This is a genomic window from Salegentibacter tibetensis (genome assembly GCF_020164485.1).
Lineage (GTDB): Bacteria > Bacteroidota > Bacteroidia > Flavobacteriales > Flavobacteriaceae > Salegentibacter > Salegentibacter tibetensis.
Map to the genome: position 1 here is coordinate 1 of NZ_JAIQZA010000010.1, position 115,343 is coordinate 115,343.

The following is a 115,343-nucleotide window of genomic DNA, read 5'->3' on the forward strand; positions in this document are numbered from 1 at the left end:
AAGGCAAAAACAAAATGAGTGTATTAAATGCAGTAAGAAACAAGTTGATCCATATTGCAATGGCTTTAATTAAAAATAAAACCTATTATCAAAATCGTTTGGAATTGTCATAGAAATCGAACTGACGTGGTAACTGTGCATTTAAAGTTATAAATCTTATTAGAATCACCACCAAAATTTATTTTCAATTCATTCCCTAAACTTTAAATTGTAACGAGACGTCACTTCGTGTATCGAGAAGTTCTCGATATGGTTTTTTCGGCTACCGCCTTAAAACCTATTCGAACTGACAGATTATTAATATCTTTTAGAAATGAAACAAGGTTTACGCTATTTCCTGAAATTTCTTCTAATCCTGATCGCACCGCCCGTGATTTACCTGGTTTTGGCTTTAATTGGAACTGTTATTCCTGTCAATTCTAACTCAGAAACTGAAAACGCGGATATTGAAATCTATCTTCTGAAACAGGATATGCATACCGATATTTTGCTCCCGGTAAAGTCTGAAATTATTAGATGGGATAGCATTTTTAAACCGGAACATACTTTGTCGCAAACGCCCTATCCGGAGTTTATCGGCTTTGGCTGGGGAGATCTTAATTTTTACAGGAATACACCGCAGTGGGAAGACCTAAAACTCAAGGTCGCTTTTAAAGCACTGTTTTTAAAATCGCAAAGCGCCTTGCATACCCGGTTTTTTCGAAAAGTGCCAAACTCAGAAAACCTGGTAAAAATTTTGGTTACTGAAGATCAATACAGAAAGTTGAGTCGATATATTTTAGAAACGGTAAATGTGGAAAATACCGGGCAAATTCAACCGGTACCAGATTTAAATTATTACCGGGATGACGCGTTCTATTCAGCTGAAACTTCCTTTCACCTCTTTAAAACCTGTAATACCTGGACGAATTCAGCCTTAAAAGCTTCCGGACTTAAAGCCTGTTTATGGACACCTTTTCCGCAGGGAATATTTTATCAATACAGATAAGGAAGTTCAAGGTTTAAGGTTTAAGGTTTAAGGTTTAAGAAATAAACTTTTCAATTTACAATATACAGTATACAACCTTTAAACAGTTTTAACTTTCAGCTCTTTCCTAACCGGTTTTGGAGCTGCGTGTATTGGTTCGGCATAAAGGTCGAAATCTGCAGCATCGGTTACTTTAACTTCGTAGAATTCCCCGGTTTTCAGGTAAATTGAAGTCGCATCGATTAGCACTTCGTTATCTACATCGGGAGAATCAAATTCGGTTCTTCCCACAAAATAATTCCCTTCTTTTCTATCCACTACTACTTTAAAAACCTGTCCGATCTTCTCCTGGTTCAATTCCCAGGAAATCTGGCTCTGGATTTCCATAATCTGGTTGGCGCGATCTTGTTTCACGTCTTGCGGTACATCGTCTTCCAGGTTATAAGCGTGCGTATTTTCTTCGTGGGAATAGGTAAAACAACCTAAACGCTCAAAACGCATCTCCTCTACCCAGTCTTTTAATTCCTCAAATTGCTCTTCGGTTTCGCCAGGATAGCCTACAATAAGGGTAGTCCTGATCGTCATTCCGGGAACGAATTTCCTGAAATCCCTAAGTAGTTTTGTAGTTTTTTCGTGCGTGGTCCCACGTCGCATAGATTTCAATAATTCGGTATTGATATGCTGCAGCGGAATATCGATATAATTACAAACCTTCGGTTCGCGCTTCATCACATCCAACACATCCATAGGGAAACCGGTTGGAAATGCATAATGCAAACGAATCCATTCAATACCTTCTACTTTCGCGAGGTTTTCCAGCAATTCAGCAAGGTTTCGTTTCTTGTATAGGTCGAGTCCGTAATAAGTTAAATCCTGCGCGATAAGGATCAATTCCTTTACCCCGTTTGCAGCAAGGTTTTTCGCTTCTTTTACCAGATCTTCAATCGGTGTCGACTTATGCCCGCCGCGCATCAAAGGAATAGCGCAAAAAGAACAGGGCCTGTCACATCCTTCGGCGATCTTTAGGTAAGCATAATTTTTTGGGGTAGTCGTTAAACGTTCGCCCAGCAATTCGTGTTTATAATCGGCTTCCAGGGCTTTTAATAGTCCGGGAAGTTCTGTAGTTCCAAAATACTGGTCAACATCGGGGATTTCCTTTTGTAAATCAGGCTTGTAGCGTTCGCTTAAACATCCGGTCACAAAAACCTTATCAACCTCACCCTGTTGTTTCTGCTCTACATATTCCAGAATGGTATTCACCGATTCTTCCTTGGCGTTGTCTATAAATCCGCAGGTATTAATCACCACAATATTGCCGTCCTGCTCGTGCACCACGTCTTTATTGTTGCCCTTTAGCTGCCCCATCAACACCTCACTATCATACACATTCTTGCTGCAACCAAGGGTTACTACATTAATACGGTTCTTCTTTATCGACTTTGTCCTCATACAATTCTATTTTTGACTACACAGACCTCACAGGTTTTGGAAACCTGTGAGGTCTCCGGTGACTTTATCCACCTTCTTAAAAGCGGGTGCAAAGATACAATCTATAATTTGAACTACAGCGGGTTAAAGCTTAATGCTGAAAATTACCGCATTAGGTATTTTTCGGGATTTTGTATCTTCCTGACTTAAAAACCGAAAACTATCCCATTAATGAAAAAATCCCTCCTGCCCGCTTTGTTTTTATTTTTCCTTTTGAATACACTAAACGCACAGCAGCGTGTTGAAGAACTTCCTCTTAAAATTGGTGTGATGGAGAGAGGAGAAATGAATGCGATTACCGATGTAAAAGGCGTTAAAGTGGGTCACACTACATTGGTGAAAGGCGAATCGGTGCGTACGGGTGTTACAGCAATTCTTCCGCACAGCGGGAATATTTTTCAGGAGAAAGTCCCCGCCGCGGTTTTTGTGGGAAATGGCTTCGGGAAACTGGCCGGCAGTACCCAGGTCAACGAACTCGGCAATCTGGAAACTCCTATAATACTCACCAATACTTTAAATGTTCCAACCGCAATGGACGCGGTGATAAAATATACCCTGAATCTGCCCGAAAATGAAGACGTACGCTCAGTAAACGCGGTGGTGGGCGAAACCAATGATGGCTATTTAAATGATATCCGTGGGCAATACGTGAAGAACGAAGATGTAATTTCAGCCATTCAAAATGCGAAAACAGGTAAAGTAGCTGAAGGAAATGTGGGGGCTGGTACCGGAACTATTGCTTTTGGCTATAAAGGCGGGATTGGAACTTCTTCCCGAAAACTACCCGAAAGCCTGGGCGGTTATACCCTGGGCGTTTTGGTACAAAGCAATTTTGGCGGCGTATTGCAAATTGCCGGGGTCCCTGTAGGGCAAAAGCTGGGGAAATATAGTTTTAATGATAATTTACTAAATAATGTAGACGGTTCCTGTATGATGGTGTTGGCTACCAATGCCCCACTGGACAACCGAAACCTGGAACGCCTGGCAAAACGGGCATTCCTGGGACTCGCAAAAACCGGCGGAATTGCTTCCAATGGCAGTGGCGATTATGTGATCGCTTTTTCTACTGCGGAAGGCTTAAGAATTCCGTATAAAATAGAAACCGAAACCTTAAAACAGGAAGTTGTCCCCAACGATTTGATGTCGCCGCTGTTTATGGCCGCCATTGAAGCTACTGAAGAAGCTATCTTAAACTCCCTTTTTATGGCCGAAACCACTATAGGTTTTAAAGGCAGGACCATACAAGCTTTACCAAAGAATGAAGTTTTAAAGTACCTAAAAGAGGCTGGGGTTTTGGAGGAGTAGTGCGATCGGGCGAGCGTGATTTTTCGTTAGGAAATAAGGCGTCGCAAGCGATCAAGAAATTTCGATTTAAAGCTAATCTAAACATCTTTGTTTTTATACAGTCTTAGCCACAGTTTTACTCAAGTAGTCTTTTATCAAAGAAATAATCTTCATTTCTTACTAAAGAAACATTTGAACTGAAATCGGGATGCTTAGTGTTTATTATGTAATTGTATTCTTTTGGGATAACAGCTGACGGTACTTTTAATACTAGAGATCTCTGTTCTTTGTACCATTTTGAACCTATATTTTGTAATTTATAATAAGCTTCTAATTTTCTCCAGTTTTTAGGCAGTTTTTTTATCGGGATTTGCTCATATAATTCTTCAATATCAGCAATCGATATTATCATTACTTCGTAGTTTGGAAGTGATTGCACTGAATTTCGATGAACAACTAATTCTAAAGTTGATAATGATCTTGATGAACCAGTATATATTACGTATTCTCCATCAAAATTCCATCTATTTGCGGAACCAGAACATGATAATTTCTTGGAGTAATTTATGTGAGAAATTCTAAATACTTCCATTAATTATGCGTTATCCCCGTATTCCATTCCAGTCAATCTATCTTCAATATATCTAATACCTGAAATTGTTTTAAAAAATTTTACAGGTGGTTCATTGTTAAAATGAAAATTAGGTTTTTCAAGCCATTCATTAAATTCTTCTTTTGAACCAAAAGCTCTTTCTCCTTGTTTATACAGAGATAACAATAAAATTAGCTTTTCTTTAAAATTTATATTGAAATTGGAATTCGAACTCCTATAACTTTGAAATGTTTTTTCGCTAATATCAAACCATTCGGATATTATTTTATCAGTAGAATGAGTCAATTCTTTAAAAAATTTTACTTGCTTCGTATCAAAATCTTTAGAATGAATATATATGACAACCTGGCTATCAGAAATGTTAGCAGGAATATCTTTGATTATATCGTTTGTCGCATTCACAATTTCTCTTTTTTTTAATATACGTAAAAACTCTTAATGGATAACGTAAATTTACTTTGAAAATTTTAGCTAACAATAGGATAAATAACATTGGTTTCTAAAACACAAATGAATCTTACACTATGAATCATATAATTCAAGTTCCTCGTCGGATTTCATGATATCTATAAGGTGCTTTTTCTGATCTTTTTTCATTTTTGCTTTATAAGCCGTCACATTTTCTAACAGAACCCGCCTGTGTTTTCCCACTTTATTAAAAGCAATTTCACCATCTTCCAGAGGTTTTACCAGGTGAGGACGGGAACATCCCAGAATTTCAGCAGCTTTTTTGAGTAGTAACTTCTGTAGCGTCCGGGACCAGGAAAAAAGGTTTTCCCTTGCTCATTACTTGAAGAATCTCCCCCAATAATTTTAAGGCACTTAACGGAATTTTTATCCGCTCTTCGGTCTCTTCTATTTCAATTTCAGGATTTTTAGATTTTAACTGAGCAATAGCAGAAGCCAAAGCATCGTAGGACTCTATCGCGATTTCCTGTTTTTTTATAGAAGGTTTCTTTATGTCTTTATTGGTTTTCATCTTAACAACAACATTTCATGATATCAATTTTAAACGAAATAAATATATAACTGATTGTTGAAACAGATTTTGGTCCTCCAAGGTTTTATTTGTACCGCATAGGTATTTGGTTTCCAGAACTGTATGGCTTATCATATACTCATGATGCCTGTTACATCTCATCTTACGAAAAAATAGTATTTTTAAAATAAAAAATGACTGACTACAGGAAATATATAATCATTGATCCAAATAAACGATTTGGGAAACCAATAATAGCAGGCACCCGGATTTCTGTGTATGACATATTGAACTGGTTGGCAAATGGAATGACTAAAAAGGAAATTATAAATGATTTTCCTGAGCTGGACGAAAATAAAATAAACGCCTGCCTCTCTTTTGCTGTAAATAGGGAAAACAGACTTAGAACCGCTTCGTGAAATTATTTGACTCTCTCTTTTTCCTCATCTTGTTTATTATCCCAAAAAGAAACTATTTCTATAACATTTCCTCTTACTTCATAAAAAATCAAATAGACCTTCATTGGGATAACCCTGGTCCTTTTGTTAGAAGTTAACCTCCCAATAAATTCATTTTTAGATAAAGTTTAATAAACCATTGGTTTGACTTAGGATTTTCAAGCTGTAAGTTGGAGTGCCGTTCCTTTCAAGATAAAATTCAAGAACCTGATGGAATTCTTCTTTGGCCGTATCTGACCAAATTATTTTTTTGCCAGCCATTTTTCCATTTCTGAAATAACAGCTTCATTGTTGGAATAGTGGCCATTCTCTATTTGCTCCGTCCCAATAGCAATTGCCTCTTCCTGTTCAGGTGACAATTGGTATAAGTCTTTCCCGGAGGCATCAAAAATTGTTTGAATAGCTTTTAAAAATTCTAAATCATTAGAATCCTTAATTCTGGAAATCAAATTATTTTTTATTTCAGCCGCCTTATCCATTTTAATTCTCTTTGCGTATTTTATCAAAAATACAGATTTTCAGTCAATTCCAGTTTCTCAAGTTTAAGTTTTATGTTACAAAAGATCAGATTTATTTCTACTCCACAGGTAGTAGAAAGCAAGAATTTTTATGGTTCCACATAGTTTTTAAGCTTATGGATTAGTTCATATTTGAAAGAACTTAATATATTCATACAAAATTATCCACTATTCAAATGATAGGGGAAAAAAATGACGATAATTATTTAAATGTAAAAGCACCTTGCGAATATTTTTTATCTATTTTTCCTTGTTTCAACTAACATCTTCTCTCAAAATATTCAAGGTATCCTATATGATTCTGAAGGCGATGAAGTGGCCAATTTTGATATTCGGAATAAGACAAAGGAACTTACTAAGAAAACCAATCATAGAGGATATTTTGAAATAGAAGCAGACATTGCAGACTCTATAATCTTGAATTCTATAACATATAGAGAGCACATTCTTTTGGCGTCTACAAATCATTTTATGGAAACAATTGTTGTTGAGCTCAAAACTGAAATAAATGAATTGAACGAAGTAAAACTATCTGGCCCAAATACCGTTATGACACCAAAAATCAACCTCATGCAAAAATCAACATCCTTAATTGTATTCGTTTTATTTTCAATTTTATTAGTATCCTGTGGTAAAGATTACAAAGAAGTTTCAGGCTCAGAATTCATCAATACCGTGTCCTGAAGTTGATGTAAATAATATTGAAATTAAGAAAGATGAACTAATGGTTCATACGGCTGAGGAAGAGACTTATAAAGTAAACCTCGGCTCCAGGAATTCAATAAAAAAACAGGAGTTTTTGAATGAAATAAAAGCAAAAAACCCGGGGATGACAGAAACATACGTAACGGAGTCCAACGAGCTTTTTTCCTCTTTTTTACTGTTATACCAGGCTTTATATCTTATTATTCCACTTTTGATCTTAGTACATATTATCCTGTTATGGATTGCCTTAAGAAGAATAATTAGATCTCAGATAGAGAGTACCGAAAAACTGGTTTATACCATTATTGCCCTGTTTTTCACGTTTTTTGGCCCTATAATCTATCTAACTACCGGCAAACGCTGATTGTTTTAAGGAGCCTAATTCATTATTAATCTTAATTCAAATCATTCAGGCGATTAAAAATCATTCTTATCCTAATTTTTATAGGGTTTCAAACTTTATATGGGCAAACAGCATATGGCATCAAAGGCGGGTTCAATTTATCCAAATACAATTCAGACCTGACTGATAACTATAGTTATAAGCCTGGATTTTATTTGGGAGGAACTGGGGAATTTGAACTTTAACATCTTTAATTTAAAACCAGAGATATTTTTCAGCTTTTAGGGTTCCAACATGAATACTAATATTTAATTATATGATTTTAAATGATCCTCAAGCTGAAAGGGTGGAAGTCTCAAAAATTCGCATCAATGTATACGCAATCAATGTTCCTGTTTTACTTGACTTTTCACTTTCTGATAGCTTCTACCTGGAAGCTGGGCCACAAGCCGTTATTTGTTCGTAACCTTTCGCACCAATAAAAGCCAGAGGACTAAAAAATTTCAATTAAGAACAAATACGGAAATTATACAGGCGAAAACGGCTATGTTTACCCTACATTAGCCGAATATGAGTAAGAAATTTATATTAGACACCTTAAAATTCAGGAAACATGAGTGAACCAATAAATATCTGTTTGTCTTGTGGTTTATGTTGTGATGGCACTTTAATTGGTTTTGTACAGCTCGATAATGAAGAGCTGTCACCATTAAGGCAGTTGATGGAAATTGAAGAAACAGATGAAAATGGATTGTTTTTTCTACCCTGTAATGAATTTGGCTGCAATGGTTGTAATATTTATTCTCAAAGACCGAAAGCATGTAGCAATTTTGAGTGTGGAGTTTTGAAATCCTTTGAAAAAAAGGAGTTGAGTTTTGATAAGGCTATTGAAGTGATTGATGTAGTTAAACAAAAAAAGATATCCATTGAAAAACAGGTAGCAACACTACAGATTGAACTACAATCCAAATCATTTCACTTTAAAATGCTCGAATTGAAAAAGTTGCTTCGGAAAAATAAGTCTGAATTATCCTTATCACAAAACCAACAGGAATTAATAGTGGAGCTCGAGGAACTTGAGAAGTTATTATCAAAGAGTTTTGGTGTTTCGTTTTAGTAAACAACTTCGGAGCAAGCTCACAAAGCATTATTATTAGAAAATATCATTTGTTTTCGAGGCAAGCCTCGGAGCATTTAATCTCGATTATCAAGTAAAAATAACTGGTGTTAAAAACGACTTATAAAAAATTCGGTTTAAGTGCGTAACGCAGCAGCATCCGTACTGGTTTTCTCCGCCAGGTTATTTATCTTGACTATTTAGAATAAATTGTTGAATTGCAGTCAAAACAAATGCCTGACTAATGAGGATTACAACTCGATAAAAAGAAGAATAAAACAAACCTGATTTAAGAATTTAAAGAAAGAATCATGAAGAAATTAAGCTTAAATGACGGAAATAAAATACCGGTAGTAGGATTGGGAACCTACAAAGCTACAAACCGGGAAGGAATTGAATCGGTTACAGCTGCTATTTCCAATGGCTATTCCCTAATAGACACGGCGGCAATATATGGAAATGAAGAAGCTGTTGGAAAAGGAATAAAAGCCAGCAGAGCTTTAAGAGAAGATATTTTTGTAACTACTAAGTTATGGCGGGAGAGTTTAGGCTATGAATCAGCTAAAAAAGAATTTGAAAAATCCTTGATAAGACTAGATCTAGACTACATTGATTTATATTTAATCCACTGGCCTGCTAATGCTAAAAATTACGACAACTGGCAAAAAACCAATGCCGATACCTGGCGGGCAATGGAAGAATTACAAGCTGAAGGCAAAATAAAATCTATAGGAGTAAGCAATTTTTTTCAGGAACATTTAGAAGCTTTATTTCAAACAGCCAATGTTATTCCGGCAATTAATCAAATAGAATTTCATCCAGGCTACTGGCAACAGGAATTAACAGAATACTGTAAAAAACAAAATATAGTAGTTGAGTCCTGGTCCCCTTTGGCAAGAGGAAAAGTATTTGAAAATGAAGTTCTGAAAGCAATCGCCAAAAAACATAACAAATCTGTTTCCCAGGTTTGTTTGCGATGGATTATTCAACACGATGTACTTGCGATCCCAAAATCTACATCGCCCAAAAGAATGCAAGAAAATATAGATCTATTCGATTTTGAACTGACACCAGCAGAAATGGAAAAAATTAACAAGCTTCCTCAAATGGGCTTTAGTGGAGAATTGCCTGACATCTGGCCAGACAGAGTTTAAGAAAAAATTGGCTTATATCTAACGAAAGCCAAAGTAAAAATAAACTTACGAATTAAAATCGCAAATAATTGTTTTTACCCTGCAACTTATACTAAAAGAGACCATTAGGAGTTTTACTACTGGCCTTTATAGGGGAAATATGACGCATAAAGAGATGTCTAGTATTTATTTATTTAACAAAAAAAAATTTGTATAGTTCAGCTGTTTCTTTGTATTTTCAAGGCTATGAATTTAAAAAAGAGCGCTTTTTTCATTGTTGTTTTAATCATTTTATCAAGTTGTTCTAAAGGGGATAGAGATTCCAGTGATGGAGTGCCTGGAGCCGGGCAGGATATTAAACCTTATAAAACTTTTAAAGATTTAGAAGCCATAAAAGAAGATGGCGTTTTACATGCGATAACCATATACAATTCCACGAGCTATTTTTTGTATAAAGGAGTACCTATGGGCTTTGAGTATGAATTATTATCCCGCCTGGCCGAAAACTTAGGCTTAAAGCTGAAAATCACAATAGCTAAAGATATCGATGACCTGTTTGATATGCTTAACAATGGCAAAGGTGATATAATTGCCTATGGCTTAACCATAACTGAGCCCAGAAAAAAACTCGTAAGTTTTACAGAAAATCATTACGTAACACACCAGGCTTTAGTACAGCGAATGCCCGATAACTGGCGCTCACTACCCGGCTACAAAATAGATAGACAGTTAATTTCAAACACGCTTGAATTAACAAACAATACCGTGTGGGTTAGAGAAAATTCATCTTATGCTGAAAGACTGAAAAACTTACAGGATGAGATTGGTGCTGACATTCCAATAGAACATATTGAAGGAAATGTTACTACAGATGAAATAATTAAAATGGTAGTGGATGGTGAAATTGAAAGAACAGTTGCAGATTACAACATTGCATCTATCAATAAAACCTACTATCCTATACTAGATATTGATACCAGGGTTTCGTTTTCTCAACGTATAGCCTGGGCGGTAAGACAGAATTCTCCCGACTTACTGAAAGCGATAAACAAATGGATAAACAAAGAGAAAAAGTCTGACGATTACTATGTGATTTATAATAAGTATTTTAAAAATTCCAGGTCTAACAGGAGGAGGATTAGAAGTGATTTTAACAGTAAAAATAGTAATAAGATAAGTCAGTACGATGATATTATTAAAGAAAATGCTTCTGAAATAGGATGGGATTGGCGTTTCCTTTCTTCTCAAGTCTACCAGGAATCCAGGTTTGAGCCTAATGCAGAGTCATGGGCGGGTGCATCCGGACTAATACAATTAATGCCGGAAACGGCAAAAGAAGTTGGCGTAAGCAACACTCACAATCCAGAAGAAAATCTAAGAGGAGGCGTAAAGTATTTAGATATGATGCGTGATAATTTTGAAGCTGTAGAAGATTCAATCCAAAAAGTAAAGTTCACTTTAGCCGCCTTCAACTGTGGTGCCGGTCACGTTTTTGATGCTATGCGCCTGGCAGAAAAGAATGGGAAAAACCCGAATATCTGGGACGAAAATGTAGAAGAATATATACTGAAATTAAAGGATAAGAAATATTATCTTGATGATGTGGTTAAATATGGTTTTGTGAGGGGAACAGAACCATACAACTACGTAAAAGATATATTTTTACGCTACGAGCACTATAAAAAGTTTATTGAAAAATAAACCTAACTTTAGAGGTATTCGCACCTTATTTGCCTTTTCCAATAAAATCCACTTTTTACTATTTCCTTAAGAAAAAAGTTAAAAACCTGTTGGTAAAATAGCCGGGATTTTACGGTTTTCCACAGTTTTAGGCGTTGGGATTTATATATATTTGAAGGAATCCTATCTCGTCTATAAGTACAGATAAATGATTAAATAATAGAGGATATAACGAGTTATACCTAATTTTAAAATAGAAATTTTTTCGGTTCAAACAGTTTTCTTACAAGTTTATGCATATTAGTATAAGCCGATAGGTCATATGGTTTAGTGCCTCTAGCCAAATCGTTTTCTACTTGATTATCTAACCAATCTCCATTCTTGATTGCAGTACCTATTTTATCTTTTAATTCCAAAAAGCAATTAGTAGACTTTTCATAATCCGCTAAATGATTCTTCTTAATATAAGATATTACATCATCACACTTTTTGAATCCAATAGTGGTTTTTTCGAAATGAAGTAGAACCCAATATTCGAAACAGATTACAGAAAGAGCTACTTTAATTTTACTTGTATAAGCCATATCAACAGCTCTATCAAGATTAGCGTGACCATCTTTATCTAAGACTATCCAAACTTCATCATAAGGATTTCGATCTCTTTTAGCTTTTTTCCTTCTTTCCTTTGCTTCGGTAACTAGGCCTACAGGACTGAAATCTCGCGGTTGATAAATTTCAATATCTACTGCTGCAAGGTCCCTTTTGGTTTTTTCATCTTTTTTAAATGAATCTAAATATAACAAGGAAGATTTTTTGTCCTCACATAAGATTAGAATTCTCTTGGATACCTGTATCAAAATTATAACTCTAAATTTAATTCACTTAATACTGGAATCGCTCTATATCTTCCACTTAGATACCATCGATCTATTGGAACATCTTTCCTGACGCCTTTGATATCACTTAATTTATATAATATGCTTCCGCCTTCAAATTCTTTGTCTACGAAACAGATTTGGTCCCTTCTAAATAAATCATTATCCAAAAGTGTACTATCGTGAGTAGCAAAAATTAATTGAGCATTTTTTGGATTATTTTCCTTGCTATGAAATAATTTGATTAACATTTTAGACAATAATGGATGTAAACCCTTATCCAATTCATCAATTACAATTACACCACCATCTTCTAGGGTGCTAATTATTAAACTACCAATCGTTAAAAGCTTCTTAGTTCCAAAAGATTCTTCTTCAAGATCAAGATACTCTTGGCCAATTTCTTTATCATTATCAAATAATTTATGATTGGTCTTTACATTGTATTTATATCTCTCAATAAAGTTTTCTTTAATTTCATCAGGAATATTTTCAGGAAACTTAAAATTATCCGAATCGTTTTTCGATATATCGAAATCAGCAATATTGGTATCTGCGGCTTTTAAAAGTTTTAAAATATTAGAACGCAATTTATTATCGCTTAGCATCATTTCCGAAAATGCTCGAATCACTGTTTTATCGTATTCTGTATCGTGAATAGTTGAAACGTAGAAATATCTGGTGAAAAATAAATATACTTCACTCAAATATTTAATCTTACTTGATGCTGCTTTTGAGATAAATAATTGGTTATTTAATAAATTATCTTCTATAGCCTTTTTTGAGCCTTTATAATATTCTCCATAATTTATTTTACCCTTATTTCTAATAAATAATTTAGATTTAACCCCTTCAGGATAAAAATGTAGACTTTCGTAAGAAATTTCTTTTTCTAAGTACTTAATAGTATAATTGAATCTGTACTTACTTTCTGGAACAATAAAATCGATACTAAAATTTACACTCTCTTTCGATTTTTTCTTATCAAATCTAAAAGGCTCATAGGCATCAATACTTTGATCAACTTTATAGTCACTAGAATTCTCAATCATATAAGTCAATGCTTTAAAAGCCATTAAAACATTACTTTTTCCAGATGCATTTCTCCCATATAAAATTAATGATTTGAGAAGGGAGTTTTTACCCTCCTTAAATGAATTATATGGAAGATGATCTTCTTTAATTCTATTAGATTCAGTAAAATCCAATATCAATGGATCTTTAATTGATCTAAAGTTCTCAACTTTAAAAGATAAAATCATATTCAAGTTCGGATTAACCTTATTCATTGCGAAAATAATGCAAAAAACAATAATAAACATTATTATTAAGTAAATTTTAAAACTAGGTATAACAACGACTCATCGCGAATAACGGGTATTATCGAAAAAGAATAATTTTAGAAACCAAGAAAGAAATGGTTAATCCGACAAGTCCACATCCCTTACTCCACCTGCAAGTGTAAGCTTCCCTTAATTAGAACTGCCTAATTGTTCAGAAATATAGTTTTTACCGTCAAAATACCCGAAAATATTACTAAAACCAGGTTCTAATCTATTGATTAGGACTACTGTGTAAATTACCCCCTCGTCCTCTCTATAAAAGCCTCCTGTAATTTTTTAGTAACACTATCTTTTTGGGCGGTGTAGACTTTTTTGTCTTTGTGGGTAATGGAGCTTATGGGAATAATTTGCGTGGTGGTGCCGGTTACAAAAATTTCTTCTACTTCTACCAGTTCATCTATATGTACGGCTTTTTCAACCACTTTTATGTTTAAGTCGGCGCAGATGTTAATCACTTCAGCGCGGGTAATCCCGGAGAGAATTTTATGACCTTCAGGATGGGTATGCAACACCCCGTATTTTACAAAAAACAGGCTGGAGTGAGAACCTTCGGTAAAATAGCCTTTGCGTACCAGGAGGTTTTCGGCAAAACCGGCAGCGATCGCTTCTTCGTTGGCCATCACATTCGCCAAAAGTGCTGTCGACTTAATATCGCAGCGATGCCAGCGTTTATCTTCGGTGGCGATTACTTCCCAGGTTTTCTTTTCAAAACCTTCTAAAGTCACGGGAAAGGCATATAGCAAGAGGGTGGTTTCTATCTTTTCGGGAATAAAATGGCTCCTGGCCGCTGTTCCCCTACTTACCTGGATATAAACCGCAGCATCAACTTCATTTAAACCGGCGCGGTCTATGGCTTCGTACATCAATTCTTCCAGCGCATAAGCATCAAAAGAAACCTGGATCTCGTCCAGGCAATATTGCAGGCGTTTCAGGTGTTCATTAAGCTTAAAAGCATTTCCTTTATAAAATGGGGTTACTTCGTAAATTCCGTCGCCAAACATAAACGCCCGGTCAAAAACCGACACAAAAGCCTCATCGGGTTTTAGCCATTTTCCGTTTAAATAAACTTCCGAAGGGTACTTTTTTTCAGGTTTCATAATAACTTTGCACTTACTATTAATATTCTTCATTTTTTCCATTGATGAAAAAACGAAGCAAAAAAATCTAGGCTTACGAAACTTTATCTAAATTTTTCGCTCGACACCTAAATTTTAGGAACTCGCCTCTCTAATTCAACTAGAAAGAAAAAGACGTTTGGCTCAAACAGCCTAAAATTTTACGGTGCTTTCGCTTCAAATTTTACGATAAATTTTCGATAGGCCATTAAATCAAAAAGGCCTTTAACTCTATAAAAATAGCTAACAATAAAACTCAAAAAAATATTTGGAACGTTTTATTTCCTAAAACATTTATTTTAACTAAAATACTGGTGCAATTGCTGCAGCCATTGCATTTCGTAATAGCGAACTATGCTTATTACAATTACCCCGGCGCCTACATAAACCCAGGAGTAGGAATCGCGTTTAAGCATAATCCCGCCCACCACGGCAAAAATCACAAAAGGGATGGCCATAATAAGGTTTGGCAACGGCCAGGCATCACGAAATACCACGGCAATGATCTTCATAGCACCATAAAAAATGCTGTAAAAAAAAATGATCTTGCAAATGAGTGATTTTAAATTTCGTTGCCTCATTTACTCGTAATTTTTTGGGGATTGCCGGCGGTTAGAAGCCTTCTCGTAAGCAAAAGCCCACTGGTAAAGTTTTTCTTCCTCAGACGATTTTGCGATAAAAGTCAGGCCTTTAGGCGCGCCTTCTTCGCTGTAACCCATAGGCACGGTAATCGCGGGGTAATGTGCTGCAGCAGCAAAACCTGCATGATAATTATTGATGGATAGAATTCCGTCTAAATTATGTTCCTTTATTGGCCTGTTAAAATACTTTCTGCCTTTTTCCATCAACTCGCTTTTTAGGGATTCCAAATCGGTGGAATCTGATTCCTTTAAAATTCCTTCAAATAAAGCCTGGCCATAAGGCATTCTTCTCGTGGAATCTTCAATATTAAATTTCACAACATCTTCTACGGAAGTAAATCCTGTTTCACCTCCATATTGCTCAAAATATTCCGGCAGGTCTTTTTTCATATCCAGGCTTAACAAACTCCGAAAATTATCCAGCTGAATTTCTTCGGCTTCAAATTCCACTATCTCGGCTCCTGCACTTTTAAGATCGTTTACCGCACGATTGTAAAGCGAATCTTCTTCCATTAATTGCTTAAACGCACCAAAGCGTTTTCCTTCAAGGCCTGTATTTTCAAAATTGAAATCGGTTTTTTCTACTTCAACAGATAAAGCATCTTCAGGATCCAAACCGGTCATTGCCGAATACAGGATCGCGTTGTCTACCACAGATTTTGTAATTGGTCCGGGCGTATCTAAATGACTTGAAATAGGAACAATCCCACCCCGGCTTAAATTCCCGATAGTTGGTTTTAAGCCCACTACCGAGTTCTGGCTCGAAGGAGAAAGAATAGAACCCGAAGTTTCAGAACCTATCGCTACCGGCGCAAGATTTGCCGTTACAGCAACCGCACTACCGGAACTGGAACCACCGGTATCAAAGATCTTTCTTCCGTAAGGGTTTAAGGTTTGTCCGCCAATGGCCGAATAACCGCTTGGACAATCGCCACAAAAGAAATAAGCCCATTCACTAAGATTAGCCTTTCCTAAAATAAGCGCACCGTTTTCTTTTAATTTCTGAACGATAAAAGCATCATCGGTCTGGTTGTCCTGCAAAGCTATAGCTCCGGCAGTAGTTGGAATACCTTTGGTATTGATATTATCCTTTAGCAACACCGGAATTCCGGTAATAAGATGATTATCTTCAGAATTTTTAAGTTCTTCATCCTTCTGCCGGGCTTCTTCCAACAAATTAGGATTTAAAGAAATAACCGAATTTAAAGAAAGTTCATTTTCACGGTCAAATTCTTTAATTCGGTACAGGTAGAACAAAGAAAGTTCCTCGTAAGTAAGATCTCCATTTTTTATCGCGTCCTGGATTTCAGGAATATTCTTATCGTAAATAAGCGGTTTTACAGCTTCGTATTTTTCTTCAGAAAATTCAGCTAAATCACTTTCAAAAGGCGCCCATAAAGAATCCCGGGAGATATTTTCAGAATCTAAAACTTTAAACTTTTCTTCTGTTTTTAGAGAATCAGGGGTTTCAGTATTTTCATCATTTGAATTTTTATCATTTCCGCAGGAAAAAAAAGCGGGAAGCAAAAGTAGGAGTAAAAGTCTTTTCATCTATTTATGAATTTTAAGTTTTTATTGGAAATTAATTAGCTGCCTGTAATTATTAACCGGTGTATTGCCAGTTATTTACGTCCGGCATCAGGCTGGTTTATTGTTTAAAGAAAGAATCTACAAATTCGTATTTATTGAACACCTGTAAATCTTCTACACCCTCACCTACTCCAATATATTTTACAGGAATTTTAAACTGGTCACTGATACCAATCACCACTCCGCCTTTTGCGGTACCGTCCAGTTTTGTTACGGCAAGGGAAGTCACCTCTGTAGCCGCTGTAAACTGTTTAGCCTGCTCGAAAGCATTCTGGCCGGTAGAACCATCTAAAACCAACAAAACCTCGTGAGGAGCATTAGGAATCACCTTTTGCATCACGCGTTTTACTTTGGTGAGCTCGTTCATTAAATTCACTTTATTATGCAATCTCCCGGCGGTATCAATTAGCACCACATCGGCATCCTGTTTAACGGCGCTTTGCACGGTATCAAAAGCTACCGAAGCAGGATCACTACCCATACTTTGTTTTACGATAGGTACATCGGTCCTATCTGCCCAGATTTGTAACTGGTCTATGGCGGCCGCCCTAAAGGTATCGGCTGCACCTAAAACCACCTTTTTTCCGGCGCTTTTAAACTGGTGTGCGAGTTTCCCAATGGTGGTGGTTTTACCTACCCCGTTTACGCCAACTACCATAATCACGTATGGTTTTACATCGGGTAACTGGATATTAGCGGCTTCCCCGGTTTCAGATTCAGAAAGTAATCCGGCAATTTCTTCGCGAAGTATTTTATTAAGCTCGTCGGTACCCAGGTATTTATCGCGGGCCACGCGATCTTCAATTCGGTTAATGATCTTAATGGTGGTAGCTACACCAACATCGCTGCTTACCAGTACGTCTTCAAGATCATCTAAAACCTCTTCATCTACTTTGGTTTTTCCGGCAACGGCCTTACTCATCTTAGACATAAAGCTGGTAGTGGTTTTCTCCAGCCCCTTATCCAGGTTTTCCTTTTTGTCTTTTGAAAATATCTTTTTAAATAAACTCATTTTTTGGAAGGTTTAAAAATCAACAAATTGACAGAACGCTTTCTAAGAAACTAAAATCTTTGCATCAACTGAGGCAGTAGGCTTCAAAACATCTCGACGGCGCTCGATGTGACAACTTAATTTTTAGTGCTTAGAATTCGTTATCAAATCATAAATTCCGGAAATGCTTTCCCGAAATTTTCAGTTGTAAATATACATAAATTACTACTGGGCAGGCCCACGAACCATTAAGAAGAAATAATTTACAATTTAAAAACAGGTCTGGGAGCATTTAAAACTCGATTATCGAGTAAAAACAAAAAGCCGTCCAGAGGTTATCCAGACGGCTTTGTAAATGTTTTCAAGGAAGTTTGCTCGAATTACTTTTTCTTCAAAAAGTCGTTCACGTCTTCCGGTGCCATAATTTGTTCAACAAAAGTATAGGCGCCAGACTTTGGAGATTTAACCATTTTAATTGCTTTGGTTAATCTCTTAGCTCCTGTTTGTATCGTTCCTACTGATTTCTTAGCCATAACTTAATTATTTTATCTCTTTATGAACCGTCATTTTCTTAAGGATTGGATTAAATTTCTTTAGCTCCAATCTATCCGGTGTATTCTTTTTATTCTTGGTAGATATGTATCTTGAAGTTCCCGGTTTTCCGGTTCCTTTATGCTCTGTACACTCTAGTATAACCTGTACCCTGTTGCCTTTCTTTGCCATTGTAATGTGTTTTTATGCTTAAGGATTATTTCTTCAAAAATCCTTTTTCTCTTGCTTCTTTAATTACAGCTGAGATGCCTTTTTTATTAATATCTTTAAGTGCAGATGTAGATACCTTTAAAGTCACCCATTTATCTTCCTCAGGAATAAAAAAACGTTTCTTTACCAAATTGGCATTAAATCTACGTTTGGTTTTGTTCATAGCGTGAGAAACATTGTTCCCAACCATTGCTCTTTTACCAGTAAGTTCACAAACTCTTGACATTGTTCTATTCTTTTCTCGTTATTTCAAAACAGGCTGCAAATTAACGATTTTTTCACCTAACAAACAATATTAATTTAAAAAAATATTCAGGGTTTCTGAAATTTTAAAATCTATGCTACTTTTAAACAAAAAACTCTCTGTTTTCAATCTGTTGGGATGCTACCGGATTATTTCTCGGGGAAAATTTAGTCTTTTCTATACCGATAATTTATTTAAACTTCTGAAATTCAAATCTTCAAAAAAGCGATTTTAACTAATTTAAATTGAATTATAAGTTTTCCGGATGCATATTACTCACTAATTTTTTTATTCCCAGCTAATGATTTGCAGATTTATCCCGGGCTTATTTGTTTTGTCGAAACAGCTCTTCCCGAATCAGTTCCATACTTTTATTCACCGCTTTACCAATCACTTTGTCGCGATGATTTCCGAAGATAAATTTTTTCGCGTAAACCTCATCTGGTGTTGCAATTCCTATAAAAACGGTACCGATTTCGGCATCGCTGTCGCCTTTTGTCGGGCCGGCATTTCCGGTGGTAGAAATCGCATAATCGGTTTTAAAAAGCTCCCTGGCATTTTTAGCCATTGCAATCGCTACTTCTTCACTCACCACCGAGTATTCTTCAATAAGCTTTTTGTCTATTTTCAGGATATCCTCCTTAGAACTTGTGGCGTAACTCACCACGCTTCCTTTATAATAATTGGAAGCTCCCGGAGGGGTGGCAAATAAACCGGCCAGTTTCCCACCGGTGCAACTTTCAGCAGTTGCAATACTCGCGTGGGCTTTTATTAGTAACCTTGAAATTTGTATTTCTATAGGTTCATCTTCTTCATAACCTACAATGATGTCGCCTATAATCCCGTGTAGATCGGTGATCAGGCTTTCTACACTGTTTTTAAGGTGCTCTTCGTTATCGCCTTTAGCCGTTAAACGCAAACGCACACGCCCCAGGTTTGGTAAATAAGCCAGTTTAATATATGGTGGCAAACTGTTTTCCCAGTCTTCAATTTTATCGGCGATGGCACTTTCGCCCATTCCGTAGGTCAATACGGTTTTATGAAGTATAACCGGTCTTTTAAAAGTTTGCTGAAGTCTTGGCACTACCTCGTCTTCAATTAAAGCTTTCATTTCAAAAGGAACCCCCGGAAGCGACACATAAGCTTTCCCTTCACTATCAAACCACATTCCAGCCGCGGTGCCGTACTTATTCTTTAGAGCGACCGCTTTAGAAGGAAGCATGGCCTGCTGCCGGTTAAGATCTGAAATTGGGGTATCTATATATTTATCGAAAAGGTATTCTATATGCTTAAGTACTTCCTCGTTGTTTATGAGCTTATCTTCAAAGAATTCACATAAACAATCTTTGGTTATATCGTCTTTGGTGGGACCCAGGCCGCCGGTGATAATAATGATATCGGCACGACTTTTTGCTTCGTATAAAGCCTCCAGGATATGACTTTTCTCGTCTTCTACCGTAGAAATTTGTTTTACCGAAATACCAATTTTATTCAGTTCTTTAGCGATAAAAGCTGAATTGGTATCTAAAATTTGACCAATGAGGATCTCATCACCAATGGTAATTATTTCTGCTTTCATTCCAGTTCAAAATCTCTTTTAAGAGCAATAGTGGCCACATTTACTTTCTTGGTGATCTTAGAGGCGGCCTGCGGCACATCGCCCTTTTTCTTACCTGCTTTAGCCCAGGCTTCTATCACTTTTACCTCCTCCATAAGTTCCAGGCCGAACAGTTGTAGGTTAGGCTTCATTTTATGGGCATATTGATAAGCCAGGTTAGGATTATCGTTAGAAATAGCATCGTTCATCGCTTCTACATCTTGCGGAATTTCCTCTAAAAAAGTTTGTACCACTACTTTCATGAAATCTTCGTCGCCACCGGCCATTTCCTTAACTTCACTTAAATTGTAGTTACTCATATTGCTATTTTATTTGAATTGAAAAGATTTGTTTGTCTTCTATAAATCCGGTTAATTTATCTTCGGCCGCTACTTTACCCACGCCGGCCGGCGTTCCCGTAAAGATTACATCACCTATTTTTAAAGTAAAAAACTGTGAAACATAGGCTATTAATTCATCTATCTTCCACAGCATCAACTCAGTATTGCTTTTTTGAACGGTTTCCCCGTTTTTCTTCAAACTAAAGTTAAGCATATTTATATCGTCTACCGAATCTTTAGCTAACCATTTTTCTCCAATTACCGCGGCTCCGTCAAAAGCTTTTGCCTTTTCCCAGGGCAAACCTTTATCCTTTAATTTTTGCTGAAGGTCTCTTGCGGTGAAATCTATTCCAAGACCAATTTCATCATAATATTTATGCGCAAATTTCTCCTGAATGTGTTTCCCCACTTTTTTGATCTTTATCAGAACCTCAACCTCATAATGCACCTCTTCAGAAAAATCGGGAATAAAGAAAGGCTGTTTTTTGAGTAAAATGGAAGTATCCGGCTTTAGGAAAATCACCGGATCTTCGGGTTTCTCATTTTGCAATTCTGAAATATGATCGGTGTAGTTTCTGCCAATGCAAATTATCTTCATAAGTAGTAAGCCTGGTAAATATTATTTCAATTTGGTGTTTAGTTTTCTCAATTTTATTGCGGTAAGAACCTTTTTGGTATAAAGCGGAAAATCGGCGTTTTGGATCCAACCAAAATAACCAGGTTCGTCTTCCAGTACCTTTTCTACATTTTTACCTCTATATTTTCCGAAGGCAAAAACCTCGTTTCCCTTTTTATCATAGGCGATAAAGCCTGCGAAATCTGCAAACTTATTCCTGGCTGAATAATCGGCCAGGTATTTCATATCGTTCTCCAAATCTTCATACCGATCTAACTGCGATTTTAAGACTTCGTAAGTCGCTGTGGTATCGGCTTCGGCACTATGTGCATCTATAAGATCTTTTCCGCAGTAAAACTGGTAAGCTGCCGCTAAAGTTCTTTGCTCTTTTTTATGAAAAATGGTTTGCACATCTACGGCCACTACGTTTTTCATCTCAAAATCTACCCCGGCACGTAAAAGTTCTTCTACCAGCAAAGGAATATCAAAGCGATTGGAATTATAGCCACCAAGATCACAGCCTTTTATCATATCGTAAACCTGCGGTGCCAGTTCTTTGAATGTCGGCTCGTTGGCCACTTTTTCATCTGAAATTCCGTGAATAGCCACTACTTCTTTAGGAATGGGCATTTCGGGATTTACCAGCCAGGTTTTGCTTTCCTTGTTTCCGTTAGGAAAAACTTTAAGGATGGCGATTTCAACAATACGGTCTTTGGCCACATTTGTTCCCGTGGTTTCGAGGTCGAAAAAACAAATGGGTTTGGTTAGGTTTAATTCCATAAAGGAGCTTGATTTTAGCGGTAAATATACTATAATTTATGGGCTTTGCTTTTTTTAGAACTTGCATTTTCACCTCTATTAAACAAAACCTAATAACATTTTCTATCTTTGAATATATCAAAAAATTACCAGGATGTTTAAATATCTTGCTTATGTAAGCAGGCAAAGCCACGTATTAACCGATAAGGATCTGAAAGAATTACTTACCAAATCACGAAATAATAATAGCGCGATTGAAGTAACGGGAATGCTAATCTATTTCCACGGAAGTTTTATTCAGTATCTTGAAGGAAAAGAGGAAAATATTGATTGGTTATACAATAAAATAGCCAAAGATAAACGCCACCATAGTGTAACCGAGCTGGACTCCGGCTTTAGTGACGAACGCGCCTTCTCTGACTGGTCTATGGCGTTTAAAAAATTACAAAATGACGAAGCTTCTGGTATTCTTGGCTATAAAAACCTGGAAACAGAAAAACTTTTTGACGCTGAGAACAAACTCGAAGATCACCCCGCCTTAAGCCTGTTGAGTAATTATGTAAAAAATCTTTGAGATTTGGATTGCGATATTAAGGAAAAAGGCTTGGCAGAAAAGTCTTGTTTTTCGTCAAGCTGAGACCCGTGATAAAAAAAAATACCTAGCGGAGGAAAATGACGTTTTCGAGCAAAGCGAGTTTTAAACTCCGTGTGTGAGTGTAGAAAATCAGCAGCGTTAATAATTTTTGAAAGCTTGTCCTGAGTGGAGTCGAAGGGCCCTGGAAAAAATTTAGCTGCTGATTTGCGATTTTTTGGCCCTGTGGCCAAAAAAACACCTCCACATAGGACGCCCTTTTTTGTTTCGTTTTACTTGTATCCGACGAACGGAGTGAGAGGAATACACGCAAAAAATGAAAAAAAGAAACTTCCATACCAGTTAAGTTTCATTTTGAATTATAAAAACAAGCCTGAATAACAGGATTTTAAAAATACGTCAATGGTAACCTGCCCGTCCGTTCAGGAGGGCTTGTTTCAGCTTCTAATATATTTGAATTATCAACATCTTAGATCTCCGAATAAATTTCGGAGCAAGCTCTGAAATAAATTCAGGATGACGGTCTTAAAACTTTTCAGCCAACCTCTATATTTTCGTACTTATATCTCCCGGTCTTTATCAAAACCTTCCAGATACTGGGCTACCCGTTGTACAAACTGGCCTCCCAGCGCACCATTTACCACTCTGTGGTCGTAACTGTGCGATAAGAACATTTTGTAACGAATTCCTATAAAATCACCATCTGGTGTTTCTATAACGGCGGGTACTTTTCTAATGGCTCCAAGAGCTAGAATAGCAACTTGCGGCTGATTGATTATTGGTGTTCCCATAATACTACCGAAAGTTCCAACATTGGTCACGGTGTAAGTACCACCCTGAATATCGTCTGGCTTTAATTTGTTCTGGCGTGCACGGTTAGCAAGATCATTTACTTTTTTAGCAAGTCCTACCAGGTTAAGCTGATCGGCATTTCTAATTACCGGTACTATAAGGTTTCCATCGGGAAGCGCGGCGGCCATCCCAAGGTTTATATTTTTCTTCTTGATAATTTTATCGCCATCTAGCGAAATATTGATCAATGGGAAGTCACGAATCGCTTTAGCTACGGCTTCCATAAAAATTGGAGTAAACGTAAGTTTTTCGCCCTCTTTTTTCTGAAAATCGTTTTTATGCTTGTTTCTCCAGTTCCAGATGTTGGTGACATCTACCTCGATAAACGATTGTACGTGAGCAGAAGTCTGCGCACTATCAACCATATGATGGGCAATCATTTTACCCATTCGGCTCATCTCGATAATCTCATCTTCACCGGATGGTACTACCGTTTCAGATTTTGCTTTGGCTTCTGCCATTTTACCGGTATTTGCTGAAGCTGCCGTTGCAGTTTTTGGTGCCTGTTTTGCTGAAGTACCTTTTTCGCGGTTTTCAACATAGGCCAGAATATCGTCTTTGGTTACACGATCATCTTTACCGGTCCCTTCTACAGATTCCAATTCATCAAGACTGATGCCTTCTTCTTTGGCGATATTTTTTACCAGCGGAGAATAAAACCTGGAAGTTTCAGAGAAATCTTTGCTTCCTGCAGTTTCTTTTGCGGTCTCAACACTTTCAGCTACCTCTTCGGCATATTCATCTTCCTCTTCACTGTCATCCAAATCAAGGTCTAATTCATCATCACCGGCACCGGAAGGGATTTCGCCATCGGTTTCAATAATAGCAATGGTTTGGCCTACCTGCACTACATCATCGGCTTCAAAGAGTTTCTCTATCAATTTCCCCTCTACTTCGCTGGGAACCTCGCTATCTACTTTATCGGTAGCGATTTCAAGAACCGGTTCATCGGCTTCAATAGTGTCTCCAACTTCCTTTAACCAGTTGGTAATAGTTGCTTCGGCGACGCTTTCGCCCATTTTTGGTAGCTTAAGTTCAAACTTTGCCATATCTATAATTGAAAGCTTATTTTAAGGTTTATGCTTGCGAATTTAATGAAAATTCAACTTCAATAGTATTAAAAAATCAATAAAATCAATTTTCATTGTAAATTTTCTGTTTCAGAAAAGGAATTCGCTTTCGGGTAAAATTACAATTTCAAAAGCTGAAACTAAATTTTTGAGTAGAAATATTATTGATTTAGCGGAAGTTTGCCAGGGTTCGCATACTCACAAAACATACAGAGTTCGGTGCTCCTGCGAGGTTTTTGAAACCTCGTAGATATGAAAAAAGACCAAAGACCTACAAGGTTTCCTAAACCTTGTAGGAATTTTCATTAACTTTTAGTAGAACTTTCAAACGGAACCCTGTTAGTTATACTTCTTCCTAAAGTAACTTCATCGGCATACTCCAGCTCATCCCCCACTGAAATTCCCCGGGCGATGGTTGAAGTTTTAATACCTCTACCTTCCAACTGCCGGTAAATATAGAAATTGGTGGTGTCGCCTTCCAGGGTGCTGCTTAAAGCAAAAATGATCTCCTCCACTTTTCCTGCCTGCACTTTATCAATTAATGGTTTAATACTAAGCTGAGAAGGACCAATGCCATCCATGGGGCTAATTTTCCCACCTAGAACATGGTAGTGTCCACGATATTGATCGGTATTTTCAATGGCCATTACATCGCGAATATCCTCTACCACGCAAACAATTTCTGCGTTCCGGGAAGGGTTGGCGCAAATAGCACAAAGATCGGTGTCGCTAATATTGTAGCAATTCTTACACAGTTTTATCTCGGTTCTAAGTTTGGTAAGCGCATCTGTCAGCTGTTTGGTTTGAGATTCAGGCTGCTTAAGCATATGCAAGACCAGCCTTAACGCGGTACGTTTGCCAATGCCGGGAAGCTGAGACATTTCATCTACGGCCTGTTCCAATAGTTTTGAAGAAAAATCCATAACGCGAATTTATGATTTTTACTCGATAATCGAGATTTAAATGCTCTAGCTTGTACTGATTGAAAAAATAATTTTCCTTTTCATACAGCTTGGGCTTGCCGCAAGATTATTGATCGTTCATTTTGAGGAAGCAGGTTAAAGTTTAAGCTTAATTTGTAAATTCGCCACTTTAGAAAATTCTCGCTATGCAGCCCTATCAGATTTTAATTTTAATCGCCGCTTATTTCGGACTTTTATTTTTAGTTTCTTTCTTTTCCAGCCGGGCTGGCAGTAATGCCGAATTTTTTCGCGCCAACCGGGAATCTCCCTGGTATATAGTAGCTTTTGGAATGATTGGCGCTTCGCTTAGCGGGGTTACTTTTATTTCCTTACCGGGAACAGTAGCTACAGATAGCTTCAGCTATTTCCAGGTAGTGTTGGGATACACGGTGGGCTATGCGGTAATCGGGCTCATCTTACTACCGCTCTATTATAGGTTAAATCTTACTTCAATCTATTCTTACCTGGAATCCCGCTTCGGAAAATATTCCTATAAAACAGGGGCTTCATTTTTTTTACTTTCAAGGATAGTCGGCTCGAGTTTCAGGCTGTTTTTGGTAGCAAATGTTTTACAACTTATCCTTTTTGATGAATTAGGCGTTCCCTATTATGCTACTGTTTCTGCGACCATTTTTCTTATCTGGTTATACACTTTTAGAAGCGGAATTAAAACCGTGGTCTGGACAGATACCCTGCAAACTTTTTTTATGTTGTTATCGCTTGGGGTTACTTTGATTGTGGTTTCAGATGAACTGGGAATTACGGCCGGGGGAATGATCAATCACCTTTCGGAAAGCGGGTTAACCAAAATCTTCTTTTTTGAAGACTGGAAAAGCAGCGATCATTTTATAAAGCAGTTTGTAAGCGGAGCCTTTATCGCTATTGTAATGACGGGTCTGGACCAGGATATGATGCAGAAGAATCTAACCTGCCGTAATCTGAAGGATGCCCAGAAGAATATGTTTTCGTTTACCATCGTGCTTACCGTGGTAAATATGATGTTTCTTATCCTCGGGGTTTTACTTACCCAATACGCCGATCTAAGCGGAATTGACGCCATTAAAGATGAACTTTTCCCTGCTATCGCAACCGGTGGTGAATTAGGAATTGGCGTGGCTATTCTTTTTATCCTGGGGCTAATTGCCGCAGCTTATTCCAGCGCCGACGGTACTTTAACCGCCCTTACCACATCTTTTAGCATTGATATCCTGAATATTGAAAAGCGATATGAAGAAGCCAGGCAAATGAGGATTAGAAAACAAATACATATTGTTATTTCTATCTTATTTATCGCGGTGATGCTGATTTTTAAATATGCGATAGCCGATAAAAGTGTGATCAATAAACTCTTTGAATTTGCCGGTTATACTTACGGGCCGCTGCTGGGACTTTACACGCTAGGCTTATTTACCAGTATTAAGGTGAAAGATAAGCTCGTGCCCATAGTCGCGATCCTGGCACCAATTTTATCTTATATAATTAGCATAAACAGCCTGGTTTGGTTTGGCTTTGAATTTGGTTTTTTTATTTTAATCCTAAACGGATTTTTAACCCTGCTTGGATTAATATTGATTCGTACCAAGCATCACTAACGTACAGGCAGTTACTACCTCTATATCATTATCCCGTAAAATCTGATAGAATTCAGGGTTTTCTGTTCCCGGATTAAAAATCACCCGAACAGGATTTAAGGCAACAATATAATCGTAATATTCTTCCTGCCGGGGCGGGCCGAGGTACAAGGTAACCGTATCTATGTCCTGAAAAGGCACTTTTTCGGTTTCTATTTTTACTCCCGCTACTTCACCTTTTCTTAGACCGATCGCTACGGTAGACTGATTATACTTCACAAGGCGCTCCATAGCAATATTGGAATAACGTGAACGGTTTAGGGAAGCTCCCAGAACTAAAGTTTTTTTCTCCATATCACAAATTTAGGCTTTCAACTCAAGTGTAACAAAAATACTTCTGCTTAGTCTTTAGGATAGCTATAGTTGCGGGAATATAGATGTGATGGTTAGTAAACCCGTAATTTATGGCGGCCCGTATTTCTAGAATGCGGGCTTTTTTAAAAAATTCTTTTTAAAATACTGTAACAATTCATTTTTATAATCGTCTTTACAGTAGAGGAAAGATCAAAATTTTGGAAAAGTACGTTTGCCTATTATGCATAACAAAGTATAAGGTATAACATTTTCGGGGTCATTCATCAATCAAAACCGGTAAGTTCTATTCATCTAAACTATGAATTTGCCAAAAGAAACAATCAGGTATTATGCAATACAAGGATTTATTTTAAACATACTAATCATCAAAATCAATCAAAAAATGAAACAGTTATTTTTAATTTTAGCACTATTTATCGGGAGCTTTACTGCACTGGCCAACGAACCTTTGGGTAGTATTTCAGGTTCAGTCATGGATGGCGATCTGGAAGAACCTATCCCCTATGCCACCATAAGCATTAGCGATATGGAAGGAAACCTTATTTCGGGAAATACCTCTGCGATAGACGGGACTTTCAATATTGAAAAAATTCCGAACGGAACTTATATTTTCCAGGTTCAGTTTATGGGGTACAAAACCTTTTCTAAACAAATTGAAATCACGAAAAACAACAACACCCACAATTTTGGTGCTATTGAATTAGAGCCCGAGGTGGCGATGCTAGACGGGGTTACCGTGGTTGCAGAACGCACCACCATAGAGCAGCGAATAGACCGAAAGGTGATAAACGTGGGAAAAGACCTTACCACTACCGGTGCCAGCGCTTCAGAAATAATGAACAACGTGCCTTCGGTAAACGTAGACCAGGACGGAAATATTGCGCTTCGCGGAAATTCTAACGTACGCATCCTTATAGACGGAAAACCAACCAATATGGATCCTGCGCAATTGCTGAAACAAATTCCCTCAACCTCTATTAAAACCATTGAGTTGATCACGAATCCTTCAGCAAAATATAATCCCGAAGGAATGAGCGGGATTATCAATATTATACTTCATAAAAATGCCAATGATGGTTTCAACGGAAACTTAAATACCGGCGTAACCATTGGAGAAAATACAAGGTATAACGGCTCGCTGGATATGAATTACCGAAAGGGAAAATTCAATTTCTACGGAAATTTTGGCGCTCAGTTTGGTGATCGTGAAAACCTTGGAAGAATTAATTTTACTGAAAATAATTACCGACAAGCTTTCGACATTTCAAATAGAAGAGAGTCTTATTTATACAAAGTTGGTGTAGATTTTTACCTGAATGACAAAAACACCTTTTCATTTTATACCAATCAGAATCACTACAACGGCGGGCCGTTGGGAGCATTAAGAATTAATTATCCCTCTAATCCTGAACTAAATCTTGCGCAAAATCTGGATCTTAATTACGATAATATTAATAGCACTTATAATTTTGCTTACGACAGGAAATTCGAAAAAGAAGGTCATAAAATTTTATTTGAAGTAGATTACAACACCTTTGATGAAGATGAGAATTCTGTTTTTGAATTTGAGGGAAACACCAATGGATTTGAAGATTATCATGATCACGTTAAAGAAACCCGGGAGAATGTTATCGCCAATGTGGATTATGAAAATCCACTTTCTGAAAACGGTAAACTGGAAATTGGTGCCGAAGCAAGGCTTTTAGACACCGATAATGTTTACACAACTACCAGCGAATTTTTGAACGCTGCTACCTACCAGTATAAAAGAGATATTTATTCATTTTACACCACTTACGGACAGAATTTTGAAAAATGGTCTTATCAGCTTGGGGCGAGACTGGAGCAATTTAGTGTAGATGCGATCTATAATGGCGAAAATGTTTTTACCGACGATTACTTTAATATTTATCCCAGCGGATTTCTGAATTTTACTCCAAGTGAAACAAATTCTTATCAGCTTAGTTATAGCCGTAGGGTAGATCGTCCCGGTTTTGGACAGGTTAGTCCAATTAGAGAAGTAAGCACACCAAGATTAACAGTTTCAGGAAATCCTGAGTTAGAACCGCAATTCACCAATTCCCTGGAATTTAATTATACCCGAAAATTCAATAAAAAAGGAAGTTTAACCGCGGGAGTTTTCTTTAGAAATATCAACGATGAGATCAGTCAGGTTTTTATAGAAGACCCCAATGAAGAAGGTTCGCTTTTACTGCAATTCGACAATTTTGAAGATAATAACGCTTATGGGCTGGAGCTAGGTACCAATTATAAATTCACCGACTGGTGGAGTACCAATACAAACTTCGAATTATACAGCCAGGAATTAAAAGGCGTGGTAGGAACCGAATACTTAGAAACCGATAACACCGCCTGGACTTTCAGGACCAACCACAGTTTTAAAGCAACCGATAAGCTGACTTTCCAGTTATTCGGATTTTACAGAAGCAAGGCTAAAAACCTTCAAATGGATATGGATCCGATGTATTTTATGAATCTAGGCGGCCGCTATACTTTTCTTGATGACAAAGCCACGCTTAGCATTAATTTCAATGATGTCTTTGATACGCAAGAGTTCAGTTTTACAAATGGCAGGCCTTTACCGCAAGAAGGAAGGTTTAAAGGCGAAACCCAAAATGTTTACCTGGGATTTTCATATAGATTTGGCGGCGGAAAAAACAAAGCTCTTAAGAGAAAACAGAGAGACGACAACGAGGCCGAAGGCGGCGGAATGTTTTAGGAAACCTAGTTTAGTTTGATTAGCCAGCAGAGGCTATCTAAAAGTAATATCTGCGTCAAGCTGAATTTATTTCAGCTTCTAACATGTTTTAATTATTAACATCTTAGATCCTGAACCAAGTTCAGGATGACGAATAAAAGCTTTTAGATAGCCTCTAATTTTTTAAAATCAGGTTAGAACCTATGCCTCTACCGCATACATTTTATCACGGTGTTCTTTGATCTTTTTGTCGCTCATATATTCATCGAAAGTGGCGTAACGATCTATGGCACCACCAGGTGTTAATTCGATCACACGGTTTGCAACAGTTTGTGCAAATTCGTGATCGTGGGTGGTAAACATTACTGTTCCTTTAAAATTCTTCAGCGAATTATTGAAAGCGGTAATAGATTCCAGATCCAGGTGGTTAGTAGGTTCATCCAGCATTACTACGTTAGCTCTCATCATCATCATTCGGCTTAACATACAACGCACTTTTTCACCTCCAGAAAGTACCCTGGACGTTTTTAAGGCTTCTTCGCCACTGAATAACATTTTCCCAAGGAATCCACGAATATAAACTTCCTCTCTTTCTTCTTCTGTTTTAGCCCATTGTCTAAGCCAGTCTACCAAAGTAAGGTCGTTGTCAAAAAAATCGGAGTTATCTAACGGAAGGTAAGACTGCGAAGTGGTAACCCCCCAGGAATACTTTCCTGCAACTGGCTGCTGATTTCCGTTTATAATTTCATAAAAAGCGGTGGTAGCTCTGGAATCCCGGGAATAAACCACAACTTTATCTCCTTTTGAAAGGTTGATATTCACATTTTTAAATAAGGTATCTCCTTCGATAGAAGCTTCCAGTTTTTCTATATTCAAAATCTGGTCCCCGGCTTCTCGCTCGCGCTCAAAAATAATTGCCGGATATCTTCTGCTGGAAGGTTTTATATCTTCAATATTAAGTTTATCGATCATTTTTTTACGGGAAGTAGCCTGTTTGGACTTGGCCACGTTCGCGCTAAAACGCTGAATAAACTCCTGTAACTCCTTCTTCTTTTCTTCAGATTTTTTATTCTGCTGTGCACGCTGCCTTGCCGCAAGTTGGGAAGACTCGTACCAGAAGGTATAGTTCCCACTATAATGGTTTATTTTTCCGAAATCAATATCAGAAATATGCGTACAAACGGCGTCCAGGAAGTGACGGTCGTGAGAAACCACAATCACCGTATTATCGTAATTTGCAAGAAAATGTTCCAGCCAGGAGATGGTTTCATAATCCAAATCGTTGGTAGGCTCATCCATAATGAGCACATCTGGATTTCCAAAAAGCGCCTGGGCCAAAAGCACCCTTACTTTTTGCGTACCATCAAGATCTTTCATTAAGGTAGCGTGATATTGTTCTTTAATCCCTAAGTTGGAAAGTAAAGAAGCGGCATCACTTTCGGCATTCCAGCCGTTCATTTCTTCAAATTCCACCTGTAAAACTCCTACCCTTTCCCCATCGGCATCGCTAAAATCTTCTTTAGCGTAAATTTCATCCATTTCCTTTTTGATCTTCGCCAAAGGTTGGTTCCCCAGGATTACGGTATCCAGAACAGGAGTATCGTCATAAAGGTTGTGATTTTGCTCCAGTACAGACATTCTTTTTCCCGGCTCCAGACTTACGTGACCAGAAGTTGGCTCAGATTTTCCGGAGAGGATATTTAAGAATGTGGATTTTCCGGCGCCATTGGCTCCAATAATTCCATAGCAGTTGCCCTGGGTAAAAGTGGTGTTCACTTCATCAAACAAAACACGCTTGCCAAATTGAACCGAAAGATTTGATACTGAAAGCATAAAAATAGAATTTGTAAATTTTTGCAAAAATAGCCAATCTTCAAGACTTATCTAAAGATTAACGTTTTTATTATTCTTTTAACTCCCGATTAACATTTGGGATATTTGGCTCGGGCTATATTTGTCCTTGTGGCTGGATTTAACAGCACTACAAGCCCTTAGTTCTTAAAGATCTGCATGAAACAATATTTACTTTTTTCTCTTATCGGAGTTATTCTTTTTACCGGTTGTGCCGACTCTAAAAAAGACCAGAAAGGAACTTTTGTTGGCGGTCAAATTATGAACCCCTACAACCCCTATTTTATACTTTCTAAAGACAACAAAACCATTGACACCCTATTTTTAGACCAAAACAACCAGTTTGGGAAGAAGTTTGAAAATTTAGAATCCGGTATTTACAGTTTTAAACATCCACCCGAAAATCAGATTATGTACCTGGAACCGGGGGATAGTGTTTTGGTTTGGCTAAACACCATGCAGTTTGACGAATCGCTTAATTTCAGTGGTAGGGGTGCGGCAAAAAGTAGTTTTTTACTAAATATGTTCCTCAATAATGAAAGGAACAATAATATGATGCTTTCTTATTATAAAATCAATCCTATCCAGTTTACCAGAATAACCGATTCTATAAAAAAAACCAGGAAAGATAAACTCAGAACCTTAAACGAAAAGAAAAAGTTTTCTAAATCTTTCTTAGAATTAGCAAATAACAGCATAGATTACGATTTTTATCACCTGCGGGAACGTTATACTTTTTTGGTGAAAAAATACTATAGTGAACTTGCGCAGCAAATCCCCGACGATTTTCATAGCTATCGAAAAGACCTGAATTTTAATAACACTCAACTTAAGGAATACTATGGATATCTCAATTTTATTGAAGATTACCTAAGAACCCGTTCTATTGAAAGGTGCCTTGAAGAATTTGATACAAATTCTGATTGTTTTGAACTTCATTCGGTAGCTAATATTAAGTATAGAATTAACCTTGCCGATTCTTTAATTGAAAAGGATGAAATTAAAAATATTTTTATAAATCGCCTGGCAATTCAGGGCCTGGTATTCTCCAGTAATGCTAAAAAAATTGATAGTATTCTCGGTATCCTGCAAGAAATTGATTTTAACGGAAAAAACCTTCCCGATCTAAAACAAATGGCCGGTATTCAAAAAAGCTTGCTTCCCGGAAATAATATTGGCGATTTGGCCCTGTTAAATTTAAAAGACGACATAGTTTCTCTAAAGGATATTTCAAATAAACCTATTGTGACCTACCACTGGTCTACGGAAGCCCCCGAACATTTTAAATGGCAACATTCCGTTATTTCCAACTTAAGACAGAAATATCCAGAACTGGAATTTGTAGGGATAAATATTGATGAAGATTCTAAACAATCCTGGAAAAAAACTGTAGAAATTTATGCCATGGATACTGATAGGGAATACAAACTAAACTCTCCAAACATCAATATGAATTTGCTTAAGAACTACCTCAATAAACTCATATTCCTGGACACCAATGGAAATATATTCAACGGGGAGGCCCAGCTAAATACTCCTAATTTTGAAAGACAAATTCTGGAGTTCCTGAATAATTAAAAAGGCTATTTAAAGAGATCTTATTTTCGTCAAGCTGAATTTATTTCAGCTTCTAACTTGTTAGATATTAGATCCTGAAATAAATTCAGGATGACGATAAATCTAAAAAAACTCCTCAAATAGCCTTTCTGCAAATTTTATTCAGCAAAAATCTTACTGATTCCCTTTCTTATAATCGGCAAGGAATTTCTCCAGACCAATATCGGTAAGTGGGTGTTTAAGTAAACCTTCAATAGAAGAAAGTGGCCCGGTCATTACATCGGCACCTAGTTTAGCGCATTCCAATACGTGCATGGTGTGACGTATAGATGCTGCAAGGATTTCAGTTTCAAAACCGTAGTTATCGTAAATCAACCTTATATCTTCAATAAGATTTAAACCATCGGTAGAAATATCATCTAAACGACCTATAAAAGGAGACACATAAGTAGCTCCGGCTTTAGCAGCCAATAAAGCCTGCCCTGCTGAAAACACTAAGGTACAGTTGGTTTTAATTCCGTTATCGCTAAAATATTTAATCGCTTTAATTCCTTCCTTAATCATAGGAACTTTTACAATAATTTGATCGTGCAATTCTGCCAGCTCCTCACCTTCTCTTACGATCCCGTCAAAATCGGTTGCGATTACCTCAGCACTTACATCACCATCTACAATTTCGCAAATTTCCTTGTAATGTTTGTAAATATTGTCTTTTCCGGTAATTCCTTCTTTCGCCATTAAAGACGGATTAGTAGTTACGCCATCTAAAACCCCAAGTTGCTGGGCTTCCCTTATTTGATCAAGATTAGCGGTATCAATAAAAAATTTCATAATCTATAGTTGTTTGTTAATATGTATTATTCGCAAATTTATAATTTATAATGCTTTAGGAGCATTTTTTCATAGACTTTATCGGGTAAAATTCGTTTTAAACCGACTGAGAATTTCTGTAGCGCCTCCCCTACTTTATAATGCCCCCGAGGATCTTTTTCCCGAATAATCTTATGCACGACCTTAGCCATCAGCAAAGGATCTTTCCCGGCATCAACGTCTTCATTCATCAATTTTAAGGTATTTCCGTAGGGTTCTTTATAAGGTGAATCTTCCAGTACAGGAGCGTGATAACGGCCGGCTGCAATATTAGTAGCAAAATCGCCAGGAGCTACATTGGTCATTTTGATATTAAAATCTTTCAATTCCATTCTGAAGGCTTCAGTAGTAAGTTCTAAGGCTCCTTTGGAAGCTGAATAAATTCCACGGTAGGGCAAGCCCATATAACCGGCAATAGATGTTATGTTTATGATCAGTCCGCTGTTTCGTTTTCTCATATTAGGCAAAACCGCTTTTATTACTTTTATAGGTCCAAAATAATTGGTTTCAAAAGCTTTTGCAATTTCTTCATCCGGAGTCTCCTCGATTGGCCCGGTAATTCCAACTCCCGCGTTATTGATAAGCACATCAATTTTACCTTCTTCAGCAATTATTTGGGCTATTGCAGCAGCAATAGTTCCTTTTTTGGTCACGTCTAATGCAACCATTGCAAAAGGAGAGTGGGATATTTTTGAGGGATTCCGGCTGGTGCCGTAAACCTTAAAATTCTGTTTTGAAAGATATTCGCCTATAGATTTTCCAATTCCAGAAGAAGCTCCGGTAATAAGCACTACTTTTTGAGGAGAAGTATTTGTTTTCATAGGCTGCAAAGATGCGATAAAATTTAGAACCTTTTAGAAACAAAAAATGGCAAGCTCCCCACATCACACCGCTACGACCGCCTACCCTTGCTGCGTTCCCGCCCTGGGGGATTCAGCAGGAGCTGGTTGTGTGGGACTTGCCGCTACAAATATACAATCTTTCCTACTTTGCGCAAGTATTTTTTGAAGTGAATTAAGTATTTTAGCAAGGTATTTAATTTAAAAGATCAATGAATAAATTTAAGTTCCTGTCTCTGTTAATATTAGGATTTTTATTTTTTTCCTGCGGAAGTAATTCCGATAAAAAAACTTCTTATTTTAAGCTGAAAACAGTAGAAAACAAGACCGAATTTAAGCTTGGGGAAACGATTGAAGGTTCCATAGAGAATTTGAAAAACCGTCAAATAGATTCTATTCAACTTTATTTTCAGCAAAAATATCTTCAAACTTTAAAAGCTGAAACTTCATTTTCGGTTGCTTTAGAAAATACAAAATTAGGACGCCAAAAGCTGGAAGCCATTGTTTTTTCTGAAGGAGAAACCGATACCATTAGCGATAACCTTAAAATTTACAATAACCAGGCACCAAAAGCTTATACCTATAAGGTAATTAAAGAATATCCGCACGATGGCGAAGCTTACACCCAGGGCCTGGAATTTCACCAGGATACTTTATACGAAAGCACCGGGCAATACGGAAATTCTTCCCTAAGAAAACTAAATCTTGAAACGGGAGAAGTGCTAAATAAGATTAACCTGGAAGACACATATTTTGGCGAAGGACTCACCATACTAGATAATAAGCTTTACCTGCTAACCTGGCGCGAAAAAGAAGGATTGATCTATAATCTGGATACTTTTGAACAAACCGGTACCTTTAGCTATAACCAAAGTAAAGAAGGTTGGGGATTATGTAATGATGGTGAAAAACTTTATAAAAGTGACGGCACCGAAAAAATCTGGATTCTTGATGCAGAAACTCTGGCTGAAAAAGATTTCATTCAGATGACGACAAACAGCTCAATAAAAGAAAAATTTAATGAGCTGGAATGGGTTGAAGGTAAGATCTATGCGAATACCTACCAAAGGCCAAGTATTGCAATAATTAACCCCGTTAATGGCGCCATTGAAGGGGTTATAGATTTTAGAGGATTGCGGGAACGCTTAACAAACCTACCGGATCTTGATACGCAAAACCATGTTTTAAACGGAATCGCTTATAACCAAGATACCAAAAAACTCTACGTAACCGGAAAAAACTGGGATAAGATCTTTGAGGTAGAAATAATCGAAAAATAATGGCTGAAACCCCAGAAATATTTGAGCAAAGCTTTTTAGTCGAAGAAAGGCACTTAGACGAGCAAAATCACGTGAACAATGTGCAGTATGTGCAATGGGTTCAGGATGTTGCCAAAGCGCACTGGGAGGCCAGGGCTACAAAGGAACAAAACGAAAAATTTTTCTGGATAGTCGTAAAACACGAAATCAGTTATAAGCAGCAGGCATTTTTAGGTGATAAGATCTTATTGCAAACCTATGTAGGTGAAACCACTCACGTAAAATCTGTTCGCCACGTCATTATAAAAAATGCTGAAACCGGAAAAGTCTTGTTAGAAGCAAAAACCACCTGGGCGCTTATGGATCAGGAAAAGAAAAGACCTACCAAGATCTCTGAAGAATTAAAGAAGGTTTTTCAGCATTAATCTACAGTACTTCTCGACTGCCCGCCAGTACCTAATCGGGCCGGCGTTCGACGAGACATTTCAATATTTTAATTTTCAGCATAAAAAAAGCTTATTTGAAAGTTTGTTATTTTCAGTCATCCTGAACTTGTTTCAGAGCTTGCTCCGAAATTTATTCGGAGATCTAACACGAAAAAAACTTTTCCAAATAAGCTTTTAAAATTTATTCTAATAAAAAGAAATTACACTTTAAAAAGCGGTTTTCCTTTCATCATAGCTTTTACTTCCTGCTTTACAGCTTCGAGTTCGCTATCATTATCTATATTGTTAATCACACGCTCAACAAAGTCCACAATTTTTGGCATATCTGCTTCTATAAGTCCGCGAGTGGTAACTGCTGCGGTGCCAATTCTAATTCCTGAAGTCACAAAAGGTGATTTATCATCAAAAGGCACCATATTCTTATTCACGGTAATTTGAGCTTTACTTAAGGCTTCTTCGGCATCTTTTCCGCTTACATTTTTATTTCTAAGATCGATAAGCATCATATGATTATCGGTTCCTCCGGAAATAACTTCATATCCCTTTTCAACAAAAGCTTCAGCAAGTTTAGCGGCATTCTTTTTCACCTGTACGGTGTAATGCAAAAACTCATCGCTTAAAGCTTCTCCAAAGGCAACTGCTTTAGCAGCGATAATATGCTCTAAAGGCCCACCTTGGTTTCCAGGGAAAATTCCGCTGTTAAGCAACGTAGACATTTTTTTGGGTTTTCCGTTTTTTAGCTTTTGACCAAAAGGATTATCAAAATCTTTACCCATCATTATAATTCCACCACGAGGTCCGCGAAGGGTTTTGTGCGTTGTAGAAGTAACGATATGGCAATGCGGCATTGGATCGCTAATTAATCCTTTGGCAATAAGGCCGGCAGGATGCGCAATATCAGCTAACAAAATCGCTCCTACACTATCGGCTATCTCTCTAAACCTTTTATAATCTATTTCCCTTGAATATGCAGAAGCTCCTGCAATAATCATTTTAGGTTTTTCTTTTTCGGCAATTTCAGCAACCTGATCGTAATCTATAAGTCCGGTTTCCTTAACTACCCCATAAAATACTGGATCGTAGAGTTTTCCTGAGAAATTTACAGGAGAACCGTGGGTTAAATGGCCCCCGTGTGAAAGATCGAATCCTAAAAATTTATCTCCGGGATTCAGGCAGGTATGAAATACCGCGGTGTTGGCCTGTGAACCCGAGTGCGGCTGAACATTGGCATATTCGGCATTGAATAGTTCCTTTAAACGGTCTATGGCCAGTTGCTCTACTTTATCTACCACTTCACAACCGCCATAATAGCGCTTTCCCGGATAGCCTTCAGCATATTTATTGGTAAGGACAGAGCCGGCAGCTTCCAGAACCTGCTCACTCACAAAGTTCTCACTTGCAATTAACTCAAGTCCGTTAAGTTGGCGTTCTTTTTCTTCCGCAATTAAATTAAAAATTTCGGTGTCTCGTTGCATTTCAAAAGTTTACGTTAAATATTCATCAAAAGTAAGAAATACATTCGGTTAATAACAGGAAAATAATATATTTGGATTCATTAGATTTCTTAATAAAAACAAAAATTATATGCCCATTACAGCTAACGACCCAAATAGAAAAACCTGGCTGGAAACCTCGGAAAGTACCGATTTCCCTATTCAGAATATTCCTTTTGGGGTATTCCTAACCCGGGATGATGTAATTACCATAGGCTCCCGTATAGGAGACTTCGCTATAGACCTTGGCGCTTTGCATCAACTGGGCTATTTTGAAGGAATTCCGTTAACCGACGATATATTTTTACAGGACACCCTAAACGATTTTATTTCTGACGGAAAAAAAACCTGGCGTTTGGTTCGTAACCGAATCGCTGATATTTTCGACGCCAATAATGCCAAATTAAGGGATAATGAAGAGCATAGAACCCGCGTACTTTTTACGCTGGATGAGATTGAAATGCAAATGCCGGTTCAGGTTGGCGATTATACCGATTTTTATTCAAGTAAAGAACACGCTACTAATGTAGGTACCATGTTCCGCGATCCTGAAAACGCGCTTTTACCAAACTGGCTGCATATTCCTGTTGGTTACCATGGAAGAAGTTCTTCTATAATCCCAAGTGGAATCCCGGTTCACCGGCCACAGGGACAAACAAAACCCAAAGATTCAGACACCCCTGTTTTTGGCCCTTCCAAAAGAGTAGATTTTGAAGTTGAAATGGCATTTATTACCACAGATGCAAATCCGTTAGGAGAACCAATTCCTATAGATGAAGCCGAAGATTATATCTTCGGAATGGTATTGTTCAATGACTGGAGTGCCAGAGATATTCAAGTCTGGGAATATGTGCCTTTAGGTCCATTTCTTGCTAAGAACTTCGCTTCTTCTATTTCACCATGGATTGTTACTTTAGATGCATTGGAGCCGTTTAGAACTGAAGGTCCAAAACCTGAAATAGAATTATTTCCGTACTTAAGAAGTACAGGGAAGAAAAGCTTTGATATTAATCTTGAAGTTTCATTGAAACCTGAAAATTCAGAAGAAACCCCGCTGGCAAAGACTAATTTCAAGCATATGTACTGGAATATGAGTCAGCAGTTAGCGCATCATACCGTTAATGGTTGCCCGGTGAATTCTGGTGATATGATGGCTTCGGGAACAATCTCCGGCAAAACGCCAGATAGTTACGGTTCTATGTTGGAACTATCCTGGAAAGGTGAAAAACCAATTAAACTTAAGGACGGCAGCGAACGTAAGTTTATTGAAGATCACGATACCGTAATTATGCGTGGTTATTGCCAAAGTGAAGGCCGAAGAATAGGTTTTGGTGAAGTAAGTAGCCAGTTGTTACCGGTTTTCGAACCTAAGAAGAAATAGTTTACTTTTTTCTCTGAAAAGAGCTTTAGATATTATCACAAAAAAACCTCACAGGTCCAAAATCTGTGAGGTTTTTAAATTTAAAAAAGAATCATTAGTGTCCGGTTAAAATACGATTTTTGATAAAAGTAACATTTTGCTCTAATAAAAACCTTGTTTTTCTTTTAAACTCAATAGCAAGGGGGTGTTTACTTCAAAACAGGGTTAATTGTTTATCTGGTGGTTTTGTGGTCAGGTCCTTCCATTTTTTGTTTGGATCTTCAAGAAACTTGAAAAGGTCGATATAAGTCATCAGATGAAATCGTATCATCGACACCATATTGGAATATGCCCATTTTCTTTTTGTTTTTCGTTGTATCACAAGCATAAACAGCTGTATGATGAGCCCGCACCAGATCTGGATCTCAATGGCATTTTGATTGTCTCCAAGAAAATACTTTAGCGGAAAATTCTGTTTGAGCCTTTTGAACATGGTCTCTATCTGCCACCTGTGCTTGTAGATGGAAGCTATTTTGTCTGGCTCTAATTCGAAATGATTGGTAATGAACTCAAACACTTTTTCTTTTTCACTGTCCCAATAAGCAATGCGTCTTAGCTCGATGGTTGTTTCTTTTTTATGGACCCTGATCCGTTCATCCTTCAACACGGCATCACTTGCGGTATCGGACAGATCAAATTCCGCTATACTCTTGTAGATAGCATTATCTTTTTGCCTGGTGACAAAATAGATGTCATTCTCGGTCCATTGAAGATATTGTAGATAGTCATTGTATGCTTTATCAAAGACAACAAAAGAACCTTTTTCCAGATTCAGTTCCTTTAAAAAGGTATGGTCGTGGGTTGCGGCACTGCTAAAACGGACAAGACAGGGGACGTCCTCCAATGCGTTAATCATTGTATGCATTTTGATACCGCCCTTCTTCTTTCCATCGATGGGGTTACGACCAACTCCTTTTAAAATATCACTGAATAAGCTTATGGTAGTGGAATCCACGATCTTTAAGTGCTTTACGGGTAAAGACAGCGGACTGCTGTCCGATAAAAATGAACGATATGTTTTAAACAAGGCATAGTAGATACTTGCAAAGACTTCGCTACTACGATTCTTATTAGCATCGGACAAGGTGCTGCGTTTTGGAAAATGTTTGAGGTTTAGATGTCCTATTCGTCCCTCGCAGGCCAATAATATCGTGGATAATTCCCGCAGAGAGCTAACACCGCTCAAAGTGGCGTAGAGCATCGTTACCAAATGATCGTATGTTTTAAAACGCTTATAATACCTGTCACTGTTATGATCAGATACTGTCCGGGTAATTATTGATGGGGAAAGCAATTTTAATAGTTGCTTAATAATGGGCTGTCCGCTAAAGTTATTACTTTTGTTCATATATCTGGTTTTGTGGTAAAAACAAGATATAAAATAAGCGGGAAATCCTTTTTAGGAATCCCGCTTTTAAAAATGTTTATCGGACACTACTGAAAAAGAATAGAAAAACCTTAATATTCTCTCTTTTCTATTTAAACTTTTCCTTATCTAACATCCAAAATCGAACTCTCTTTACTCTTATCTCCAAAACCCGGTATAAATCTAAATAAACTTATCATTGAGACTAAGTTTAGAAGCCCAATGACTTTTAATCCTGAAGTTTGAAAAGCCCTTAAACATGTTCTGTAAGCTTTTTTTATTCAGAGTTCAGCGCCTGTTCAGGAAAATCACCTTGAACATAAATATCAGTAGCCTGAAGCCTTCTTATTGTTTTTAAAACTAGTGCTAAAAAAGAAGCTATTGTATTCCCTAAAAAAAATTATAATTTAGGCTACAGCTAAATAATCTTTAAATGAATAATTTTTTCCGGCATAATATATTATTATTCTAATTTTAAGTTGTGAATTTGTACATTGCGAACCGATAGTTTCTACCTGAGTTTTAAACGTTTAACAAATAACAAATGACCCCTACATCATGAGAATTTTACTAGCAGAGGATGATGCCCTAACTACGCAATCCCTCACCTACTTCTTAAAAGCAAAAAATTACGAGATCGTCCACGCCAAAGACGGAGAAGCAGCCCTTCAGTTTCTAAAAACTGAAGCTTATAATTTGATCATCACAGATCTCAATATGCCAAAAATTGGGGGTATGGAATTAATTCATATAATTAGGAATGACCTTAAACTGGAAACGCCGATTATAGTACTCACCGCCTCCGGAGTGGAGCAAACAGAGCTGGATGCCTTTGCCATTGGTGCCAGTGAGTTTATTTCCAAACCCTTTAGTCCGTCCGTCCTCAATACCAGAATACAACGACTTGTTCCCATATCTTAAGGCATATGAAACTATTCCTTACGTTATGCCTGTTCGTGGGTGTAATTGTTTCAGCTAAAGCACAGGTGATCCCTGCCGACAGAACCTTTGAAAAGGCCAGAGAATTGGCTAATGCCGAGAAGTACGACCAGGCAATAGAGATCCTGGAGATCTTACAGGATTCGCTCCCCACTAATAAAGATTACACTATATACCTGGCCAGGGTGTATGGCTGGAAAAACGATTATCCTGCAGCTATAGAAATCCTTACTCCCCTTATCGAAGTTGAAGATTTCTCGGAAGAGGCCATTAAAGTGATGGTGACGACTCAATTATGGGCGGGAAATTTTGAGGAGGTGATAAGATATTCCAATGTGGCCCTTGCCAAATATAAAAAGTCGCATTTTCAAATTCAAAAGGCCATAGCTCTGGAGGCGCTGGATCGCGATAAGGAGGCAAAAGAAATCTTGAAGGATGTGATGCTAAATAAACCTGAAAATAAGAAAGCCCAGGCATTGCAAACCCGGATTTTTCAGAAAAACAAAGAACATATTTCCCTTTCCTATTTAAACACCTCTTTTAGTAATCCCGGTTTTAAGCCCTGGCATCTGGCTCATCTGGAATACAAACGAAATCTTGGAAATGTTCCCGTACTTGCCCGCTTAAATTATGGAAACCTTTTTGGACTGGAAGGAAGTCTTTTTGAAGTAGATGCTTATCCTAAAACAGGTTCAAAAAGCTACTTGTACCTTAATGTCGGGGCGGCAATAAACACGCCTATTTTTCCAAAATTTAGGGGAGGACTGGAGTATTTCCAGTCCTTAAATAAAAATTTTGAAATTTCATTAGGCGGTAAATATCTGGATTTTCAGGAGACACAAGTGCTGTTATTAACAGGAGGAATTACCTACTCTACCAAACATAATCTGCGCTTCACTTATAAGCCTTACCTCAGCCACACAGAAAGCAACTGGCTTACATCTCACTCCCTGGCCTTAAGGATCAACAACCCGGTCAAAGAAAGTTTTATTCAGTTTGACCTTCAGTACGGCTCCATTCCCTATGCCTTTGTCACCTCCAGCGCTTTTACTGAAGTGACCTCCCTGCGGGTTGGAATGCAATATCATTTTAGGATTACAGAAAATATACTTATCCAGCCGGTGATTATGTACGAGTACGAAGAGTATTTTCCCTCCCTATACAGAAACAGGTTTAACAGCCAGATAATCACCTTTTTCAGATTTTAGTAATGAAAAGTCTTTGGAAATATTTCGTTGACCTCCAGGATATAGAAATGTTTCTTATTGCCTGTATTCTTCTATTCTCCCTCTCAATTATCCTGTTCATAGGTTTAATTATAACGAGCAGATTAAAAAAAATTCGAAAGGAAATATACAGGAAAAAAAATACCGCACACATCAATGAAACCCTTTTTGCCATTGCTTTTGATGGTGCCACCCCGAAGGATTTTAATGATGACCCTCTATTTAAAAGAAACTGGAGAAGAAAGCTTTACAAGAGGCAATTCCTCAAAGAGCTTATTAAACTACACAGGCTCTATGGCGGTGAAATTGCGCATAAATTACGGCAATGCTATACAGATTTCAGATTAATACAACTCTCTTACTCAAAAATACGAAGCAGAAGATGGGAAGTTAAATGTGCCGGAATACAGGAGCTGGGGGAAATGGAAATAAAAAAAGCCGTTCCTGTTATCCTGGAATATACCAGATCCAGAAATGATACCCTTAAAATGGTAGCTCTTATAGAGGTCATCCATCTTAGCGGATTAAAAGGCCTATCTCTACTGGAAGATTATACAGAACCTCTCAACGACTGGATTCAATTAAACCTGCTGGAATCTATTAAAGAAGCTAATATAAGCGAAGTGCCGGATTTTGATTATCTTCTTAAATCTACTAATGATACTATAGTGGTTTTTGGGTTAAGGCTTGTTACCCTCTTTCATCAAAGTCATCACATAAAGACGGTGCAGTCTCTTCAGAACTCTCCTTCCCGCAAAATAAATACCCAGGCCGGGATCGCTTACCATCAACTTTCAGCTACTGCAATAGGAGACTCTGTAGAAAGCAAAAATACACTCCTGCAAATTCCCAATGAGCAAAATAGACCACAACAGAAAAATTCCTATAGCAGAAAGGTTTTGCTTATTGTTCTACTTAGTGGATTAATAGTATTAACCATTGCTTTTGTTCTATGGATATTTTTCTATTCCTCTTCGAATTAATTACCGACCAAACGTATATTTTTCACGATAAACGGTAATTTTCAATTATTTTATATTACATTGGCACTATAATTTCTACAATCAGGTAGCAAGCATTCTAATGTTATTCTGATAAGTAGCCCCTTAAATTGAACTATGTTCTGGTTTACTATTGATACAGCCCTACTTGAACTCCTGAACAGTTACAACGTATTCATGTTGCTCTTTGCACTGACTATAATGTCTTCGTATGTAATTTTGGGTACTATTTCAATCTTTTCTCTTAGAAGATATCTTAAAGAAAACAGTTTCGTAAACTACCAGGTGATCTTAAACTCGGAAATGGCACCCAGGCTCTCACTTATTGCCCCGGCATATAATGAAGGTCTTACCATTGAAGAAAATGTGCAGTCTTTACTTTCCCTAAACTATAATAATTTTGAAGTTATCGTAGTAAATGATGGGAGCCGTGATAACACGCTGCAATTACTCATTGATGCCTATGGTCTTGTACCGGTAGATTCTGAAGTAACCGAACAAATTCCCACAAAAAAAATCAACCAGGTTTATAAGTCACAAAATAAAGCCTTTAGCAAATTAACCGTAATTGATAAAGAAAATGGAGGGAAGGCCGATGCCCTGAATGTGGGAATAAATTATTCTAAAAACCCATTTGTGGTGTGTATAGATGTGGATTGTATCCTGGAAAAGGATGCTTTGCTGAAACTGGCGAAACCATACCTTGAATTATCAGATAGCAGGGTGATCGCCACCGGTGGTGTAGTAAGGATAGCGAACTCCTGTATTGCTGATGGTGGTCGACTGGTTAAAATAAAAGCTCCACAAAAATACCTGCCACGTATCCAGGTATTGGAATATCTGAGAGCCTTCCTGCTGGGACGAATGGCCTGGAGCAAACTGGATGGACTGCTTCTCATAAGCGGCGCCTTTGGTATGTTTGATAAAGAGATCGCTATTAAAGCAGGAGGCTATAACCCTGCTACTGTAGGAGAAGATATGGAACTGGTTGTAAGAATGCGCAGGTATATGATAGAAAATAATCTTAAATACAGTGTTTTCTATATTCCGGATCCGATTTGCTGGACAGAAGCACCAGAAAACTTCGCTGTCTTTAAAAAACAAAGGAGCCGGTGGACCAGAGGAACCATGGAAACCCTCTGGGCACATAAAAAGATGTTTTTTAATCCTAAATACAAGGTTCTGGGACTATTAAGTATACCATACTGGACATTTTTTGAGTATCTCGCCCCCCTACTGGAAATAATAGGAATATTGGTTACTATTTACCTGATAGCCTATGGTTTTATAAGTTGGAAGTTTTTTTTACTGGTTTCTCTTATGGTATATGTCTTTGCAGTAATGATCTCATGCCTGGCACTTTTGACCGAAGAATATACCTACAGCCAGTATTCAAAAATTCGCGATTTTAAGAGACTTCTTATGGCTGCATTTGTAGAACCATTTTACTTTCACCCGGTTACAGTTTATGCAGCAATGCTGGGTAATTGGGAGAAATTATCGGGGAAAAATGGCTGGGGTGAAATGAAAAGAAGCGGATTCAAATCAAAACCTGCACGAAGCCAACCAGTAACTGAATCTTAATCCTGGTATCAAGGGATTTTCAACCAACCACCAAAAAGATCTTATATGAAATACCACCCTCTTCATCTTCTGTCTTAATTTATGGACCTTTATTAGAAGCTGGAAAGGTGGAATACTACTCAAAAAACCGTCTCATTTTGTTAAATGAGACGGCTTAATATTTAACTTCCAAGTGACCACTTTTCGGTGAATGAAAAATTTTATTCTCCTTTCTTTTTCTTCGGTTGAGCTTTTTCCTTCTGCGACTGATCCATAAATTCCCGCTCCTCCCGGGTACTGGCCTTATCGTTTTTTGAAGTCTTTTTTTTATCTTTCTTATTCTTTAACTTATCTTTTTCGCCTTCCTTTTGCTTACGATCACGGAATTCCTGCTCCTCTCTATCCTTATCCTCCTGGTTTAAAGACTCCCAGTTCTCCTCCATTTTCTTTATATCCTCCTTCTTAGTCATCGCATTATATTTTATTGGTTAAAGTACCTAAAAGATACAAAGGCAATTGCATCAAAACTTAACTGTCAGCAATTTTAACAGGAATTTATCTGCTTAATTAAGCTCTTTCAATTTCGCCGCATCTATATCCTGGTGGGAAGAAGAATGCACTACTTTTTCATCGCTTAAAACAATAAATTGCGGACTTTCGTGTCTTACGCTTAACTCATCGGCCACGGCATTAGAAACTTCCCGGTGTTTTACCAGATCGAGAAAATACAATTTAGTATTCTCATTTTCTTCATATTGCTTTTCAAAATTCTTAAGCACCATTCGGCTAATTCCACATCGTGTAGAATGCTTAAAAATCCCAATAAGTTTATCTTTAGATTCCTCTTTCGCTATTGTAATCTGATCTTTATCGGTAAAATCTGTCCATGGAAATTTTGACTTTTCTTTCGTCTCTTCGCCATCACCTTTAAATATTTTATTTAGTAATCCCATTGTTGATTTTCTTTCGTGTAAAATTAAAATGTAATAAATTTAATCTGGGCTTCATTTCAAAATTAATTTCATAAAATTTAACTTAAATGTCAATTTGGCGTTAATTTCAGAATAAAACCAGTCAGATTGTCCTGATTTTTTAATGGTATATCAATTGCTTTATTCTTCAAAAATAAAAGACTATGAATTTCAACAACTTCACCATAAAATCACAGGAGGCCATCCAGCAGGCACAGCAGCTTGCCCAGGAATTAGGCCATCAGCAAATTGAGAACGAACATATTTTTAAAGCAATAAGTATTGTAGACGAAAATGTAGCTCCTTTTTTACTAAAAAAACTGAATATTAACGTCGATCTCTTTAACGATATTCTGGATAAAACCTTACAGAGTTTTCCAAAAGTTAGCGGTGGAGATATCATACTTTCGAGGGAAGCAGGAAAAGCAGTTAACGAAGCTTCAAGCATCGCAAAAAAAATGAATGATGAATATGTTTCTATTGAACATCTTATTCTCGCCATTTTTAAATCTTCTAGCAAAGTTGCCCAAATTTTAAAAGACCAGGGTGCGACGGAAAAAACTTTAAAAGCAGCGATAGAAGAACTGCGTAAAGGCGACCGGGTGACTTCCCAAAGTGCCGAAGAAACCTATAACGCGTTGGATAAATACGCAAACAATCTAAACCAAATGGCCGAAGAAGGAAAACTGGATCCTGTAATTGGCCGGGATGAGGAAATTCGTAGAATCCTTCAAATCCTTTCCCGAAGAACCAAAAACAACCCTATTCTTGTTGGAGAACCAGGAACCGGTAAAACGGCTATCGCCGAAGGCCTGGCGCATAGGATTATTGCCGGCGATATTCCAGACAATCTTAAAGATAAAGTGATCTACAACCTGGATATGGGAGCGCTTATTGCCGGTGCAAAATATAAAGGTGAGTTTGAAGAACGCCTAAAAGCCGTAATAAAAGAAGTGACTTCCAGTGATGGTAATATCGTGTTATTTATAGATGAAATCCATACGCTGGTTGGTGCCGGTGGCGGCCAGGGTGCTATGGATGCTGCTAATATTTTAAAACCCGCATTGGCTCGTGGTGAATTACGTGCAATTGGCGCAACTACTTTAGATGAATATCAAAAGTATTTTGAAAAAGATAAAGCCCTGGAAAGAAGATTCCAAAGAGTAACAGTTGATGAACCTGATACAGAAAGCGCGATTTCCATCTTACGCGGAATTAAAGAAAAATACGAAACTCACCATAAAGTTAGGATCAAAGATGAAGCGATTATCGCTGCTGTAGAATTATCTCAGCGTTATATCACCAACCGTTTTTTACCGGATAAGGCCATTGATTTAATGGATGAAGCGGCTTCTAAACTTCGCATGGAGATCAATTCAAAACCCGAAGAACTCGATGTTTTGGATAGAAGAATTATGCAACTGGAGATTGAAATTGAAGCTATAAAACGCGAAAAAGACGAGGCTAAATTAAAAACGCTTCGGTCTGAACTGGCAAACATAAAAGAAGATCGCAACGAATTACACGCCCGCTGGCAGAATGAAAAAGGCGTGGTAGACAATATTCAGAATTTAAAATCTGATATCGAGAATTTCAAACTGGAAGCCGAACGTGCCGAACGCGAGGGAGACTACGGAAAAGTAGCTGAAATTCGCTACGGGAAAATCAAGGAAGCCCAGGAGAAACTGGAAGAATTGCAAAAAACAGTTGCAGAAAATCAGAATGAAAAATCCCTTATTCAGGAAGAAGTTACCAACGAGGATATTGCTGAAGTTGTAGCTAAATGGACCGGAATCCCGGTAACTAAAATGTTACAAAGTGACCGTGAAAAATTACTAAAACTGGAAGACGAGCTGCATAAACGTGTAGTTGGACAGGAAGAAGCGATAATTGCCGTTAGTGATGCGGTAAGAAGAAGCCGTGCAGGTTTACAGGACCAGAAAAGACCGATTGGTTCTTTCTTATTCCTCGGAACTACCGGAGTTGGTAAAACCGAGCTTGCGAAAGCTCTGGCAGAATATTTATTTGATGATGAAGCCGCTATGACGCGAATTGATATGAGTGAATATCAGGAAAGACATTCGGTGAGTCGTTTAGTGGGAGCACCTCCCGGATACGTTGGATATGATGAAGGTGGGCAGCTTACTGAAGCCGTTCGTAGAAAACCTTATTCTGTGGTGCTTTTAGATGAAATCGAAAAAGCCCATCCTGATACTTTCAATATTTTATTGCAAGTATTAGATGAAGGAAGGTTAACCGATAACAAAGGACGCCTGGCCGATTTTAAAAACACCATTATCATTATGACCTCTAATATGGGAAGCCATATTATCCAGGAAAAATATGAAAATGTAAAAGATATCGATACAGCAATGGAGACGGCCAAGATTGAAGTACTGGCCTTGCTGAAACAAAATGTAAGACCGGAATTTATTAACAGGATAGACGATATTATCATGTTTAGCCCGTTAACCCAGAACGATATCAGCAAAATTGTATCGCTTCAGCTGAAGGGTGTGAAGAAAATGCTGGAAAAGCAGCATATTGTTTTGGATGCTACTGAAGAAGCGATCAACTACCTGGCCGGCCGCGGATTTGATCCTCAGTTTGGTGCAAGACCGGTGAAAAGAGTAGTTCAGCGGGAAGTTTTGAATAAACTTTCAAAGGAAATCCTTGCCGGAAATATCCAAACCGATCATATTATTCTCTTAGATGAATTTGATGATGAACTGGTTTTCAGAAATGAAACCAATCCGGTAGAAACCGAATAATTTAAACCAAAACACAACAAAAAGGCCGGGTGAAATTTTACCCGGCCTTTTCTCTTTTTCATAGATGAAAATTACATCTTATCAATTTCCTTTTTGAGTTCTTCCTTGGATTTACCGGTTTTTTCCTGTAAACGACCTAACATTTCATCAAACTTTCCTTCAGAATAAGTGGTATCATCATCGGTAACATCGCCATACTTTTGCTTAAATTTACCTTTAACTTGCTTCCACTTTCCTTCTAATTGATCATTATTCATAATAATTGGTTTTAGGTGTTAATTATATATACCAAATTACAATATGACTTCCGCTTAAACTCTCAAGAAAATCCCATATTTCTCTTAAGGATTTGTTATTTTTGAAATATAAAATCCATTGATGAAAAAACTGCTTTTACTCCTTATTTCTTTTGCCCTCTTTAGCTGTGCCACCACAAAAAAAATTGAAAATTCAAATATTAAATTAAGTTATTTAGACGATGTAGTAATTCCCCAAAACCTCGAAATTGAAGGCACTAAAGTTGGTGGACTTTCGGGAATTGATTATCACAATGGTGTTTATTACCTGGTTTGTGACCAGCCCTCTAATCCCAGAATTTATAAGGCGGAAATTCCATTTATTAACCGTTCTTTAGATACCGTTTTAATTACTGAAGTTATTAAACTGGATAAAACCGATGAGTTTTACAAAGAACACACCCCGGATTTAGAAGGAATTCGATTTGATGCTGAAAGTAATCAACTTGTGATTTCTGCTGAAGGTTCTATTCAAAATGGAAAAAACCCTTCGGTTTTCAATATTTCTACCGATGGTGAATTTATTTCAGCTTACGAAATCCCTGAGTATTTTAAAGCTTCAGGAGAACAAAAACCAAGACATAACGGTGTTTTTGAAGGTTTAGCTGAAAGTTTTGATAAATCGGCCTATTGGGTGGCTATGGAACTTCCGTTGGAAAAAGACGGCCCCAAACCTAAAATTTATCCTACAAATTCTCCGGTTAGAATTACCAAATTCAACAAGGACTCACAAACTGCTGAAAGACAATTCTCTTATAAACTCGATGGAATTACAAAATTACCCATTAACTGGTTTGCGGTAAATGGAGTTACTGAAATTTTAGAATATGCCGAAGATAAATTCCTGGTTTTAGAACGGGCCTTTTCTGCCGGTTATGGTTCCAACGGAAATACCGTAAAGATTTTTGATGTAGACGCCTCAAAAGCTACCAATACTTTGGAAATGGAAAACCTAAGAAAATCGGATTACCAGAATGCAGAAAAAAGACTGGTTTTCGATTTTAAATCGGTTAAAAATTTTCTAACCGAAGAAACCATAGATAATATTGAAGGAATGACCTTTGGACCAGACTTACCTAACGGAAAAAAATCTTTAATCCTGGTTTCAGACGATAATTTTAGTAGTTTTAGTGATCAAATCACCCAATTTATTCTTTTAGAACTGGAAATTAAGTAAACTATGAAGCGCTACTTTTGGATACTGAGTCTTATCATTTTAACCTCCTGCAGATTTGGAGATAAAGAACCTGAAGAAATTATGGAAGATGCTAGAGATCCGTCGGAAGAAATCACGACTTACTATTTTATTCGTCACGCCGAAAAGGATACCACTGATTCAAAAAATAAGGATCCGGAATTAACTGAAGCCGGACTGAAAAGAACCCAGGATTGGGTAAAAACTTTCCAGGATATAGATTTTGACCTTATTTATAGTTCAGACTACAAACGTACGGTAAACACAGCCAAACCAATTGCAGAATCAAAAAGTAAAGAAGTACAATTTTTTAATACTGAAAAATTAAACGATAAAGATTTCCAGGAAAACACAAAGAATAAGACGGTCCTGGTAGTTGGCCACAGTGACCTTAACCCGGAATGGGTAAATTATATTTTAGGAACGAAACAATATGAGGATTTGGATGAAAGTGTCTACGGAAGTTTATTTATAGTAACCATTCATCCTGATAATTCCCGGACTTCCCAGGTTTTGTACTTTAATTAGAAAAGGTAGCCCTAAACTTCCTGTTTCTGAAACGAGTCTAGCAACTTAAGTTTTCAAACTACCTTCTTATCAGCTTAGAAAAGATAGGTTCCTATCCGTTCAAAATATTGATCGCTTTAACGTTCACAAATTCTTTAAGTCCGAAACCACCATGTTCACGGCCGTAACCTGAATTTTTTACGCCACCAAACGGCATATTTGGTTGTGCTAAACCAAAGGAATTAATAAACACCATTCCCGTATCAAAATACTTGCTGGCCAGCTCTACTGCTTTATCTACATCTTCAGAGAAAATTCCACCTCCAAGTCCAAAACGGCTATCATTGGCGATTCGCATCGCATCTTCATCATCCTTAGCTTTAATTAAAGAGGCAACAGGACCAAAAAGTTCATCGTCGTAAGCGGGTTGTCCCGGTTTCACATTTGCTAAAATTGTGGCAGGATAATAGTAACCTTCCCCTTCAGGAATTTCACCCCCACAAAGAACAGCCGCGCCTTTTTTCACGCTATCTTCAACCTGCTCGTGTAATTCTTCCCGCAAATCTTTTCGAGCTAAAGGGCCAAGGTCATTATCATTATTAGTTGGATCACCTGCTTTTATATTCTTCATTTCTTCTACAAAAGCCTCTTTAAATTCGTCATAAACCTTTTCGGTAACTATAAAACGTTTAGCAGATACACAAGTTTCTCCATTGTTGTAAATTCTACCCATCACGCACCATTTTACCGCTTTCTTAATATCGGCATCTTCAAACACCATATAAGCATCATTAGAACCGAGTTCCAGTACAGTCTTCTTTAGGTTAGATGCTGCTTTTTCGCCAATAATTTTTCCTGCTCCGGGACTTCCGGTTAGGGTTACACCTCTAATCAGGTCATGTTCTATTATCGAATCAGATTGGTCGTGGTCAATGATAATAACTTTGAAAAGGTCTTTAGGCAAACCGGCTTCTTTAAATATTTTTTCAAGGAGCAAACCGGAACCTGTAACACTTGCGGCGTGTTTTAATAAAACCCCGTTACCGGCCATAAGATTGGCAATTGCATATCTAATTACCTGGTAAGCCGGGAAGTTCCAGGGTTGTATTCCGTAGATTACGCCAATGGGTGAGTATGTAATTATTCCGCGACCACCGTCAGGTAATTCACGTTCCTCATTTTTTAAATTATCAGGGCCATTTGCCGCTGTCCATTCGCAAATTCCGGCGCAAAGGTCAACTTCCTGTTCTCCCTGTTTGAGTAATTTACCCATTTCAGAAGTCATTAACTTCGCCAATTCGTCTTTATGCTCAGTTAATTTTTCTCCAATAGCTTTAATTACTTCAGCTCTCTGTTTTGGGGATTTTTCTCTCCATTTTAAAAATGCCTGGTGACATTCTTCCACAGCATCTTTCGCCTCCTGATCTGTAAAGTAATTGTAGGTTTCTAATTCTTTTCCCGTAGCCGGATTAATGGTTTTCAATGTCTTCTCTTTCATAACTATTTTTTTTGATTTTAAAGTTATGAACTGAGGCATTGAATGAAGTCTAAGGCGCTGTTAAAGCTTTTAGAACAACTCGTTAATTAGGAAGAATTAACAGGTAAATGTAAGAATATTCCTCGCTTTTTAGTCAGCGATTTTTACTTCTATATTCTTATTTTCAATTTTTGAGAGTAATTCCAGTTGCCGGTCTTGGTAAAGATCATCTAATTGATCGAGTGGGGTGTTCAGGTTGTCAGTCTTATAGTTTTCGTAATCTACAAACCTAATTCCTTCAATGGTTCTGGGGTTGTAGGCTTTTCTAAACCGTAATCCGCCTCCCTCTACCTCAAAACTATAGGCAAGATAATCAACATTGTAGTTTTGGGTATCAATCCAGTACAAATATACATCTTCGTGATCTGTGCCACCACCCTCGGTATCAAAAGTCACTTTTACCTCGTAATATTCCTTGTTTTGGATAGTGTCCTTTCCAATAAGCTCCTTATTTACAGCCTCATCATTTAAACCGAAAGGCAACTGCACAAAATAGTGAACAGAATTTATCGAATTACTATAAACGTTTTTCATAGAATCAGAAAGTTGCATCACAGTATCTTTATAATACCGGGTAAACCCATCATTATTTACTACATCCCGGTATTGGGCTCCGGTAGAATCGGCCAGGATCCGTTCTAATTCGAACTTTCCACCTACTCTATTACTTCTATAAGATCCTTTTCTAAAATCGAAACTAATTTCAGCATTCTTATAACGTTCCCCGCCAGCATTTTCAATAGCTTTATCTATAATTTGCTGTGCATTTTCCTGTTTTGAATTACAGGCAAAAGTTACTGCTATAATAAGAATTCCTAAAAAGTAATTTTTCATATTGAATATTGTAAAGATTAAAAGGCCGTTATGCCGTTAAAATTGCCTGCAAAGGTAATTAAAATGCGATAATGGCACGTAACATAGATTATATTTAGAAACGAATGAATACTCTGCCCCTTTCGCCAAGGTTAGGCTGACTTGTACCAGAAAGTAGACTTTTAGTTTATTTTATTTAAAAACCTTTTTAGTTGAAGTTGTCAATCGAAATTATACAAGCGAAAAAGAATTATTTAGAGGATTTCAATCTATCTAGGGTTTTCTCAATTATAAAATTCTTATTCATTCCATATTTATAAGCCAAAAGTTTTTCATTCACCTGAAATAAACTAATGTTCTCCATTAATTCCAGAAAACGCTAAAAACGTTCTGTCAGATTAAATTCCAGAAAAGCCTTTTGCTGTTTTGTAGTATAAGAAATTTGCATAACTTAAATATAAGCATATTCAATTGCTATTTTAAATGCCTCTTAAGCCATTTTCTAAAGAAAGCTTCCTATTTTTGTTTCTTATGAAGAAGACCAGCAATACCATAAATATAAAAAATCGAAAGGCCCGGTTTGAATATGAAATTCTCGATAAATATGTGGCCGGAATCAAACTGGCCGGTACCGAAATAAAAGCCATCAGGCAGGGAAAAGCTTCTATTGCCGAGAGTTTTTGTGAATTTCAGAACCACGAATTATTCGTGATCAATATGCATGTTGAAGAATATTCTCACGCCACTCATTTTAATCATAATCCTAAAAGTGAGCGAAAACTCCTTTTGCAGCGCCGCGAATTACGAAAGCTGGAAAAAGAAGTGAAGAATTCCGGACTTACCATTATCCCGCTGCGCGTATTTATTAACGATCGCGGACTAGCGAAAATGCAAATTGCACTTGCAAAAGGTAAAAAACTCTACGATAAACGGGAAACTATTAAAGACCGCGAAAGCAAAAGAAAATTAGACAGGATCAAGAAAGAATACAAATAATTTCTGGATGCAGCCGGCAAAACAGATTTTACCCCTAATCGTTTTTTCCCAGTTTTGCTGCACCTCGCTTTGGTTTGCCGGTAATGCCGTAATGCCTGAGCTTTACCTTAACTTTAATTTAAATGACGAAGCCTTAGGGCATTTAACCTCTGCCGTGCAATTCGGTTTTATTTTAGGCACACTCATCTTTGCATTTCTTAGCCTGGCCGACAGGTTTTCTCCTTCAAAACTCTTTTTTATTTCTGCTGTTTTTGGTGCGATTTTTAACCTTGGGATTATTCTCGAAAACAATAATTTAAACAGCTTACTCCTACTCCGTTTCCTCACGGGATTTTCCCTGGCAGGGATCTATCCCGTAGGTATGAAGATCGCCGCAGATTATTACGACAAAGGCCTCGGAAAATCACTTGGCTATCTGGTGGGGGCCCTGGTTTTAGGTACTGCTTTTCCACATTTTTTAAAGACTTTTACCGGTACAGAAGAGCTGCCCTGGCGTTATGTGATTATTGCCACTTCCGGTTTCGCATTTCTGGGTGGACTTTTAATTTTTCTATTTGTTCCCAACGGGCCATTTAGAAAAGCCAAAGGAAAATTTAAAGTTGATGCTGTTTTTAGCGTTTTTAAGAATAAAAATCTGCGCAGCGCCGCATTTGGTTATTTTGGGCATATGTGGGAGCTCTATACTTTTTGGGCTTTTGTACCCATTATTTTGGCGGCTTATAAATACTCAATTCCGGAAAGCGATTTTGATGTTTCATTCTGGTCTTTTATCATCATAGGAATCGGCGGACTTTCCTGTGTTTTGGGTGGATATATTTCTGAAATCGCCGGAGTAAAACAAACCGCTGCCACCGCTTTGCTCCTTTCGGGTTTATGTTGTATCAGTTTTCCCTTCGTTTTTCTTCAGCCTTCAGCAGCAGTACTTATCACCTTTTTATGCTTTTGGGGCATCGTGGTGATTGCAGATTCTCCTTTATTCTCAACCCTGGTAGCCGGAAACGCCTCTCCAGAAATTAAAGGCACAGCCCTTACCATTGTAAATTCAATAGGTTTTGCCATTACTATTGTGAGTATTCAGTTAATTACTTATTTGCATCAGCTGGAACCGGTATATAGTTTGAGTTTGCTCGTATTTGGGCCGGCACTGGGATTATGGGGATTATTTCAGAAGAAAAAAGTACAGCTTCAGAAAACAGATAAATAGACTAAGCATAATTATTTTGCCTAATTTGGCCACTTCTTAAATTCATCATCATGCATCAAAAAATTATCATCATTTTTCTTATTTTTTCATCAATTAACTTAACGGCACAAATTACCGGCAAGGTTACCGATACTGAAAACAAAACGCTCCCCTATGTAAATATTTATACTGAAGATGGGAGATTTGGTACTACTACTAATGAAAACGGCATCTATGAGCTAAAAATAACGAGACCGGGAGATTACGATTTGGTTTTTCAGTTTTTGGGATATCAAACGCAGAAAAAAGCTATTTCAGTTGAGGAATTTCCGTACAAATTAGATATCAGCCTTAAACCCGAAACCACCAGTTTGGATGAAGTAAACCTTACTTCTGGAGAAAACCCGGCAAACGCGATTATTAGAAAAGCAATTGATTTTAGGAAGCGAAACGCCGAAAAACTCGAAGCTTATACCGCCGAATATTATTCTCGTGGATTATGGCGAATTAAAAATGCCCCGGAAAAAATCCTTGGCCAGGAAGTCGGTGACCTTGGTGGCGGGCTGGACTCCACACGAAGTGGTATTGTTTATTTAAGTGAAACAATTTCTGAAATTTCATATAAACGGCCCGACGATTTTAAAGAAAAAATCATCGCCTCTAAAGTGAGTGGCGACGATAATGGTTTTAGCTTAAATTCGGCCCAGGAATCTTACTTTTCATTTTACGAAAACACCATTGAAATTAACAGCGAGATGGTTTCACCCATTGCCGAATATGCTTTTAACTATTATAATTACAAGTTAGATGGAACTTTTTATGATGAAAACGGAAACCTCATCAACAAAATAAAAGTGAGTCCCAAACGGGAAAAAGACCGTGTTTTCTCGGGGCATATTTATATCGTGGAAGATCTTTGGCAAATCTTTGGTGTAGAATTACAAACTACCGGACAGGCTATACAGGTGCCACCTATAGAAACCCTGGACTTTAAACAGAATTACCGTTTTTCAGGAGAAAACGGGTTTTATATTCAGCTTTCGCAAACGGTAGATTTTAGCTTTGCAATGTTCGGGATATCGGGAGATGGCAGGTTTACCGCGGTTTACAGCAATTATGATTTTGAACCGGAATTCAGCAAAAAAAGTTTTGGGAGTGAGATTATGTCTTTTGCTGAAGCGGCAAATAAAAAAGATTCAACATACTGGAAAAAATTACGCCCGGTGCCTTTAACCGATGAGGAAATTAACGATTATGTAAGAAAAGATAGCATACAAACGCTTCGAAATTCAAAACCTTATTTGGATTCTATAGATAGGGTGCGTAATAAATTCAGTTTAACCAATCCTATTTTTGGGTATTCCTGGCAGAACTCCCATAAAGACAGGTATTTTAATATAAGTTCCCCATTGATGGGCACGCATTTCAATACGGTGCAGGGCTGGAATACTTCGAGTACAATTTCTTACAGGCAAAACGACAGTGAGGATGAGAACTCCGGGAAATACTGGCGTTTGTATTCTACGCTTAATTATGGATTTAGTGATGAGCGATTCAGGATCAAAGTAGGAATTCAGAAACAATTTAATAATTCAAGCAGGCCGGTTTTAAGGGTTTCCGGCGGAATAGAAACCGCACAAATTAATGACAGAGATCCTATTTCTGAAAGGCTTAACGATATCACAACCATATTTTTTCAAAGAAATTACCTGAAACTTTACGAACGCTCTTTTGCTGAAATCTCTTATCAACAGGAAGTTGTCAACGGGCTCTACTTTTTTGGGGACTTTAGTTATGAAAACAGGAACCCGTTAATCAACACTACAAACCAGGTGATTATTGATAATGACGGTGTTCAATATACTTCCAACAATCCCCTGCAGCCCGAAAATTTTGGCTCGGTGCCATTCAGGAATCATGATATTTTTAAACTTAACCTGAATACGAGAATTAGATTCGGACAAAAATATATGAGTTACCCAAGTGGGAAATTTAATATTAATAACGAAAAATATCCTACTCTTTATTTGGGCTACGAAAAAGGTTTTGGTGCGAGTGTAGAAGCTTATAATTTTGATCAATTCAAAGCTTCTGTAACACAAACTTTAAAACTGGCCAATAAGGGAGAGTTCGGCTATAATTTAAACGGTGGTACCTTTCTAAATGCTGAAAATATGGCCTTTATAGATTACCGGCATTTTATAGGAAATCAAACCAGGGTGAATAATGGTTTTAGCAACCTATCCAGGTTTAACCTTTTACCCTATTATGCAATGAGCACCAATAAAACCTATGCTGAAGCTCACGCTGAACACGATTTTAAAGGTTGGGTTTTAGGGAAAATCCCATTTTTAAATCAGCTGAATTACAACCTGGTGATTGGCGCTCATGCACTCTATACCCAGGACAATAAGCCCTATTCTGAATATTCAGTTGGAATAGACAATCTTGGCTTTGGAAAATATAGGTTGTTGCGTTTGGATTATGTGGTTTCTAATCAGGATGGAAATCGCCAGGGCGCATTTATTTTTGGACTTAAGTTTTTGGGAGTGCTGGATTAAAAATTCCAGAAATAAAAGTCTTAAATTTTGTTAAAATATGAGCGTATAAATATCTTCGCCGATCAATAAAAATCTTCAAAAGAAAATGAAAAAAGTTTTATTAAGTGTAATTCTTCTATGTTTTAGTTTATCATTTTATGCACAAAATTTTCAATCCGGATATTTCATTAACAATAAAGGCGAACGGGTAGAATGTTTAATTGATAACCGGGAGGAACTAAACAACCCAGAAAGTTTTCAATATAAATTATCACAAGGCGATCAAATTAAAGAAAAAACCATTCGGGACGTACAGTCATTTGAAGTATTACATACACCCTATAAATTTCAAAGAGCTGTTGTGAAATTAGATGTTTCTCAGGACGATATTAAAAAACTGGATACTAAGAGAGAACCTAATTATAAGCTGGATACGCTTTTTCTCAAAGTTTCTATAGAGGGCAAAGCAAGTTTATATTCTTACAGATCTAAAAATTTACCAATAAGATTATTTTACAGCTTGAACGAGGAAAAAATAGAGCCACTCATCTCAAGGAAGTATTTAGTAGATGACACTAAAATAAGAGATAATAACAGGTATAAACAGCAATTGCTAAATAACCTGAACTGCCCTTCAATAGATCAGGATCAAATCTCTAACTTAAGATATAATGAAAAATCATTAAATAACATATTTACAAAATACAACGCTTGTGAGAAAAGTGATTTTGTGAACTATTTAAAAAAAAGACGAAAAGGTGAATTTAATTTAAGCCTGAAAGCAGGAATAAACTATTCGGCTATAAATTTTGTACAGGGGGAGCCATTCCCAAATGAACAAAAATCAGATGCTTACTTATCACCAAGAATTGGAGTAGAAATGGAATATATATTTCCTTTTCTCAACAATAGGTTTTCTATTGTTTCATACCCTTCTTTTCAATATAGTAAAACCTCCAATGAAACCTTAATTTATACCCAGGGAATTGTTCCTTCCAATCCAGATGCCTGGGCGGCCGAAGAAGAAAATTTATTTATAGATTATTCACATATTATGCTTCCTCTTGGCATTAGATATTATTATTATCAGGGGCAAAATATTGATTTATATCTTCAAGGTGCTGCTTCTCTAAATATTTTAACAAATCCATCAAATGTCTATAATTTGGAGAATTTTAATTCCAATTTTGGATTTGAAAATACCACAGCTGATCCTAATTTAGATTTTGCAACGGGAGTAAAATATAAAAAGTTAAGCTTAGACATTATTTATTCAGTAAATAGTGTAATGAGAAATAGTGGTTTTAACGGTGAAATACAAAACCCGATCACATTAACTTTCGGCTATAATTTCTTGTAATAAAAAAACCTCACAGGTTTTAAAAACCTGTGAGGTTGTATCTTAAGATTTCCATTCCTGACAAGGTAATCTCAAATCAATCGGATAGGTTATTCTTCCTCTCCCGATTTATCCTTATCGGCTGGTTTCTCTTCTTCAGTAGTAGCAAAAACGGTAATGCCATTTTTAACAAGCAGGTTGTACCACTGGAAAATTTTCTTCATATCGCTGGCATAAACCCTGTCTACGTCATAATCGGGTAAGATTTCAGCGAAATAATTTTCTAATTCAGCTTTAGGAGCTTTGTGGCTTATCGCCTCTCCCCCATCTTCCTTCTCTTTCATCTTTTCAAAGATTTCCGCAAGCGGAACTTCTTCGGTATAAGTGTAGATCGCGATTTCGCTCAACAAACTAACATTGTGGCGAATATTCACGGCCATTTTTTTTCCTTCAGGAATTGATTTTACAATAAATCCGCCACGACTTTGTGCGGTTAATTCGTATAAACCGGGTTTTCCCGAAATCGCTAATATTTTATCTAATCCCATAGTAGTTTTTTAATCCCTCACCGAGGGTTTATTTTTCCGAGACCTGCCCGAAACATTAAGACGGGCTTGCTCGCGATTATAAAAGTTTTTCAATTCATACCTCGTGAACTTACTCCGAGGGTTTTGATTTTCGGCTGGCAAATATCAGCTGCCTGAATTAATTATCAAAGTGATTTAACGCCCTTTTTTCATTTCAGGAAAGCGCATTTTATAATCGATCTTTATTTTTCCTTTAGAAATGCTTGCAAGTTTTCCCTTTAGCAAACGCTTTTTAAGGCTGGAAAGTTTATCGGTAAATAAAATTCCTTCAATATGGTCGTATTCGTGCTGAATTACTCTCGCTGCCAAACCGGTAAAAGTATCACGATGTTCCTCAAAATTTTCATCCTGATATTCTATCACGATCTTCGGCTTTCTAAATACATCTTCCCTAATTTCAGGAATACTTAAACAGCCTTCGTTAAAAGCCCATTCTTCACCTTCTTCCTCAACGATCTTAGGGTTTATAAAAACCTTCTTCAACTTTTTAAGTTCTTCCCTTTCCAGCAATTCCAATTCCTCATCTTCAGCAAACGGGCTCGAATCTACAAGGAACAATCGAATGGGGCGGCCAACTTGTGGTGCGGCAAGCCCAACTCCAAAGGCATTATACATGGTCTCCCACATTTGCTCTATCAACTCATCCAGTTTTGGATAATCTTCCGGGATCTCTTTACATTTTTTTCGTAAAACCGGATCTCCGTAAGCTACAATTGGTAAAATCATTCTTTTTAATTGTATATTTTATAATGAATAATTTATAATCTTATTTCCATTCCCGGAATTTAGGTTCCTAAGATGGGCATAAGCTAACTTCTCTAAAAAATATTCATTATTCACTATTCATTTTTTAACGTCAAGCTGAACTTGTTTCAGCTTCTAATATATTTTGTATCCTTAGTCAGTTATTCATAAAGATATGTCTGCAAAATGATCGTCGCGCTAATTTCGTCCACAAGTGCTTTATCCCTGCGTTTTTTCTTTTTAAGTCCGCTGTCTATCATAGACTGAAAAGCCATTTTTGAAGTGAACCGTTCATCTACCCTTTTAAGCGGCATTTCAGGAAATTTTTTGGTAAAAACTTTTAAAAATTCCTGGATATATACTTCACTTTCTGAAGCTGAATCATCTTTTTGTTTGGGTTCTCCCACCAGCACCAATTCTACATTTTCCTCTTTAAAATACTTATCGAGAAAATCCAGAAGTTCTGATGTCTTAACGGTGGTAAGCCCCGAGGCTATCATTTTGAGCTCATCGCTAACCGCTATACCGGTGCGTTTTGTCCCAAAATCTAATGCCATAATACGAGCCATCTTCAAAATTTGCGCAAAGGTAATGTTTATATTGCTTTACCACCAAAAATTAGCCTTAAGCTATTATATTTGCTAAAAATCGATAAAAATGGATCATTTAGAAGCTAAGATCAATGAAGCCTGGGAAAACCGGGATTTACTAAAAGATACAGAAACCATTAAAGCCATTCGCGAAGTTATTTCGCTACTAGACGCGGGAAAACTGAGAACCGCTGAGCCTACCGAAAACGGCTGGCAGGTAAACGAATGGGTGAAAAAAGGTGTAGTTCTATATTTCCCCATCCAAAAAATGGAAACTTTGGAAGCTGGTATCTTTGAATACCACGATAAAATTCCATTGAAAAAAGGATATAAAGAAAAGGGAATTCGTGTAGTTCCCAATGCTGTGGCAAGACACGGAGCATATATCTCCAGCGGGGTAATTATGATGCCGAGTTATGTGAATATTGGTGCTTATGTAGACGAAGGCACAATGGTAGACACCTGGGCTACTGTAGGTAGTTGTGCTCAAATTGGCAAAAACGTTCACCTTAGCGGCGGAGTTGGAATTGGCGGAGTTTTGGAACCCCTGCAAGCTTCCCCCGTTATTATTGAAGACAACGCATTTCTTGGATCAAGATGTATTGTTGTTGAAGGCATTAAGGTTGAAAAAGAAGCTGTTTTAGGAGCCAATGTTGTACTCACTGCTTCTACAAAAATTATAGACGTTACCGGGGATGAACCTAAAGAAATGAAAGGAATTGTTCCGGCAAGATCGGTAGTGATTCCCGGAAGTTACACCAAGAAATTCCCTGCAGGAGAATACAATGTTCCCTGTGCTTTAATTATAGGAAAACGAAAAGAATCAACGAATAAGAAAACTTCCTTGAATGATGCTTTGAGGGAATATAATGTAGCGGTTTAAAAAAGTTAGCCCCCTAACCCCCGAAGGGGGAATTTAAATCTTCTTCTAATGGAAAAAGTCTGAGAAGTCTTAAATAAAATGAATACAATTTAACTCCTCCCCTAGGGGAGGCTGGGAGGCGCCTATGAAAATACTCATAATTCAACAAAAAATGATTGGGGATGTGCTTACATCCTCAATCTTATTTGAAGCGCTTCGGAATAAATATCCCGAATCTGAATTACATTACCTTATTTATCCACATACTGCTCCGGTGGTGGAAAATAATCCTTTTATAGATAAGATTATTGAGTATGATCCGGGCACCGGAAAAGACCCCGTGAAATTCCTGAAGTTTTTAAATTCTATTCGACAGGAATCTTATACTGCGGTGATTGATATATATTCTAAAATAAGCTCAGGAATAATTGCAAAATACTCTGGCGCATCTATAAGGCTTGGATTTCAAAAAAAATATACCCGCCCGTTTTACACACAAACTTTTATTTATAAAGAAAAACCTGAAACAAAAGCAGGTCTTGCTATTGAAAACCGGATGCAACTTTTAGAGGCTTTCGATCAGGAATTCCCCAGGGAGTTAAAACCTAAAATTTATATTTCTTCAGAGGAAAAAGAAATCTTTAGAAAAAAACTGATAGAACAAGGAGTGAAATTAGAACACCCCCTAATAATGTGTGGGGTTCTAGGGAGTTCTTCAATGAAGACCTATCCCGAAAATTATATGGCTTCCCTGCTTGATAAATTGATTAAAGAAAAACCTAAAGCACAGATCCTCTTCAATTATTTACCAACACAAAAAAAGGAAGCTAAGAATATTTATAAACAATGTAATTCTTATACCCGATCACAAATTTTTTTTGATATTTACGAAAGTTCACTAAAAGGTTTTATTCTAAACTGTGCTAATTGCGATCTATATTTTGGGAACGAAGGCGGAGCGGCCAATATTATGAAAGCATTAAATAAACCAACTTTTTCCATCCATTCCCCACAAATCAAGAAGAACTATTGGGCGATTTACGAAGATGGGAAATACAACAAATCGGTTCATCTGGAGGATTTTCTATCAACTAAAATTGAAAAGGCTCCAAACAATCTTGATCTAAAACCGAAATATTTTTCAAAAGAATTCTTGAAGTTTATTCAGCATAATTTAAAAAAACCTACCAAATTAGGTTTTGAGTAATGACAATCCATTAATATGAAAATAGGTTACGAAGCAAAAAGAATTTTCCACAACGCTACTGGTTTAGGGAATTACAGCCGTGATTTAGTTACCATATTAAGTAACTTCTACCCGGAAAATAATTATTTATTATATAATCCCCAAACCACGAAAAAACAGCTTTACAAACCGAAGAATCCAGTACAGGAAAGATTACCGGGGAGTAGTATAAATCGTTTTTTTAATAATTTTTGGAGAAGAAAAAATGTAACTAAAGACCTTCAAAGAGATAATCTTGATATTTTCCACGGGCTTTCAGGAGAAATTCCTATAGGACTAAATAATACTAAAATAAAAAGTGTAGTTACCATACATGATTTAATATTTTTACGCTATCCAGAGTTTTATTCATTTTTAGACAAAATAATTTATAAACGTAAATTTCAACATGCCGTAAAAGCAGCTGATTCCATCATTGCAGTAAGCGAACAAACCAAAAAGGATATAATTGATTTTCTTGAGGCAGATGCTTCCAAAATTGAGGTTATTTATCAGGGTTGCCAGAAGGAGTACAAAATAAGTTACTCTCCTGCTGCAATTAATGATGTTATTAAAAAATATAAACTCCCTAAAAATTATTTACTCAACGTAGGAACTGTAGAAAGCAGAAAGAATATTCTTGCCGCTGTTAAAGCCATTAAGGATTTAGATACCCATCTTGTTATAGTTGGTTCGTTAACATCCTATGCCGAAAAGATAAGGACATATATAAAAAAAGAAGGGCTGGAAAATAAGGTGTTTTTTCTACACGGCCTGTCTACTTATGAACTTGCGGCCCTTTACCAGGGAGCTGAAATTTTTATTTATCCATCTCTTTTTGAAGGTTTCGGAATCCCAATCATAGAAGCCCTTTATTCCAAAACACCTGTAATTACTACAAATTATGGTTGCTTCCCGGAGGCCGGAGGACCAGATAGTATATATGTTGATCCTACGAATATTTCCGAGATTTCTGAAGCTATTCGTTCTCTTTTAAATGATCCTGCAAAGAGAAAATTAATTTCTGAAAAAAGCTTTAATTATGCTCAGAGATTCAATGATGAAAATATTGCTTCGCAAATAGTCTCTTTGTATAATGATCTGCTGAAATGAGAATTATTCATTTTAATCCTGTTAAAAACTGGAGATGAGACTAAATAAACGCTTTCTTTTCTTAAGCCTGTATATTGATATGAAGTTTAATTTTTTAAATTCGCAAAGAAGGGCTGAGGAATTCCTGGAAACGATTCCAATTAGATCTAGCTATAGAAAGTGTAAAAAAAGCCCCTTGCTTTCAAAAGAATAGAACACGCTAAAAATTTAATACGAGAAGATTCCCAAAACCTTTTTCGTTTACTCTCTTTAAATAATATGATAACCGTCTGTTTAGTAAATACAACAAAATCCTGGGGAGGGGGAGAGAAATGGCATTTCGAAATGGCATTATTCTTAAAAGAAAAAGGATTTCAAGTTGTCATTATTACCAATCAAAATAGCGAGTTATACAAACGCGCAAGAAAATATAATGTCGAGGTAAAACAGCTTTCAATTAATAATTTGAGCTTTTTAAATCCTTTAAAATTTCGAGTTATTGCCAGGATCTTATCAGAGGTTTCACCAGATATGATCTTATTAAATTCTCCTATCGACATAAAAACAGTAGGCGTAACCGCTGCGACCAAGAATGTAAAACATATTATTTACAGAAGAGGAAGCGATATTGCTATTAAGAATTCATTTTTAAACCGCATATATTTTAAACACGTAATTACTGGAATTATTGCTAATTCTAAAGCAACCAAAAATTCTATTCTTAAAAAGAATCCAGAACTTTTTCCTGAAAATAAAATAAAAGTGATCTACAATGGTTTGGATGTTGATAAATTCGATGTTCACCTTCCAAAAGGCTCACCTGGTTTTGTTATAGGTAATCTAGGTCGACTTGTTTACCAAAAGAATCAAAGGGCATTAATTGATTTGGCGGCAATTCTAAAAGGAGAAATAAATAATTTTAAAATACGTATTGGTGGCGCGGGGCCTTTACTACAAACGCTAATAGAATATACTAAAGAGATGCAGGTTGAGCATTTAATCCAGTTCACAGGAGAAGTAAAAAATCCAATTTCTTTTTTAAATGATATCGATATATTTGTTCTTCCTTCTCACTGGGAAGGTTTTGGATATGTAATTGCAGAAGCTTCATTATTAGAAAAGCCGGTGATCGCTTATAATATTAGTAGTAATCCTGAACTTATAAGAAATAATGAAACAGGATACCTTATCAAAAAAGATGATCTCGAGGCGATGAAAGAAAAAATATTACAACTTTATCGCTCTTCAGAAATGCGACAAAAATTTGGTGTAAACGGAAGAAAATTTATTCTGAGTAGTTTTGATGCACGAAATAGCAGAGCTGAAACCTTAGAATATATTAGTAACTTGTTGCGTAATCCTAACTAAACCGGCGCAACTCCATTTCTTTGTAGCGACAAACCTGTAGTGACCACGAAGAATGCTGGTTATGAGGAACTCATTAAAGATGAGATACGGTGATATTTAGTCTATATCGGTGATTTCCATACATTAGCTGAACGTGTGATTTTTTACTGGCTAACCCAAAGAAAAAATGAAAATAGTAAAAGAAGTCCAGTCTTTCTCCAGGCAGTTTAGTATTTCAAGTGTAACATCAAAAAATTGTAGAAGTTTATAGGCACGTATTATGAAAAGACAAAAAATTCTGGTAACCGGAAAGGATATAGAAACCAGCTACAATAGAACTCTTGTAATTCTCAACGGATTTAAAAAGCTTGGATTTGAAATTATAGAATTTAATTTCAAAAAGTTTGACAAACATTCAGCAAAAAAAATCAGTGAATTAAGCGTAGAAGCCTATTTTACCTACATTCCCAGCTTTGGTCATAAATCGGTAAGCTTTGTCAAAAAACATTCGATTTGTGATGTGGTTTTTGATCCGCTTATAAGTAAGTACATGACCAACATTAAGGATTATAAAGTGTACAGTAAAATTAGCTATGAAGCCTTGCGCTCCTTATATCGGGATTTGCGGTCTTCAATGAAAGCAGATTTTTTAATTTTTGATACTCACGCCCATCGTGATTACTTTATTAAAAAATATAAGATCCCCAGAAAGAAAACAGGTATTGTCTATGTTGGTGCAAATACCAGGGATTTTGATAACGAGACCTTTCCTGATAAGCCTTCTAATACGAAATTTAAAATTGGTTTTATTGGAAATTTTATACCGCTTCAGGGAGTACTTAAAATTTTGGAAGCCGCAAAATTACTTAAAAATGAAAAAGATATAGAATTCATTTTGATTGGGAATGGTTATGAATATGACCAGGCGTTAGCATTACAAAAGAAATACGCTTTAGAGCAGGTTAAATTTGAAGGAAGGGTTGATTATACTAATTTAGATAGTTACATCAACAGTTTTGACTTGTGCCTCGGAATTTTTGGGAACACCCTAAAATCTAATTTAGTAATCCCAAACAAGATATTCAATTACGCATCCTGTGGACAGCCAGTTCTAACTATGGAAACCAAAGCCATAAAAGAGGCTTTTAAACACGAAGAAAATATTTTTCTCTGTAAAGCCGAAGCCGGGGAGATCGCCAAATCGATAGAAATACTAAAAAATAATCCTGACCTCCGACAGAAAATAGGAGAAAACGGATATAGTATGGTCTGCAAAGATTATAATGAAAACAAAATAGCAACAGCACTATTAACTCAATATCAGCGATTTAAGGAAAATTAAAATCTATTTCTGTGAAGTCTTTTCCAAATACTTATTCATTACCGCCAGGCCAATTAAATGTTCCCGTTCTTTATTAAAGAATTGAGATACGTATTCGTTGGCGTTTTTAATAATTTGATGTGCTTCCTCCGGATTTTCAATGAAATAATTAAGTCGTTCTTCCAAATCTGAATAATCTTCTTTAATCTCTATATAATGTTGGTTGGCAATAAGCTTTCCTTCCATAAACCAGGTTTCAAACTTTGGCTTCGGCATCACCGCGATAGAGTTTGAAGACATAATCCATTTTAGATTACTGGCTACATCATTACCTTCCAGGGCCAAAATAAATTTATACTTAAGATGATAGTATAATGTACTCTTCTCTACCGTCCATTCGGGAGGAGTGATATTGTTATTTGTGATATTTCCCAGATCGCACAAAGGATGATGGAAATACTTTTCCATAAACTCAATGCGATGCGGCTTATTATCTACCTTTCCGCGGAAAATTAATTTATTAGATTTTTCATTGAATTTCAAATTGTCCTTTAAGAAGATAAAATGCCTCATCTTTTCTAATTTCAACACAACTGAATTTTTATTGTCTCCAGCGATCGGCCTGCTTTTTACGATTGATGGAACATCAGGAATATGAATTACATCTCCCGGTACGTAATTCCATTTATAACTTCCTTTAAACCATGAAATAATTCTATAGGCATCAAGAAAATAAACCGATTTCACTTCCCCTCCTTTTTTTAGATCTGAAAATCGTTGCGAAGATTCTGGGAGTTCCTGGACGGCTTCCAGTTTATTATAGTAATTAACTCTTGAAATTATATATTCTGCATCAGGTCGGGAAGAAATGGAATTTAACTTGCTCGCTAACCTGCTTTGAAAAAGATATTTTGGAAGGATCACCTTCGAGTAATTTCTTATGTAGTAAGGCAGTTTTGCATTTTTCCCGGAAGCAAACAAAAATCTTAAATTCATATCAAACTAATTAATTCCTACCAACTTTTTAAGCTTCAATTTCATTTTCCTTTTCTTACCGCGATTTTCAAAAAAGGAACGGGTAAAAAACCACATTTTATTAAAAACCTCATTTTCAGTTTTCCCAAGGAGTTCTGCATATTCCTCGGCCATAATCTTTACCTTTTCTTTATCTGAAGTAAGACGCGCAAAATTCTTCATTCGCTCGGTAAAATTAAGCGACTTAAATACCATTCTATTGAGATCTACAAGGTAAAATCGATAATCGCCATTATTTAACTGAATTAAGGTATTTCCCGGACTATGGTCTAAAAATTCAATTTTCTTTTGGTGTAAATCATAGGTAAAACGGGTAAAGGCACGTAAAATATCTTCATGACCTGGCTTCGTAAGGTCTAAGTCTCTAAACGTAAGGTCGCAATCCAAATGTTCACTTATATAAAAACTTTTGGTGAGGGCACCTTTACTGGTTTCTTCAGCATAAGCAATAGGTTTTGGCGTGCCGATATCCTTATTAGTAAGTTTTTCTGCAAATTCAAAAGAGCGTTCTGCCTTAGATTTTCGCAAAAACACATAGACATACCTATTTATGTAATTTGGCTGTTTAAAAGATTTTATATTGAATTTCTTCCCATCTTTTTCAACCACTTTTATTCGATTTCTGCGCCCCTTATCATCACCGAATAGCGATTGACCTACCGCATTGAAATTCAGTAGAATCTCAGCAATACTTTTTTTCGACAGCTTATGGTATTTTGAAATATATAATTTCATCAAACTAATGGTTAAAGCTATTTTCTTAATAGCTTTTTCAGCTTATATTTTAGTAATTTTATTCGATAATCTTTACGGTGACTCCCTAAAAAGTAAAACCAGGGATTACCCCTTCTAATATCCCCTTCCAATAAGTCGTATCTATCAAAATTTTTCTTCCAAAGCACATAATTAAAACTTAACTGATCCCTTTTCGTGTAATTTTTAACAAAATACCACCATTCTTTCATCAAAAGTTTTAATTCCTGATCTTTATGTTTTCGCAATAGCACGCCTGAACTTATCAAACCGTTTCTCTTAGGATAGTTTTCCTTTCTAAGGAAATCTATCAGATTTTTCATAGCCTTAGGATCATCTTTAAAATACCCTTTTTCTTCTTCTAGTTTTAATAAAGCCCCATATTCTTCATAAATACAATCCCGGGCATCATCTGCTTTATTATGATCAAAATAGGCAAGAACCTTATCACCTTGTAATTTTTCCTGAATCAGTTTATCGGGATTTGTAAGCATCAAAAAATTCCCATCAATATAGATACTTGTATCGTACTCTTCTAAAATAGGGTGCCCTAAAATTTTATGGTAACGGGCATCCAGAATTGGATCTTTAAATTTAGATGCTACCTCAACCACTCTCCAGGGTTTGCAATTTACTGGTTTATCGGTAAAACACAAGTAATCTATATTAGGAAATTCAGGCTGAGGAATTAGCCCATCATAATTTCCAAAGATGGCGGTGTAAATTACTATTTTTGCACACATAAGAAGGAGACTAATCTAAAGCTTAGACTTATTACAATTCACAAATATAGTTATTGCGCAACCGAATAAAGAGAAAGACTTCATGAAAACCCTTCACATATCGGCAGTAAAGACCTGGGGCGGCGGTGAAAATCAAATTGAATTGCTGTGTGAAGAATTTAAAATGGATTTCCCCGAAGTTGAAAATATAATCCTATGCATAAAAGAAGGACAATTCCATAAAAAACTAGGAAGCACTAATTTAAATTACAAAACAGCCCCGCTTAGCTTTAATTTTGATCTTCGTTATAGTTTGAAAATTAGCAGAATTTGCAAAAAAGAGGAAATAGATCTTATTCATATTCACGACCCCAAAGCACTTTCCCTGGTGGTTATAGCTGATAAATTTTACGATTTGCCACCAATGGTTTTTAGCAAAAAAACCTCTTTTCCTATTAAAAACCGGAAGCTAACGCTTTATAAATACAACTATTCAAAATTGAAACGCATTTTTTGTGTTTCTGAAAAAACCAACGCAATTACTGCGGAAAGGATGAAAGATCACAGCCGGTTAAAGACCATCTATCACGGCATTAACCCTGAAAACCAAAAAAATAGCACTACAGAAATTGACCTTCGGAAGAAACTCGGGCTGGCTAAAGATGTCATTCTGGTAGGAAATATTGGAAATCATATTCCAGCGAAAGATTTGGCTACTTTTATTGAAACTGCAGAAAAAGTAATTCAAAAGCAGGAAAAAACAAAATTCCATTTTGTTCAAATCGGGCAATTTACTTCTGAAACCCCCAATTTGCTTAAACAACTAAAATCGAAGAAATTAAAAACACATATTAGTTTTTTAGGTTTTATAGAAAATGCATCCGCGATAATCCACCAATTAGATTTTTTACTGTTAACCTCAAATTCTGAAGGTGTTCCCAATGTGATTTTCGAAGCTTTCTATCACAAAACTCCGGTTATTGCAACAAATGTGGGCGGAATTCCCGAAATTGTGACCCATATGGAAAATGGACTCTTAGCCGATGCTTTTGACGCTGAAAAATTAGCAGAACACGTCCTATTTCTAGAGAAAAACAGGGAACTAATTCCTCTTTTTACTGAAAATGCACATAAAAAAATGGTAGATAATTTTACTACAAAAAAAATGGCCCAACAAACACTACAAGAATACAAAAACGTCCTTTATGGAAGATATTAAAACGGAAATGCAAAACGCTTTAGCCACCCTAAAACGCGGCGGACTTATACTCTACCCTACCGATACAGTTTGGGGAATTGGCTGTGACGCCACCAATGCTGAAGCGGTTGAGAAAGTTTACAAACTTAAAAAGCGTCATGAAAGTCAGGCGTTAATTTGCCTGGTTTCAGACTATAAAATGCTGAACCAGTTTATAGAAGATGTGCCGGAAGTGGCTTATGATATTCTAAAATTTGCCCGCAAACCCACTACTATTATTTATGACGATCCAATTCGAGTTGCAGAAAACCTTATCGCCGATGATAATTCTTTGGCAATAAGGGTTTCCAAAGATAAATTTAGTAACGATTTGGCTAAAAGATTTAGGAAACCAATTGTTTCTACTTCAGCCAACATCAGCGGTGAAAAAACACCCGAATCTTTTTCCGAAATAAGTCCCGAAATTTTAGAAGGTGTGGACTATGTGGTAAATTTGCAAAAAAATAAAAAATCGGCTAAACCTTCCGCCATTATTAAACTAAGCAATGATGGTAAGGTAAAAGTGATTAGGAAATAAGAATAACTAAAATCGTGTTGGCGGTTAAGTCAGAAACTTTTTACGTCATCCTGAACTTGTTTCAGGATCTTATTTGATAATTCTAAGATCTTAGAAGCTGAAACAAGTTCAGCTTGACGTAAAATCATATAGTTCCCTAAAAATCCATTTAGCGAGAACGCCCAAAATAAAAAGGCTTTGACGATTTTAAACTTTTAAAAGAAATTACAATAGTGAAGAATTATAAAGGAGCCTTAACCCACAATATATTCAGGATCATTACCCAGGCCTCAGAAGAGCTGAAACTCGAAAGTTATGTGATTGGCGGCTTTGTTCGCGACCATATTTTGCAGCGGGGAGAACCCAAAGACATCGATATTGTGGCCGTGGGCAGCGGTATAGAATTAGCTCGAAAAGTTGCTGAAATCCTTCCGCACAAACCCAAAGTTCAGGTTTTCAAAAATTACGGTACCGCAATGCTACGCGCTTACGATATGGAAATCGAGTTTGTTGGTGCCCGTAAAGAAAGCTACCAGAAAGACAGCAGAAAACCCATCGTAGAAGATGGCTCCCTGAAGGATGATCAGAACCGACGCGATTTTACAATTAATGCGCTGGCATTAAGTTTAAATGAAGATAACTTCGGAAATCTTTTGGACCCTTTTGACGGGATTGAAGATTTAAATTCGAAAATAATCAGAACTCCGTTAGATCCCGATATTACTTATTCTGATGATCCTCTGCGAATGCTTCGGGCGATTCGTTTTGCTACTCAGCTTAATTTTAAGATTGAAAAGGAATCATTAGATGCGATTTCAAGAAATAAAAAACGAATCAAAATTATTTCGAAAGAGAGAATTACAGACGAGCTACATAAAATCATGCTGGCCGAAAAACCTTCAAAAGGATTTTCCCTTTTGCATAAAACCGGTTTACTTCATATCATTATGCCGGAATTAACCGCTTTGGAGGGCATAGACGAAATTGAAGGCCAGAAGCACAAAGATAATTTTTGGCATACGCTGGAGGTAGTGGATAATATTTCTAAAAATACCGATGACCTCTGGCTGCGTTGGGCTGCTTTATTGCACGATATTGGAAAGGCACCGACTAAGAAATTCCATAAAAAAATTGGCTGGACCTTTCACGGACACGAGTTTGTGGGCGCAAAAATGGTTTTTAAACTCTTTAAACGCCTTCGACTACCGCTTAACGATAAAATGAAATATGTTCAGAAACTCGTATTAATGAGCTCCCGTCCTATTGCTATTGTAGATAACGATGTAACCGACTCTGCAGTACGCCGACTTATTTTTGACGCAGGTGAAGATATTGAAGATCTCATGACGCTTTGTGAAGCTGATATCACTACCAAAAACCCAAACCGTTTTAAAAAATATCACAACAATTTTAAAGTAGTTCGCACCAAAATGAAAGAGGTGGAAGAACGCGACCACGTTCGCCAGTTTCAACCTCCGGTAAGTGGTGAAGAAATTATGAAAACTTTCAATATCAGGCCTTCACGAGAGATAGGCATTATAAAAGAGACCATCAAAGAAGCAATTCTGGAAGGAGAAATACCCAATGAGCACGAAGCCGCCAGGGAGTTGATGTTGAAAAAAGGAAAAGAACTTGGGTTATCAGTAGGCAGTGAGCAGTCTCAGTAGGCAGTAAGTTCAGTAAGCAGTTTGCAGTAAAAAATAAAGCTTGAATAAAAATGTATAGAAAATCGGTTAAAATTTCACTGATACTGGTGTACCTGGTTATTGTTGCCGGTGCTGTGGTCAGGATGACGGGCTCCGGGATGGGTTGCCCCGATTGGCCAAAGTGTTTCGGTTATTATATTCCTCCTACCGAGGTTTCAGAATTGGAATTTCAGTCCAATCGCGAGTATGAAAAAGGTCAGGTTATCATCGTTGATGAAACCTTAAAAGTGGCCATTTCCGATTTTGTTTCCGCAGAAAATTATTCCGAAGAAAACTGGGAAACTTACACAAAACACGATTATGCCATTTTTAATCCGACGCATACCTGGGTTGAATATATCAACAGGCTTGCCGGAGCTTTAGCCGGATTTGCTGTGCTCATAATGGCGGTTCTATCCTTTAAAAAATGGAAAAAAAGAAAACGAATTACTATACTATCGTGGCTCAGCGTTTTCCTTATGGGCTTTCAGGCCTGGCTTGGTGCTACCGTAGTGTATTCAGTATTATCTCCAGTCAGGATTACAATTCATATGGTGATGGCCCTGGTAATTGTAGCTTTGCTACTTTACTTATTATTTATCGCAGAAGAAAAAATTAAGAATAAAGTTCCCAATAGAAACTTTAGAAATTTAATGGTTCTGGCGGTAGCTTTAACGCTTATTCAGGTGGTTTTAGGAACGCAGGTAAGGCAACTGGTAGATGAGCAGGTGAAGATGCTGGGGTACGATGCAAAAGAATTATGGCTGGCCAATCCTGATCTTAATTTTTATGTTCACCGCAGTTTTTCTATCCTTGTTTTCCTGGTAAACGCCGCACTCTGGTGGAAAAACCGAAAACTCCAGCTTCAGTTTGGAAAAATAAACTGGGTTATGTTATTCCTTTTATTAGAAATAGCTACCGGAATTGCGATGTATAATTTTGATTTCCCTTTTCTTTCCCAGCCACTTCACCTGGTGATCGCCTCGGTATTGTTCGGATTTCAGTTTTATTTATTATTGGAATGCTTTGCCGCGGGCAGAAAGTTGAAAACTTTGTAACTTTGCCCCTTAAAATTTAATATTATGGTTTACCGATTTAGAGTAATTCTTGATGCTGAGGAAGATGTGTTTAGGGATATAGAAATACTGCAGGAAGACACCCTGGAAGACCTTCATAACACCATTTTACAGTCCTTTGGATTTGATGGAACAGAGATGGCCTCTTTCTATTTAAGCGATGATGACTGGCAGCAAGGTGAAGAGTTTTCACAATTTGATATGGGTGGCGAAGTGCGATTAATGAACGAAACCAGCCTCGAGTCTATTTTAGATGAAGACAACAGAAAAATAATCTATATTTACGACTTCCTGAAAATGTGGACCTTCTTAATCGAACTCGCCCAGGTAGGCGAAATTGAAGCCGGAAGGGATTACCCTAACCTAATGTTTGTTCACGGTCAACTTCCCGATGAAGCTCCGGACAAAGATTTTGTTGGGGAAGATGATGAAGATGCAGGTGGTGGCGATATGTTTGATCAGGGTTTCAACACCAACGATTACGACGATCTTTCTTTTGATGAAAATTGGAATTGATTCCGTAGGAATCATCCCGAACTTGTTTCGGGATCTCAACTAACAGTGATTTTGAAAGCTCACGTCAAGCTGAACCTGCCCGTCCGTTCAGGCGGGCTTGTTTCAGCTTCTAACTTGATAGTAATTAGAATTCTTAGCTTTATAAATTAAAATTAGATTTTCGGAGTTTATCCCGATTTTTATCGGGACGGAAATGACAAAAATAGATTTCCGCCTTTACCGAAAATGAATTCGGCACAGGCTGCGGAAATGACTAAATAAAAATTCATGATCAACCTTTTTAATGCGCAAATTGAATCCCTTTCTATTCACAGGGTTGGGAACAAAAGTAGAAACGAGAACATTTTTCTCTCTGCGGCACCTTATCAGTTAAACGATGAGATCACACCTTTAATAAAGGAATATTTTCTGAAACCGTTTCGGGAAAAAGAAGAAAATTACTTCAATTTTTCTCACGATACCGATATTGAATTTAACGAATTATACAATCTGGCTAACGCAGTTTTTGATGATCCCGGAAACATTCACGAAGCCTCAAAAAAAATCACTACGCTGTTATTTGAGCAATCTTCACATCCGCATATCAAGAGCGGGGAAGTTTACGTGGTTTATTTTGAAAACCTGCAAATAGATAATGAAAAGGTTTCCGGAATCGGAATTTTTAAATCTGAGCTAAAACACGATTTCCTTCAGTTTGAGGAAAACGGAATTATTTTAGAAATGATCGTTCAGCAAGGGATTAACCTCAACAAGTTGGATAAGGGCGCGCTTATTTTTAATAAAAACCGCGAGGAAGGTTATAAAATCCTTTCAGTAGATTCTAACAAATACGATACTAAATATTGGCTGGAAAACTTTTTGGGTGTTGATGTGATGCGTGATGAGAATTACAACACCAAAAGTTATCTGAATTTCTGTAAAAACTTCGCCAAAGACGTGGTTTTACCTGCGGAAGATAAAAAAGAAGAGGTGATGTTTATGAATCGAAGTATGGATTACTTCGCCAAAAACGATGATTTTGAGGAAAGTAATTTTTTGAATTCAGTAATTGATAATCCTGAATTATTACCCGAATTTCAGCATTATAAAACCGAAAAAGCGCCAAAATACAAAATTGAAGATCTTACCAATTTTCCTATCGCCAATAAAGCTGTAACCGATGCGCGTAAGAAAATTAAGAGCGTTATTAACCTGGATACGCACATTCAGATTAAAATGGATTTCGTAAACGCAGAATCAGCCGATAAGTTTGTGGAAAAAGGCTGGGATGAAGAAAAACAAATGTATTATTACCTGGTTTACTTTAATAAAGAGGAAAAGAGTTAAATAGAATATTCAAAAAATAGTAGCCAGGAATACACTAATAATATTTGTGAATGCGTGCTATTAATGATTTGTACAAACAGGAGGTTGTGTGAAAAGTTCTTAAAATCGTCATCCTGAACCTACCCCTCCGTTCAGGCGGTTTATTTCAGAGCTTGCTCCGATTTTTTTCGGAGATCTAAGACGTCGGTAATCAGAACAGGTTAGAAGCTGAAACAAGTTCAGCTTGACGAAACTACACTTTTTAGACAACCTCTTTATTCTTTTAAGAACTCTCCAGCAAACGTTTCATATTTACATCTTCATAATTACGGCGCACAAAATCCAACGCAGTTCTTAAAATCTGGCCCATTGTACTCGCCCGCTTAAATTTTATATCCTTAGTATATTTATAAAGATCGCTTCTCAAGGTTTTTACATTGGCCTGGGTAGAAACGTGATCGTTTATCATACAACGCAACAATTCCTTATAACGCGGACGGGTATTGATAATCCTCTTGGCAAGCAGGGAACGCTCTTCTTTTCTGTACTGCTCAATGGAAGATTCCTGTAATTTATCCTGAACCAACTGTACCATCTTAAGATTCTCCTTGAAGAACTGCGGACGGTAAACTTTTAAACTTCCTTCAAAACACTGCTGATCAAAATCAATCGCCCTGATTTGATATTCCACGTGGTCAAAATCGTGAGTGGGAATTACCACGTAATTGTAAGAACGCATATCCCCTAAAAGTCTTACTGTGCAGCGCTCATTAAATTTTACGAACTGTTTGGCGATTTGGGTTTGCGCCCGGTTATCACAGCTTGGCAAATGATCTTCGATAAAAACATCACCCGGAATTCCCGCGATATGTTCTTCAATTAAAGTATCTTTATAAACAAGGAAATTAATTCGATGAGGGGAAAGCAAATGTTCTAACTCAAGACCATAAATTCGAGACGCATCAGCTTTCTTTACGTAGAAATAAGTAAAACTATCATTCAGGATATTTCGCACTTTTATACGGAAAGGTTTTGAATTTCCAAAGGTGCAATAATCAATAGCATCTACATTTAAAAATTCCAGCGAGTCGTCACTACCATCTGAATGCATTATGGTGTAAACCTGTTTCAGGCTGTTATCAATTTCTTCTCTTTCAAAATCCGGATAATAACAGCGTACCCAAAAAGTATCTTCTTCGTGCTGATCGTACACCACCACCGAACCGGAAAAGCGCAACAAATCGTCATAGAAAACCGGAATTTTGGTGTTCCGATTATGTTTGGCCAGATATCTGTTTAACCTTTCATTTACTGCAAATGAAGGTTTTTTCTTTGACATCAGCTTTTCTTCCATATTATGTTTGCTTTTCATCAAAAATAAGCTTTCTAGAGCGGAATCTGTAACAATTTCCTAACTTCGTCGTCATACTTTAAACTTTTCTTCAATTTTGGAAACAATTCTAAGTCTTAAAGACCTTACTAAAAAATATGGTGCGCTAACCGCGGTAGACAACCTGTCTTTTGCCATTAAAAAAGGCAACGTATATGGTATTTTAGGCCCTAACGGAAGTGGAAAATCTACCACGCTCGGGATGGTGCTAAATGTCGTTAACAAAACCTCTGGTGAATTTGCCTGGTTTAGCGGAAATATGGATACTCACGAAGCTTTAAAGAAAGTGGGGGCCATTATAGAACATCCTAATTTTTACCCCTATATGACCGCTGCTCAGAACCTGGCTTTGGTCTGTAAAATTAAAGATGTCCCGAAAGATAAAATTGACGAAAAACTCGAAATTGTAGGTTTACTGGACAGAAAAGATAGTAAATTCAGGACTTTTTCTTTGGGAATGAAACAGCGCCTGGCCATTGCCTCTGCCCTGCTTAACGATCCTAAAATTTTAATCCTGGATGAACCAACAAACGGATTGGATCCGCAGGGAATTCATCAAATCCGGGAGATCATCAGGAAGATCGCTGCCGGAGGTACTACTATTTTACTCGCTTCGCATTTATTGGATGAAGTAGAGAAGGTTTGTTCTCACGTGGTTATCATCAGAAACGGAAAGAAACTTTACAGTGGGCCTGTAGATGCTATTAATGCCAGTCACGGTTTCTTTGAACTGCAGGCAAAAAATATGCAGTTACTGCAAGAATTACTTATTGCGCATCCGGGAATAGATAAAGTTTCAGAAAAAGAAAGTATTGTTACCGCTATTCTTAAAGAGCCAATGGACGCTGAAACCATTAACGAATATTTGTTTGAAAAAGGACTTTCCCTTTCCTACCTGGTAAAACGTAAAGAAAGCCTGGAAGAGCAATTTCTTCAATTAACCAATCAAACTCCAACTGCATAATGCTACGACTTTTAGAGATAGAATATCTTAAATTACGCTATAGCCGTTCGGCAAAAATACTGGTTCTAACATATTTTATTTTAATAACTTTTATCGCTTTAATCGCTTCTATTGAATTCAATTTAGGCGAAATTAATTTCCGGGTAGCCGACCAGGGGATTTTTAATTTCCCGTATATCTGGCATTTCAATTCCTATATCGCTGCTTTGCTAAAACTTTTCCTGGCCATCGTGATTGTTTCGATGATGTCTAACGAATACAGCAACAGGACCTTAAAACAAAACCTCATCGACGGTTTGAGTAAAAAGGAGTTTATCGCTTCAAAATTCTTAACCGTTACAGTATTTTCTTTGATTTCGACACTTTTTCTGTTTATCGTTTCGATGATTTTAGGGCTTTCTTTTTCAGATTTTAATGAAGCGGCCATCATCTTTTCAGATATGGAATATATGATCGCCTATTTCGTGAAACTTACCGGCTTTTTTGCCTTTTGTATGTTCCTGGGAATCCTTATTAAACGCTCGGCTTTTGCACTTGGTTTTCTATTCATCTGGTGGATTTTAGAAAGTATTGTTTACGGAGTATTAAAGTGGAAGGTATTCAGGGATTCAGAAATCGCTGATAATATTGCAAGATTTTTTCCGCTGGAATCTATGAGCAATCTTATTAAAGAACCTTTCTCAAGGTTATCTGCCGTGCAAACCGCCGCCACCCAATTAGGTTCTGAATTTGAAAAAGATTATGGAATTCATTGGGATCAATTATTAATTGTTATCCTATGGACTGCCATCTTTGTTTTTCTTTCTTATAGCTTACTTAAAAAACGAGATTTGTAATCTCAAAAGGTGACATTTTAGCAATTTCGTTTTTCGTTTCTAAAGCTTTAGGACTAAAAACGTTAAGGAAAAGTTTATCGGTTTGAATAGGCAGGATTATTGATTAGTTTCGTGAGAACAAGTCAGGAACACGAATGAAATTTAAGATAGAATCAGATTACAAACCCACCGGAGACCAGCCTAAAGCGATAGAACAACTGGTAACCGGAATTAACAATAACGACCAGTATCAAACCCTGCTTGGGGTAACGGGATCTGGTAAAACTTTTTCGGTAGCCAATGTAATTCAGGAGGTGCAAAAACCCACCCTGGTTTTGGCGCACAATAAAACCCTCGCGGCCCAGCTTTATTCAGAATTCAAACTATTCTTTCCGAATAATGCCGTGGAATATTTTGTGAGTTACTACGATTACTATCAGCCCGAAGCTTTTATTCCCACCTCGGGAACTTATATTGAAAAAGACCTTTCTATTAATGAGGAAATTGAAAAATTACGACTCAGCACCACTTCTTCCCTTTTAAGCGGAAGAAGGGATGTGATTGTGGTGGCTTCGGTTTCCTGTTTATATGGTATTGGTAACCCGGTAGAATTCCGTAAAAATGTGGTTTCGATTGAAAGGGATATGCAACTTTCCCGCACCAAGTTTTTACACCAGCTTGTTCAAAGTCTTTATTCCCGTACCGAAGCCGAATTTTCCCATGGAAATTTCAGAATAAAAGGAGATACGGTAGATGTGTTCCCGAGTTATGCCGATAATGCTTTCAGAATTCATTTTTTCGGAGATGAAATTGAAGAAATTGAAGCTTTTGATCCCGGCACTAATGATATTATTGAAAAATACGAACGCCTGAATATTTATCCAGCCAATATGTTCGTGACTTCTCCTGATGTGATGCAAAATGCCATTCACCATATTCAGGATGACCTTGTAAAACAAGTAGATTATTTCAGGGATATCGGCAAACATCTGGAGGCAAAACGCCTGGATGAAAGAACAAATTTTGACCTGGAAATGATTCGGGAACTGGGCTATTGTTCCGGTATTGAAAACTATTCAAGATATCTTGACGGTAGGCAATCCGGTACGCGGCCTTTCTGCCTTTTAGACTATTTCCCGGATGATTTTTTAATGGTAGTAGACGAGAGTCACGTAACCATTCCGCAGGTGCACGCGATGTATGGTGGGGATAGGTCCAGGAAAGAAACTTTGGTGGAATACGGATTCAGACTGCCAGCCGCGATGGATAACCGACCACTTAAGTTTGAAGAATTTGAAGCCTTACAAAATCAGGTAATTTATGTGAGTGCTACTCCTGCAGATTACGAATTACAGAAATCTGAAGGTGTTTATGTTGAGCAGGTAATTAGACCAACCGGACTTTTAGATCCCGTAATAGAAGTAAGGCCCAGCTTAAACCAAATTGATGATCTTATTGAAGAAATCCACACCAGAAATGAAAAAGATCAAAGAACTTTGGTAACTACCCTTACCAAAAGAATGGCCGAGGAACTCACCAAATATCTAACCCGTATTGATATTAGGTGCCGATATATCCACTCCGATGTTGACACGCTGGAGCGGGTAGAAATTATGCAGGATTTGCGTCGTGGTTTATTTGATGTTCTCATTGGAGTAAACTTACTAAGAGAAGGTCTTGATCTTCCGGAAGTTTCTCTGGTAGCTGTAATTGATGCGGACAAGGAAGGATTTCTTAGAAGTAATCGTTCCCTTACTCAAACCATTGGTCGTGCTGCACGGCACGTAGAAGGCAAGGCGATTTTATATGCCGATAAGATTACCGACAGTATGCAAAAGACCATCGATCAAACTGAATACCGAAGGTCCAAGCAGATTGCATACAACACAGAAAATAATATTCGTCCCACTCCATTAGTTAAGAAACTTGAGAACAGCACACTGATTAAGGAAAAGCTGGATGTTTATGACGCCGAAAAACCATTGACTACCAAAGCTGCCGAAGCTGAAGTGGCTTATATGAGTAAACCCAACTTAGAAAAAAGAATTCGGGAGAAAAGAAAAGCCATGGAAAAAGCAGCTAAAGATCTGGACTTTATGGCTGCGGCTAAACATAGGGATGAAATAAAAATGCTTCAGAATAAAGTAAAAGAAGCACAAGACTAGGGAAATCCCTCAATATTTAAAGATTTAAAAGAAAAAGTTTTTCAAAAAGTATATTTAAAAATCCAAAGCACCCACTAACTAAAAAACACCTAATCACTAACCGGTATTTTTTAGTAGGATGAAAAAATTTGTACTTTATTACTTTTTGATTTTTGCCTTTCCGGCATTCTCGCAAGTGGGAATTGGCACCACCGAACCCGGAGCTCAATTGGATATCGTTGCAACCGATAAAGACAATCCGACCAGTATAGACGGAATTCTAATTCCAAGAATAAAAAAATTTCCTTCCCAAAACCCCGGAAATGAGCAACACGGAATGCTTATTTTTTTAACTGAGGATTTCAATAATTCGCCTCCAGGCTTTTATTACTGGCATCAAAATGAAGCTAAATGGAAATCTATAGTTTCAGATGCTACAGCGGCTAATTTCTATAAGCCACATACTACTGAGAGCCCTGGTAATATTAACGATGATATATTCAGAAAAGGAAATATCGGTATTGGAACTGAAGAGATTGTCAGTAAACTCCAAATCGCCATAAATCCCGATGATGCTCAGGACATTAAAAAAGGCCTGGAAATAGATAATAATAATCCCGCTGAAACCAGAAACACATACGGGATTGAGATCAGGAATCGTAGTAAAACAAACGCCATTAAGTATGGCATAAAATTAAATGTTTCTGGTGAGGGCGAAGGCGAGCGCTATGGTATTTACAACGTTACCAATAAGACAACCGGTAGCAGCAGTATTTTCGGAATTTATAATAAAGTAGGAAGAACAGAGGGAGCAAATAGTCATAATTACGGTATTCTAAGTGAAATTGGAACTTCTACCGGTAGAGGAAATATCTACGCAATTTACGCCCGTGCCGAAGGTAATAGCAGTGCAAATGTTTTTGCCGGCTATTTTGCAGGCCGTGTGGGAATAGGAAAAACGCCGGTTGAAGAATATGTTTTGCCTGATGTCCGCGGTGTAGAAAACCAGATTTTAGTTTCAGACAATGCCGGGAAAGTCAACTGGAAACACAACCACACCCGAAATTATATAAGCACAGGAACCCAGGGAGGAAGCTATAGTATCGGTGAAGAGGTTTATTATTTAAGAGTAACAAATAGTCCAGCCTCAATTACAATCCCTGTCGCATCTACCAATAAAGGCAGAGAACTTGTCTTAATTGGCTGGCAGGGAAGCGGCAGCACAACTTTGAACTTTCAAAATGGTGATACTCTATTCGACCTTCAGAATAATACAAACATCACCAGTATTGCTGCAAAAGAAATCCTTACTATAATTAGTATTGGAACTCGGTGGCTACTGATTCGAAGATGATTTCATTAGGAATGAGAAAAGGATTCAATATCAAAAAAGCACCGCTTTCGCAGTGCTCTTCAGAGTAATCTTATATTAAAGCTAAATATTCCTATGAATTCTCTTGAAGTGACTTCTCTAATTTTCTGAACCTTTTCTCTATTATAGTTGCTATAGGGGCCTATCGAAAATTAATCGTAAAATTTGAAGTGAAGTTACCGTAAAATTTTAGGCTGTTTGAGCTAAACGCATTTATACTTCTAATTATATTAAAGATGCGAGTTCCTAAAATTTAGGTGTCAAACGATAAATTAGATTAATTTTCGTAAGCCTAGATTTTTTTGGTTCGTTTTTTCATCAATGGAAAAAATGAACACGATGATTCATTTGAAAAGAGTTCCTATAGAATTAATCTTCCGCCTTCTCACCTTCCCATTCCATAAATCCGCCTTCAAGGTTGTAGGTGTTAGCAAAACCCATTTGGTCTAAAATGGTACAGGCCTGTGCACTGCGTTTTCCGGAACGGCAATAGATATAATAATTTTTATCCTTGTCCAGTTTTTCAACTTCATTTACAAATTCCTGTCCTTTATAGATGTCAATGTTTTTAGCGGTTGGGATGTACCCATCCTCTACCTCTTCTTCAGTTCTTACATCTAAAATCACTGCATTATCATCTTTTTCCAGCTGTGATTGCCATTCTTCCTGACTAAGTTCTTTCATAAATCTATTTTTTATGAATCCTCTTAAAAAAGGGGATCTATTATTATTCCTATCAAATTTCAGCGTAAAGATATTGAAAGTTTTAAAAAACAGAGGGTTCATTCGGCGTGGATTCCTGTTTCAAAGTTTTAACATTTCATTTTGATTAAAATACTAAAACTAACCTATATTTGTATATACAAATGTTGTTTAGACAAATGAAAATCGAAGACCAATTAAAAACAAATAATTTACCACCGGCCAGAAAGCTAAGTCTTAGCATTTTGGTTACTGCTAATCTTATAGATGAGAATGTAGCGGCGGCACTTAAACCTTTCGATATTTCTATTCAGCAATTTAATGTCCTCCGTATTCTAAGAGGGCAAAAAGGGAAACCGGCAAACCTTAGCACCATCCAGGAAAGAATGGTGACAAAGATGAGTAATACCACCAGACTTGTAGATAAACTTATCGCTAAAGAACTTACTGAACGTATTGTTTGCGAAGCCAACCGCCGAAAAGTAGAAATAAGTATTACTGAGAAAGGTCTGGAACTTTTAAAGGAAATTGATCCTAAAGTAGATGAAGTAGAAGAAAAAATGATCGAGGAACTCAGTCAGGAAGAAATAGAATTGATCACTAATTGCTTAAATAAAATAAGAAAATAACTATGGAAAATTATATAGAGAATTTAAACTGGCGTTACGCTACTAAGAAATTCAATTCAGATAAACCCTTAAGTCAGGAAGACGTAGAGAATTTACAGAAAAGCATTCAGCTTTCAGCATCTTCTTACGGGCTTCAACCTTATGAGGTATTTATAATTTCTGATAAGGAAACCAAAGAAAAACTAAAGGCAGCAGCCTGGAACCAGTCTCAACTTACAGATGCTTCCCACGTATTCGTTTTTGCCGGACTCAAAAAACTCAATGAGGCTTACATAGATTCTTACCTGGAGAATATCAGTAAAATTCGTGAAGTTCAGGTTCAGGATTTAGGCGGATTAAAAGATATGCTGACATCTAATATTTTAGGAAAGACCGAAGATCAGCAATCAGTATGGGCGCAAAAACAAGCTTATATCGCGCTTGGAAATTTACTTTCTGCAGCTGCACATTTAAAAATCGACACCTGCCCTATGGAAGGTTTTGATACACAAAAGTTTGATGAGATCCTGGGAATTTCAGGAACAAACTTAACCACTGCCGTGATTGCTACTGCCGGATATAGAAGTAACAAAGACCAGTTGCAACACGCCAAAAAAGTTAGAAAACAAGAAGAAGAATTATTCCATTTAATATAAACTAAAGTCAAATTAATTTAAATCAAAAATTGCTATGAAAAAGAATCTTTTAAAAACTGTATTTGCATCTGTATTTCTTGTATCATTTTTATCATTCACCACAATGAATGCACAGGATAAAAAAATTGATGTAAAACAAAGTAACATAACCTGGGAGGGTGAAAAAGTAACCGGGTCTCATGATGGAACTATCGACTTAAAAAACGGGCATTTCACTATGGAAAATGGTGAGCTTACTGGAGGTGAATTTGTTATAGACATGACTTCTATTACAGTTACCGATCTTACAGGCGAAGACAAAGGAAAATTAGAAGGCCACTTGAAATCTGATGATTTCTTTGGTGTAAATAATCACCCAACTTCAAAATTGGTAATTACAAGTGTAGCCAAAAAGAGTAATGGAACATACGGAGTTGTAGCCGATCTTACCATAAAAGAAAACACTCATCCGGTGACTTTCGATTTAAATTGGGAAGAAAATTCAGCTTCTACCGAATTAACTATAGACCGGTTTAAATACGATGTTCGTTATGGTTCAGGAAGTTTCTTTGATAACCTTGGAGACAAAACCATCTACGATAATTTTGAACTGGACGTAGAGTTAAAATTCTAATTACTACGGGAAAGAAATTGCTATTGAAAAAGAAAAATTGAAAAAATTATGGAAAAACAAGTAAACGCACAGGCAAGCAACATTGCCTGGAAAGGAAAAAAGGTATTGGGTTCTCATTCAGGAACTATCGATCTAAAAGACGGAAAATTCCAGTTTGAAAACGAAGAAATAGTTGGTGGCGAATTTGTAATGGATATGACCTCGATTACCGTAACCGATCTTAAGGGTGACGATAAAGCCGGATTGGAAGGTCATTTAAATTCAGACGATTTCTTTGGTGTGGACAATCACCCAACTTCAAAATTAGTAATCACCAGTGTGGCCAAAAAAGACGATGGCACTTATGGTGTGGTTGGCGATCTTACTATTAAAGAAAACACACATCCGGTAACTTTCGATTTAGACTGGAGTAACAATACCGCTACTACCAAAATGAGTATAGATCGTTCTAAATACAACGTAAAATACAATTCCGGTAGTTTTTTTAGCGGACTTGGAGACCAAACTATTTACGATAATTTTGATTTGAATATTGAGTTGAAATTTTAATTAGTTGAATTGCACAATTCCGGCCGGAAAAGTTAAAATTGCTTTTCCGGCTTTCTTTTTAGGAATTTCACTTGTTTATTTAAATATGCTTTCTATCTTTGAAGCAATGAAAGCCCATAGTGGGCATTTAATGAAATATGAAAATCAATACAACAAATACCTGGTGGTGGAACAATTTACGTCAAACGTCGTGAAGTAACATCGCTATAGTATAAATTCATACAAAAGGCTTGTCTCACGACAGGCCTTTTTTGTTTAGGCATATAGTCATTTCCGCGAAGGCGGAAATCTAAAAAGCAATAAACTAAAAAAATAGACTCCCGCCTTCGCGGGAGTGACTAAAAATTAAGATGAATAACGACTACCAATATCATGTTTACATAATTACAAATCGTAAAAATGGAACATTATATATTGGAATGACTGGAAATTTAAAGCAAAGATTATATCAACACAAAAATCGAAGCCTAAAGAGTTTTAGCAGCAGATACCGACTTAATAAACTAGTATACTATGAAAAATTTGAATATCCGTCATTGGCGATTAAAAGGGAAAAACAACTAAAAAAATGGAATCGTCTTTGGAAAATAAACCTAATAAACGATTTTAATCCCGATTGGGAAGATTTGACTATAAGATTTAAATAATAGAAAATAGACTTCCGCCTTCGCGGAAGTGACAAAAAACAATTTATGTACCAACTAACCACTACCCATAAAAAACTCCTGGCAGATACCATTACACCGGTGAGTGTTTATCTTAAGGTCCGGGACAAATACCCCAATAGCCTACTCCTGGAAAGTAGCGATTACCACGCCAACGATAACAGTTTCTCGTATATCTGCTGCAACCCTATTGCTTCTATTAAAATTCAAAATGAAGTTATCACTGAAGTTTTTCCTGACGGAAGCAAAAACACTATTCAAATTACTCCCGAAGTAAACGTACCGCTTAAAATCCAGGAATTTTCAAAACAATTTAAGGCTGAAGATTCCGATTTTAAATTCATCAATAATGGGCTTTTTGGTTATATCGCTTACGATGGAGTTCGGTATTTTGAAGATCTGGAGATCAAAAAACGAAATGGTGATCTTAAGATTCCGGATATTTATTATGCGGTGTACCAAAATATAATCGCAATTAATCATTTCAATAACGAAGCTTATATTTTTGATCATAGTTACGATAGCGATTCAAAAATCCCTGAAATCGAACAGCTTATTAAGGTTAAAAATTTCGCGACATATAATTTTGAACGTCAGCAGGAACCAGTTTCAAACCTAACTGATGAAGAGTTTAAAGCCAATGTAAGACTTGGAAAAAAACACTGTTATCGCGGTGATGTTTTTCAAATTGTGCTTTCCCGCAGGTTTTCGCAAAAATTTAAAGGAGACGAATTTAATGTTTACAGAGCTTTGCGAAGTGTAAATCCTTCCCCCTACCTTTTCTATTTTGACTACGGAAACTTTAAAATCTTCGGAAGTTCTCCCGAAGCGCAACTCGTGGTTCAGGACGGTCAGGCAGAAATTCATCCCATCGCCGGAACTTTTAAACGTACCGGAAACGATGAGGAAGATGCCGAACTGGCCAAAAAACTCGCTGCAGATGAAAAAGAAAATGCCGAACACGTAATGCTGGTAGATCTTGCCCGCAACGATCTTAGTCGGCACGGGAATAATGTAAAAGTGGAGAAATACCGGGAAATTCAGTTTTTCTCACACGTAATCCATTTGGTAAGTAAGGTCACCGGCACCAAAGATCCAAAAACGCCTACAATGCAGGTGGTAGCCGATACCTTCCCGGCAGGAACCTTGAGCGGTGCACCAAAACACAGCGCGATGAAACTCATAGAAAAATATGAAAATGTAAATCGTGATGCCTACGGTGGTGCTATTGGATTTATGGATTTCCACGGAAACTTTAACCACGCGATCATTATTCGCTCGTTTGTAAGTAAAGACCATCAGTTGCACTACCAAGCCGGCGCGGGAGTGGTTTCAGAATCTGTAGAAGAAAACGAATTACAGGAAGTTTACAATAAACTCGGAGCATTAACCAAAGCATTGGATATTGCTGAGGATATTTAAAAGAATTAAAACTATTCGTCATCCTGAATTCATTTCAGAGCTTGCTCCGATTTTTTTTGGAGATCCAACAGGTTGATAATTAATAATATTAGAATCTGAAACAAGTTCAGATTGACGTGAGTCTTAGTGATTAAAAAATTAAAATAGAATTTCATACCAGGTAGAATGAAAAAAATATTAGTTATAGATAATTACGATTCTTTTGTGTACAACCTTGTGCATTATTTAGAAGAATTGGATTGTGAAGTTACGGTTGTAAGAAACGACCAACTGGAACTGGAAGATGTAGAAAAATACGATAAGATCCTGCTTTCTCCAGGACCGGGAATCCCTGAAGAAGCCGGTTTGCTAAAACCCATTATAGAAAAGTATGCCTCAACAAAAAGTATTCTGGGTGTTTGTCTTGGGCAACAAGCCATAGGAGAAGTTTTCGGCGGAAAATTAGGCAATTTAGAATCCGTTTATCACGGCATTGCCACCACGATGGACCTCTGCGTAGATGACGAACCACTTTTTAAGGGCTTACCAAAAACGATGAATGTTGGCCGTTACCATTCCTGGGTAGTTTTAAAAGAACTCCCCGACTCCCTGGAAGCAACCTCTTATGATGAAAACGGACAAATTATGTCGCTTCGTCATCGTGAATTTGATGTGCGTGGCGTTCAGTTTCACCCGGAATCGGTGTTAACTCCCGATGGGAAGAAAATGATTCAAAATTGGGTAGAGTCCTAGTCATTTCCACAGCTCGTGCTGAATTTATTTCAGTACAGGCGGAAATCTCTAAAAAGCAATGTTAGAACTAAAATAGGCTCCCACCTACGTGGGAGTGACCGGAGAGTAATTAAAAACAGATTCCCGTCTTCACGGGGATGACAAAATAAGTTATGAAAGAACTACTAAACAGACTCATTAACCACGAAACCATATCTAAAGATGAGGCGAAACAGGCGCTTTTCAGCATTTCCAACGGAGAATATAATGAAAGTCAGATAGCCGCATTTCTAACGGTTTATATGATGCGTAGCATTACCATAGAAGAACTGGAGGGTTTTCGGGATGCACTGCTGGAACTTTGTGTGGCAATAGATTTAAGCGATTATAATCCCATAGATCTCTGCGGAACCGGGGGCGATGGAAAAGATACTTTTAATATTTCAACAACCTCCTCTTTTGTAACCGCCGGCGCCGGAGTTAATGTGGCTAAACACGGAAACTACGGGGTTTCGTCGGTAAGCGGAAGTTCTAATGTGATGGAAAGCCTTGGGATTAAATTTAGTAACGATGCCGGATTTCTGGAAAAATGTATCGCTAAATCGGGAATTTGCGTTTTGCACGCTCCCCTATTCCACCCGGCGATGAAAAACGTGGCGCCTATCAGGAAATCTTTGGCGGTAAAAACTTTTTTCAATATGCTTGGGCCAATGGTAAATCCTGCGTTTCCTAAGAATCAACTGGTGGGAGTTTTTAACCTGGAACTGGCCAGAATGTATGGCTATTTATATCAAAACACCGATAAGAATTTCACTATTTTGCACGCCCTTGATGGTTATGATGAAATTTCCCTCACCGGAAATACCAAAACCATTTCCAACAATTCTGAAGGCATGTTAAGTCCGGAAGATTTCGGAGTTGAAACCTTAAAACAGGAAGACATTGCCGGGGGCGGTTCTATAGAAAGTTCAGCAGAAATTTTTGTGAATATTTTAAAAGGAAAAGGCACCGAGGCACAAAATAACGTGGTTTGCGCCAACGCTGGAATGGCTATCGCTACCGCAAAGCAAATAAGTGCCAAAGAAGGTTTTGAAACTGCCCGGGAATCTATAAATTCGGGGAAAGCTTTAAAAGCGCTGGAGAAATTGCAGGATTTAAGTAAGTAAAATATTCGTCATTGCGAAGGCGGCACGACTGAAGCAATCTTTTGAACAGAATACCGAATTTCAACAACAGATTGCCACAGGCTTCACCCTCGCAATGACGTTAAGGAAAAACAGAGAACTCATAACTGAGAACTGACAGCAGAAAAATATGAATATTTTAGACAAAATAATAGCCGATAAACACAAAGAACTGCTCCTAAAAAAACTGGTAGTTCCCATTTCACAATTGGAGCAATCGGCGCTTTTTGAACGGCAAACAGTTTCTTTAGCCGAAGAGCTAAGAAACAGCAAAACCGGGATCATTGCCGAACATAAAAGGCGATCGCCTTCTAAATCGGTTATCAATCAGGATTTAAATGTGGAAGATGTTGCCAAAGGCTATGAGGAAGCAGGTATTTCGGGAATGTCGGTACTCACCGATGGCAAATATTTTGGCGGCTCTTTAGACGATCTGCTTTATGCCCGTGCTGCGGTTAAAATGCCATTGTTGCGCAAAGAGTTTATTATTGATGAATACCAACTCCTGGAAGCCAAAGCCCACGGTGCCGATGTTATTTTACTTATTGCCGCAGTTTTGGAAAGGGAGCAAATAAAAAAGCTTTCAGAATTTGCTAAAAGCATAGGACTGGAGGTATTGCTGGAAGTTCACAATGAAGAAGAATTACAAAAATCCATTATGCCGAGTCTTGATATGCTGGGCGTAAATAACCGGAATCTGAAGACTTTTGAAGTCAGCACCGATATCAGCAAGGAACTTTCAGAACAGATCCCTGAAGATTTTGTAAAAGTTTCCGAAAGCGGAATCAGCTCGGTTGAAGCGATCAAAGATTTGCTAGAATATGGTTATAAAGGCTTTTTAATCGGTGAGAATTTTATGAAAACAAACAATCCCGGCAAAGCAGCAGCAGCGTTTGTAAAAGAATTGAATACATATAGGTAGCTGAACTATCTCAGAAGTCTTGTTTACGTCAAGCTGAACTTGTTTCAGCTTCTAATAAGTTTGGATTATCAATAACTTAGATCTCCGAAAAAAATCGGAGCAAGCTCTGAAACAAGTTCAGGATGACGAAAATATAACCGGCACCTGCTCTCCTCCTTTTAAGGAGAAGTACCCGAAGGGGGAGGTGCTTAAAGACTAGTAAAAATGAAAAATCTAAAACTCAAAATATGCGGGATGAAAAACCCCGAAAACATAAGCGAAGTTGCAAAACTTCAGCCTGACTACATGGGTTTTATATTTTACGAAAAAACCCCAAGAAATTTTGATGCCGAAATCCCGGAAATCCCTTCAGCAATCAAAAAAACCGGTGTATTTGTAAATGAAGAAATCAAGGTAATCCTTGAAAAGGTTAAAACACACGATCTTAACGCGGTTCAGCTTCACGGAGATGAAACTGCGGCATTTTGCGCTGAACTAAAAACACTTTTAATCGAAACTCCGGTGGAAATAATTAAGGTGTTTTCTGTAAAAGACGATTTTGATTTTGAGCGTTTAGAAGAATATGAAGCTGTTGTAGATTATTTCCTTTTTGACACTAAAGGAAAAAACAAAGGCGGAAATGGGATCACTTTTAACTGGGAGATTTTAAAAGAATATCCTTCGGAAAAACCTTTTTTCCTCAGCGGGGGAATCGGGCCGGAGGAAGTTGAGGAAATCAAAAAACTAAAGGCTTATTTTCAGCAAAATGCAAAGGAAAATTTACTGTATGCCATAGATGTAAATAGTAAATTTGAAGAGCAGCCGGGTTTTAAAAATGTTGAAAAGCTGTCAGCGTTTACAAAGCGGTTATGATTTGTCGGTTCTCGGTTATGAGTTGTCGGTTGTCAGTTTTGGAGTTTGGAGTTTGGAGTTTGGAGTTTGGAGTTTGGAGTTTGGAGTTTGGAGTTTGGAGTTTGGAGTTTTAAATTATAAAAACTTCGGTATTGACGAATTAAAATATTAGTGTATTCATGGCAAAAAATTAGAATTTGAAGTCTCTAACAATTTAGATTCTGAAATAAATTCAGAATGACGTAAAAACTTGCTACAGGCTTTAAACAAAGTTGAAACAAAAATATTAGTGTATTCGTGGCGAAAGCTACTAAACAAAAGTCCTCTAAGGTTTCCTAAACCTTGTAGGTCAGGTATAAATAAAACAAATAAAAATGAGCTATCAGGCTAACGAAAAAGGATATTACGGCGATTTTGGGGGTGCTTTTATTCCCGAAATGCTTTATCCAAATGTAGAGGAATTGCGTTTGCAGTACCTGGATATTATGAAAGAGGAATCTTTTCAAAAGGAATTTAAAGATTTGCTGCGCGATTATGTGGGGCGCCCAACCCCGCTTTATTATGCAGAAAGATTCAGTAAAAAATACGGTACCAAAATCTATCTAAAGCGTGAAGACCTTTGCCATACCGGGGCGCACAAAATAAATAATACCGTAGGGCAGATTTTAATGGCAAAACGCCTGGGTAAAGACCGTATTATCGCTGAAACCGGCGCAGGCCAGCACGGTGTTGCCACCGCTACTGTTTGTGCGCTTATGGGCATTGAATGTATCGTTTACATGGGCGAGGTTGATATTGAGCGACAGGCACCAAACGTGGCCCGTATGAAGATGCTTGGTGCCACAGTGGTTCCAGCAAAATCTGGTAGTAGAACGCTAAAAGATGCCACCAACGAGGCGATTCGGGATTGGATCAATAATCCGCTGGACACGCATTATATCATTGGTTCGGTGGTGGGCCCCCACCCCTATCCCGATATGGTAGCACGATTTCAGGCGGTGATTTCCGAAGAAATTAAGGTTCAGTTAAAAGAAAAAGAAGGTCGTGAAAATCCTGATTATGTTGTGGCCTGTGTAGGTGGGGGAAGCAATGCTGCCGGGGCTTATTATCATTATCTAGATAATCCTGAAGTTGGGATTATCGCGGTTGAAGCAGCTGGAAAAGGTATTCAAAGCGGTGAAAGTGCTGCCACTTCTGCATTGGGAAAAGAAGGCATTATTCACGGTAGTAAAACCCTGCTAATGCAAACCGACGACGGACAAATTACCGAACCTTACTCGATCTCCGCCGGCCTTGATTATCCGGGTGTCGGACCAATGCATGCTAATTTATTTAGAAGTGGTCGCGGAGAATTTATTTCCATTACCGATAAAGCCGCAATGGATGCCGGTTTGGAACTTGCAAAACTGGAAGGCATAATTCCCGCTATTGAAACCTCTCATGCCCTGGCTATTTTTGAAGACCGAAAGTTTAAAAAGGATGATATTATAGTGATCAATCTTTCCGGGCGTGGGGATAAGGATTTGAGTACTTATATAGATTATTTTGATTTGTAAAATATGGCAAGACCTCACAGGTTTCAAAAACCTGTGAGGTCTGAAAGTTTGAAAAGATTACCACGGGCGCTGCCCTCGCAATGACGGAGCAAACTCTAATATTAAGAATTAATCGTCAACCTGAACTTGTTTCAGAGCTTGCCCCGATTTTTTATCGGGAGTCTAAGATGAAACTGATTTGAAACTTAAGTACAACTTAAGTTCGGAAATTCTAACGTATTAGATTCTGAAATGAATTCAGAATGACGCAAAAAAAATACAGATTGCCGCGGGCTACGCCCTCGCAATGACGTAAAGAATATTCATGTATTCGTAGCAGAAGAATTTGAACATATTAGATTCTGAAATAAAACTTTCGGGACAGAATAACGAAGAGAAAATAAATTAAAGATTGCCGCGGGCGCTGCCCTCGTAATGAATATTGGTGTATTCGTGGCAGAAGGATAGAAATTATTAGATTCTGAAATAAATTCAGAATGACGATTTATAAGATTATTGAAAATGAACAGAATAAATAAAAAACTTCAGGAAGAACAAAAATTGCTTTCCATCTATTTTACAGCAGGTTATCCTGAAACCGGAGATACGGTTTCTATTATTCAGGAACTGGAAAAAAATGGGGTAGATTTTATAGAGATTGGCTTACCGTTTAGCGATCCGTTGGCCGATGGACCAACCATTCAGGAAAGTTCTACCAGGGCGCTGAAAAGTGGAATGACCACCAACAAACTCTTTGAGCAACTCAAAGGGATTAGGGATTCTGTAGAAATTCCCCTAATTATTATGGGATATTTTAATCCTATTCTTCAGTATGGTGTAGAAAAGTTCTGTAAGAAATGTGCGGAAACAGGCATTGACGGACTTATAATCCCCGATCTTCCGGTTGATGTTTATAATGAAGAATACAAGCAGATTTTCGAGGAAAACGGACTTCAGAATATATTTTTAATCACGCCGCAAACTTCCGAAGAACGCATTCGATTTATAGATTCGGTTTCCAATGGATTTATCTATATGGTAAGTTCAGCCAGTGTAACCGGTTCTACAAGTGGATTTGGAGACGAGACGAAAAAATATTTCAAAAGAGTAAACGATATGCAACTCAAAAATCCACAGGTGGTTGGTTTTGGAATTAGCGATGCCGAAAGCTTTCAGCAGGCAACTCAATATGCTAAGGGAGCCATAATTGGATCGGCATTTATTAAACACCTCAACAAAAATGGCAAAAATAAGATAGCCGATTTTGTAAAAAGTATCAGACCGGTTTAACCAAATTCTAACATGCTCTTGGGAGGTTTTAAGACTCTCGTTTCTTATCTTAGTGAGTGAACCAATAAAAATTAAAATTATGGGAGGCCCAATTGAAGATAACAAAAGGAAAAGAGATAAAAAACAGGAAAATCCTACCAACCCTACCGGAGATACCAAAAAACGGACTAACAAGGTGGATTATGATGAAAAAACCATAAAAGACCAACAGAACAAAAAGTAATTTATGGGACGAGGCGACAGAAAAACGAAACGAGGAAAAATTGCAATAGGCACACATGGAAGACTACGCCCTAAACGTAAAAAGTTTAAGGTAAAACCAACCACCATGGCCGAGCAGGAAAAGAAAGAATTAGAGTAGTTGTAAGTTGACTACGTCTGGAAACCCTGAATTTAGAAGTTATGCTTTTAGATTCAGGGTTTTTGTTTTTACGCAATTTTGTAATCCCCGTCAACGTTAGGTTCATCCGATTTAGCAGTATCTTTTTACATATTACCGTCACCCTGAATTTATTTCAGGGTCTAAGTTAAAATGAAATTTTTCGGTTCTATTCGTGCTAGATGCTGAAACAAGTTCAGCATGACGTGTGGCACGTCATTCTGAGACCCGTGATAAAAAAAATTACCTAGCGGAGGAAAATGACGTTTTCGAGCAAAGCGAGTTTTAAACTCCGTGTGTGAGTGTAGAAAATCAGCAGCGTTAATAATTTTTGAAAGCTTGTCCTGAGTGGAGTTGAAGGGGCCTGGAAAAAATTTAGCTGCTGATTTGCGGTTTTTTGGCCTTGTTGCCAAAAAAACACCTCCACATAGGGCGCCCTTTTTTGTTTCGTTTTAATTGTATCCGACGAACGGAGTGAGAGGAATACACACAAAAAATGAAAAAGGAAACTTCCAAACCAGGTAAGTTTCTTTTTGAATTATAAAAACAAGCCTGAATATCAGGATTTTAGAAATACGTCAATGGTAATTCATTGAAATTCTTTTCTTCGGAAAATATCGTCACCCTGAACCTGCCCTTCCATTCAGGCGGGTTTATTTCGGGGTCTAAGTTCAACTAAAGTTTTTCTAAATTTAAAAATGCAGAACAGCTATATCTACATTCTTTCAAATTCTACAAGAAGCATGCTTTATATAGGTGTTATTTCAAATTTAAAAACGCGTATTACCGAGCATAAAAATAAAATGGGCTCTACATTTACCCGAAATATAATCTGAAAGTTCTAATTTATTTCGAGGAACTTACCGATATTAACCAAGCCATAGCTAGAGAAAAACAATTAAAAAACTGGCGTAAAAACTGGAAATGGAATTTGGTTAAATCTTTAAATCCTGAGTTAAAAGATTTCTATGAGGATTTATAACTAGATTAAAATCACATTCATGTTAGATGCTGAAACGATCCCGAAGGCTTTCGGGATAACAGGACGTAGGGATTCCTCCTGCCAATCACTTAGAAAAACTTAGCGGAAGCCTGGAGGGATTTTATAGCATTAGAATTAATAAACAGTGGAGAATCATTTTTAAATGGGAAAATGATATGCTTTTGAAGTTCAAATTGTTGACTATCATTAAAATTGTAATATGAAAAAATTAAATAATATACATCCCGGAGAAATTTTAAAGGAGGAATTTTTAGATCCAATGGAAATTAGTGCTTACCGCCTTTCCAAAGAAACCTTTATTCCGCAAACACGAATTAGTGAAATTATAAAAAAGAGAAGAAGAATAACTGCTGATACAGCAATTCGTTTTGCAAAATATTTTGGAACATCTGCTAAATTTTGGTTGGGATTACAAGATGATTATGATTTGGAGGAAGAAAAATCTTTAAAGGGAAAAGAGTTTAATGACATAAACCCCTTAGAAAACAACTTAGCATAACCCGGCTAATAACGGATTTTTCATCGATGACACTCAAAATGACAGCAAGCTTTAGTCAATCGAGAGATCGCCGCGCTTCGTTACTTTTCGCTCGCGATGACGAAACAAGAAAATCAGCGTAATTGTGAGGACTGCGATAGCAGGCCGTGGCAATCTGTTCTTGTTTAATTCAATTTTCTTAAAAGGAATTACACATTAATTAGCTGTCAGTGGCGATATTGGAGCTGAAAGCGAAAATAGCGCTGTATCGAGAACCTTTGGAAGTTCTAACTGCATTCACTTCTCGATACACTACCGATTGCATCGGGACCACTCGAAGCGACGGTTAACCTCCCAGCGCTCGTTCTTCACTTGAGATAACGAGTTGGTTAAAACCACTCCCTATACTGCATCACCCGAAAATCTATAGTATTAAAATCTTTATCTTTTTGTTTGAGTTGCTTGTAAAGCTCCATACTCCCAATAGCACGGTTGGCCGAGCCGGAAGGTGCTGTTAGGGAAACTGTCCTTATGAGTCGGCCGTCCAGGATAAATTGATGCACCCTGGGAACTTCATTAGAAATCACTTTTAACCGGATATCACTATCTATCTTTTTCAAATGCCTTCGGAAAAAATATTCAGGTCCATTTTTGGAATTTCCACCGGTAAAAAGCAGCGTGTCAATTTCTGGGTTTTCTTTTAAAATTCCAATCATATTCCGAAGCTCCACTTCCTGCATTCCAAGGTCTGAAGCGTCTATTTTTTCCCTCCTACTACTTTCTACCATATCGCAGATTCCTATCCCTCGTTCTTTTAGAAACTCTTTACGCTGTCTTACAGCTTCTTCGGTAGTTTCAAATTTAAGATCGAGTCCAAAAATATTATCGAGTACGATCCATAGGAGTCCATCGCGGCTTCCGTAACAAAAATCAACGTCACCTTGCTTTAATTGTCTTTTTGTAAATCGAGGTGGTGGCAAAGTTCCAACGATTAATTTTGTAGCATTTTCCGGAATAAAAGGGTCATAGGGATGCGTGTGGTGAAACATCTTTTTTTAATGTTTGTGGGGTTTATATAATAAAATGTTGATGCAATTATAAATGATAAAACTTCAATGAACTACTTCATGATTTGCTTTTTCTTTTTGCATTGCCCAAAAAAGAAACAAAAAAGTCTAGGCTTACGAAACTTAAACTAGATTTATCGCTCCACCACTAAATTTTAGGAACTCGCCATCACAGTAAATTAAACTTTAAAAGTTTTTTTGGCTCAAACAGCCTAAAATTTTACGTGGTTTTCGCTTCAAATCTTACGTTAAATTTTCGGTAGGCCGAGAATTGCTTTATGGTTTATTTGAGTTTAATTACTAAATCGTTAGCAAAGACCATGGTGCTTTCTTTATGGATTATTTCATCTATTTCGCCGTCTTTAGTGGCGGTGATGGTGGTTTCCATTTTCATCGCTTCAATCACAAATAAAGGTTCATTCTTTTTAACTTTCTGTCCTTTTTCGACTAAAACTGAAGAAATAGAACCCTGTATAGGTGCCCCGACTTCCTTATCATTGGATTTATCGATCTTTTGATGCACAACTTTTTCAACCTTAACCGACTTATCCTGAATTTTTACCGTCCTGGTTTGTCCGTTTACTTTAAAGAACGCATCTACCAGTCCGTCTTCATCTGCAGTTCCTACCGATAGGAATTCAATAAGCAAGGTTTTTCCTTTATCCATTTCCACCGTGATTTCTTCGCCGGGTTGCATTCCATAGAAAAAATTAGGGCTGGGGATATTCATCACTTCGCCAAATTTTCGGTAGTGATTAAAATATTCTGTAAAGACCTTTGGATATAATTTATAGGAAAGGAAATCGGTCATTTCCAGCTTTCGGCCCATTCCTTCGCTAAAAATATCGCAGAATTCTTTAAATTCCTTTTCAAAATCTATAGGCTCCAAATGCGCATTAGGCCTATCGGTATAGGGTTTTTGATCTTTTAGGACGATCTTCTGCACCTCAGCCGGAAAACCGCCGTAAGGTTGACCAAGGTCACCTTTAAAGAAATTTACCACCGACTGCGGGAAAGAAAGATTTTCACCTTTTTCCAGCACATCTTCTATACTCAAATTATTGCTCACCAGGTATTGCGCCATATCGCCCACCACCTTACTACTTGGTGTTACTTTAATAATATTCCCAAAGAGTTTATTTACCTTAGAATACATCGCGGTGATCTCGTGGAACCTGGAAGCCAAACCTAGAGACTCGGCCTGGGGTTTTAGGTTGGAATATTGCCCACCGGGAATTTCGTGTTTGTATACATCGGCGGTTCCGGCTTTAAGTCCACTTTCAAAAGGAAAGTAATATTTTCTCACCGCTTCCCAGTAATGTGAATATTCGTTGAGCTTCTCCATATTGAAATCGGCTTTACGCTCACTGGATTGCGTCATTTCCACCAGAGAATTGAAGTTAGGCTGCGAGGTAAGTCCGGAAAGTCCGCCCAGTGCTACATCTACCACATCTACCCCGGCTTCTATCGCTTTTAAATAAGTAGCCGCCTGTATAGATGAAGTATCGTGCGTATGCAAATGCACGGGTATATTTATTTCCGATTTTAATGCGGAAATCAGTTCACCGGCAGCATAAGGTTTTAACAGTCCAGCCATATCTTTTATCGCTAAAATATGCGCTCCGGCATTTTCGATATCTTTAGCCAGCTGAAGGTAATATTCCAGATCGTATTTGCTATTTTTATCCAGAAGATCTCCGGTATAGCAAATAGAAGCTTCCGCAATCCCTGAAGTATTCTTGCGCACGTATTCTATACAGGGCGCGATGGATTTCATCCAGTTTAAGGAATCAAAAATTCTGAAAATATCCACTCCGTTTTCCCAGGCTTCAGCAACAAATTTTTCGATTAAATTATCGGGATAAGCGGTATAGCCCACGCCGTTGGAACCGCGCATCAGCATTTGCAGTAAGATATTTGGCATTGCTTTTCTAAGTAATTGCAAACGCTCCCAGGGATCTTCCTTTAGAAACCTAAGGCAAACGTCGAAGGTGGCGCCACCCCAAACTTCCATACTAAAAGTTTCGGGATGGTTTTTGGCAAAACCTTCAGCCACTTTCAGCATATCTATACTCCGCATCCTGGTGGCCAGTAAACTCTGGTGCGCATCGCGAAAAGTAGTATCGGTAAAATGGATTTTCTTTTCATTCTTTAACCATTCGGCAAACTTCTCCGGGCCGAGTTCGGTGAGTAAATCCTTAGTTCCCTTTGGATAAGCCGCATGAGGATCAAATTCAGGAACTTCAGCTTTAATAAGCTTCGGTTTTTCTGTTATATCCTTTACATCGGGATTTCCGTTCACCACTACGTCACCTAGAAATTCTACCATTCTGGTAGCACGGTTACGGGTTTCCTTTAGTTTAAAAAGATCGGGATTATTGGCGATAAAATTCACGGTTACGCTCCCATCCCTGAATTTCTCATGCTGAAGGATATTATCTAAAAACGGAATATTGGTTTTCACTCCTCGAATTCTGAATTCGGCCAATGCCCGGCGCATTTTTCTACAGGCGCCATCAAGGGTTCTCCCGCTGGCAGAAACCTTTACCAACATAGAATCGAAAAATGGTGAAATAGTCACACCCTGATACAGACTCCCGGCATCCAGTCGAATCCCAAATCCGGAAGCACTTCTGTAAGTGGTAATCGTACCGTAATCGGGTTGAAAATCGTTCGCAGGATCCTCGGTTGTGATCCTACATTGCAGGGCAAAACCGTTGGTGCTTAAGGACGCCTGATCTTTAATTTTGATCTGCTCGTCGCTTAATTTATAGCCACCGGCAACAAATAACTGGGTTTTCACCAGGTCTATTCCTGTTACGACTTCGGTAACGGTATGTTCTACCTGAATCCTGGGGTTTACCTCGATAAAGTAAATACTTCCATCCTGGTCTACCAGAAATTCTACGGTACCAATATTATTATAATTAACCGCTTTGCAAATATTAATGGCATATTCGTAAAGTTTCTCTTTGATGGTTTGATCCAGGTTATGGGAGGGCGCAAACTCGATTACCTTTTGATATCGGCGCTGCACCGAGCAGTCCCTTTCAAAAAGGTGTACCATATTCCCGTGGTTATCACCCACGATCTGGATCTCTATATGTTTGGGATTTTCAATGAATTTCTCGATAAAAACGGTATCATCCCCAAAGGCGTTGAGGGCCTCACGTTTAGATTCTGAAAAAGCTTTTTTCAATTCGGCTTCTTCCCTAAGCACCCGCATTCCACGGCCACCCCCACCGCTGGCGGCTTTCAGCATAATAGGATAACCTATTCGTTTAGCCTCTTCTATGGCAATTTCCAGGCTTTCGAGTTCCTTCTCGTTACTCTGAATTACCGGAACATTATTCTTTACAGCCACTGTTTTTGCCGTGACTTTATCGCCCAGACTCTTTAAAACCGATACCTCGGGACCAACAAAAATAATATCGTTGTCCTTGCAGGCCTGAGCTAAATTGGCATTTTCAGAAAGGAATCCGTAACCGGGATGAATAGCATCGGCACCCACCTTTTTGGCCAGGTTAATAATGGCATCTATATCCAGGTAAGGTTTTAAAGGCTCTTTATCAGGGCCAATTTGGTAAGATTCATCGGCTTTATAGCGGTGGAGGGAGTAGCGGTCTTCAAAGGTAAAAATACCTACGGTTCTTATTCCTATTTCGGTGCAGGCCCTAAAAATTCGAATCGCGATCTCCCCACGATTGGCCACCAATACTTTCTGAATCTTCATGTTTTTAATTTAGTTAGTTAGCAATACTCAGTTGTTGCTGTAAACTATTAAAACATTCAGAAGAATAGGTGTTTTTTATGCTAAATTTTATATAAAAGTTATGCTTATCCGTTTAGAAACCTAAAAACAGTTTTTGTCACCCTGAGCCTTTCGACTTCGCTCAAGACAAGCTTTGGTCGAAGGGTCAAACAAAAACGTCTCGACTGCCCGCCAGTACCTAGTCGGGCTGGCGCTCGACGTGACACTTTATTTCAATTTTGCCTTTTGGGTCTATTAGCGGATATACAATTAAAAGCTTTTATAATTCTGTTTGTAGTTTAAGGTTCGTAGAGTTTCTCCCCTTATAAATACAAAAAGGCCCTTCCTGAAATAGTATTCAAAAAGGGCCCTTTTTAAAACCTATTATTTTTCTAGCTCTCGCTATTCTTCACTTCACCAATCCAACGATTGATCTTATTCTCCAGCAATTGCAAGGGCACGGCACCTGTTTCCAGTACCTGCGTATGAAACTCGCGGATATCAAATTGATCCCCAAGTTCTGTTTTTGCCTTCTCCCGGAGCTCCTGAATCTTAAGCTGACCGATCTTATAGGACAAAGCCTGCCCCGGATTCGCCATATATCTCTCAATTTCTGAAATCACACTGGCTTCCGGTTCTGCTTCGTTATCCAGGGAATACTGGATCGCCTCTTCGCGGGTCCAGCCTTTGCTGTGCAGCCCTGTGTCGACCACCAGCCGCACCGCACGATGCATTTCTGCACCAAGGGTTCCGAAGTACTGGTAAGGATCGGTATAAAGACCCAGTTCTTTTCCGAGGGATTCCGAATAAAGCGCCCAGCCTTCTCCATAGCCGCTGTACCAAAGGGTTTTTCTGAAGTCGGGCAGCTCCTCATTTTCCTGGGTTAAAGAGATCTGATAATGATGTCCCGGAATGGCTTCGTGTAGAAACAGAGATTCATCGCTGTACACATTATATGAAGAAGCATCGGGCACAGGAACATAAAAGATTCCGGGGCGGGTGCCGTCCAGAGAGCCGGGATTATATTCGGCACTGGCCGATTCCTCTCGGAACTCTTCAGTTCTTCGTACCTCAAAAGCCGTTTTTGGGGTTACATTAAAAAGTTTGCTGATATTCGGTTTCATTCGCTGATGAATATCCTCAAAACCCTGGATAACCTCTTCAGCCGATTCGTATGGCATTAAATCTTTACTCTCGCGCACATGGTTGAAGAATTCTTTAAGGCTGCCATCGAAGCCAACCTCCTCCTTCACTTCCATCATTTCCTGTGAAATGCGCTCCACCTCGTTCAAACCCAGCTGATGAATCTCTTCAGCAGTCATATCGGTGGTCGTATAGAGTTTGATCTGGTGCTTATAGAAATCCTCTCCGCCGGGAATATCTGCAATTCCGCTGCTCTCGCGCCCTTCCGGCAGGTAATCTTCAACCATAAAGTCGTGCATCTTTTTATAAGCCGGGATCACTTTTTCCTCAATCATTTGTTCGTATTCCCGGGTAAGCTGTTCTTTCTCTTCTTCAGAAAAATTGTCCGGAAAATTGTTCACAGGACCGAAAAAAAGATGATCTTCAGCATTACCTTCAGCCATAGAAGCGAACTGCGGAATCACTTTCTTAATTAAAGAAGCAGGCAACACATAACCCTGCCCCATTCCTTCGCGCATCCTGTCTTCCGCAGAAGTCATCCATGTAAGATAACCCTCAACGCGACCAAGCCAGTTCCTATAATCTTCCACAGTATTAAAAGGCTGTGCGCCCATACCGCTGGCTAGCTGCCCCATAAAAAGGTTCACTGACCACATCTGGTCAATAGGCATATATTTATTCTTTTCGAACTCCAGGCCTTCAAGATTAATCTCTGTCTCCCAAAGCAGGATTTCCTTGCTGAGGCGTTCAGTTTCTGAAAGATTGGCGTCATCTATTGCCTGTACCTGCTCTTTGTAAGTGGTGTAGTAATTACGCAGACTGTCTTCATAAGCGTCTGAAAGGAAGTTAGGAAAACGGTCATTGTAGCGCATATCGCCTGAAGTCGTTGCCGAAATTGGATTCAACCGCAGCCCGTCTTCATAATAATTATGCAAAACAGTATCAAGTTTCGCACTGGCTGCAAGTGCCAGATCCTCCTGATTCGTCTCTCTGTCCTGACATGAAGTAAGTGCCAGGCTCAGCAATACCGGAAAAATAATTTTTTTGATCATTCCTGAAATTTTAAGTGAAGTAACTAAGATAATAAAATGAGATTTATTGGCTAATAGTTCATAGATCTTTAAAGGAAAAGTAGTTCGATAATATAAACCATCAATAATGCGATATAAGTTCCTTGTTAGATAACAGGTCAGTTTCCGGTTATCGGTTATCAGTTATCTGTTGTGAATTGGCGGTTATCGGTTTTCTGTTTATTGTTTGTGGTTTTGGGTTTGTTGTTTCGCCACGGATGCACTAATATTTTTCATTGCACAATCTCTGGCCGTTAGCTCGATTAGCGGTATTTGAGCTGGAAGCGAAAATAACGCTGTATCGAGAACGATTAGAAGTCCTAACTGCATTGCACTTCTCGATACTTGCGACTCGCGTCGGAAACGAAGTGACGGGGAACTCCACAAAAGGTCGCCACGCTTCGTCCCTCAGCTCGCGATGACGAATCCAGAAAAAACTGAAACTCACAACCGAGAACCGAGAACCGAGAATAAAAAATGCAACTTTAAACAACAAACAACTATCTAATAAAAACCGGCTCACTCTCCTTCTCAGTGTGTTCCTCGCTAAAACGGTAATCCATATAATCGAAAGCTTTAAGGTCTTCCAGGGTTCTTACGTCTTTGTCTATAATATAACGCACCATCGCGCCACGGGCTTTTTTAGCGAAGAAACTGATGATCTTTAATTTTCCATTCTTAAAATCTTTAAAAACGGGTGAGATCACTTCGGCTTTTAGTTTTTTGGTATCTACGGCTTTAAAATATTCGTTGCTGGCCAGGTTGATAAAAAGTTCCCCTTCTTCCATTTCCTTGTTTAGCAGTTTAGTTACTTTAGGTTGCCAAACTTCATAAAGGCTATTCTTTCGTTCGATTCCTACCGAAGTCCCCATTTCTAAGCGATAAGGCTGCATCAGGTCTAGTGGTTTTAGCACGCCGTAGAGTCCGGAAAGGATTCGCAGAGTATCCTGCAGGCGGTCCAATTTTTCGGTGGGAATGGTATAGGCATCCAGGCCGGTATAAACATCGCCGGCAAAAGCGTACATCGCGGGACGGGAATTCTTTTTATTGTGTTCTTCCTCGAATTCCTGGTAGCGGGTATAATTAAGATCGGCCAGCTTATCGCTGATGCTCATCAATTCGGAAATCTCATTTTTGGTCATTCTGGACATCTTCCGGTTGAGTTTGGCGGTGGTTTCCAGAAAAGCGGGCTGCGTGCCGCGGGTAGTAGGTAATTTAGATTCGTAATCCAGGCTTTTAGCCGGAGAAACAACAATTTTCATAAGTGGATATTATTTGTTTTTTAATGGTCATATGCAATTCGCATATCTTCATTGGTGTTCGTATTGTAGTCCCGTTATGCTCATTTCATAGTTGGACGGTTTTAATTTCAAAGATAAACTTTCCCTAAAAATAAATTGTTGCTATTATATTGATATAAACTATGAAATTATAAAGAAGTTATGCTGTATTTAAAAACAAGCCAAATAATAATCTAATTAAGTTAAGAATTCATATTTTTGAAATAAATGATCTAGAGATGGATATTCAAACAGAAAAAATAGAACTGGCCAAATTGCTGTTAAGCACTAACAATCCCAAGATTATTCAATCTATTAAACAAATCTTTAAAAGAGAGAAAACTGCCGATTTCCGGGACGAATTGACATCTGACCAAAAAAGAGAAATTAAAACAGCTAGAAAAGAAATAAAAGAAGGAAAATTCTCCGACTATGATTCATTTATGAGCAAACATAGATAATGAGTAGAAAGGTTATAATTTCTCAAGTAGCGTAAAACCTGAAAAATCCTAACTCGAAAACCCAAGACTTATTCCAACTCGATCTTATCGATTTCCAGCCGAAAATCTTCTGCCTTTTTATTACCGATCAAAAACCGAATTTCCTGAATAGAATCGGCAGAAAAGTTGGGGAGATCCAGTTTTCTTCCGCGAAAAACAGGTTCCATTTCCTTTAGCGGAACTTCCACGGTTTGCCAGTCACCGGTGGTTTTAAAAGTGTATATATAGGAAGCTCTATCTTTTAAATTTGATTTCATCCTGAATTGATAAGTCTTTCCGTCACCTTTCAGCAAAATCAGCGCTTTTTTGTAGCCTTTAATATTTTTAGAAGGAAAATGAGCTTGCAGGGAGGCAAAGCCGCCATTGTTTTCCAGGGAAACCGATCCTGTAAAAACAGCATTCCCTCCGGCACTGCTTTCAAGCTTAGCGGTAGAATTACCTCCCATCACCACGTCGTTTTCTATTTCCCAGGCCGACCAGTCGTCGTTTGCACTAAAATCAAAAAGAAGTAATTTACCCATAATCAAGACCGTTAAAAAAAAGAAGATTTGTTGCTGTAACATTTTTGTTTTCAAGTTATGATATTTCCGGGGAATTAATCAACTTCCTTACTGAATCAACTTCTTTTCCTTAAGATTATCAAATATTAAATGATCTACTACAGAACTCTCTGCTTTTCTGGACCACGGAAAAAACTCTAATTTTTCAATTTCTGAAGCTGCTGCAAGCTTACCGGTAAAATCGCCGAAATAACAAGTCATTCTTACCATCACGCCCTCCGGGTGCCCGTGTGCCTGTGCCTCAAAAACACCATATTTTTTAATGCTGTGCGGAAGTAGTTTAACTGAAAGTTCCTCCGCCACCTCCCGCACTAAAGCTTCTAAATCGCTTTCATCTCCTTCCCGCTTCCCGCCGGGAATATACCAGGTATCCTTGCCCCGGCTAAGACTCATTAAGATCTTGTTATCTATAATGTGGATGTAAGCTAATTTGTCTATGTAGTTTTTCATCTGTTTATTATTTTTATCCCAATTTTAGAATTAGGCACAGGCTTATAATCATATTCCTCCCGGAATAAATCCGGGACAAGTTGTGTGTTGCCAGTTTTTGGGTCCAGCAGCAAGCTGGTTCATTGGGCAAAAATAAAATGAATAGTATAAACAAACGCAAAAATAATGTTTTAATATGTTTCAGGTTTCCTGGGAATTAACCGCTCCCGGAGATAAACATTGATTGAATGAAAATTGAAAGTTGATAAATTTTTACAGCATTACGGAAAACCTTTTTTGGTTTCTGAATTAAATGTTAAATTTAGCTATCTTAAATTTTTTATCCTGAAAAAATATCCTTTTTCACAAATGAGTTATTTCATTAAATCATACTCTTTATGATAAAGGTTTCTTGTGCTATTATTGAGCATAATGGCAAAGTTTTATGTGCTCAAAGAAGCAGTAAAATGGATTTACCCAACAAATGGGAGTTTCCTGGCGGAAAAGTAAAAGAAGAGACTTTTGAAGAATGCTTAATAAGAGAAATTAGGGAAGAATTGGGAGTTGAAATTAAAATTCTGGAGCAATTACCTTCGAACCAACACAATTATTCTATGTCTAATGTAATCGAGTTGATACCTTTTCGCTGTTCCTTGCAAACTTTTAAAATCGTGCTTTTTGAGCATACAAAGGTTGAATGGTTGCCTATTGAAAAGTTGAAAAGCTTAGATTGGGCGGAAGCGGATATACCAATTGTTAACTATTATATTAAAACGTATAAATGAGTTTTGAAACCGGTCTTTACGAGCAATTAATAAATAAAATAGTTTCCAACAAACTCGAGGATGTAGATTTACAAAAGTTCCATGTAAGCGAAACTGCTTTAGATAAAGAAGAAGCTTCACAATATTTAAGCACTTATTTGTCTGAGACTATAAAGTTTGCATTAAACGAAATCAAAGACAAAAACCGCCCTTTAAAACAGATTGAATTATCAAATAAGATTATTAATTTATTAGTTGAAGAGCTCAAAGATGTAGAGTTTTCTGATAATTTAATAGAAAGTGAAGGGAAGATTTTACAAGCGGTATTTTCAAAACTAGATTTTCCCTATTCAAATTTAGAAGCTAGGTTGAAGGAAATTACTCCTTACACCCGATTAAGCCAAAGTGAGCTTTTTACCGGAAATAATGTTGGAATTTCCCTTGAGAGCGAAATCAAAAAAGAAATTCTTTCTGCTGACGAAATTTGTTGGCTAGTATCTTTCATTAAATTTTCAGGCATTAGAATATTTAAAAAGGAGCTCGAAGAATTTACCAGAAGCGGTAAAAAATTGAAGATTATTACTACCTCCTATATGGGTGCTACAGATGTAAAAGCCATAGAGTACCTCTCATCACTACCAAATACTGAAATAAAGGTTTCTTATAATTCAGAGCACGAAAGATTGCATGCCAAAGCATACTTATTTCTGAGGAATTCTGGGTTTCATACCGGTTATATTGGGTCTTCTAATCTTTCGCGGTCTGCACTAACCAATGGTTTAGAATGGAACCTTAAAGTTACCACCCAAGAAATTGGACATATCATTGATAAATTCCAAAAGACCTTTGAAACATATTGGGAAGATCCGGAGTTTGAACACTATAAATATCAAACTGATCGAATAAAGTTAAGTAAGGCCCTAAAAAGGGAAAACACTTATAATACAAGTCAAATTAGCGCTTTTTTTGATCTCAAACCATATCCATATCAGGAAGAGATTTTATCAAAATTGCAGGCAGAAAGAGAAATTCATAAGCGAAATAAAAACTTATTAGTAGCGGCAACAGGAACAGGAAAAACCGTTATTTCTGCCTTCGATTTTAAAAGATTTAAGGATAAAAAACCAAATGCAAATTTTTTATTTGTCGCGCACCGAAAAGAGATTCTTCAACAAGCGAAGGCAACTTTTCAGCACTTGCTAAGAGATGCCAATTTCGGGGAATTATGGGTGGATGGTTACGAGCCTGAAAGATATAACCATCTTTTTGCTTCGGTCCAGACTTTACATAGCCGTTTGGAAAATCTTGATTTAGCTGAAGGCTTTTTTGATTACATAATCGTAGATGAAGTTCATCATATAAAGGCGAACAGCTACCGTCCAATACTTCATCGCTTTGAGCCTCAAATTTTACTGGGGCTTACCGCAACTCCAGAGAGAATGGATGGCGGAGATATTGCGGAAGATTTTCATAATAAAATAGCAGCCGAAATAAGATTACCTGAAGCATTAAATAGAAAGCTGCTTAGCCCTTTTCAATACTTTGCTCTTTCTGATACGGTTGATTTAAGTAATGTAAAATGGAATGGTAAATATGAAATTAGAGAACTTACAAAACTATATACAGAAGATGACCACCGAGTTGCAGATATAATTAAAAACTGCGAGGAATATTTAACAGATATAAACGATGTACAAGCTTTGGGGTTTTGCATAAGCCAGGAGCACGCAAAATTTATGGCAGAAAAATTTACGCTTGCCAATCTTAAAGCTAATTATCTGGTTAGTGGTAATAGTGATTCTAGAGATAAAATTCGAAATCAACTTTTACGAAAGGAGATTAATTATCTGTTTGTGGTTGATATTTTTAACGAGGGAGTCGATATTCCCAATATAGACACAGTTCTTTTTTTAAGACCTACTGAAAGTTTAACCGTATTCTTACAGCAATTAGGTCGTGGACTTAGGCTTGCTGAAAACAAAGACTGTTTAACTGTTCTCGATTTTGTTGGCAATGCACGGGCCGAATATGATTTTGAGCATAAATTCCGTGCACTTGTTGGCAAGACTCACACATCAATAATTAAGGAAATTGAAGACGAATTTCCGCATTTACCGCTTGGATGTTCTATCGTTCTGGAGAAAAAAGCAAAAGAAGTAATTCTAAAAAATATTCGTGAAGCAACAGAGTTCAGACGTCCACAACTTCTCCAAAAAATAAAAGCATTCAAACATCATTCTACGCTGCCGCTTACTTTAAATAACTTTCTGGAATTTCATCACTTAGATATTCGTCAAATTTATAAGAAAGGAAGCTGGAAACGCTTATGTGCAGACGCCGGTGTAATTCCTGATTTTAAAGAGCCACAGGAAAAAGAATTTACCGCGTGCATGCAAAGAAAATTGATCAATTGTAATTCTTTAAGTTACTTTAGATTTATTCAAGATTTAATCAACAATAATTTGAACTTAAGATTGCTTTCGAAGAAGCAGGAAACGATGCTTTTAATGTTTCATTACGATGTATGGCAAGAAAGTGGTGAAAAACTGAAATTCACAGATCTCGCGACGAGTATTGATATTTTAAGAAAGAACAAATTTATGCTCCAAGAGTTAAAAGAATATCTTGAGCATTTAATTGAAAAAATAGAATTTGTAGAAAAAAATATTGATTTAGAATTTCCATTCGCATTAAAACTACACAGTAGATATAATCGGGAAGAAATTTTAGCTGCTTTAGGATTGAGTACTTTTCAGAAAAAATCATCAAATCGTGAAGGTGTGGCTCAAAACAAAGAATTGAATATTGAAGCCCTCTTTGTAACCCTTAAGAAAACTGAAAAAGAATATTCCCCTACTACGATGTATGAAGATTATGCATTAAATAAAAAACTTTTTCACTGGCAATCCCAAAACAGTACCGCACCCGATTCTCCAAAAGGCGAATCCTATATTAAACATCGAGAAAAAGGTAAAAAAATACTCTTGTTTGTTAGAGAGCAGAATGTAGATGAATACGGTTTTACAATGTCGTATACATTTTTAGGGGAAGCAGATTTTGTGAAGTCAAAAGGCGCTAAGCCGATGAACGTTGAATGGAGATTACACGAAGAAATGCCATCTTATATTTTAAAAGAAAGTCAAAAATTGGCTGTTGGATAAAAAATGTCAGAAGAGATCATCTTTAAATACTCGAACTATTTCAAGAAACTTAATCGGGGTTTTAATAAAAACCTTGGTAGGGCTCCTCATAAACCTATTCTTTTACTTTCCATAATTCAATTAATTGCTAAAGATAAAATAACCTCAAATCGAATTTTTATTACATCAGAAATTCTTCTGGCTTTTAAGCAAAATTGGGCGCAATTGGTAACTACTGATCATTCCAGAAATTTTGCCTTGCCATTTTTTCATATGAGATCGGAACCATTCTGGCATTTAGTAGCAAAACCAGGAAAACGAATAGAGACAACCCGGTCAAAAAGCATAAAAAGCTTTAATAATTTGAATGAATCCATTGTCTTTGCTGAAGTTGACAAGGAGTTATTTCTATTACTTCAGCAGCCTGAAAACCAGCTATGGTTTGAACAGCTTTTAATCGAATTTTATTTCCCAGATTTCAAGATTAATTATTTAAGACCAGATAGTTATTACGAAGAAGATAAAATTGAAAATGAAATTCTAAACGAGCCAAGTGAACTTTATCAGAATCACATTAAGCAGTTAAAAGAAACTCTGGAAGAAAATGAGTTCGAAGAAGAAATATTTGTTCGTGGAGGCTTATTTAAAAGAACAGTTCCTAAAATTTACGATTACACATGCTGTATTTCGGGTTTAAAAATAAATTCAGCTCATAATATCCAAATGGTGGATGCCTGCCATATTTATCCATTTAGTATTTCAAATGATGATACTGTAACAAATGGCATAGCATTATCCCCAACGCTCCACCGCGCCTTTGATCGAGGTTTAATCACCATTAATTCAGATTTCTTAGTTAGAATTTCACCAACAATAGAAGAAGAAAACTCTAGCTTTCCTCTCTCCGATTTTGAAGGCAAGCAGATTCTATTACCCGAAAAACAAGATTGGTTTCCACCTCAAGAAGCTTTAAAATGGCATAATAAGGAAGTTTTTATGCATTGAAATATCATAACGAACAAAGATTTCTGCGTTAGGGATTGCAGTGGAAATCCTTTTTGTGAGGGACGGGCAAACTACCTCCGGAGTAAAATCCCGAAGTATTTATAAAAAACCTTCAAATTCAAGACAAACCCTGAAGCATTAAATCTCGATTATCGAGCAAAAAGATTGAAACGTAAAGCGCGCCCCGTTAGGGTAACGCCCAAATTTCATTTTAATTTACAAAAATCTTCACCAATGTTCAACCTCCTAAAATCCTGTATTTTTTAATTTTGAGAATAAATTAGCTCCAAGCAGGCTCACGAGTCATTGGTAGTGAACAATTGTTTAATTTTCGAGACAAACCTCGGAGTATTTAAATCTCGATTATCGAGTAAAAAATGAAGATCGCTGAAAAATTTGAATTAGATGAGCGCCAGCAAGATCGGGTTATTGCTATGGCCTGGGAGGATCGTACGCCTTTTGAAGCTATAGAGTACCAGTTTGGTCTTGTAGAAAAGGACGTGATAAAATTTATGCAGGAGCAAATGCACCCGCGCAACTGGAGAAAATGGCGCGCCAGGGTTCAGGGTAGAAAGACCAAACATGCAAAACTAAGGGATAACGAGATCTCGAGGTTTAAATCTTCGGCACAACGCCAAATCACCGGGAATCGCATTTCAAAGAAGAAATATTAGCCTTGTTTTAAACACGGGAAACCAATTAATTTTAAACTAAGCTTTAGATAAAACTTTCTTTTTCCTTATCTTATACCTTACAAAAACTCAAATTATGGCAGGTTCCTCTAAGTATCCCAAACTCGTAAAGGCCTTTAGCGGCAGTTTTCTTTGGAGAAATTCCGGAGGAATAATCATAGATTATAACGGACGTTTGCTTAATTCGGCGAATTATCAATACAAAACCGCCGGAGGGAAATTCATCAAGATCAGGTTTAAGAAAAAACTGAATTCAGCTAAAAAGCTCCCGGAATTTATCTGTTCCTGGAAAATGATGACCAATGTGAATTGTTCGTTGAATTGAGATTATCACTTATAAAATAAATTCTCCTGTAAATTTTAAAAACAACCTAGACCCTGAAATAAATTCAGGGTGACGATATCAACGTCATGCTGAACTTGTTTCAGCATCTAAGGTGAATTAAGTTACACTTTCTTACATCCGGAAAGATGCTGGGCAGACTCTGAAAAAATCCATACTCCTTTATAACATAATTCAGAATACGCTTTGTTTCATGATTTTCAAATCTTTATTTTGTCTGGATCCTGTCTGTTTGAAAATATAGATAAAATTTCAATCGTATCATCATTTACCCGGTAACAGAGATTATTAAATTTTGCAACTACCGCTCTTCTTACATCGTTCTTTTTAAAAACTTGAAACAACTCTGGATTTTTAGAAATTAATTCAATAGTATGATCAAGTTTCCTTGAGAAATTTTTCAATTCTCTTTCAGTCCATTTTTTTTCTAAATATTCAATTGTATCATTTAATTCGGAGAGTGCGTGGTCAGTCCACAGAATTTTATAACCACTTTTCATATAATTTCCTTGCTTCTAAATGAGATTTTAATTTCCCGGAATCAGCATCCTTAATTCCTTGTTCAATAGATTCTTTCTCTTCTTTGGAGATTTCATTCCACCAGTCAATTTTCTCACTTTCCCGCAACTTCATTATCTTTTCAATAATAGATTCATCATTCAGGGTGCTTAACCACTGAATTAATTCTATTTTCTTATTTTGAATATCCATGTCCATAACTCAAATTTACAATATTGAGTTTAACTTTTATTCTTTCTTAGAGTTTTTTAACTGTTACAAAACTTGTTTTAGGATGACCTAAGGAAGGTCCCCCGAATTCATCTCGGGGTCAAAGCCGTTCGTAGTTGAAAACCCCACTAGTTAAATTGCTGTTATTTCAAACTTCTTTAACGCCATAAACTTTAAAATCCTCGCAACTTGCAAGTCAACCGATAAATAGAAATTATGGATTTAAATGATAAAGTAGCTGTAGTTACGGGCGCAAGCAGCGGAATTGGAAAATCTATTGCCGAAGAATTATCAAAAAAAGGCTGCAAAGTGGCTTTAGCTAGCCGAAGCCTGGATAAACTAAAAGAAATCGGCAAAGGCCTTAGTCAAAGTTTTGAAGTGGAAATGGACGTTAGTCAGAATGAAAGTGTGACCGATGCTTTTGAAAAAATATACGATCGATTCGGGCAAATAGATATTCTGGTGAATTGTGCCGGAGTAATGCCCCTCACCTATCTTAAAAACCGAAAGCTTGATGACTGGCTGCAAACCATAGAAGTGAACGTAAAAGGTACGCTGCGTTGTATTCACGCCGTGCTCCCGATGATGAAGAAACAAAAAAGCGGGCATATTATCAATATTGCCTCGGTAGACGGAAAAGAGATCTTTGAAGGCGGTGCGGTATATGGCGCTTCTAAAGCTGCGGTAATAGAACTTTCCAGGGCGATGCGTATGGAACTTTCTCCCGACTTTAATATTCGGGTCACTTCTATAGAACCGGGAACAGTAGCAACCGATCTTAGAGAAGACATTACCGACGAGGAATTACTGGAATACAAAAATTATGGCAACGGCGAATCAAAATTAGACCCCAAGAATATAGCCGATGCAGTGCTTTACGCCACTAACCAACCCGATAATGTGAATGTGAATGAGTTGCTTATAAAACCTACAGGGAAGAGTTAGACCCCATAACCACTCCGGCCTATGGCCACCCTGCCCAACTTCGTCATTCAGGCGGGCTCTCCTTAAAAATAATGGGAGGAGCTTTTTTATTGCTTTTAAAACGAATTGATAAATTATGTCATGTCATCAACGTCATCCTGAATTTATTTCAGGATCTAGGTTGATTGGCATTCTAAACATGTTAGATGCTGAAACCAGTTCAGCATGACGTGAGACTTGTCACCAACTACAAATCTTCAAAAAGATCCTTCAGGTTTGGATTCGTCGATTTTGCTAAATTCCACTTCCATTCCTTGTGCCAGTTTTTTAATTGTTTTTCCCTGGCGATAGCCTGCTGGATTTCTGTAAATTCTTCAAAATAAATTAAAAATTTAAGGTGATATTTTCTGGTAAATAAAGAGCCAATTTCGCTTTTATGCTCTGTAATTCGCTTTTTTAAATCAGAAGTTACACCTATATAAATCATTGTTCTGGTAGAATTGGAAAGTAGGTATACATAGCTCTTCTGCATTCCTAAAAATAAGGAACTATAATTAAACTTATACTCTGAAACAAATTAGAGTGACGAATCCAACGTTATCCTGAATTCATTTCAGGATCTATGATGAGGGAAGTTCTGAACAAGTTATACCCCCGATAAAAATCGGGACAGGCTCTGAAACAAGTTCAGGGTGACGGTAAGATTTAGACTGATAGCACCTTTTCTAGATAGCTATCAAATTCATCGATATCCATTAAATCTGAATCCCCATTTTCGATTGCTTCCAGCTCTTTTCAAGCTCTGCTTTTTGCTTTTCGAA

General features: G+C 37.4%; 115 protein-coding genes, 1 other RNA gene and 1 pseudogene (1 of these 117 running past the window's edge). 66 read left to right on the plus strand and 51 right to left on the minus strand.

Annotated features, from left to right (window positions below):
* The first annotated feature begins 313 nt into the window (after positions 1-313).
* Positions 314-988 (plus strand): TIGR02117 family protein, encoded by a 675-nt coding sequence (locus tag LB467_RS06820; protein ID WP_224473286.1) that lies wholly within the window; start codon positions 314-316, stop codon positions 986-988.
* Positions 989-1,066: 78 nt separating this feature from the next.
* On the opposite strand, the gene rimO is transcribed toward LB467_RS06820, so the two are convergent.
* A complete protein-coding gene (gene rimO / locus LB467_RS06825) occupies positions 1,067-2,416 on the minus strand; it encodes a 30S ribosomal protein S12 methylthiotransferase RimO (protein ID WP_224473287.1) in 1,350 nt (449 codons plus the stop codon).
* A 210-nt stretch (positions 2,417-2,626) separates the two neighbouring features.
* On the opposite strand from rimO, the gene LB467_RS06830 reads away from it, so the two are divergent.
* Positions 2,627-3,760: a P1 family peptidase gene (locus tag LB467_RS06830; RefSeq protein WP_224473288.1), complete on the plus strand. Its 1,134-nt coding sequence runs from the start codon at positions 2,627-2,629 to the stop codon at positions 3,758-3,760.
* Between the two features lie 115 nt (positions 3,761-3,875).
* Here LB467_RS06830 and LB467_RS06835 read toward each other — a convergent pair whose 3' ends face one another.
* The 4 genes from LB467_RS06835 to LB467_RS06850 all read right to left on the minus strand — a co-directional run bounded on the left by LB467_RS06835 (position 3,876) and on the right by LB467_RS06850 (position 5,331).
* A complete protein-coding gene (locus LB467_RS06835; protein ID WP_224473289.1) occupies positions 3,876-4,331 on the minus strand; it encodes an RES family NAD+ phosphorylase in 456 nt (151 codons plus the stop codon).
* Between the two features lie 3 nt (positions 4,332-4,334).
* The gene (locus tag LB467_RS19305) at positions 4,335-4,754 is read right to left on the minus strand and encodes an antitoxin Xre/MbcA/ParS toxin-binding domain-containing protein (RefSeq protein WP_224473290.1); all 420 of its coding nucleotides are present in this window, start codon (positions 4,752-4,754) and stop codon (positions 4,335-4,337) included.
* A 120-nt stretch (positions 4,755-4,874) separates the two neighbouring features.
* Positions 4,875-5,069: an excisionase family DNA-binding protein gene (locus tag LB467_RS19435; RefSeq protein WP_224473399.1), complete on the minus strand. Its 195-nt coding sequence runs from the start codon at positions 5,067-5,069 to the stop codon at positions 4,875-4,877.
* A 1-nt stretch (position 5,070) separates the two neighbouring features.
* Complete coding sequence (locus LB467_RS06850; protein ID WP_224473291.1) at positions 5,071-5,331, minus strand: hypothetical protein; 261 nt, start codon at positions 5,329-5,331, stop codon at positions 5,071-5,073.
* A 194-nt stretch (positions 5,332-5,525) separates the two neighbouring features.
* Here LB467_RS06850 and LB467_RS06855 point away from each other — a divergent pair, with 194 nt between their 5' ends.
* A complete protein-coding gene (locus LB467_RS06855) occupies positions 5,526-5,750 on the plus strand; it encodes a DUF433 domain-containing protein (RefSeq protein ID WP_224473292.1) in 225 nt (74 codons plus the stop codon).
* 281 nt (positions 5,751-6,031) lie between these two features.
* Here the strand turns inward: LB467_RS06855 and LB467_RS06860 are convergent, their stop codons facing one another.
* Entirely contained in the window at positions 6,032-6,268 is a 237-nt protein-coding gene (locus LB467_RS06860) for a hypothetical protein (protein ID WP_224473293.1), read from the minus strand.
* Positions 6,269-6,935: 667 nt separating this feature from the next.
* Between LB467_RS06860 and LB467_RS19310 the strand changes: the two genes are divergently transcribed.
* The 4 genes from LB467_RS19310 to LB467_RS06880 all read left to right on the plus strand — a co-directional run bounded on the left by LB467_RS19310 (position 6,936) and on the right by LB467_RS06880 (position 11,306).
* Complete coding sequence (locus tag LB467_RS19310; protein ID WP_224473294.1) at positions 6,936-7,376, plus strand: PLD nuclease N-terminal domain-containing protein; 441 nt, start codon at positions 6,936-6,938, stop codon at positions 7,374-7,376.
* Between the two features lie 592 nt (positions 7,377-7,968).
* Positions 7,969-8,472 carry a YkgJ family cysteine cluster protein gene (locus LB467_RS06870; RefSeq protein WP_224473295.1) on the plus strand — a complete coding sequence of 168 codons (504 nt, stop codon included), beginning with the start codon at positions 7,969-7,971 and terminating at the stop codon, positions 8,470-8,472.
* Positions 8,473-8,783: 311 nt separating this feature from the next.
* Complete coding sequence (locus tag LB467_RS06875; RefSeq protein ID WP_224473296.1) at positions 8,784-9,626, plus strand: aldo/keto reductase; 843 nt, start codon at positions 8,784-8,786, stop codon at positions 9,624-9,626.
* A gap of 225 nt (positions 9,627-9,851) precedes the next feature.
* Positions 9,852-11,306, plus strand: coding sequence for an MltF family protein (locus LB467_RS06880; RefSeq protein ID WP_224473297.1), 1,455 nt, complete (start codon positions 9,852-9,854; stop codon positions 11,304-11,306).
* Positions 11,307-11,533: 227 nt separating this feature from the next.
* Here LB467_RS06880 and LB467_RS06885 read toward each other — a convergent pair whose 3' ends face one another.
* The 13 genes from LB467_RS06885 to LB467_RS06945 form a co-directional block, all read right to left on the minus strand.
* Positions 11,534-12,142, minus strand: a complete 609-nt coding sequence (locus tag LB467_RS06885; protein WP_224473298.1) for an RloB family protein — start codon at positions 12,140-12,142, stop codon at positions 11,534-11,536.
* A 2-nt stretch (positions 12,143-12,144) separates the two neighbouring features.
* Positions 12,145-13,422 (minus strand): AAA family ATPase, encoded by a 1,278-nt coding sequence (locus tag LB467_RS06890; protein WP_224473299.1) that lies wholly within the window; start codon positions 13,420-13,422, stop codon positions 12,145-12,147.
* Positions 13,423-13,739: 317 nt separating this feature from the next.
* On the minus strand, positions 13,740-14,633 hold the full coding sequence (locus tag LB467_RS06895; RefSeq protein WP_224473300.1) for an aminotransferase class IV: 894 nt from the start codon (positions 14,631-14,633) through the stop codon (positions 13,740-13,742).
* A 284-nt stretch (positions 14,634-14,917) separates the two neighbouring features.
* Positions 14,918-15,199, minus strand: a complete 282-nt coding sequence (locus tag LB467_RS06900) for a hypothetical protein (RefSeq protein WP_224473301.1) — start codon at positions 15,197-15,199, stop codon at positions 14,918-14,920.
* Positions 15,200-16,810: an amidase family protein gene (locus tag LB467_RS06905; RefSeq protein ID WP_224473302.1), complete on the minus strand. Its 1,611-nt coding sequence runs from the start codon at positions 16,808-16,810 to the stop codon at positions 15,200-15,202. It lies immediately after the preceding gene.
* Between the two features lie 97 nt (positions 16,811-16,907).
* The gene (gene ftsY / locus LB467_RS06910) at positions 16,908-17,861 is read right to left on the minus strand and encodes a signal recognition particle-docking protein FtsY (protein WP_224473303.1); all 954 of its coding nucleotides are present in this window, start codon (positions 17,859-17,861) and stop codon (positions 16,908-16,910) included.
* Between the two features lie 359 nt (positions 17,862-18,220).
* Positions 18,221-18,373, minus strand: coding sequence for a DUF4295 domain-containing protein (locus tag LB467_RS06915; protein WP_224473304.1), 153 nt, complete (start codon positions 18,371-18,373; stop codon positions 18,221-18,223).
* Positions 18,374-18,380: 7 nt separating this feature from the next.
* Positions 18,381-18,563, minus strand: a complete 183-nt coding sequence (gene rpmG / locus LB467_RS06920) for a 50S ribosomal protein L33 (RefSeq protein WP_224473305.1) — start codon at positions 18,561-18,563, stop codon at positions 18,381-18,383.
* A 25-nt stretch (positions 18,564-18,588) separates the two neighbouring features.
* On the minus strand, positions 18,589-18,828 hold the full coding sequence (rpmB, locus tag LB467_RS06925) for a 50S ribosomal protein L28 (RefSeq protein ID WP_057480126.1): 240 nt from the start codon (positions 18,826-18,828) through the stop codon (positions 18,589-18,591).
* A gap of 343 nt (positions 18,829-19,171) precedes the next feature.
* Entirely contained in the window at positions 19,172-20,425 is a 1,254-nt protein-coding gene (locus LB467_RS06930; protein ID WP_224473306.1) for a competence/damage-inducible protein A, read from the minus strand.
* Positions 20,422-20,763, minus strand: coding sequence for an Hpt domain-containing protein (locus LB467_RS06935; RefSeq protein WP_224473307.1), 342 nt, complete (start codon positions 20,761-20,763; stop codon positions 20,422-20,424). Before LB467_RS06935 ends, LB467_RS06930 begins: the two co-directional genes overlap by 4 nt.
* Positions 20,764-20,767: 4 nt before the next feature.
* Positions 20,768-21,382, minus strand: coding sequence for a fumarylacetoacetate hydrolase family protein (locus tag LB467_RS06940; RefSeq protein ID WP_224473308.1), 615 nt, complete (start codon positions 21,380-21,382; stop codon positions 20,768-20,770).
* A gap of 21 nt (positions 21,383-21,403) precedes the next feature.
* Positions 21,404-22,180, minus strand: coding sequence for a 3'-5' exonuclease (locus tag LB467_RS06945; protein WP_224473309.1), 777 nt, complete (start codon positions 22,178-22,180; stop codon positions 21,404-21,406).
* A 133-nt stretch (positions 22,181-22,313) separates the two neighbouring features.
* Here LB467_RS06945 and LB467_RS06950 point away from each other — a divergent pair, with 133 nt between their 5' ends.
* Positions 22,314-22,733 (plus strand): BLUF domain-containing protein, encoded by a 420-nt coding sequence (locus LB467_RS06950; RefSeq protein ID WP_224473310.1) that lies wholly within the window; start codon positions 22,314-22,316, stop codon positions 22,731-22,733.
* A 578-nt stretch (positions 22,734-23,311) separates the two neighbouring features.
* On the opposite strand, the gene LB467_RS06955 is transcribed toward LB467_RS06950, so the two are convergent.
* On the minus strand, positions 23,312-24,652 hold the full coding sequence (locus tag LB467_RS06955; RefSeq protein WP_224473311.1) for a dihydrolipoamide acetyltransferase family protein: 1,341 nt from the start codon (positions 24,650-24,652) through the stop codon (positions 23,312-23,314).
* Between the two features lie 326 nt (positions 24,653-24,978).
* Positions 24,979-25,596 (minus strand): recombination mediator RecR, encoded by a 618-nt coding sequence (gene recR / locus LB467_RS06960; RefSeq protein ID WP_224473312.1) that lies wholly within the window; start codon positions 25,594-25,596, stop codon positions 24,979-24,981.
* 185 nt (positions 25,597-25,781) lie between these two features.
* On the opposite strand from recR, the gene LB467_RS06965 reads away from it, so the two are divergent.
* Positions 25,782-27,227, plus strand: a complete 1,446-nt coding sequence (locus LB467_RS06965) for a sodium:solute symporter (protein ID WP_224473313.1) — start codon at positions 25,782-25,784, stop codon at positions 27,225-27,227.
* On the opposite strand, the gene LB467_RS06970 is transcribed toward LB467_RS06965, so the two are convergent.
* The gene (locus LB467_RS06970; protein ID WP_224473314.1) at positions 27,198-27,560 is read right to left on the minus strand and encodes a CoA-binding protein; all 363 of its coding nucleotides are present in this window, start codon (positions 27,558-27,560) and stop codon (positions 27,198-27,200) included. The genes LB467_RS06965 and LB467_RS06970 overlap by 30 nt on opposite strands.
* Positions 27,561-27,963: 403 nt before the next feature.
* Here LB467_RS06970 and LB467_RS06975 point away from each other — a divergent pair, with 403 nt between their 5' ends.
* Complete coding sequence (locus LB467_RS06975; protein WP_224473315.1) at positions 27,964-30,321, plus strand: TonB-dependent receptor domain-containing protein; 2,358 nt, start codon at positions 27,964-27,966, stop codon at positions 30,319-30,321.
* A gap of 180 nt (positions 30,322-30,501) precedes the next feature.
* Here LB467_RS06975 and LB467_RS06980 read toward each other — a convergent pair whose 3' ends face one another.
* Positions 30,502-32,133: an ABC-F family ATP-binding cassette domain-containing protein gene (locus LB467_RS06980; protein WP_224473316.1), complete on the minus strand. Its 1,632-nt coding sequence runs from the start codon at positions 32,131-32,133 to the stop codon at positions 30,502-30,504.
* 177 nt (positions 32,134-32,310) lie between these two features.
* On the opposite strand from LB467_RS06980, the gene LB467_RS06985 reads away from it, so the two are divergent.
* On the plus strand, positions 32,311-33,729 hold the full coding sequence (locus LB467_RS06985; protein ID WP_224473317.1) for a TlpA family protein disulfide reductase: 1,419 nt from the start codon (positions 32,311-32,313) through the stop codon (positions 33,727-33,729).
* 153 nt (positions 33,730-33,882) lie between these two features.
* Here the strand turns inward: LB467_RS06985 and fsa are convergent, their stop codons facing one another.
* From fsa to ffs, 3 genes are all read right to left on the minus strand, one after another.
* A complete protein-coding gene (fsa, locus tag LB467_RS06990; protein ID WP_224473318.1) occupies positions 33,883-34,539 on the minus strand; it encodes a fructose-6-phosphate aldolase in 657 nt (218 codons plus the stop codon).
* A gap of 38 nt (positions 34,540-34,577) precedes the next feature.
* Complete coding sequence (locus LB467_RS06995) at positions 34,578-35,399, minus strand: SDR family oxidoreductase (RefSeq protein WP_224473319.1); 822 nt, start codon at positions 35,397-35,399, stop codon at positions 34,578-34,580.
* A 44-nt stretch (positions 35,400-35,443) separates the two neighbouring features.
* Positions 35,444-35,542, minus strand: an RNA gene (ffs, locus tag LB467_RS07000) — signal recognition particle sRNA small type.
* Between the two features lie 87 nt (positions 35,543-35,629).
* Between ffs and LB467_RS07005 the strand changes: the two genes are divergently transcribed.
* Both LB467_RS07005 and LB467_RS07010 read left to right on the plus strand, forming a co-directional pair.
* Positions 35,630-36,697, plus strand: coding sequence for a glutaminyl-peptide cyclotransferase (locus LB467_RS07005; protein WP_224473320.1), 1,068 nt, complete (start codon positions 35,630-35,632; stop codon positions 36,695-36,697).
* Positions 36,697-37,101, plus strand: coding sequence for an acyl-CoA thioesterase (locus tag LB467_RS07010; protein ID WP_224473321.1), 405 nt, complete (start codon positions 36,697-36,699; stop codon positions 37,099-37,101). Before LB467_RS07005 ends, LB467_RS07010 begins: the two co-directional genes overlap by 1 nt.
* 221 nt (positions 37,102-37,322) lie before the next feature.
* Here the strand turns inward: LB467_RS07010 and LB467_RS07015 are convergent, their stop codons facing one another.
* Positions 37,323-38,597 carry a serine hydroxymethyltransferase gene (locus LB467_RS07015; protein ID WP_224473322.1) on the minus strand — a complete coding sequence of 425 codons (1,275 nt, stop codon included), beginning with the start codon at positions 38,595-38,597 and terminating at the stop codon, positions 37,323-37,325.
* 109 nt (positions 38,598-38,706) lie between these two features.
* Between LB467_RS07015 and fahA the strand changes: the two genes are divergently transcribed.
* Entirely contained in the window at positions 38,707-39,996 is a 1,290-nt protein-coding gene (gene fahA, locus LB467_RS07020) for a fumarylacetoacetase (RefSeq protein WP_224473323.1), read from the plus strand.
* Positions 39,997-40,189: 193 nt separating this feature from the next.
* Here the strand turns inward: fahA and LB467_RS07025 are convergent, their stop codons facing one another.
* Positions 40,190-41,383, minus strand: a complete 1,194-nt coding sequence (locus tag LB467_RS07025; RefSeq protein ID WP_224473324.1) for an IS4 family transposase — start codon at positions 41,381-41,383, stop codon at positions 40,190-40,192.
* Between the two features lie 576 nt (positions 41,384-41,959).
* On the opposite strand from LB467_RS07025, the gene LB467_RS07030 reads away from it, so the two are divergent.
* The 4 genes from LB467_RS07030 to LB467_RS07045 all read left to right on the plus strand — a co-directional run bounded on the left by LB467_RS07030 (position 41,960) and on the right by LB467_RS07045 (position 46,151).
* Positions 41,960-42,322 carry a response regulator transcription factor gene (locus tag LB467_RS07030; RefSeq protein WP_224473325.1) on the plus strand — a complete coding sequence of 121 codons (363 nt, stop codon included), beginning with the start codon at positions 41,960-41,962 and terminating at the stop codon, positions 42,320-42,322.
* Between the two features lie 5 nt (positions 42,323-42,327).
* The gene (locus LB467_RS07035) at positions 42,328-43,548 is read left to right on the plus strand and encodes a YaiO family outer membrane beta-barrel protein (RefSeq protein ID WP_224473326.1); all 1,221 of its coding nucleotides are present in this window, start codon (positions 42,328-42,330) and stop codon (positions 43,546-43,548) included.
* Between the two features lie 2 nt (positions 43,549-43,550).
* Positions 43,551-44,549 (plus strand): hypothetical protein, encoded by a 999-nt coding sequence (locus tag LB467_RS07040; protein ID WP_224473327.1) that lies wholly within the window; start codon positions 43,551-43,553, stop codon positions 44,547-44,549.
* 135 nt (positions 44,550-44,684) lie between these two features.
* The gene (locus LB467_RS07045; RefSeq protein WP_224473328.1) at positions 44,685-46,151 is read left to right on the plus strand and encodes a glycosyltransferase family 2 protein; all 1,467 of its coding nucleotides are present in this window, start codon (positions 44,685-44,687) and stop codon (positions 46,149-46,151) included.
* Positions 46,152-46,351: 200 nt separating this feature from the next.
* On the opposite strand, the gene LB467_RS07050 is transcribed toward LB467_RS07045, so the two are convergent.
* Positions 46,352-46,600 carry a hypothetical protein gene (locus LB467_RS07050; RefSeq protein WP_224473329.1) on the minus strand — a complete coding sequence of 83 codons (249 nt, stop codon included), beginning with the start codon at positions 46,598-46,600 and terminating at the stop codon, positions 46,352-46,354.
* Between the two features lie 93 nt (positions 46,601-46,693).
* Positions 46,694-47,083, minus strand: a complete 390-nt coding sequence (gene ytxJ / locus LB467_RS07055) for a bacillithiol system redox-active protein YtxJ (protein WP_224473330.1) — start codon at positions 47,081-47,083, stop codon at positions 46,694-46,696.
* Between the two features lie 182 nt (positions 47,084-47,265).
* On the opposite strand from ytxJ, the gene clpB reads away from it, so the two are divergent.
* Positions 47,266-49,872: an ATP-dependent chaperone ClpB gene (gene clpB, locus LB467_RS07060; protein ID WP_224473331.1), complete on the plus strand. Its 2,607-nt coding sequence runs from the start codon at positions 47,266-47,268 to the stop codon at positions 49,870-49,872.
* Positions 49,873-49,943: 71 nt separating this feature from the next.
* On the opposite strand, the gene LB467_RS07065 is transcribed toward clpB, so the two are convergent.
* Positions 49,944-50,129 (minus strand): CsbD family protein, encoded by a 186-nt coding sequence (locus tag LB467_RS07065; protein ID WP_224473332.1) that lies wholly within the window; start codon positions 50,127-50,129, stop codon positions 49,944-49,946.
* Positions 50,130-50,250: 121 nt separating this feature from the next.
* Between LB467_RS07065 and LB467_RS07070 the strand changes: the two genes are divergently transcribed.
* Together LB467_RS07070 and LB467_RS07075 are read left to right on the plus strand one after the other, a co-directional pair.
* Complete coding sequence (locus LB467_RS07070; RefSeq protein ID WP_224473333.1) at positions 50,251-51,345, plus strand: esterase-like activity of phytase family protein; 1,095 nt, start codon at positions 50,251-50,253, stop codon at positions 51,343-51,345.
* A gap of 3 nt (positions 51,346-51,348) precedes the next feature.
* Entirely contained in the window at positions 51,349-51,891 is a 543-nt protein-coding gene (locus LB467_RS07075) for a SixA phosphatase family protein (protein ID WP_224473334.1), read from the plus strand.
* A gap of 91 nt (positions 51,892-51,982) precedes the next feature.
* Here the strand turns inward: LB467_RS07075 and LB467_RS07080 are convergent, their stop codons facing one another.
* Together LB467_RS07080 and LB467_RS07085 are read right to left on the minus strand one after the other, a co-directional pair.
* Positions 51,983-53,368 carry an NAD-dependent succinate-semialdehyde dehydrogenase gene (locus tag LB467_RS07080; protein WP_224473335.1) on the minus strand — a complete coding sequence of 462 codons (1,386 nt, stop codon included), beginning with the start codon at positions 53,366-53,368 and terminating at the stop codon, positions 51,983-51,985.
* A gap of 129 nt (positions 53,369-53,497) precedes the next feature.
* Positions 53,498-54,241, minus strand: coding sequence for a DUF6503 family protein (locus LB467_RS07085; RefSeq protein ID WP_224473336.1), 744 nt, complete (start codon positions 54,239-54,241; stop codon positions 53,498-53,500).
* Between the two features lie 510 nt (positions 54,242-54,751).
* On the opposite strand from LB467_RS07085, the gene smpB reads away from it, so the two are divergent.
* The 4 genes from smpB (at position 54,752) to LB467_RS07105 (ending at position 60,299) form a co-directional block, all read left to right on the plus strand.
* Complete coding sequence (smpB, locus tag LB467_RS07090; RefSeq protein ID WP_075326275.1) at positions 54,752-55,216, plus strand: SsrA-binding protein SmpB; 465 nt, start codon at positions 54,752-54,754, stop codon at positions 55,214-55,216.
* 7 nt (positions 55,217-55,223) lie between these two features.
* Positions 55,224-56,420: an MFS transporter gene (locus tag LB467_RS07095; protein ID WP_224473337.1), complete on the plus strand. Its 1,197-nt coding sequence runs from the start codon at positions 55,224-55,226 to the stop codon at positions 56,418-56,420.
* Between the two features lie 50 nt (positions 56,421-56,470).
* Positions 56,471-58,960 carry a DUF5686 and carboxypeptidase regulatory-like domain-containing protein gene (locus tag LB467_RS07100; RefSeq protein WP_224473338.1) on the plus strand — a complete coding sequence of 830 codons (2,490 nt, stop codon included), beginning with the start codon at positions 56,471-56,473 and terminating at the stop codon, positions 58,958-58,960.
* Positions 58,961-59,045: 85 nt separating this feature from the next.
* The gene (locus LB467_RS07105) at positions 59,046-60,299 is read left to right on the plus strand and encodes an outer membrane beta-barrel protein (protein WP_224473339.1); all 1,254 of its coding nucleotides are present in this window, start codon (positions 59,046-59,048) and stop codon (positions 60,297-60,299) included.
* Between the two features lie 89 nt (positions 60,300-60,388).
* Here LB467_RS07105 and LB467_RS07110 read toward each other — a convergent pair whose 3' ends face one another.
* The 3 genes from LB467_RS07110 to ruvX form a co-directional block, all read right to left on the minus strand.
* Complete coding sequence (locus LB467_RS07110) at positions 60,389-60,826, minus strand: DUF5606 family protein (protein WP_224473340.1); 438 nt, start codon at positions 60,824-60,826, stop codon at positions 60,389-60,391.
* A gap of 174 nt (positions 60,827-61,000) precedes the next feature.
* The gene (def, locus tag LB467_RS07115) at positions 61,001-61,591 is read right to left on the minus strand and encodes a peptide deformylase (RefSeq protein WP_224473341.1); all 591 of its coding nucleotides are present in this window, start codon (positions 61,589-61,591) and stop codon (positions 61,001-61,003) included.
* Between the two features lie 179 nt (positions 61,592-61,770).
* Positions 61,771-62,178: a Holliday junction resolvase RuvX gene (ruvX, locus tag LB467_RS07120; RefSeq protein ID WP_224473342.1), complete on the minus strand. Its 408-nt coding sequence runs from the start codon at positions 62,176-62,178 to the stop codon at positions 61,771-61,773.
* Positions 62,179-62,266: 88 nt separating this feature from the next.
* Between ruvX and LB467_RS07125 the strand changes: the two genes are divergently transcribed.
* From LB467_RS07125 to LB467_RS07145, 5 genes are all read left to right on the plus strand, one after another.
* Positions 62,267-63,082, plus strand: a complete 816-nt coding sequence (locus tag LB467_RS07125; protein ID WP_224473343.1) for a 2,3,4,5-tetrahydropyridine-2,6-dicarboxylate N-succinyltransferase — start codon at positions 62,267-62,269, stop codon at positions 63,080-63,082.
* 124 nt (positions 63,083-63,206) lie between these two features.
* Positions 63,207-64,268 (plus strand): glycosyltransferase family 9 protein, encoded by a 1,062-nt coding sequence (locus LB467_RS07130; protein WP_224473344.1) that lies wholly within the window; start codon positions 63,207-63,209, stop codon positions 64,266-64,268.
* A 15-nt stretch (positions 64,269-64,283) separates the two neighbouring features.
* Positions 64,284-65,399, plus strand: a complete 1,116-nt coding sequence (locus LB467_RS07135) for a glycosyltransferase family 4 protein (protein WP_224473345.1) — start codon at positions 64,284-64,286, stop codon at positions 65,397-65,399.
* 258 nt (positions 65,400-65,657) lie between these two features.
* Entirely contained in the window at positions 65,658-66,746 is a 1,089-nt protein-coding gene (locus LB467_RS07140) for a glycosyltransferase (protein ID WP_224473346.1), read from the plus strand.
* A gap of 259 nt (positions 66,747-67,005) precedes the next feature.
* On the plus strand, positions 67,006-68,067 hold the full coding sequence (locus LB467_RS07145; protein WP_224473347.1) for a glycosyltransferase: 1,062 nt from the start codon (positions 67,006-67,008) through the stop codon (positions 68,065-68,067).
* 3 nt (positions 68,068-68,070) lie between these two features.
* Here the strand turns inward: LB467_RS07145 and LB467_RS07150 are convergent, their stop codons facing one another.
* Genes LB467_RS07150 through LB467_RS07160 form a run of 3 tightly spaced genes read right to left on the minus strand, consistent with a single transcriptional unit; the run spans position 68,071 to position 70,577 of the window.
* A complete protein-coding gene (locus LB467_RS07150) occupies positions 68,071-69,042 on the minus strand; it encodes a glycosyltransferase family 90 protein (RefSeq protein WP_224473348.1) in 972 nt (323 codons plus the stop codon).
* Between the two features lie 6 nt (positions 69,043-69,048).
* Entirely contained in the window at positions 69,049-69,816 is a 768-nt protein-coding gene (locus tag LB467_RS07155; protein WP_224473349.1) for a lipopolysaccharide kinase InaA family protein, read from the minus strand.
* A 17-nt stretch (positions 69,817-69,833) separates the two neighbouring features.
* Positions 69,834-70,577: a glycosyltransferase domain-containing protein gene (locus tag LB467_RS07160; RefSeq protein ID WP_224473350.1), complete on the minus strand. Its 744-nt coding sequence runs from the start codon at positions 70,575-70,577 to the stop codon at positions 69,834-69,836.
* 82 nt (positions 70,578-70,659) lie between these two features.
* On the opposite strand from LB467_RS07160, the gene LB467_RS07165 reads away from it, so the two are divergent.
* The 6 genes from LB467_RS07165 (at position 70,660) to LB467_RS07190 (ending at position 76,913) form a co-directional block, all read left to right on the plus strand.
* Positions 70,660-71,775 (plus strand): glycosyltransferase family 4 protein, encoded by a 1,116-nt coding sequence (locus LB467_RS07165; RefSeq protein WP_224473351.1) that lies wholly within the window; start codon positions 70,660-70,662, stop codon positions 71,773-71,775.
* Positions 71,762-72,331 (plus strand): L-threonylcarbamoyladenylate synthase, encoded by a 570-nt coding sequence (locus tag LB467_RS07170; protein WP_224473352.1) that lies wholly within the window; start codon positions 71,762-71,764, stop codon positions 72,329-72,331. Before LB467_RS07165 ends, LB467_RS07170 begins: the two co-directional genes overlap by 14 nt.
* 212 nt (positions 72,332-72,543) lie before the next feature.
* Positions 72,544-73,977, plus strand: coding sequence for a CCA tRNA nucleotidyltransferase (locus LB467_RS07175; protein WP_224473353.1), 1,434 nt, complete (start codon positions 72,544-72,546; stop codon positions 73,975-73,977).
* Positions 73,978-74,027: 50 nt separating this feature from the next.
* Entirely contained in the window at positions 74,028-75,053 is a 1,026-nt protein-coding gene (locus LB467_RS07180; RefSeq protein ID WP_224473354.1) for a COX15/CtaA family protein, read from the plus strand.
* A 24-nt stretch (positions 75,054-75,077) separates the two neighbouring features.
* A complete protein-coding gene (locus LB467_RS07185; RefSeq protein ID WP_224473355.1) occupies positions 75,078-75,587 on the plus strand; it encodes a plasmid pRiA4b ORF-3 family protein in 510 nt (169 codons plus the stop codon).
* Between the two features lie 267 nt (positions 75,588-75,854).
* Positions 75,855-76,913 (plus strand): nucleoid-associated protein, encoded by a 1,059-nt coding sequence (locus LB467_RS07190; protein WP_224473356.1) that lies wholly within the window; start codon positions 75,855-75,857, stop codon positions 76,911-76,913.
* A gap of 262 nt (positions 76,914-77,175) precedes the next feature.
* Here LB467_RS07190 and LB467_RS07195 read toward each other — a convergent pair whose 3' ends face one another.
* The gene (locus LB467_RS07195; RefSeq protein ID WP_224473400.1) at positions 77,176-78,246 is read right to left on the minus strand and encodes a hypothetical protein; all 1,071 of its coding nucleotides are present in this window, start codon (positions 78,244-78,246) and stop codon (positions 77,176-77,178) included.
* A 94-nt stretch (positions 78,247-78,340) separates the two neighbouring features.
* Between LB467_RS07195 and LB467_RS07200 the strand changes: the two genes are divergently transcribed.
* The 4 genes from LB467_RS07200 to LB467_RS07215 all read left to right on the plus strand — a co-directional run bounded on the left by LB467_RS07200 (position 78,341) and on the right by LB467_RS07215 (position 83,559).
* Positions 78,341-79,246 carry an ABC transporter ATP-binding protein gene (locus LB467_RS07200; RefSeq protein WP_224473357.1) on the plus strand — a complete coding sequence of 302 codons (906 nt, stop codon included), beginning with the start codon at positions 78,341-78,343 and terminating at the stop codon, positions 79,244-79,246.
* Positions 79,246-80,082 carry an ABC transporter permease gene (locus tag LB467_RS07205; protein ID WP_224473358.1) on the plus strand — a complete coding sequence of 279 codons (837 nt, stop codon included), beginning with the start codon at positions 79,246-79,248 and terminating at the stop codon, positions 80,080-80,082. The genes LB467_RS07200 and LB467_RS07205 overlap by 1 nt, the downstream gene beginning before the upstream one ends.
* A 134-nt stretch (positions 80,083-80,216) precedes the next feature.
* On the plus strand, positions 80,217-82,226 hold the full coding sequence (gene uvrB, locus LB467_RS07210; RefSeq protein WP_224473359.1) for an excinuclease ABC subunit UvrB: 2,010 nt from the start codon (positions 80,217-80,219) through the stop codon (positions 82,224-82,226).
* Positions 82,227-82,344: 118 nt separating this feature from the next.
* Positions 82,345-83,559: a hypothetical protein gene (locus LB467_RS07215; RefSeq protein ID WP_224473360.1), complete on the plus strand. Its 1,215-nt coding sequence runs from the start codon at positions 82,345-82,347 to the stop codon at positions 83,557-83,559.
* Positions 83,560-83,946: 387 nt separating this feature from the next.
* Here LB467_RS07215 and LB467_RS07220 read toward each other — a convergent pair whose 3' ends face one another.
* Positions 83,947-84,261: a rhodanese-like domain-containing protein gene (locus LB467_RS07220; protein ID WP_224473361.1), complete on the minus strand. Its 315-nt coding sequence runs from the start codon at positions 84,259-84,261 to the stop codon at positions 83,947-83,949.
* A gap of 197 nt (positions 84,262-84,458) precedes the next feature.
* Here LB467_RS07220 and LB467_RS07225 point away from each other — a divergent pair, with 197 nt between their 5' ends.
* The 19 genes and pseudogenes from LB467_RS07225 (at position 84,459) to LB467_RS07315 (ending at position 97,146) form a co-directional block, all read left to right on the plus strand.
* Positions 84,459-84,908 (plus strand): MarR family winged helix-turn-helix transcriptional regulator, encoded by a 450-nt coding sequence (locus LB467_RS07225; protein ID WP_224473362.1) that lies wholly within the window; start codon positions 84,459-84,461, stop codon positions 84,906-84,908.
* Between the two features lie 2 nt (positions 84,909-84,910).
* A complete protein-coding gene (locus LB467_RS07230; protein ID WP_224473363.1) occupies positions 84,911-85,543 on the plus strand; it encodes an NAD(P)H-dependent oxidoreductase in 633 nt (210 codons plus the stop codon).
* Between the two features lie 34 nt (positions 85,544-85,577).
* On the plus strand, positions 85,578-86,156 hold the full coding sequence (locus LB467_RS07235) for a YceI family protein (RefSeq protein ID WP_224473364.1): 579 nt from the start codon (positions 85,578-85,580) through the stop codon (positions 86,154-86,156).
* A 48-nt stretch (positions 86,157-86,204) separates the two neighbouring features.
* Complete coding sequence (locus LB467_RS07240) at positions 86,205-86,705, plus strand: YceI family protein (RefSeq protein WP_237690411.1); 501 nt, start codon at positions 86,205-86,207, stop codon at positions 86,703-86,705.
* 4 nt (positions 86,706-86,709) lie between these two features.
* Positions 86,710-86,904: a hypothetical protein gene (locus LB467_RS07245; protein ID WP_224473365.1), complete on the plus strand. Its 195-nt coding sequence runs from the start codon at positions 86,710-86,712 to the stop codon at positions 86,902-86,904.
* 151 nt (positions 86,905-87,055) lie between these two features.
* Positions 87,056-87,352 (plus strand): GIY-YIG nuclease family protein, encoded by a 297-nt coding sequence (locus LB467_RS07250; RefSeq protein WP_224473366.1) that lies wholly within the window; start codon positions 87,056-87,058, stop codon positions 87,350-87,352.
* A 45-nt stretch (positions 87,353-87,397) separates the two neighbouring features.
* A complete protein-coding gene (locus LB467_RS07255) occupies positions 87,398-88,792 on the plus strand; it encodes an anthranilate synthase component I family protein (RefSeq protein WP_224473367.1) in 1,395 nt (464 codons plus the stop codon).
* Positions 88,793-88,957: 165 nt separating this feature from the next.
* The gene (locus LB467_RS07260; protein ID WP_224473368.1) at positions 88,958-89,524 is read left to right on the plus strand and encodes an anthranilate synthase component II; all 567 of its coding nucleotides are present in this window, start codon (positions 88,958-88,960) and stop codon (positions 89,522-89,524) included.
* A gap of 152 nt (positions 89,525-89,676) precedes the next feature.
* Positions 89,677-90,669 carry an anthranilate phosphoribosyltransferase gene (gene trpD, locus LB467_RS07265; protein ID WP_224473369.1) on the plus strand — a complete coding sequence of 331 codons (993 nt, stop codon included), beginning with the start codon at positions 89,677-89,679 and terminating at the stop codon, positions 90,667-90,669.
* A 148-nt stretch (positions 90,670-90,817) separates the two neighbouring features.
* A complete protein-coding gene (gene trpC / locus LB467_RS07270) occupies positions 90,818-91,609 on the plus strand; it encodes an indole-3-glycerol phosphate synthase TrpC (protein ID WP_224473370.1) in 792 nt (263 codons plus the stop codon).
* A 234-nt stretch (positions 91,610-91,843) separates the two neighbouring features.
* The gene (locus LB467_RS07275) at positions 91,844-92,461 is read left to right on the plus strand and encodes a phosphoribosylanthranilate isomerase (protein WP_237690412.1); all 618 of its coding nucleotides are present in this window, start codon (positions 91,844-91,846) and stop codon (positions 92,459-92,461) included.
* The gene (locus LB467_RS07280) at positions 92,424-92,612 is read left to right on the plus strand and encodes a hypothetical protein (RefSeq protein WP_224473372.1); all 189 of its coding nucleotides are present in this window, start codon (positions 92,424-92,426) and stop codon (positions 92,610-92,612) included. Before LB467_RS07275 ends, LB467_RS07280 begins: the two co-directional genes overlap by 38 nt.
* Positions 92,613-92,814: 202 nt before the next feature.
* Positions 92,815-93,996 (plus strand): tryptophan synthase subunit beta, encoded by a 1,182-nt coding sequence (gene trpB / locus LB467_RS07285; protein WP_224473373.1) that lies wholly within the window; start codon positions 92,815-92,817, stop codon positions 93,994-93,996.
* 501 nt (positions 93,997-94,497) lie between these two features.
* Entirely contained in the window at positions 94,498-95,265 is a 768-nt protein-coding gene (gene trpA, locus LB467_RS07290) for a tryptophan synthase subunit alpha (RefSeq protein WP_224473374.1), read from the plus strand.
* Between the two features lie 79 nt (positions 95,266-95,344).
* A complete protein-coding gene (locus LB467_RS07295; RefSeq protein ID WP_224473375.1) occupies positions 95,345-95,488 on the plus strand; it encodes a hypothetical protein in 144 nt (47 codons plus the stop codon).
* Positions 95,489-95,491: 3 nt separating this feature from the next.
* Entirely contained in the window at positions 95,492-95,626 is a 135-nt protein-coding gene (locus LB467_RS07300) for a 30S ribosomal protein THX (protein ID WP_224473376.1), read from the plus strand.
* Between the two features lie 761 nt (positions 95,627-96,387).
* On the plus strand, positions 96,388-96,480 hold the full coding sequence (locus LB467_RS07305) for a GIY-YIG nuclease family protein (RefSeq protein ID WP_237690415.1): 93 nt from the start codon (positions 96,388-96,390) through the stop codon (positions 96,478-96,480).
* A gap of 208 nt (positions 96,481-96,688) precedes the next feature.
* Positions 96,689-96,837, plus strand: a pseudogene (locus tag LB467_RS07310) (type II toxin-antitoxin system RelE/ParE family toxin); the annotation flags it as partial.
* A 9-nt stretch (positions 96,838-96,846) separates the two neighbouring features.
* Positions 96,847-97,146, plus strand: coding sequence for a HigA family addiction module antitoxin (locus tag LB467_RS07315; RefSeq protein WP_224473378.1), 300 nt, complete (start codon positions 96,847-96,849; stop codon positions 97,144-97,146).
* 368 nt (positions 97,147-97,514) lie between these two features.
* Here LB467_RS07315 and LB467_RS07320 read toward each other — a convergent pair whose 3' ends face one another.
* From LB467_RS07320 to yaaA, 4 genes are all read right to left on the minus strand, one after another.
* The gene (locus LB467_RS07320) at positions 97,515-98,174 is read right to left on the minus strand and encodes a uracil-DNA glycosylase family protein (RefSeq protein WP_224473379.1); all 660 of its coding nucleotides are present in this window, start codon (positions 98,172-98,174) and stop codon (positions 97,515-97,517) included.
* A gap of 301 nt (positions 98,175-98,475) precedes the next feature.
* Positions 98,476-101,925 (minus strand): pyruvate carboxylase, encoded by a 3,450-nt coding sequence (locus LB467_RS07325; protein WP_224473380.1) that lies wholly within the window; start codon positions 101,923-101,925, stop codon positions 98,476-98,478.
* Between the two features lie 410 nt (positions 101,926-102,335).
* The gene (locus tag LB467_RS07330) at positions 102,336-104,138 is read right to left on the minus strand and encodes a DUF885 domain-containing protein (protein WP_224473381.1); all 1,803 of its coding nucleotides are present in this window, start codon (positions 104,136-104,138) and stop codon (positions 102,336-102,338) included.
* A gap of 518 nt (positions 104,139-104,656) precedes the next feature.
* The gene (yaaA, locus tag LB467_RS07335; RefSeq protein WP_224473382.1) at positions 104,657-105,418 is read right to left on the minus strand and encodes a peroxide stress protein YaaA; all 762 of its coding nucleotides are present in this window, start codon (positions 105,416-105,418) and stop codon (positions 104,657-104,659) included.
* 257 nt (positions 105,419-105,675) lie between these two features.
* On the opposite strand from yaaA, the gene LB467_RS07340 reads away from it, so the two are divergent.
* The gene (locus tag LB467_RS07340; RefSeq protein WP_224473383.1) at positions 105,676-105,897 is read left to right on the plus strand and encodes a hypothetical protein; all 222 of its coding nucleotides are present in this window, start codon (positions 105,676-105,678) and stop codon (positions 105,895-105,897) included.
* 68 nt (positions 105,898-105,965) lie between these two features.
* Here LB467_RS07340 and LB467_RS07345 read toward each other — a convergent pair whose 3' ends face one another.
* Complete coding sequence (locus tag LB467_RS07345; protein ID WP_224473384.1) at positions 105,966-106,457, minus strand: CIA30 family protein; 492 nt, start codon at positions 106,455-106,457, stop codon at positions 105,966-105,968.
* A gap of 87 nt (positions 106,458-106,544) precedes the next feature.
* Positions 106,545-106,946, minus strand: coding sequence for an NUDIX hydrolase (locus LB467_RS07350; protein WP_224473385.1), 402 nt, complete (start codon positions 106,944-106,946; stop codon positions 106,545-106,547).
* A 377-nt stretch (positions 106,947-107,323) separates the two neighbouring features.
* Between LB467_RS07350 and LB467_RS07355 the strand changes: the two genes are divergently transcribed.
* The 5 genes from LB467_RS07355 to LB467_RS07375 all read left to right on the plus strand — a co-directional run bounded on the left by LB467_RS07355 (position 107,324) and on the right by LB467_RS07375 (position 112,851).
* The gene (locus LB467_RS07355) at positions 107,324-107,710 is read left to right on the plus strand and encodes a (deoxy)nucleoside triphosphate pyrophosphohydrolase (RefSeq protein WP_224473386.1); all 387 of its coding nucleotides are present in this window, start codon (positions 107,324-107,326) and stop codon (positions 107,708-107,710) included.
* Complete coding sequence (locus tag LB467_RS07360) at positions 107,707-110,850, plus strand: DEAD/DEAH box helicase (RefSeq protein ID WP_224473387.1); 3,144 nt, start codon at positions 107,707-107,709, stop codon at positions 110,848-110,850. The genes LB467_RS07355 and LB467_RS07360 overlap by 4 nt, the downstream gene beginning before the upstream one ends.
* A 3-nt stretch (positions 110,851-110,853) precedes the next feature.
* Positions 110,854-111,834, plus strand: a complete 981-nt coding sequence (locus tag LB467_RS07365; RefSeq protein WP_224473388.1) for an HNH endonuclease — start codon at positions 110,854-110,856, stop codon at positions 111,832-111,834.
* A 377-nt stretch (positions 111,835-112,211) separates the two neighbouring features.
* Positions 112,212-112,508, plus strand: coding sequence for a TIGR03643 family protein (locus LB467_RS07370; protein ID WP_224473389.1), 297 nt, complete (start codon positions 112,212-112,214; stop codon positions 112,506-112,508).
* A gap of 94 nt (positions 112,509-112,602) precedes the next feature.
* Complete coding sequence (locus LB467_RS07375) at positions 112,603-112,851, plus strand: hypothetical protein (RefSeq protein WP_224473390.1); 249 nt, start codon at positions 112,603-112,605, stop codon at positions 112,849-112,851.
* Between the two features lie 218 nt (positions 112,852-113,069).
* Here LB467_RS07375 and LB467_RS07380 read toward each other — a convergent pair whose 3' ends face one another.
* The gene (locus tag LB467_RS07380; RefSeq protein ID WP_224473391.1) at positions 113,070-113,369 is read right to left on the minus strand and encodes a type II toxin-antitoxin system RelE/ParE family toxin; all 300 of its coding nucleotides are present in this window, start codon (positions 113,367-113,369) and stop codon (positions 113,070-113,072) included.
* Positions 113,353-113,586 (minus strand): hypothetical protein, encoded by a 234-nt coding sequence (locus tag LB467_RS07385; RefSeq protein ID WP_224473392.1) that lies wholly within the window; start codon positions 113,584-113,586, stop codon positions 113,353-113,355. Before LB467_RS07385 ends, LB467_RS07380 begins: the two co-directional genes overlap by 17 nt.
* A gap of 228 nt (positions 113,587-113,814) precedes the next feature.
* Here LB467_RS07385 and LB467_RS07390 point away from each other — a divergent pair, with 228 nt between their 5' ends.
* Positions 113,815-114,543, plus strand: coding sequence for an SDR family oxidoreductase (locus LB467_RS07390; RefSeq protein ID WP_224473393.1), 729 nt, complete (start codon positions 113,815-113,817; stop codon positions 114,541-114,543).
* A 226-nt stretch (positions 114,544-114,769) separates the two neighbouring features.
* On the opposite strand, the gene LB467_RS07395 is transcribed toward LB467_RS07390, so the two are convergent.
* Together LB467_RS07395 and LB467_RS07400 are read right to left on the minus strand one after the other, a co-directional pair.
* Positions 114,770-115,054, minus strand: a complete 285-nt coding sequence (locus tag LB467_RS07395; protein WP_224473394.1) for a GIY-YIG nuclease family protein — start codon at positions 115,052-115,054, stop codon at positions 114,770-114,772.
* 223 nt (positions 115,055-115,277) lie between these two features.
* On the minus strand, positions 115,278-115,343 hold the 3' end of the coding sequence (locus tag LB467_RS07400; protein WP_224473395.1) for a hypothetical protein. It continues 108 nt past the right edge of the window; the window shows 66 of its 174 coding nt (coding positions 109-174); its start codon lies beyond the right edge, outside the window — the gene reads right to left on this strand; it ends in the stop codon at positions 115,278-115,280.

Excerpts from the sequence above, each read along its gene's own strand:
- LB467_RS06830 (WP_224473288.1), top strand. The coding sequence starts at position 2,627 with ATGAAAAAATCCCTCCTGCCCGCTTTGTTTTTATTTTTCCTTTTGAAT.
- LB467_RS07185 (WP_224473355.1), top strand. The coding sequence starts at position 75,078 with ATGGTTTACCGATTTAGAGTAATTCTTGATGCTGAGGAAGATGTGTTT.
- LB467_RS06945 (WP_224473309.1), bottom strand. The coding sequence starts at position 22,180 with ATGGAATTAAACCTAACCAAACCCATTTGTTTTTTCGACCTCGAAACC.
- LB467_RS07350 (WP_224473385.1), bottom strand. The coding sequence starts at position 106,946 with ATGAAAAACTACATAGACAAATTAGCTTACATCCACATTATAGATAAC.
- trpB (WP_224473373.1), top strand. The coding sequence starts at position 92,815 with ATGAGCTATCAGGCTAACGAAAAAGGATATTACGGCGATTTTGGGGGT.
- LB467_RS06820 (WP_224473286.1), top strand. The coding sequence starts at position 314 with ATGAAACAAGGTTTACGCTATTTCCTGAAATTTCTTCTAATCCTGATC.
- LB467_RS07030 (WP_224473325.1), top strand. The coding sequence starts at position 41,960 with ATGAGAATTTTACTAGCAGAGGATGATGCCCTAACTACGCAATCCCTC.
- LB467_RS07295 (WP_224473375.1), top strand. The coding sequence starts at position 95,345 with ATGGGAGGCCCAATTGAAGATAACAAAAGGAAAAGAGATAAAAAACAG.
- LB467_RS06890 (WP_224473299.1), bottom strand. The coding sequence starts at position 13,422 with ATGATTTTATCTTTTAAAGTTGAGAACTTTAGATCAATTAAAGATCCA.
- LB467_RS07025 (WP_224473324.1), bottom strand. The coding sequence starts at position 41,383 with ATGAACAAAAGTAATAACTTTAGCGGACAGCCCATTATTAAGCAACTA.
- def (WP_224473341.1), bottom strand. The coding sequence starts at position 61,591 with ATGATTTTACCAATTGTAGCTTACGGAGATCCGGTTTTACGAAAAAAA.
- LB467_RS07225 (WP_224473362.1), top strand. The coding sequence starts at position 84,459 with ATGAAAATCGAAGACCAATTAAAAACAAATAATTTACCACCGGCCAGA.
- LB467_RS07315 (WP_224473378.1), top strand. The coding sequence starts at position 96,847 with ATGAAAAAATTAAATAATATACATCCCGGAGAAATTTTAAAGGAGGAA.
- LB467_RS07240 (WP_237690411.1), top strand. The coding sequence starts at position 86,205 with ATGGAAAAACAAGTAAACGCACAGGCAAGCAACATTGCCTGGAAAGGA.
- LB467_RS07040 (WP_224473327.1), top strand. The coding sequence starts at position 43,551 with ATGAAAAGTCTTTGGAAATATTTCGTTGACCTCCAGGATATAGAAATG.
- smpB (WP_075326275.1), top strand. The coding sequence starts at position 54,752 with ATGAAGAAGACCAGCAATACCATAAATATAAAAAATCGAAAGGCCCGG.
- LB467_RS06950 (WP_224473310.1), top strand. The coding sequence starts at position 22,314 with ATGTTTAAATATCTTGCTTATGTAAGCAGGCAAAGCCACGTATTAACC.
- LB467_RS07205 (WP_224473358.1), top strand. The coding sequence starts at position 79,246 with ATGCTACGACTTTTAGAGATAGAATATCTTAAATTACGCTATAGCCGT.
- LB467_RS06995 (WP_224473319.1), bottom strand. The coding sequence starts at position 35,399 with ATGAAAACAAATACTTCTCCTCAAAAAGTAGTGCTTATTACCGGAGCT.
- ftsY (WP_224473303.1), bottom strand. The coding sequence starts at position 17,861 with ATGAGTTTATTTAAAAAGATATTTTCAAAAGACAAAAAGGAAAACCTG.
- LB467_RS07355 (WP_224473386.1), top strand. The coding sequence starts at position 107,324 with ATGATAAAGGTTTCTTGTGCTATTATTGAGCATAATGGCAAAGTTTTA.
- LB467_RS06940 (WP_224473308.1), bottom strand. The coding sequence starts at position 21,382 with ATGAAGATAATTTGCATTGGCAGAAACTACACCGATCATATTTCAGAA.
- LB467_RS07340 (WP_224473383.1), top strand. The coding sequence starts at position 105,676 with ATGGATATTCAAACAGAAAAAATAGAACTGGCCAAATTGCTGTTAAGC.
- trpC (WP_224473370.1), top strand. The coding sequence starts at position 90,818 with ATGAATATTTTAGACAAAATAATAGCCGATAAACACAAAGAACTGCTC.
- LB467_RS07250 (WP_224473366.1), top strand. The coding sequence starts at position 87,056 with ATGAATAACGACTACCAATATCATGTTTACATAATTACAAATCGTAAA.
- LB467_RS06875 (WP_224473296.1), top strand. The coding sequence starts at position 8,784 with ATGAAGAAATTAAGCTTAAATGACGGAAATAAAATACCGGTAGTAGGA.
- LB467_RS07130 (WP_224473344.1), top strand. The coding sequence starts at position 63,207 with ATGAAAATACTCATAATTCAACAAAAAATGATTGGGGATGTGCTTACA.
- LB467_RS06970 (WP_224473314.1), bottom strand. The coding sequence starts at position 27,560 with ATGGAGAAAAAAACTTTAGTTCTGGGAGCTTCCCTAAACCGTTCACGT.
- LB467_RS07100 (WP_224473338.1), top strand. The coding sequence starts at position 56,471 with ATGCATCAAAAAATTATCATCATTTTTCTTATTTTTTCATCAATTAAC.
- LB467_RS07165 (WP_224473351.1), top strand. The coding sequence starts at position 70,660 with ATGAAAACCCTTCACATATCGGCAGTAAAGACCTGGGGCGGCGGTGAA.
- LB467_RS06975 (WP_224473315.1), top strand. The coding sequence starts at position 27,964 with ATGAAACAGTTATTTTTAATTTTAGCACTATTTATCGGGAGCTTTACT.
- LB467_RS07385 (WP_224473392.1), bottom strand. The coding sequence starts at position 113,586 with ATGGACATGGATATTCAAAATAAGAAAATAGAATTAATTCAGTGGTTA.
- LB467_RS07360 (WP_224473387.1), top strand. The coding sequence starts at position 107,707 with ATGAGTTTTGAAACCGGTCTTTACGAGCAATTAATAAATAAAATAGTT.
- ytxJ (WP_224473330.1), bottom strand. The coding sequence starts at position 47,083 with ATGGGATTACTAAATAAAATATTTAAAGGTGATGGCGAAGAGACGAAA.
- ruvX (WP_224473342.1), bottom strand. The coding sequence starts at position 62,178 with ATGGCTCGTATTATGGCATTAGATTTTGGGACAAAACGCACCGGTATA.
- LB467_RS07370 (WP_224473389.1), top strand. The coding sequence starts at position 112,212 with ATGAAGATCGCTGAAAAATTTGAATTAGATGAGCGCCAGCAAGATCGG.
- LB467_RS06965 (WP_224473313.1), top strand. The coding sequence starts at position 25,782 with ATGCAGCCCTATCAGATTTTAATTTTAATCGCCGCTTATTTCGGACTT.
- fahA (WP_224473323.1), top strand. The coding sequence starts at position 38,707 with ATGCCCATTACAGCTAACGACCCAAATAGAAAAACCTGGCTGGAAACC.
- trpA (WP_224473374.1), top strand. The coding sequence starts at position 94,498 with ATGAACAGAATAAATAAAAAACTTCAGGAAGAACAAAAATTGCTTTCC.
- recR (WP_224473312.1), bottom strand. The coding sequence starts at position 25,596 with ATGGATTTTTCTTCAAAACTATTGGAACAGGCCGTAGATGAAATGTCT.
- LB467_RS06915 (WP_224473304.1), bottom strand. The coding sequence starts at position 18,373 with ATGGCTAAGAAATCAGTAGGAACGATACAAACAGGAGCTAAGAGATTA.
- LB467_RS07145 (WP_224473347.1), top strand. The coding sequence starts at position 67,006 with ATGAAAAGACAAAAAATTCTGGTAACCGGAAAGGATATAGAAACCAGC.
- LB467_RS06935 (WP_224473307.1), bottom strand. The coding sequence starts at position 20,763 with ATGAGTAACTACAATTTAAGTGAAGTTAAGGAAATGGCCGGTGGCGAC.
- LB467_RS07140 (WP_224473346.1), top strand. The coding sequence starts at position 65,658 with ATGATAACCGTCTGTTTAGTAAATACAACAAAATCCTGGGGAGGGGGA.
- uvrB (WP_224473359.1), top strand. The coding sequence starts at position 80,217 with ATGAAATTTAAGATAGAATCAGATTACAAACCCACCGGAGACCAGCCT.
- LB467_RS07345 (WP_224473384.1), bottom strand. The coding sequence starts at position 106,457 with ATGGGTAAATTACTTCTTTTTGATTTTAGTGCAAACGACGACTGGTCG.
- LB467_RS06930 (WP_224473306.1), bottom strand. The coding sequence starts at position 20,425 with ATGAAAGCAGAAATAATTACCATTGGTGATGAGATCCTCATTGGTCAA.
- LB467_RS06880 (WP_224473297.1), top strand. The coding sequence starts at position 9,852 with ATGAATTTAAAAAAGAGCGCTTTTTTCATTGTTGTTTTAATCATTTTA.
- rpmB (WP_057480126.1), bottom strand. The coding sequence starts at position 18,828 with ATGTCAAGAGTTTGTGAACTTACTGGTAAAAGAGCAATGGTTGGGAAC.
- LB467_RS07070 (WP_224473333.1), top strand. The coding sequence starts at position 50,251 with ATGAAAAAACTGCTTTTACTCCTTATTTCTTTTGCCCTCTTTAGCTGT.
- LB467_RS06985 (WP_224473317.1), top strand. The coding sequence starts at position 32,311 with ATGAAACAATATTTACTTTTTTCTCTTATCGGAGTTATTCTTTTTACC.
- trpD (WP_224473369.1), top strand. The coding sequence starts at position 89,677 with ATGAAAGAACTACTAAACAGACTCATTAACCACGAAACCATATCTAAA.
- LB467_RS07005 (WP_224473320.1), top strand. The coding sequence starts at position 35,630 with ATGAATAAATTTAAGTTCCTGTCTCTGTTAATATTAGGATTTTTATTT.
- LB467_RS07075 (WP_224473334.1), top strand. The coding sequence starts at position 51,349 with ATGAAGCGCTACTTTTGGATACTGAGTCTTATCATTTTAACCTCCTGC.
- LB467_RS06850 (WP_224473291.1), bottom strand. The coding sequence starts at position 5,331 with ATGAAAACCAATAAAGACATAAAGAAACCTTCTATAAAAAAACAGGAA.
- LB467_RS07275 (WP_237690412.1), top strand. The coding sequence starts at position 91,844 with ATGAAAAACCCCGAAAACATAAGCGAAGTTGCAAAACTTCAGCCTGAC.
- LB467_RS07015 (WP_224473322.1), bottom strand. The coding sequence starts at position 38,597 with ATGCAACGAGACACCGAAATTTTTAATTTAATTGCGGAAGAAAAAGAA.
- LB467_RS07160 (WP_224473350.1), bottom strand. The coding sequence starts at position 70,577 with ATGTGTGCAAAAATAGTAATTTACACCGCCATCTTTGGAAATTATGAT.
- LB467_RS06835 (WP_224473289.1), bottom strand. The coding sequence starts at position 4,331 with ATGGAAGTATTTAGAATTTCTCACATAAATTACTCCAAGAAATTATCA.
- LB467_RS07105 (WP_224473339.1), top strand. The coding sequence starts at position 59,046 with ATGAAAAAAGTTTTATTAAGTGTAATTCTTCTATGTTTTAGTTTATCA.
- LB467_RS06860 (WP_224473293.1), bottom strand. The coding sequence starts at position 6,268 with ATGGATAAGGCGGCTGAAATAAAAAATAATTTGATTTCCAGAATTAAG.
- LB467_RS06900 (WP_224473301.1), bottom strand. The coding sequence starts at position 15,199 with ATGAGGCAACGAAATTTAAAATCACTCATTTGCAAGATCATTTTTTTT.
- LB467_RS07095 (WP_224473337.1), top strand. The coding sequence starts at position 55,224 with ATGCAGCCGGCAAAACAGATTTTACCCCTAATCGTTTTTTCCCAGTTT.
- LB467_RS07215 (WP_224473360.1), top strand. The coding sequence starts at position 82,345 with ATGAAAAAATTTGTACTTTATTACTTTTTGATTTTTGCCTTTCCGGCA.
- LB467_RS06980 (WP_224473316.1), bottom strand. The coding sequence starts at position 32,133 with ATGCTTTCAGTATCAAATCTTTCGGTTCAATTTGGCAAGCGTGTTTTG.
- LB467_RS07395 (WP_224473394.1), bottom strand. The coding sequence starts at position 115,054 with ATGCAGAAGAGCTATGTATACCTACTTTCCAATTCTACCAGAACAATG.
- LB467_RS07080 (WP_224473335.1), bottom strand. The coding sequence starts at position 53,368 with ATGAAAGAGAAGACATTGAAAACCATTAATCCGGCTACGGGAAAAGAA.
- LB467_RS07305 (WP_237690415.1), top strand. The coding sequence starts at position 96,388 with ATGCTTTATATAGGTGTTATTTCAAATTTAAAAACGCGTATTACCGAG.
- LB467_RS07010 (WP_224473321.1), top strand. The coding sequence starts at position 36,697 with ATGGCTGAAACCCCAGAAATATTTGAGCAAAGCTTTTTAGTCGAAGAA.
- LB467_RS07230 (WP_224473363.1), top strand. The coding sequence starts at position 84,911 with ATGGAAAATTATATAGAGAATTTAAACTGGCGTTACGCTACTAAGAAA.
- yaaA (WP_224473382.1), bottom strand. The coding sequence starts at position 105,418 with ATGAAAATTGTTGTTTCTCCGGCTAAAAGCCTGGATTACGAATCTAAA.
- LB467_RS07085 (WP_224473336.1), bottom strand. The coding sequence starts at position 54,241 with ATGAAAAATTACTTTTTAGGAATTCTTATTATAGCAGTAACTTTTGCC.
- LB467_RS07320 (WP_224473379.1), bottom strand. The coding sequence starts at position 98,174 with ATGTTTCACCACACGCATCCCTATGACCCTTTTATTCCGGAAAATGCT.
- LB467_RS07110 (WP_224473340.1), bottom strand. The coding sequence starts at position 60,826 with ATGGGATTAGATAAAATATTAGCGATTTCGGGAAAACCCGGTTTATAC.
- LB467_RS07330 (WP_224473381.1), bottom strand. The coding sequence starts at position 104,138 with ATGATCAAAAAAATTATTTTTCCGGTATTGCTGAGCCTGGCACTTACT.
- LB467_RS07325 (WP_224473380.1), bottom strand. The coding sequence starts at position 101,925 with ATGAAGATTCAGAAAGTATTGGTGGCCAATCGTGGGGAGATCGCGATT.
- LB467_RS07180 (WP_224473354.1), top strand. The coding sequence starts at position 74,028 with ATGTATAGAAAATCGGTTAAAATTTCACTGATACTGGTGTACCTGGTT.
- LB467_RS07300 (WP_224473376.1), top strand. The coding sequence starts at position 95,492 with ATGGGACGAGGCGACAGAAAAACGAAACGAGGAAAAATTGCAATAGGC.
- rimO (WP_224473287.1), bottom strand. The coding sequence starts at position 2,416 with ATGAGGACAAAGTCGATAAAGAAGAACCGTATTAATGTAGTAACCCTT.
- LB467_RS07035 (WP_224473326.1), top strand. The coding sequence starts at position 42,328 with ATGAAACTATTCCTTACGTTATGCCTGTTCGTGGGTGTAATTGTTTCA.
- LB467_RS07235 (WP_224473364.1), top strand. The coding sequence starts at position 85,578 with ATGAAAAAGAATCTTTTAAAAACTGTATTTGCATCTGTATTTCTTGTA.
- LB467_RS07190 (WP_224473356.1), top strand. The coding sequence starts at position 75,855 with ATGATCAACCTTTTTAATGCGCAAATTGAATCCCTTTCTATTCACAGG.
- LB467_RS07375 (WP_224473390.1), top strand. The coding sequence starts at position 112,603 with ATGGCAGGTTCCTCTAAGTATCCCAAACTCGTAAAGGCCTTTAGCGGC.
- LB467_RS07050 (WP_224473329.1), bottom strand. The coding sequence starts at position 46,600 with ATGACTAAGAAGGAGGATATAAAGAAAATGGAGGAGAACTGGGAGTCT.
- LB467_RS07255 (WP_224473367.1), top strand. The coding sequence starts at position 87,398 with ATGTACCAACTAACCACTACCCATAAAAAACTCCTGGCAGATACCATT.
- LB467_RS06905 (WP_224473302.1), bottom strand. The coding sequence starts at position 16,810 with ATGAAAAGACTTTTACTCCTACTTTTGCTTCCCGCTTTTTTTTCCTGC.
- LB467_RS07365 (WP_224473388.1), top strand. The coding sequence starts at position 110,854 with ATGTCAGAAGAGATCATCTTTAAATACTCGAACTATTTCAAGAAACTT.
- LB467_RS07150 (WP_224473348.1), bottom strand. The coding sequence starts at position 69,042 with ATGAATTTAAGATTTTTGTTTGCTTCCGGGAAAAATGCAAAACTGCCT.
- LB467_RS07380 (WP_224473391.1), bottom strand. The coding sequence starts at position 113,369 with ATGAAAAGTGGTTATAAAATTCTGTGGACTGACCACGCACTCTCCGAA.
- LB467_RS07195 (WP_224473400.1), bottom strand. The coding sequence starts at position 78,246 with ATGGAAGAAAAGCTGATGTCAAAGAAAAAACCTTCATTTGCAGTAAAT.
- LB467_RS07280 (WP_224473372.1), top strand. The coding sequence starts at position 92,424 with ATGTTGAAAAGCTGTCAGCGTTTACAAAGCGGTTATGATTTGTCGGTT.
- LB467_RS06870 (WP_224473295.1), top strand. The coding sequence starts at position 7,969 with ATGAGTGAACCAATAAATATCTGTTTGTCTTGTGGTTTATGTTGTGAT.
- LB467_RS07220 (WP_224473361.1), bottom strand. The coding sequence starts at position 84,261 with ATGAAAGAACTTAGTCAGGAAGAATGGCAATCACAGCTGGAAAAAGAT.
- LB467_RS07260 (WP_224473368.1), top strand. The coding sequence starts at position 88,958 with ATGAAAAAAATATTAGTTATAGATAATTACGATTCTTTTGTGTACAAC.
- LB467_RS07390 (WP_224473393.1), top strand. The coding sequence starts at position 113,815 with ATGGATTTAAATGATAAAGTAGCTGTAGTTACGGGCGCAAGCAGCGGA.
- LB467_RS06855 (WP_224473292.1), top strand. The coding sequence starts at position 5,526 with ATGACTGACTACAGGAAATATATAATCATTGATCCAAATAAACGATTT.
- LB467_RS07170 (WP_224473352.1), top strand. The coding sequence starts at position 71,762 with ATGGAAGATATTAAAACGGAAATGCAAAACGCTTTAGCCACCCTAAAA.
- fsa (WP_224473318.1), bottom strand. The coding sequence starts at position 34,539 with ATGAAATTTTTTATTGATACCGCTAATCTTGATCAAATAAGGGAAGCC.
- LB467_RS06895 (WP_224473300.1), bottom strand. The coding sequence starts at position 14,633 with ATGAAGAATATTAATAGTAAGTGCAAAGTTATTATGAAACCTGAAAAA.
- LB467_RS07135 (WP_224473345.1), top strand. The coding sequence starts at position 64,284 with ATGAAAATAGGTTACGAAGCAAAAAGAATTTTCCACAACGCTACTGGT.
- LB467_RS06955 (WP_224473311.1), bottom strand. The coding sequence starts at position 24,652 with ATGGCAAAGTTTGAACTTAAGCTACCAAAAATGGGCGAAAGCGTCGCC.
- LB467_RS07045 (WP_224473328.1), top strand. The coding sequence starts at position 44,685 with ATGTTCTGGTTTACTATTGATACAGCCCTACTTGAACTCCTGAACAGT.
- clpB (WP_224473331.1), top strand. The coding sequence starts at position 47,266 with ATGAATTTCAACAACTTCACCATAAAATCACAGGAGGCCATCCAGCAG.
- rpmG (WP_224473305.1), bottom strand. The coding sequence starts at position 18,563 with ATGGCAAAGAAAGGCAACAGGGTACAGGTTATACTAGAGTGTACAGAG.
- LB467_RS07125 (WP_224473343.1), top strand. The coding sequence starts at position 62,267 with ATGGATCATTTAGAAGCTAAGATCAATGAAGCCTGGGAAAACCGGGAT.
- LB467_RS07155 (WP_224473349.1), bottom strand. The coding sequence starts at position 69,816 with ATGAAATTATATATTTCAAAATACCATAAGCTGTCGAAAAAAAGTATT.
- LB467_RS07065 (WP_224473332.1), bottom strand. The coding sequence starts at position 50,129 with ATGAATAATGATCAATTAGAAGGAAAGTGGAAGCAAGTTAAAGGTAAA.